At 72.3% G+C, this 112,320-nt stretch carries 112 protein-coding genes and 1 riboswitch (2 of these 113 running past the window's edge); of the genes, 50 read left to right on the top strand and 62 right to left on the bottom strand.

The features are described from left to right. From J3P32_RS01375 to mraZ, 6 genes are all read right to left on the bottom strand, one after another. Positions 1-1,528 carry the 5' portion of a UDP-N-acetylmuramoyl-L-alanyl-D-glutamate--2,6-diaminopimelate ligase gene (locus J3P32_RS01375; protein ID WP_374222500.1) on the bottom strand. 59 nt of this gene lie to the left of the window's left edge, so 1,528 of the gene's 1,587 nt are visible here — the first part of the coding sequence; its start codon is at positions 1,526-1,528; its stop codon lies off the left edge, out of view. A gap of 17 nt (positions 1,529-1,545) precedes the next feature. Then, complete coding sequence (locus J3P32_RS01380; RefSeq protein ID WP_210438047.1) at positions 1,546-3,273, bottom strand: peptidoglycan D,D-transpeptidase FtsI family protein; 1,728 nt, start codon at positions 3,271-3,273, stop codon at positions 1,546-1,548. A gap of 132 nt (positions 3,274-3,405) precedes the next feature. Further along, positions 3,406-3,987 (bottom strand): hypothetical protein, encoded by a 582-nt coding sequence (locus J3P32_RS01385; RefSeq protein ID WP_210438049.1) that lies wholly within the window; start codon positions 3,985-3,987, stop codon positions 3,406-3,408. Beyond that, positions 3,984-4,973 carry a 16S rRNA (cytosine(1402)-N(4))-methyltransferase RsmH gene (rsmH, locus tag J3P32_RS01390; protein ID WP_210438051.1) on the bottom strand — a complete coding sequence of 330 codons (990 nt, stop codon included), beginning with the start codon at positions 4,971-4,973 and terminating at the stop codon, positions 3,984-3,986. Before rsmH ends, J3P32_RS01385 begins: the two co-directional genes overlap by 4 nt. 3 nt (positions 4,974-4,976) lie before the next feature. Beyond that, positions 4,977-5,135 (bottom strand): hypothetical protein, encoded by a 159-nt coding sequence (locus J3P32_RS01395; RefSeq protein ID WP_210438053.1) that lies wholly within the window; start codon positions 5,133-5,135, stop codon positions 4,977-4,979. Positions 5,136-5,361: 226 nt separating this feature from the next. Beyond that, complete coding sequence (gene mraZ, locus J3P32_RS01400; RefSeq protein WP_056607086.1) at positions 5,362-5,790, bottom strand: division/cell wall cluster transcriptional repressor MraZ; 429 nt, start codon at positions 5,788-5,790, stop codon at positions 5,362-5,364. A gap of 392 nt (positions 5,791-6,182) precedes the next feature. Here mraZ and J3P32_RS01405 point away from each other — a divergent pair, with 392 nt between their 5' ends. From J3P32_RS01405 to J3P32_RS01415, 3 genes are read left to right on the top strand one after another with little or no spacing between them, the layout of a single operon-like run. After that, positions 6,183-7,163, top strand: a complete 981-nt coding sequence (locus J3P32_RS01405; RefSeq protein WP_210438055.1) for an AAA family ATPase — start codon at positions 6,183-6,185, stop codon at positions 7,161-7,163. Then, a complete protein-coding gene (locus tag J3P32_RS01410) occupies positions 7,156-8,424 on the top strand; it encodes a DUF58 domain-containing protein (RefSeq protein WP_210438063.1) in 1,269 nt (422 codons plus the stop codon). The genes J3P32_RS01405 and J3P32_RS01410 overlap by 8 nt, the downstream gene beginning before the upstream one ends. Further along, complete coding sequence (locus J3P32_RS01415; protein WP_210438065.1) at positions 8,421-10,799, top strand: transglutaminase family protein; 2,379 nt, start codon at positions 8,421-8,423, stop codon at positions 10,797-10,799. Before J3P32_RS01410 ends, J3P32_RS01415 begins: the two co-directional genes overlap by 4 nt. A 229-nt stretch (positions 10,800-11,028) precedes the next feature. Here the strand turns inward: J3P32_RS01415 and J3P32_RS01420 are convergent, their stop codons facing one another. The 7 genes from J3P32_RS01420 to J3P32_RS01450 form a co-directional block, all read right to left on the bottom strand. Further along, the gene (locus J3P32_RS01420; RefSeq protein WP_210438067.1) at positions 11,029-11,466 is read right to left on the bottom strand and encodes a DUF3040 domain-containing protein; all 438 of its coding nucleotides are present in this window, start codon (positions 11,464-11,466) and stop codon (positions 11,029-11,031) included. 104 nt (positions 11,467-11,570) lie between these two features. After that, the gene (dinB, locus tag J3P32_RS01425; RefSeq protein ID WP_210438074.1) at positions 11,571-12,752 is read right to left on the bottom strand and encodes a DNA polymerase IV; all 1,182 of its coding nucleotides are present in this window, start codon (positions 12,750-12,752) and stop codon (positions 11,571-11,573) included. Between the two features lie 39 nt (positions 12,753-12,791). Continuing rightward, positions 12,792-13,538: a methyltransferase domain-containing protein gene (locus J3P32_RS01430; RefSeq protein ID WP_210438076.1), complete on the bottom strand. Its 747-nt coding sequence runs from the start codon at positions 13,536-13,538 to the stop codon at positions 12,792-12,794. Positions 13,539-13,581: 43 nt separating this feature from the next. After that, positions 13,582-17,427, bottom strand: a complete 3,846-nt coding sequence (locus tag J3P32_RS01435) for a DNA polymerase III subunit alpha (RefSeq protein WP_210438077.1) — start codon at positions 17,425-17,427, stop codon at positions 13,582-13,584. A 1-nt stretch (position 17,428) separates the two neighbouring features. Beyond that, positions 17,429-17,896, bottom strand: a complete 468-nt coding sequence (locus tag J3P32_RS01440; RefSeq protein WP_210438079.1) for an SAV_6107 family HEPN domain-containing protein — start codon at positions 17,894-17,896, stop codon at positions 17,429-17,431. A gap of 11 nt (positions 17,897-17,907) precedes the next feature. After that, entirely contained in the window at positions 17,908-18,222 is a 315-nt protein-coding gene (locus J3P32_RS01445) for a DUF6504 family protein (RefSeq protein ID WP_210438081.1), read from the bottom strand. A gap of 216 nt (positions 18,223-18,438) precedes the next feature. Next, positions 18,439-18,906 carry a hypothetical protein gene (locus tag J3P32_RS01450; RefSeq protein ID WP_210438083.1) on the bottom strand — a complete coding sequence of 156 codons (468 nt, stop codon included), beginning with the start codon at positions 18,904-18,906 and terminating at the stop codon, positions 18,439-18,441. 47 nt (positions 18,907-18,953) lie between these two features. Here J3P32_RS01450 and J3P32_RS01455 point away from each other — a divergent pair, with 47 nt between their 5' ends. From J3P32_RS01455 to J3P32_RS01465, 3 genes are read left to right on the top strand one after another with little or no spacing between them, the layout of a single operon-like run. Beyond that, a complete protein-coding gene (locus J3P32_RS01455) occupies positions 18,954-19,427 on the top strand; it encodes a YbaK/EbsC family protein (protein WP_210438085.1) in 474 nt (157 codons plus the stop codon). A gap of 34 nt (positions 19,428-19,461) precedes the next feature. Further along, a complete protein-coding gene (locus J3P32_RS01460; RefSeq protein WP_210438087.1) occupies positions 19,462-20,049 on the top strand; it encodes a DUF4126 domain-containing protein in 588 nt (195 codons plus the stop codon). Between the two features lie 9 nt (positions 20,050-20,058). Continuing rightward, positions 20,059-21,369: a phytoene desaturase family protein gene (locus J3P32_RS01465; protein ID WP_210438089.1), complete on the top strand. Its 1,311-nt coding sequence runs from the start codon at positions 20,059-20,061 to the stop codon at positions 21,367-21,369. Positions 21,370-21,426: 57 nt separating this feature from the next. Here J3P32_RS01465 and metF read toward each other — a convergent pair whose 3' ends face one another. Further along, positions 21,427-22,317, bottom strand: coding sequence for a methylenetetrahydrofolate reductase [NAD(P)H] (gene metF / locus J3P32_RS01470; protein WP_210438091.1), 891 nt, complete (start codon positions 22,315-22,317; stop codon positions 21,427-21,429). Positions 22,318-22,381: 64 nt separating this feature from the next. Between metF and J3P32_RS01475 the strand changes: the two genes are divergently transcribed. Next, positions 22,382-23,455, top strand: coding sequence for a polyprenyl synthetase family protein (locus J3P32_RS01475; protein WP_307861536.1), 1,074 nt, complete (start codon positions 22,382-22,384; stop codon positions 23,453-23,455). Between the two features lie 66 nt (positions 23,456-23,521). On the opposite strand, the gene J3P32_RS01480 is transcribed toward J3P32_RS01475, so the two are convergent. From J3P32_RS01480 to J3P32_RS01490, 3 genes are read right to left on the bottom strand one after another with little or no spacing between them, the layout of a single operon-like run. Further along, positions 23,522-23,956 (bottom strand): barstar family protein, encoded by a 435-nt coding sequence (locus tag J3P32_RS01480; protein WP_210438093.1) that lies wholly within the window; start codon positions 23,954-23,956, stop codon positions 23,522-23,524. Further along, positions 23,953-24,456 (bottom strand): ribonuclease domain-containing protein, encoded by a 504-nt coding sequence (locus tag J3P32_RS01485; RefSeq protein WP_210438095.1) that lies wholly within the window; start codon positions 24,454-24,456, stop codon positions 23,953-23,955. Before J3P32_RS01485 ends, J3P32_RS01480 begins: the two co-directional genes overlap by 4 nt. Beyond that, on the bottom strand, positions 24,456-24,827 hold the full coding sequence (locus J3P32_RS01490) for an Rv2175c family DNA-binding protein (protein ID WP_210438097.1): 372 nt from the start codon (positions 24,825-24,827) through the stop codon (positions 24,456-24,458). Before J3P32_RS01490 ends, J3P32_RS01485 begins: the two co-directional genes overlap by 1 nt. A gap of 103 nt (positions 24,828-24,930) precedes the next feature. Here J3P32_RS01490 and J3P32_RS01495 point away from each other — a divergent pair, with 103 nt between their 5' ends. The 4 genes from J3P32_RS01495 to J3P32_RS01510 all read left to right on the top strand — a co-directional run bounded on the left by J3P32_RS01495 (position 24,931) and on the right by J3P32_RS01510 (position 30,224). After that, the gene (locus J3P32_RS01495; RefSeq protein WP_210438099.1) at positions 24,931-25,731 is read left to right on the top strand and encodes a glycoside hydrolase family 16 protein; all 801 of its coding nucleotides are present in this window, start codon (positions 24,931-24,933) and stop codon (positions 25,729-25,731) included. A 195-nt stretch (positions 25,732-25,926) separates the two neighbouring features. After that, positions 25,927-28,026, top strand: coding sequence for a Stk1 family PASTA domain-containing Ser/Thr kinase (gene pknB, locus J3P32_RS01500; RefSeq protein WP_210438101.1), 2,100 nt, complete (start codon positions 25,927-25,929; stop codon positions 28,024-28,026). 17 nt (positions 28,027-28,043) lie between these two features. After that, entirely contained in the window at positions 28,044-28,943 is a 900-nt protein-coding gene (locus J3P32_RS01505) for a DMT family transporter (RefSeq protein WP_307807639.1), read from the top strand. Positions 28,944-29,501: 558 nt separating this feature from the next. Next, positions 29,502-30,224 carry an NADase-type glycan-binding domain-containing protein gene (locus tag J3P32_RS01510; protein WP_210438103.1) on the top strand — a complete coding sequence of 241 codons (723 nt, stop codon included), beginning with the start codon at positions 29,502-29,504 and terminating at the stop codon, positions 30,222-30,224. Here J3P32_RS01510 and J3P32_RS01515 read toward each other — a convergent pair. The 4 genes from J3P32_RS01515 to J3P32_RS01530 form a co-directional block, all read right to left on the bottom strand. Next, positions 30,202-31,203, bottom strand: a complete 1,002-nt coding sequence (locus J3P32_RS01515) for a threonine aldolase family protein (RefSeq protein ID WP_210438105.1) — start codon at positions 31,201-31,203, stop codon at positions 30,202-30,204. The genes J3P32_RS01510 and J3P32_RS01515 overlap by 23 nt on opposite strands. Positions 31,204-31,635: 432 nt before the next feature. Next, a complete protein-coding gene (locus J3P32_RS01520; protein WP_210438106.1) occupies positions 31,636-32,973 on the bottom strand; it encodes a class II 3-deoxy-7-phosphoheptulonate synthase in 1,338 nt (445 codons plus the stop codon). A gap of 98 nt (positions 32,974-33,071) precedes the next feature. After that, positions 33,072-34,433: a metallophosphoesterase family protein gene (locus J3P32_RS01525; RefSeq protein ID WP_210438108.1), complete on the bottom strand. Its 1,362-nt coding sequence runs from the start codon at positions 34,431-34,433 to the stop codon at positions 33,072-33,074. A 69-nt stretch (positions 34,434-34,502) separates the two neighbouring features. Continuing rightward, positions 34,503-35,960, bottom strand: a complete 1,458-nt coding sequence (locus J3P32_RS01530; protein ID WP_210438110.1) for an APC family permease — start codon at positions 35,958-35,960, stop codon at positions 34,503-34,505. A gap of 190 nt (positions 35,961-36,150) precedes the next feature. On the opposite strand from J3P32_RS01530, the gene J3P32_RS01535 reads away from it, so the two are divergent. Continuing rightward, entirely contained in the window at positions 36,151-37,347 is a 1,197-nt protein-coding gene (locus tag J3P32_RS01535) for a pyrophosphate--fructose-6-phosphate 1-phosphotransferase (RefSeq protein ID WP_210438112.1), read from the top strand. 22 nt (positions 37,348-37,369) lie between these two features. Here the strand turns inward: J3P32_RS01535 and J3P32_RS01540 are convergent, their stop codons facing one another. Beyond that, on the bottom strand, positions 37,370-38,629 hold the full coding sequence (locus tag J3P32_RS01540; protein ID WP_210438114.1) for an MFS transporter: 1,260 nt from the start codon (positions 38,627-38,629) through the stop codon (positions 37,370-37,372). A 22-nt stretch (positions 38,630-38,651) separates the two neighbouring features. Here J3P32_RS01540 and J3P32_RS01545 point away from each other — a divergent pair, with 22 nt between their 5' ends. Next, positions 38,652-39,503: a DUF1028 domain-containing protein gene (locus J3P32_RS01545; protein ID WP_210438115.1), complete on the top strand. Its 852-nt coding sequence runs from the start codon at positions 38,652-38,654 to the stop codon at positions 39,501-39,503. Beyond that, entirely contained in the window at positions 39,500-40,969 is a 1,470-nt protein-coding gene (locus tag J3P32_RS01550) for an FGGY family carbohydrate kinase (protein ID WP_210438117.1), read from the top strand. The genes J3P32_RS01545 and J3P32_RS01550 overlap by 4 nt, the downstream gene beginning before the upstream one ends. Here the strand turns inward: J3P32_RS01550 and J3P32_RS01555 are convergent. From J3P32_RS01555 to J3P32_RS01585, 7 genes are read right to left on the bottom strand one after another with little or no spacing between them, the layout of a single operon-like run. Continuing rightward, positions 40,966-41,871, bottom strand: coding sequence for a coiled-coil domain-containing protein (locus J3P32_RS01555; protein ID WP_210438119.1), 906 nt, complete (start codon positions 41,869-41,871; stop codon positions 40,966-40,968). The genes J3P32_RS01550 and J3P32_RS01555 overlap by 4 nt on opposite strands. Positions 41,872-41,880: 9 nt before the next feature. Next, positions 41,881-42,357, bottom strand: coding sequence for a GNAT family N-acetyltransferase (locus tag J3P32_RS01560; protein ID WP_210438121.1), 477 nt, complete (start codon positions 42,355-42,357; stop codon positions 41,881-41,883). A gap of 9 nt (positions 42,358-42,366) precedes the next feature. Then, the gene (locus tag J3P32_RS01565) at positions 42,367-43,011 is read right to left on the bottom strand and encodes a response regulator (RefSeq protein ID WP_210438123.1); all 645 of its coding nucleotides are present in this window, start codon (positions 43,009-43,011) and stop codon (positions 42,367-42,369) included. A gap of 38 nt (positions 43,012-43,049) precedes the next feature. Further along, a complete protein-coding gene (locus tag J3P32_RS01570; RefSeq protein ID WP_210438125.1) occupies positions 43,050-43,559 on the bottom strand; it encodes a flavin reductase family protein in 510 nt (169 codons plus the stop codon). Positions 43,560-43,563: 4 nt separating this feature from the next. Further along, on the bottom strand, positions 43,564-44,718 hold the full coding sequence (macS, locus tag J3P32_RS01575; RefSeq protein WP_210440578.1) for a MacS family sensor histidine kinase: 1,155 nt from the start codon (positions 44,716-44,718) through the stop codon (positions 43,564-43,566). Continuing rightward, entirely contained in the window at positions 44,715-45,533 is an 819-nt protein-coding gene (locus tag J3P32_RS01580) for a lysophospholipid acyltransferase family protein (protein WP_210438126.1), read from the bottom strand. Before J3P32_RS01580 ends, macS begins: the two co-directional genes overlap by 4 nt. Positions 45,534-45,542: 9 nt before the next feature. Beyond that, positions 45,543-46,358 carry an alpha/beta hydrolase gene (locus tag J3P32_RS01585; protein WP_307807641.1) on the bottom strand — a complete coding sequence of 272 codons (816 nt, stop codon included), beginning with the start codon at positions 46,356-46,358 and terminating at the stop codon, positions 45,543-45,545. An 83-nt stretch (positions 46,359-46,441) separates the two neighbouring features. On the opposite strand from J3P32_RS01585, the gene J3P32_RS01590 reads away from it, so the two are divergent. Further along, complete coding sequence (locus J3P32_RS01590) at positions 46,442-46,942, top strand: hypothetical protein (protein ID WP_210438128.1); 501 nt, start codon at positions 46,442-46,444, stop codon at positions 46,940-46,942. Positions 46,943-46,988: 46 nt separating this feature from the next. Next, positions 46,989-48,227, top strand: coding sequence for an ornithine cyclodeaminase family domain (locus J3P32_RS01595; RefSeq protein ID WP_210438130.1), 1,239 nt, complete (start codon positions 46,989-46,991; stop codon positions 48,225-48,227). Here J3P32_RS01595 and J3P32_RS01600 read toward each other — a convergent pair. Next, positions 48,212-49,159, bottom strand: coding sequence for an ROK family protein (locus tag J3P32_RS01600; protein ID WP_246849850.1), 948 nt, complete (start codon positions 49,157-49,159; stop codon positions 48,212-48,214). The two genes, J3P32_RS01595 and J3P32_RS01600, sit on opposite strands and share 16 nt — an antisense overlap. 168 nt (positions 49,160-49,327) lie before the next feature. On the opposite strand from J3P32_RS01600, the gene J3P32_RS01605 reads away from it, so the two are divergent. Next, the gene (locus tag J3P32_RS01605; protein WP_282593955.1) at positions 49,328-49,786 is read left to right on the top strand and encodes a TadE/TadG family type IV pilus assembly protein; all 459 of its coding nucleotides are present in this window, start codon (positions 49,328-49,330) and stop codon (positions 49,784-49,786) included. A gap of 32 nt (positions 49,787-49,818) precedes the next feature. Next, positions 49,819-51,015: a pilus assembly protein TadG-related protein gene (locus J3P32_RS01610; protein ID WP_210438135.1), complete on the top strand. Its 1,197-nt coding sequence runs from the start codon at positions 49,819-49,821 to the stop codon at positions 51,013-51,015. Here the strand turns inward: J3P32_RS01610 and J3P32_RS01615 are convergent. The 3 genes from J3P32_RS01615 to J3P32_RS01625 are packed head-to-tail and all read right to left on the bottom strand — an operon-like array spanning position 51,005 to position 53,060. Continuing rightward, complete coding sequence (locus J3P32_RS01615; RefSeq protein WP_210438136.1) at positions 51,005-51,412, bottom strand: hypothetical protein; 408 nt, start codon at positions 51,410-51,412, stop codon at positions 51,005-51,007. The two genes, J3P32_RS01610 and J3P32_RS01615, sit on opposite strands and share 11 nt — an antisense overlap. Next, positions 51,409-52,608 (bottom strand): ArsA family ATPase, encoded by a 1,200-nt coding sequence (locus J3P32_RS01620; RefSeq protein ID WP_210438137.1) that lies wholly within the window; start codon positions 52,606-52,608, stop codon positions 51,409-51,411. Before J3P32_RS01620 ends, J3P32_RS01615 begins: the two co-directional genes overlap by 4 nt. A gap of 14 nt (positions 52,609-52,622) precedes the next feature. Further along, positions 52,623-53,060: an SRPBCC family protein gene (locus J3P32_RS01625; RefSeq protein ID WP_210438138.1), complete on the bottom strand. Its 438-nt coding sequence runs from the start codon at positions 53,058-53,060 to the stop codon at positions 52,623-52,625. Positions 53,061-53,156: 96 nt separating this feature from the next. Between J3P32_RS01625 and J3P32_RS01630 the strand changes: the two genes are divergently transcribed. The 10 genes from J3P32_RS01630 (at position 53,157) to J3P32_RS01675 (ending at position 64,531) form a co-directional block, all read left to right on the top strand. Beyond that, on the top strand, positions 53,157-54,953 hold the full coding sequence (locus J3P32_RS01630; protein ID WP_210438139.1) for an AMP-dependent synthetase/ligase: 1,797 nt from the start codon (positions 53,157-53,159) through the stop codon (positions 54,951-54,953). A 266-nt stretch (positions 54,954-55,219) separates the two neighbouring features. After that, the gene (gene cpaB, locus J3P32_RS01635; RefSeq protein WP_210438140.1) at positions 55,220-56,005 is read left to right on the top strand and encodes a Flp pilus assembly protein CpaB; all 786 of its coding nucleotides are present in this window, start codon (positions 55,220-55,222) and stop codon (positions 56,003-56,005) included. Further along, complete coding sequence (locus J3P32_RS01640; protein WP_210438141.1) at positions 56,002-57,267, top strand: AAA family ATPase; 1,266 nt, start codon at positions 56,002-56,004, stop codon at positions 57,265-57,267. Before cpaB ends, J3P32_RS01640 begins: the two co-directional genes overlap by 4 nt. A gap of 1 nt (position 57,268) precedes the next feature. Then, complete coding sequence (locus J3P32_RS01645; protein WP_307861540.1) at positions 57,269-58,699, top strand: CpaF family protein; 1,431 nt, start codon at positions 57,269-57,271, stop codon at positions 58,697-58,699. After that, positions 58,696-60,594: a type II secretion system F family protein gene (locus J3P32_RS01650; RefSeq protein ID WP_210438142.1), complete on the top strand. Its 1,899-nt coding sequence runs from the start codon at positions 58,696-58,698 to the stop codon at positions 60,592-60,594. Before J3P32_RS01645 ends, J3P32_RS01650 begins: the two co-directional genes overlap by 4 nt. A gap of 1 nt (position 60,595) precedes the next feature. After that, a complete protein-coding gene (locus J3P32_RS01655; RefSeq protein WP_210438143.1) occupies positions 60,596-61,531 on the top strand; it encodes a type II secretion system F family protein in 936 nt (311 codons plus the stop codon). 254 nt (positions 61,532-61,785) lie between these two features. Further along, complete coding sequence (locus tag J3P32_RS01660; RefSeq protein ID WP_210438144.1) at positions 61,786-63,117, top strand: sensor histidine kinase; 1,332 nt, start codon at positions 61,786-61,788, stop codon at positions 63,115-63,117. Further along, positions 63,092-63,739, top strand: coding sequence for a response regulator (locus J3P32_RS01665; protein ID WP_210438145.1), 648 nt, complete (start codon positions 63,092-63,094; stop codon positions 63,737-63,739). The genes J3P32_RS01660 and J3P32_RS01665 overlap by 26 nt, the downstream gene beginning before the upstream one ends. A gap of 236 nt (positions 63,740-63,975) precedes the next feature. Continuing rightward, the gene (locus tag J3P32_RS01670) at positions 63,976-64,170 is read left to right on the top strand and encodes a Flp family type IVb pilin (protein WP_210438146.1); all 195 of its coding nucleotides are present in this window, start codon (positions 63,976-63,978) and stop codon (positions 64,168-64,170) included. 169 nt (positions 64,171-64,339) lie between these two features. After that, positions 64,340-64,531, top strand: coding sequence for a Flp family type IVb pilin (locus J3P32_RS01675; RefSeq protein ID WP_210438147.1), 192 nt, complete (start codon positions 64,340-64,342; stop codon positions 64,529-64,531). Positions 64,532-64,683: 152 nt separating this feature from the next. Here the strand turns inward: J3P32_RS01675 and J3P32_RS01680 are convergent, their stop codons facing one another. Both J3P32_RS01680 and J3P32_RS18350 read right to left on the bottom strand, forming a co-directional pair. Beyond that, positions 64,684-65,964, bottom strand: a complete 1,281-nt coding sequence (locus J3P32_RS01680) for a hypothetical protein (protein WP_210438148.1) — start codon at positions 65,962-65,964, stop codon at positions 64,684-64,686. Further along, on the bottom strand, positions 65,945-66,943 hold the full coding sequence (locus J3P32_RS18350) for a C40 family peptidase (protein WP_210438149.1): 999 nt from the start codon (positions 66,941-66,943) through the stop codon (positions 65,945-65,947). The genes J3P32_RS01680 and J3P32_RS18350 overlap by 20 nt, the downstream gene beginning before the upstream one ends. A 26-nt stretch (positions 66,944-66,969) precedes the next feature. Next, positions 66,970-67,130: riboswitch (cyclic di-AMP (ydaO/yuaA leader) on the bottom strand. Between the two features lie 155 nt (positions 67,131-67,285). Between J3P32_RS18350 and J3P32_RS01690 the strand changes: the two genes are divergently transcribed. Next, on the top strand, positions 67,286-68,626 hold the full coding sequence (locus J3P32_RS01690; protein WP_210438150.1) for a hypothetical protein: 1,341 nt from the start codon (positions 67,286-67,288) through the stop codon (positions 68,624-68,626). 7 nt (positions 68,627-68,633) lie between these two features. Here the strand turns inward: J3P32_RS01690 and J3P32_RS01695 are convergent, their stop codons facing one another. Then, entirely contained in the window at positions 68,634-68,840 is a 207-nt protein-coding gene (locus J3P32_RS01695; RefSeq protein ID WP_210438151.1) for a hypothetical protein, read from the bottom strand. A gap of 105 nt (positions 68,841-68,945) precedes the next feature. On the opposite strand from J3P32_RS01695, the gene J3P32_RS01700 reads away from it, so the two are divergent. Further along, positions 68,946-69,806, top strand: a complete 861-nt coding sequence (locus J3P32_RS01700) for a glycosyltransferase family 87 protein (protein ID WP_210438152.1) — start codon at positions 68,946-68,948, stop codon at positions 69,804-69,806. Here the strand turns inward: J3P32_RS01700 and J3P32_RS01705 are convergent. After that, positions 69,768-71,006 (bottom strand): NYN domain-containing protein, encoded by a 1,239-nt coding sequence (locus tag J3P32_RS01705; RefSeq protein ID WP_210438153.1) that lies wholly within the window; start codon positions 71,004-71,006, stop codon positions 69,768-69,770. The two genes, J3P32_RS01700 and J3P32_RS01705, sit on opposite strands and share 39 nt — an antisense overlap. A 13-nt stretch (positions 71,007-71,019) precedes the next feature. Further along, positions 71,020-71,295 carry a hypothetical protein gene (locus J3P32_RS01710; protein ID WP_210438154.1) on the bottom strand — a complete coding sequence of 92 codons (276 nt, stop codon included), beginning with the start codon at positions 71,293-71,295 and terminating at the stop codon, positions 71,020-71,022. A gap of 95 nt (positions 71,296-71,390) precedes the next feature. On the opposite strand from J3P32_RS01710, the gene J3P32_RS01715 reads away from it, so the two are divergent. Beyond that, positions 71,391-73,181 (top strand): DEDD exonuclease domain-containing protein, encoded by a 1,791-nt coding sequence (locus tag J3P32_RS01715; protein WP_210438155.1) that lies wholly within the window; start codon positions 71,391-71,393, stop codon positions 73,179-73,181. Positions 73,182-73,189: 8 nt separating this feature from the next. Here J3P32_RS01715 and J3P32_RS01720 read toward each other — a convergent pair whose 3' ends face one another. After that, on the bottom strand, positions 73,190-73,468 hold the full coding sequence (locus tag J3P32_RS01720) for an Lrp/AsnC family transcriptional regulator (RefSeq protein WP_210438156.1): 279 nt from the start codon (positions 73,466-73,468) through the stop codon (positions 73,190-73,192). A gap of 59 nt (positions 73,469-73,527) precedes the next feature. Continuing rightward, positions 73,528-75,030 carry a hypothetical protein gene (locus J3P32_RS01725; RefSeq protein ID WP_210438157.1) on the bottom strand — a complete coding sequence of 501 codons (1,503 nt, stop codon included), beginning with the start codon at positions 75,028-75,030 and terminating at the stop codon, positions 73,528-73,530. A gap of 281 nt (positions 75,031-75,311) precedes the next feature. Between J3P32_RS01725 and J3P32_RS01730 the strand changes: the two genes are divergently transcribed. Next, a complete protein-coding gene (locus J3P32_RS01730) occupies positions 75,312-75,941 on the top strand; it encodes a hypothetical protein (protein WP_210438158.1) in 630 nt (209 codons plus the stop codon). Continuing rightward, positions 75,938-77,326 (top strand): hypothetical protein, encoded by a 1,389-nt coding sequence (locus tag J3P32_RS01735; protein ID WP_210438159.1) that lies wholly within the window; start codon positions 75,938-75,940, stop codon positions 77,324-77,326. The genes J3P32_RS01730 and J3P32_RS01735 overlap by 4 nt, the downstream gene beginning before the upstream one ends. 257 nt (positions 77,327-77,583) lie before the next feature. On the opposite strand, the gene trpD is transcribed toward J3P32_RS01735, so the two are convergent. The 3 genes from trpD to J3P32_RS01750 are packed head-to-tail and all read right to left on the bottom strand — an operon-like array spanning position 77,584 to position 80,043. After that, entirely contained in the window at positions 77,584-78,612 is a 1,029-nt protein-coding gene (gene trpD, locus J3P32_RS01740; RefSeq protein WP_210438160.1) for an anthranilate phosphoribosyltransferase, read from the bottom strand. A 42-nt stretch (positions 78,613-78,654) separates the two neighbouring features. After that, complete coding sequence (locus J3P32_RS01745; protein WP_307807644.1) at positions 78,655-79,071, bottom strand: Rv3143 family two-component system response regulator; 417 nt, start codon at positions 79,069-79,071, stop codon at positions 78,655-78,657. Positions 79,072-79,119: 48 nt separating this feature from the next. Further along, positions 79,120-80,043 carry a cytochrome c oxidase assembly protein gene (locus tag J3P32_RS01750; protein ID WP_307861544.1) on the bottom strand — a complete coding sequence of 308 codons (924 nt, stop codon included), beginning with the start codon at positions 80,041-80,043 and terminating at the stop codon, positions 79,120-79,122. A 74-nt stretch (positions 80,044-80,117) separates the two neighbouring features. On the opposite strand from J3P32_RS01750, the gene ctaE reads away from it, so the two are divergent. The 4 genes from ctaE to qcrB are packed head-to-tail and all read left to right on the top strand — an operon-like array spanning position 80,118 to position 84,569. Then, positions 80,118-80,756: an aa3-type cytochrome oxidase subunit III gene (gene ctaE / locus J3P32_RS01755; RefSeq protein ID WP_210438163.1), complete on the top strand. Its 639-nt coding sequence runs from the start codon at positions 80,118-80,120 to the stop codon at positions 80,754-80,756. Between the two features lie 45 nt (positions 80,757-80,801). Further along, a complete protein-coding gene (qcrC, locus tag J3P32_RS01760) occupies positions 80,802-81,674 on the top strand; it encodes a cytochrome bc1 complex diheme cytochrome c subunit (RefSeq protein ID WP_455430089.1) in 873 nt (290 codons plus the stop codon). Further along, positions 81,671-82,825, top strand: coding sequence for a cytochrome bc1 complex Rieske iron-sulfur subunit (gene qcrA / locus J3P32_RS01765; protein ID WP_307807646.1), 1,155 nt, complete (start codon positions 81,671-81,673; stop codon positions 82,823-82,825). The genes qcrC and qcrA overlap by 4 nt, the downstream gene beginning before the upstream one ends. Beyond that, complete coding sequence (gene qcrB / locus J3P32_RS01770) at positions 82,803-84,569, top strand: cytochrome bc1 complex cytochrome b subunit (protein ID WP_210438164.1); 1,767 nt, start codon at positions 82,803-82,805, stop codon at positions 84,567-84,569. The genes qcrA and qcrB overlap by 23 nt, the downstream gene beginning before the upstream one ends. Before the next feature lie 80 nt (positions 84,570-84,649). Here qcrB and J3P32_RS01775 read toward each other — a convergent pair whose 3' ends face one another. From J3P32_RS01775 to ctaC, 5 genes are all read right to left on the bottom strand, one after another. Beyond that, on the bottom strand, positions 84,650-85,813 hold the full coding sequence (locus J3P32_RS01775; protein WP_210438165.1) for an RtcB family protein: 1,164 nt from the start codon (positions 85,811-85,813) through the stop codon (positions 84,650-84,652). Positions 85,814-85,825: 12 nt separating this feature from the next. Then, positions 85,826-87,055 (bottom strand): L,D-transpeptidase, encoded by a 1,230-nt coding sequence (locus J3P32_RS01780; protein WP_246849851.1) that lies wholly within the window; start codon positions 87,053-87,055, stop codon positions 85,826-85,828. 82 nt (positions 87,056-87,137) lie between these two features. Continuing rightward, positions 87,138-87,536, bottom strand: a complete 399-nt coding sequence (locus J3P32_RS01785) for a cytochrome c oxidase subunit 4 (RefSeq protein WP_210438166.1) — start codon at positions 87,534-87,536, stop codon at positions 87,138-87,140. After that, positions 87,533-89,323 carry an aa3-type cytochrome oxidase subunit I gene (ctaD, locus tag J3P32_RS01790; RefSeq protein ID WP_374222501.1) on the bottom strand — a complete coding sequence of 597 codons (1,791 nt, stop codon included), beginning with the start codon at positions 89,321-89,323 and terminating at the stop codon, positions 87,533-87,535. The genes J3P32_RS01785 and ctaD overlap by 4 nt, the downstream gene beginning before the upstream one ends. Beyond that, entirely contained in the window at positions 89,320-90,201 is an 882-nt protein-coding gene (ctaC, locus tag J3P32_RS01795; RefSeq protein ID WP_307807648.1) for an aa3-type cytochrome oxidase subunit II, read from the bottom strand. The genes ctaD and ctaC overlap by 4 nt, the downstream gene beginning before the upstream one ends. Before the next feature lie 165 nt (positions 90,202-90,366). On the opposite strand from ctaC, the gene J3P32_RS01800 reads away from it, so the two are divergent. Both J3P32_RS01800 and J3P32_RS01805 read left to right on the top strand, forming a co-directional pair. Further along, positions 90,367-91,494 (top strand): cysteine desulfurase family protein, encoded by a 1,128-nt coding sequence (locus J3P32_RS01800; RefSeq protein ID WP_210438167.1) that lies wholly within the window; start codon positions 90,367-90,369, stop codon positions 91,492-91,494. Then, on the top strand, positions 91,491-91,733 hold the full coding sequence (locus J3P32_RS01805; RefSeq protein WP_307807649.1) for a sulfurtransferase TusA family protein: 243 nt from the start codon (positions 91,491-91,493) through the stop codon (positions 91,731-91,733). The genes J3P32_RS01800 and J3P32_RS01805 overlap by 4 nt, the downstream gene beginning before the upstream one ends. Before the next feature lies 1 nt (position 91,734). Here the strand turns inward: J3P32_RS01805 and J3P32_RS01810 are convergent, their stop codons facing one another. Next, positions 91,735-92,721 (bottom strand): carbohydrate kinase family protein, encoded by a 987-nt coding sequence (locus J3P32_RS01810; RefSeq protein WP_210438168.1) that lies wholly within the window; start codon positions 92,719-92,721, stop codon positions 91,735-91,737. A gap of 62 nt (positions 92,722-92,783) precedes the next feature. Here J3P32_RS01810 and J3P32_RS01815 point away from each other — a divergent pair, with 62 nt between their 5' ends. After that, positions 92,784-93,038: a hypothetical protein gene (locus tag J3P32_RS01815; RefSeq protein WP_210438169.1), complete on the top strand. Its 255-nt coding sequence runs from the start codon at positions 92,784-92,786 to the stop codon at positions 93,036-93,038. 79 nt (positions 93,039-93,117) lie between these two features. On the opposite strand, the gene erpA is transcribed toward J3P32_RS01815, so the two are convergent. Together erpA and J3P32_RS01825 are read right to left on the bottom strand one after the other, a co-directional pair. Next, a complete protein-coding gene (gene erpA / locus J3P32_RS01820) occupies positions 93,118-93,477 on the bottom strand; it encodes an iron-sulfur cluster insertion protein ErpA (protein ID WP_210438170.1) in 360 nt (119 codons plus the stop codon). 331 nt (positions 93,478-93,808) lie between these two features. Beyond that, positions 93,809-94,891 carry a glycerate kinase family protein gene (locus tag J3P32_RS01825; protein ID WP_210438171.1) on the bottom strand — a complete coding sequence of 361 codons (1,083 nt, stop codon included), beginning with the start codon at positions 94,889-94,891 and terminating at the stop codon, positions 93,809-93,811. Between the two features lie 41 nt (positions 94,892-94,932). On the opposite strand from J3P32_RS01825, the gene J3P32_RS01830 reads away from it, so the two are divergent. Next, positions 94,933-95,349, top strand: a complete 417-nt coding sequence (locus J3P32_RS01830) for an SRPBCC domain-containing protein (RefSeq protein WP_210438172.1) — start codon at positions 94,933-94,935, stop codon at positions 95,347-95,349. Further along, complete coding sequence (locus tag J3P32_RS01835; RefSeq protein WP_210438173.1) at positions 95,346-96,233, top strand: GNAT family N-acetyltransferase; 888 nt, start codon at positions 95,346-95,348, stop codon at positions 96,231-96,233. The genes J3P32_RS01830 and J3P32_RS01835 overlap by 4 nt, the downstream gene beginning before the upstream one ends. Positions 96,234-96,236: 3 nt before the next feature. Here the strand turns inward: J3P32_RS01835 and J3P32_RS01840 are convergent, their stop codons facing one another. Continuing rightward, positions 96,237-97,463: a glucose-1-phosphate adenylyltransferase family protein gene (locus J3P32_RS01840; protein WP_210438174.1), complete on the bottom strand. Its 1,227-nt coding sequence runs from the start codon at positions 97,461-97,463 to the stop codon at positions 96,237-96,239. A 57-nt stretch (positions 97,464-97,520) separates the two neighbouring features. Between J3P32_RS01840 and nadA the strand changes: the two genes are divergently transcribed. Then, on the top strand, positions 97,521-98,693 hold the full coding sequence (nadA, locus tag J3P32_RS01845) for a quinolinate synthase NadA (protein ID WP_210438175.1): 1,173 nt from the start codon (positions 97,521-97,523) through the stop codon (positions 98,691-98,693). A gap of 16 nt (positions 98,694-98,709) precedes the next feature. Beyond that, entirely contained in the window at positions 98,710-99,900 is a 1,191-nt protein-coding gene (locus J3P32_RS01850; protein WP_307807651.1) for a winged helix DNA-binding domain-containing protein, read from the top strand. Between the two features lie 9 nt (positions 99,901-99,909). Here J3P32_RS01850 and J3P32_RS01855 read toward each other — a convergent pair whose 3' ends face one another. From J3P32_RS01855 to J3P32_RS01875, 5 genes are read right to left on the bottom strand one after another with little or no spacing between them, the layout of a single operon-like run. Beyond that, complete coding sequence (locus J3P32_RS01855; RefSeq protein WP_210438176.1) at positions 99,910-101,139, bottom strand: sensor histidine kinase; 1,230 nt, start codon at positions 101,137-101,139, stop codon at positions 99,910-99,912. Beyond that, complete coding sequence (gene pspAB / locus J3P32_RS01860; RefSeq protein ID WP_210438177.1) at positions 101,136-101,708, bottom strand: PspA-associated protein PspAB; 573 nt, start codon at positions 101,706-101,708, stop codon at positions 101,136-101,138. Before pspAB ends, J3P32_RS01855 begins: the two co-directional genes overlap by 4 nt. Before the next feature lie 10 nt (positions 101,709-101,718). After that, positions 101,719-102,618 (bottom strand): zinc metalloprotease HtpX, encoded by a 900-nt coding sequence (gene htpX / locus J3P32_RS01865; protein ID WP_210438178.1) that lies wholly within the window; start codon positions 102,616-102,618, stop codon positions 101,719-101,721. Positions 102,619-102,631: 13 nt separating this feature from the next. Continuing rightward, positions 102,632-102,910 (bottom strand): PspA-associated protein PspAA, encoded by a 279-nt coding sequence (gene pspAA, locus J3P32_RS01870; protein ID WP_210438179.1) that lies wholly within the window; start codon positions 102,908-102,910, stop codon positions 102,632-102,634. Continuing rightward, positions 102,907-103,701 (bottom strand): PspA/IM30 family protein, encoded by a 795-nt coding sequence (locus J3P32_RS01875; protein ID WP_210438180.1) that lies wholly within the window; start codon positions 103,699-103,701, stop codon positions 102,907-102,909. The genes pspAA and J3P32_RS01875 overlap by 4 nt, the downstream gene beginning before the upstream one ends. A gap of 155 nt (positions 103,702-103,856) precedes the next feature. Between J3P32_RS01875 and J3P32_RS01880 the strand changes: the two genes are divergently transcribed. The 5 genes from J3P32_RS01880 (at position 103,857) to J3P32_RS01900 (ending at position 106,487) form a co-directional block, all read left to right on the top strand. After that, positions 103,857-104,438 carry a DUF3043 domain-containing protein gene (locus J3P32_RS01880; RefSeq protein WP_210438181.1) on the top strand — a complete coding sequence of 194 codons (582 nt, stop codon included), beginning with the start codon at positions 103,857-103,859 and terminating at the stop codon, positions 104,436-104,438. Further along, positions 104,435-105,007, top strand: coding sequence for a GNAT family N-acetyltransferase (locus tag J3P32_RS01885; RefSeq protein ID WP_210438182.1), 573 nt, complete (start codon positions 104,435-104,437; stop codon positions 105,005-105,007). The genes J3P32_RS01880 and J3P32_RS01885 overlap by 4 nt, the downstream gene beginning before the upstream one ends. 106 nt (positions 105,008-105,113) lie before the next feature. Beyond that, the gene (locus J3P32_RS01890) at positions 105,114-105,338 is read left to right on the top strand and encodes a hypothetical protein (protein WP_210438183.1); all 225 of its coding nucleotides are present in this window, start codon (positions 105,114-105,116) and stop codon (positions 105,336-105,338) included. Positions 105,339-105,414: 76 nt separating this feature from the next. Beyond that, positions 105,415-106,191 carry an AzlC family ABC transporter permease gene (locus J3P32_RS01895; RefSeq protein WP_210438184.1) on the top strand — a complete coding sequence of 259 codons (777 nt, stop codon included), beginning with the start codon at positions 105,415-105,417 and terminating at the stop codon, positions 106,189-106,191. Next, on the top strand, positions 106,191-106,487 hold the full coding sequence (locus J3P32_RS01900) for an AzlD domain-containing protein (protein ID WP_246849852.1): 297 nt from the start codon (positions 106,191-106,193) through the stop codon (positions 106,485-106,487). The genes J3P32_RS01895 and J3P32_RS01900 overlap by 1 nt, the downstream gene beginning before the upstream one ends. 16 nt (positions 106,488-106,503) lie before the next feature. Here J3P32_RS01900 and dapB read toward each other — a convergent pair whose 3' ends face one another. Then, positions 106,504-107,247: a 4-hydroxy-tetrahydrodipicolinate reductase gene (gene dapB, locus J3P32_RS01905; RefSeq protein WP_210440589.1), complete on the bottom strand. Its 744-nt coding sequence runs from the start codon at positions 107,245-107,247 to the stop codon at positions 106,504-106,506. 99 nt (positions 107,248-107,346) lie between these two features. Here dapB and J3P32_RS01910 point away from each other — a divergent pair, with 99 nt between their 5' ends. Then, a complete protein-coding gene (locus tag J3P32_RS01910) occupies positions 107,347-107,862 on the top strand; it encodes a class I SAM-dependent methyltransferase (RefSeq protein WP_210438185.1) in 516 nt (171 codons plus the stop codon). Positions 107,863-107,865: 3 nt separating this feature from the next. Here J3P32_RS01910 and J3P32_RS01915 read toward each other — a convergent pair whose 3' ends face one another. The 4 genes from J3P32_RS01915 to J3P32_RS01930 all read right to left on the bottom strand — a co-directional run. Further along, on the bottom strand, positions 107,866-109,173 hold the full coding sequence (locus J3P32_RS01915; RefSeq protein ID WP_307861545.1) for a M16 family metallopeptidase: 1,308 nt from the start codon (positions 109,171-109,173) through the stop codon (positions 107,866-107,868). A 137-nt stretch (positions 109,174-109,310) separates the two neighbouring features. Then, the gene (locus J3P32_RS01920; protein WP_210438187.1) at positions 109,311-111,563 is read right to left on the bottom strand and encodes a polyribonucleotide nucleotidyltransferase; all 2,253 of its coding nucleotides are present in this window, start codon (positions 111,561-111,563) and stop codon (positions 109,311-109,313) included. Positions 111,564-111,817: 254 nt separating this feature from the next. Then, the gene (gene rpsO / locus J3P32_RS01925) at positions 111,818-112,093 is read right to left on the bottom strand and encodes a 30S ribosomal protein S15 (RefSeq protein WP_211731327.1); all 276 of its coding nucleotides are present in this window, start codon (positions 112,091-112,093) and stop codon (positions 111,818-111,820) included. 179 nt (positions 112,094-112,272) lie between these two features. Then, positions 112,273-112,320, bottom strand: the final stretch of a protein-coding gene (locus tag J3P32_RS01930; protein ID WP_210438188.1) for a DUF6458 family protein. It continues 219 nt past the right edge of the window; the window shows 48 of its 267 coding nt (coding positions 220-267); the start codon falls outside the window, past its right edge; its stop codon occupies positions 112,273-112,275.

Here is a 112,320-nt window from a genome sequence, read left to right on the forward strand (position 1 = left end):
CCCGGCGATCGTCGAAGGGGTGCACCACCCCGTCGACCTCCTGCCCGGACTCGTGCCCCTTGCCGGCCACCAGCACGACGTCGCCGGGGCGCGCCCGACGTACGGCCTCCCGGATCGCCAGTCGCCGGTCGCCCACCTCGAGGACCTCCGCCGAGCCGCCCCGGGTCCCTGCCAGCACGGCCGCACGGATGGCGGCGGGGTCCTCGGTGCGCGGGTTGTCGTCGGTGACGATGACGACGTCGGCGAGCCGGGCGGCGATCTCGCCCATCACCGGGCGCTTGGTGGTGTCGCGGTCCCCGCCGGCGCCGACAACGACCACGACCTGGCCGTCGGTCAGGGGCCGGAGGGTGGCCAGCACGGCCTCGAGGGCATCGGGCTTGTGGGCGTAGTCCACGACGAGGGTGTGGTCCTGGCCGGCTGCGACCTGCTCGAGCCGCCCGGGCACCCCGCCGACGCGGGTGATGCCGTCGGCGACGACCCGCGGGTCGAGGCCGGCGAGCGCTGCGGACGCGATCGCGGCCAGGGCGTTGGAGACGTTGAACTCCCCCGGGATGCCCACGGAGGCGGCGAGCTCGACCCCCGGCCCCACGACCGTGAAGGTCGCCCCGGCCGCGGTGAGGTCGACGTCCACGGCGCGCCAGTCGGCGTCGGCACCCCGGGAGGAGTAGGTCGACATCGGGACGGTGGCGACGTCGAGCAGGCGACGGCCGAACTCGTCGTCCACGTTGGTCAGTCCCCGGGCGGCGCGCTGGGGGGTGAAGAGGCTCGCCTTGGCGGCGAAGTAGTCGTCGAGGTCGGCGTGGAAGTCCAGGTGGTCGCGGCCGAGGTTGAGGAAGGTGGCGACGTCGAAGACGACGCCGTCGACGCGGCCGAGCACGAGCGCGTGGCTGGAGACCTCCATGGCGCAGGTGTCCACCCCCCGCTCGCGCATCACGGCGAACAGGCCGTGGAGGTCGGGCGCCTCGGGGGTGGTGAGCTGCGTCCTCACGTCCTCGCCCGCGATCCGCGTGCCGACCGTGCCGATCACCGCCGAGGTCACGCCCGACGCGGTGAGGCCCTGCTCCAGGACGCGGGTGGTGGTGGTCTTGCCCTGGGTGCCGGTGACGCCGATGACGCGCAGGTCGGCGGCGGGATCGCCGTAGACGTGGGCGGCGAGGCGGCCCAGGACGCGGCGGGGCTCCGGGACGACGATCGCCGGTGTCCCGGACGGCAGCCGGTCGAGCCCCGCCGGGTCGGTGAGCACGGCCACGGCGCCTGCGGCGAGCGCCCGGGCGGCGTGGTCGGCGCCGTGGGCCCGCGTGCCCGGGAGTGCGGCGTACAGGTCCCCGGGCCGCACCCGCGCGGTGCTCAGCGAGATGCCGGTGACCGCGACGTCCAGGTCGCCGTGCCGGGTCACGCCGACGGTCGGGGCGGCGTCGGCCCCCGGACGGCTGAGCCAGTCGGCCAGGGCTGCTGCGGAGGTCGGGTGGACGGTCCGGGGCCTGGTCGCTGCCGGGTCCTGGCGCGACGGGTCCGCTGACTGGTCCACCGACCGAGCGTATCGACTCACCACTCGACGGGCAGGCGCGACGGTGGTCCGTCGGTGGGCTCGACGCCGTAGCGGCCGAGGACGTAGCCCATGATCCGGGAGAACACCGGACCGGCGATCGAGCCGCCGCCGCCGTCGACGCGGGGGGCGTGGACCACGACGTAGACGGTGAACCGGGCGTCGTCGGCGGGCGCAAAGCCGCCGAACGAGACGGTGGTGCTGCCGTCGTAGCCGATGCCGTCCGGGGCCACCCGCTGTGCGGTGCCGGTCTTGCCCGCGACGAGGTAGCCGGGCACCTGCGCGCCGGGGGCGACGCCGTCCTCGGGGTCGACGACCTTCTCCATCATCCTGGCGGTGGCCCGGGCAGCCTGCCTGCTGACCACCCGCGTGCGGGTGGCGACGTCGGTGCCGACGGTGGTCCCGTCGTCGGTCACCGCGCTGCCGGCGATCACGCTGGGCGAGACCCGCACGCCGCCGTTGGCGATGGTGTTGACGGCGGCGGCCATCTGCACGACGTTGACCGACAGCGACTGGCCGAAGGCGACGCGGTCCTTGGTCTGCGACGTCATCGCCTCGCCCGGGGTGAGGATGCCCGGGGTCTCCCCGCGGACGCCGATGTCGGTGGTGCGGCCCAGCCCGAACCGCTGGAGGTACTCCACGAGCTGCACCGGCGAGAACGCGTCGGCCGCGAGCACGGTGCCGATGTTGGAGGACTTGGCGATGATGCCGGCGAGGGTCAGCCGGATGGTGCCGTGGTCGAACCAGTCACCGATGACGCGGTCCTGCCGAGCGAGGTTCGGCGGCACCTTGAACCGCTGGCGGGGGAACGCCTTGCCGGCGTCGATCAGCGACGCGGCCGTCAGCACCTTCTGCACCGATCCCGGCTCGTAGGTGTCGTTGAGCGCGCGCGAGCCCAGGTCGTCCTCGTCGGCGTCGGTCGGCTCGTTGGCGTCGAAGGTCGGCACGTCGGCGAGCGCCAGGATCTCGCCGGTGCGGGTGTCCATGACGACGGCGGCACCGCTCTCGGCGCGGTACTGCTGGACGGCCTGCGCGAGCACCCGCTGGGTGAACCACTGGAGGTCGCGGTCGAGCGTGGTGCGCAGGGCCGCGCCGTTGCGCGCGGCCCGCAGGGTGCTCTCCCGGAGCGGGATGCGGACGCCCTTGCCGGAGTTGGACTGCCAGGTGGCCTCGCCGTCGACGCCGGCGAGCTGCTCGTCGAAGGTGCGCTCGAAGCCGCCGAGGGGCTCGTCGGTGCCCATGTAGCCGAGCAGGTTGGCGGCCACGTCGCCGGCCGGGTAGTCGCGGATCGGGTCGTCCTGGAGGGAGATGCCCTCGAACCCCGCGTCGTCGAGCTCGGCGAGGGTGTCGGTGGCCAGGGTGCTCGGCACCCGGCGCGCGACGTACTCGTAGCGGCTTCCCTCCTTGCGCCCGCGCAGGGCGGTGAGGGTGCGGAAGTAGTCGATGGAGAGCCGCTCGGACAGCAGCCGGGCCAGCTCGGGCGCCTCGTCGGCGGTGAGGGCCGGGTCGGCGATGACCATCTTGCCCTTGATGGAGTCGGCCAACGGCACGCCGTTGCGGTCCAGGATGTCGCCGCGCTCGGCCACGAGCGGCACCCGTACGGCGCCCTCGGCGGCCGCGCGGACGGCGTACGACCCGGGGTCGACGCCCTGCAGCTGCACCAGCCGGGCGCAGAAGAACGAGAGGACCATCGCGATCAGGAGGAACCCCACGCGCAGGCGCACCATGGGTGCGCCTCGCGAGGCGCCGCGCGTGGTGCGGGTGCTCGGCACTGGTCTTCCTCCCCGGTCGGCCCCGGGGCGGGACGACCTGCTCGACAATCTAGGGCGGCTGCGGCGCGGATCCGCGCGTCCGCGCCGTCAGCGGTTGCGGTTCTTGCCCCGCTGGCGCGCGGCCGGCTGCTCAGCAGTGGCGGACGGGTCCGTGGTGGCGGGGTCCGTGGTCGCGGGGTCCGTGGTGGCGGGGACCTCGACGAGGATCGGGGCCGGCGCGAGGTTGGCCGGCTTGATCGGTGCGGGCGGCATCAGGTTGATGGCCTGCTCCCGGGTGGCCGGCGTGCGGACGCCGGTCGTCCGGCCGGTCTCGAGGTCGAGGAAGACCGGGGCGGCCGGGATGACCATGCCCATCTGCTGCGCCTGCGTCGCGACACGCTGCGGGTCGCGGAGCTCGTCGAGCTCCATGCGCAGCGTCTGCTCCCGGGCGGCCAGGGTGTCGGCCTCGGCCTCCAGCGCCGACGCGGCGAAGGACGCCTGCTGCATGGAGGTGTTGAAGAGCAGCAGCCCGACGATGCCGCCGAGGAGCACCACGCTGACCAGCGTCACGAACGGCACCCGCGGCGCGCGCGTGCGCACGCGGGGAACGACCGTGAGGCGCGCCCGGTCGACGGCCTCCTGGGCGATGCGGGTGACGCGGGTGCGGGGCTGCAGGGCGGGACTGCTCATCGAACGGCTCCTGGGGAAGAGGGGCGGGACGGGGGCGGGGCGGGGCGCACGCGCTCGACGGCGCGCAGCCGGACCGACGCGGCGCGGGGGTTCTCGGCGACCTCGTGCTCGTCGGCCTGCTCCGCACCGCGCGTCACCAGCCGCAGCGCGGGCTCGGCGCCCTCGGGCACGAACGGAAGGTCCGGCGGCACGTCGAGGCGGGTGGCCTCGGCGAAGGCGCGCTTGACGAGTCGGTCCTCGAGCGAGTGGTACGACTCCACCACGACGCGCCCGCCGACGCCGATGGCGGCGATCGAGGCGGGGATGGCGCGACGCAGGACCGCGAGCTCGTCGTTCACGGCCATCCGCAGCGCCTGGAACGTGCGCTTGGCGGGGTGGCCGCCCGTACGCCGCGCGGGTGCGGGGATCGTCGCGTAGAGCAGCTCGACGAGGTCGGCGCTCGTGCGGAACGGCGCCGTCTCGCGGCGCCGCACGACCTCCCGCGCGATGCGGCTCGCGAACTTCTCCTCGCCGTACTCGCGCAGGATGCGGGTGAGCTCCGAGGCGCTCGCGGTGTTGAGCAGGTCCGCGGCGGTCTGACCGGTCGTGGGGTCCATGCGCATGTCGAGCGGCGCGTCCTCCGCGTACGCGAAGCCGCGCTCGCGCACGTCGAGCTGCATCGACGACACCCCGAGGTCGAAGAAGACGGCGTCGGCGTGGTCGAGGCCGAGCGAGGCAAGCACGTCGGGGAGCTCGTCGTAGACGGCGTGGACCGCGGTGAACCGGTCGCCATGGCGGGCCAGCCGCTCGGTGGACATCCGCAGCGCGGTGGGGTCGCGGTCGATGCCGACGACCCGCGCCTCCGGGAGCCGCTCGAGGACCGCCTCGCTGTGGCCGCCGAGGCCGAGGGTGCAGTCGACGTAGACCGATCCGGGGGCTTGGAGGGCAGGCGCCAGCAGGGCGACGACCCGGTCGAGGAGCACCGGGGCGTGGCTGGGAGTGGCCATGTCTCAGCCCTGGGAGCCGAGGCGCGTCAGCAGCAGCAGCGCGAGGGCCAGGCCGCAGGCCGTGGCTGCGGAGAACGCGATGAGGGCAGCCGCCTCGCGCGCCTGGTCGCGCACCCGCGGCGACGGTGTCGCCGCCGCGCGTACCGGCTGGGTGGTGCTCATGGTCTCGACCCCACTGTGCTGGTGCTGCTGGCTGGTTGGCGGTGCGGCTGACACCCCCCGTCGTGTGGCACGGGGTGAGCCGCCGCACCAGGTCCCTGCCCGCTCCCCTGCGAAGGGGAAGGCCCTCTGGTGCCGGGGAAGTGCCCCAGATGACCACGCGGAGAGCGGGCTCGAGACCTCGTGCTGCGGGTCGCGATGTCAGCTGTGCTGTTGTGGGTGCTGCTGGTCAGATGCCGGGGAAGACCTCGTCGCTGAGCTCGGAGAACTTCTGCTCCTGCTCCTCGGAGTAGGTCGCCCACGCGGTCGGGTCCCAGATCTCGATCCGGTTCATCGACCCGATGACGACGCACTCCTTGCGGAGCGAGGCGTACTCCCGCAGCGGTGCCGGGATGTTGATGCGCCCCTGCTTGTCCGGCACCTCCTGGCTGGCGGCGGCGAACAGCATGCGGACGTAGTCACGGGTGTTCTTCTGCGTGACCGGCGCCTCGCGGAGCCGGTCGGTGAGCCTCCCGAAGTCCTCCAGCGACCAGACAGTGAGGCAGCGCTCCTGTCCCCTGGTCACCACGAGGCCCTCCGTCAGCTCGTCCCTGAACTTCGCCGGGAGGAAGAGCCGGCCCTTCTCGTCGAGCTTGGGCGTGTAGGTGCCGAAGAACATCCGGCACCCCCTTGCTCGGCGGGAAGATCGACCCTGTCCCCCACTTCGCCCCACACTACTCCATTTCACTCCACCGTCAACCAGATCGAGCGTGTTTCCCGCACGAATTCACCGTTTTCCCGCGGTGCCGGCGGCGGTGGCCGCGGGTGCCGGGACGCCCGGACGGGTGGCGAGCCACGCTCAGGAGGCCGCCGGTGGAGCGCCGGTGGGGGCTGCGACGCCCGGTGGTGGTGCGAAGTGGGGGACGTGGGTGCGCGGGTGCCAGGACCGCCGTACGCCCCGACCTGGTGACGTCCGTGCCGAACCGGCTCCCACGTCGTGAGCGGCGGGTATGTTGCGCGGACCACATACGGTGGTGCCAGCGGGGACGAGAGGCGCGAGGGGACGACGACGTGACGACTGGGCTTTCCGGGCAGGCGCCCGACCTGGACACCGTGCACCGGGTCACCGGTGCGGTCCGCCACAACATCGAGCGCGTGATCGCCGGCAAGCCCGACGTCGTCAACGCCGCCCTGGTCGTCCTGCTCGCCGAGGGACACCTGCTCATCGAGGACGTCCCCGGCGTCGGCAAGACCCAGCTGAGCAAGGCGCTGGCGCGCAGCATCGACTCCTCGGTCCGGCGCATCCAGTTCACGCCGGACCTGCTCCCCTCCGACGTCACCGGCGTCTCGGTGTTCAACCAGGACACCCGCGAGTTCGAGTTCCGACCCGGCGGCGTGTTCGCCAACATCGTGGTGGGCGACGAGATCAACCGTGCCTCGCCCAAGACGCAGTCGGCGCTGCTGGAGTGCATGGAGGAGCGCCAGGTCACCGTCGACAACGCGACCTACCAGCTCGAGAAGCCGTTCATGGTGATCGCGACGCAGAACCCGATCGAGATGGAGGGCACCTACGCCCTCCCGGAGGCGCAGCGCGACCGCTTCATGGCGCGCGTGTCGGTCGGCTACCCCGTCGAGGCGGCGGAGATCGCGATGCTCGAGGGGCACACCTCCCACAACCCGCTCGAGGACCTGGAGCCGGTCACGGACGCCGGGGAGATCCGCAAGGTCATCGAGATCGTCGGTCGGGTGCACGTCTCGCCGGCCGTGCAGCGCTACGCCGTCGCCCTGACCACCGCCACCCGCACCAGCCACGACCTGCACCTCGGTGCGTCGCCCCGGGCGACGCTGCACCTGGTGCGGGCCGCCAAGGCCGTCGCCGCGACCCAGGGCCGCGACTACGTCCTCCCCGACGACATCCACGGCATCACCTCGCCGGTCCTCGCGCACCGGCTGCTGCCCAATGTCGAGGCGACGATGAGCGGGCGCACCACCGCCGCGATCCTGTCCGGGATCGTGGAGTCGGTGCCCGTCCCCGACGCCAGTCGTGCGTGAGTCCCTCGCCGCGCTGACCGTCCGTGGACGGGCGTTCCTGGCTGCCGGGATCACCACGGTGGTCGCCGCGATCGTGGTCGGCCACTCCTCGGTCGTGCGCATCGGCGTGCTGGTCGCCGCGCTCCCGCTCCTGACCGCCTGGTGGGTCGGACGCTCGCGATACCGCCTGGCGCTCACCCGCACGGTGTCGCCCCAGCTCGTCGTCGCCGGCCAGCCCGCCACCGTCGAGCTCGTCATCTCCAACGAGTCGCGCACGCGGACCGGCGTGCTGCTGCTCGAGGAGCGGCTCCCCTACGTCCTCGGCACGCGGCCGCGCTTCGTGCTCGAGGGCCTCGGTCACGGCTGGCGCCGGCACGCCACCTACCAGGTGCGCTCGGAGCTGCGCGGGCAGTTCGACATCGGGCCCATGTCGGTGCGGGTCACCGATCCCTTCGGCCTCGTCGAGCTCGGCCGTACGTTCCACGCGACCTCGCGGCTCACGGTGACACCGCGCACCATCCCGCTGCCGAGCATCCCGCTGGGCGGGGCGTGGACCGGCTCGGGCGACAACCGGCCCCGCGCGTTCGCGACCGGCAGCGCGGAGGACGTCACGGTGCGCGAGTACCGCCGCGGCGACGACCTGCGACGGGTCCACTGGCGCAGCTCGGCACGCGTCGGCGAGCTGATGGTGCGTCGCGAGGAGCAGCCGTGGCAGTCCCGCGCCACCGTGTTCCTCGACAACCGCGCCATGGCGCACCGCGGGCAGGGGGCGGCGAGCTCGCTGGAGGGCGCGGTCTCCGCCGCCGCATCGATCGCGATCCACCTCTCCCACCACGGCTACACGGTGCGACTGGTCACCGCCTCCGGCGACTCCCGCGAGACTGAGTGGCACTCCCACACCGCCGAGGCCAGCACCATCCCGCTGCTGGAGGCGCTGGCGGTCGTGCAGCTCGACCACTCCCCCACCCCGGACACCCAGTGGCTCGCCGAGCCCGGCCACGGCGGCCTCACGATCGGCGTCTTCGGCGCCCTCGGCGAGGGCGACCTGCCGTTCCTGCGCCGGCTGCAGCACCACGCGTCCTCCAGCCTGGCGATCGCTCTGGAGGTCGACGCGTGGGCGCCGCACCTGCCGGCGCAGCCCGGTCCCGGTGCGGCGCCGCGGTTGACCGCGACCGGGTGGCGCTCGGTCACCCTCGGGCCGCGCGATCGGCTCGACACCGCGTGGCAGGAGCTCGGCCTGATGCAGAGCCGCGCCACCGCGTCGGCGGGAGCGGCACGATGAGGGCCGCGGGACAGCCGTCCTGGGGCTCGCTCACCCACCAGCTGGGCCTGGCCGCCACCGCCCTGCTGGCGGCGTGGACCACCGTGCTCTCGTGGGGCGTCCTCACCGAGGCCTTCGGCCGGGTGGCGGTCCCGCTGCTGCTCATCGGTGCCGTCGTCGCGGTCGCCGGCGCCCTGGGGCGCCGCAGCCGCCTGCCGGCCGTCGGCATCGTCGCCGCCCAGCTGGTGCTGGGCGGCCTGCTGGTCCTCGGCGCCACGACGGGCACACCGGTGCCGACGCCGGACAACGTCGACGCCTTCCTCGCCGCCCTCGACGACGCGCTGGCGACCTCGCGCAGCTACGCGGCGCCGGTCCAGCTCGGCGTCCCGCCGGTCCACCCGCTGCTGCTGATCGGCGGCACGCTCGTGGTCGTCCTCGTCGACGTCATCGCGTGCACCCTGCGCCGCGCGCCCGTGGCCGGCCTCGTGCTGCTGGCGGCGTACACCCTGCCGGTCGCCGTGACCGGCAACGGGGTGTCGTGGCTGCTCTTCATCGTCATCGCCGGCTTCTTCCTGGCCCTGGTCTTCCTGCAGCACAACGACCAGCTCACGAGCTGGGGCCGCTCCCCCGACGGCGACCGGGGCTCCTTCTCGGTCCGCACCGGCGCGATCGGCAACACCGCCCTCGCCCTCGGCGCGGGGGCCATCGCCCTCGCGGTCGTGGTCCCGGCAGCGGTGCCGACGATGAGCATGAGCGTCTTCGAGGGCAACGGCCCCGGCACCCGCGAGGTCGAGGTGCAGGACCCGATGGTGGACCTCCGACGCGACCTGCGTCGCGGTGAGGACATCCCGCTGCTGTGGGTCACCTCGTCGGGGCCCAAGCCGTCGTACCTCCGCATCTCGGTCCTCGCGCGCTTCAGCGGCTCGGAGTGGACGCCCGGCGACCGCGAGATCCCGGAGACGCAGACCGCCACCGGAGCCCTCCCCTCGCTCGACGGGGTGGGCCTCGAGGTCCCGCGCCGCGAGTCGAAGTACGACGTGCGCGTCGGCCCGGACTTCGCGTCCGCCTGGCTGCCCACGGCCCCGCAGACCACGCGCGTCGTCGCCGGCTCCGACTGGCGCTACGACGTCGACACCCGCGACGTCATCGCCGCCGAGGACGACGTCACCACCGCCGACCTCACCTACGACTACACCGGCGTGCAGCTGGAGTACGACGCGGAGTCGATGGACGCGGCCGTGTCGGGCGCCGGATTCGTGGCGGGCATCTTCACCGAGGTGCCGTCCTCGCTCAACAACGAGATCCGCCGGACGGCGGCCAGCGTGACGGCCGACGCACCCACGCGCTTCCAGAAGGCGCAGGTGCTGCAGCGGTGGTTCCGCGAGGACGGCGGCTTCCGCTACGACGACGGGGCCGTGCCGTCGGCAGGCGACGGCAGCGCCGACCTGCTGGCGTTCCTCGACGACCGGGTCGGCTACTGCGAGCAGTTCGCGGCGTCGATGGCGATCATGGCGCGGGTCATCGGGATCCCGAGCCGCGTCGCGGTCGGGTTCCTCGAGCCGGAGCGGGCCACCAACGGCTCGTGGGAGTTCTCCTCCCACGACCTCCACGCGTGGCCCGAGCTGTACTTCCCGGGCTCCGGCTGGGTGCGGTTCGAGCCCACCCCGCAGTCGCGGGGCACGCAGCCGCCCGACTACACCGAGGCCGAGTTCGAGGCGGTCCCCGAGGCGCCCGCCCCGAGCGCGAGCCGCTCGGCCGATCCCCTGCCCGAGCGCGGCGAGTCGGCGGACGCGGAGGCCGCCTCCGCCGAGGAGGACGCCTCGTCGATCCCCTGGGGCCCCATCGTCGCCGGCGTCCTCGGGCTCGGCGCGCTGGCGTTGCTGCTGCTGACACCCCGACTCGTGCGTCGCGCACGCCGGCAGCGCCGCCTCGCCGGCGACATCGAGGACGTCTGGACCGAGCTGCGGGACGTGGCCCGGGACCTCGGGCACGCGTTGCCCACCGGCCGCTCGCCCAGGCGTGCCGGTGACTGGCTCGGGCGGCTGCTCGCGGCGCCCCTGCACGACCGGTCCCGGCCGGACCGGCCACGACGCGGTCGCGAGCAGGCGCCCGAGGCGGCCCAGGCACTCGACCGGCTCGTCGTGGCGCTCGAGCGCAGCCGCTACGCCCGTGACCCGGAGACCTTCACCGCCGACCGCTTCGTCCCCGACCTCGCGCGGGTCGAGGAGGCGCTGGCCGCCGGGGCCACCCCTCGTGAGGAGCGCCGCGCCAGGTGGTGGCCGGCGTCGGTCGTCGGTCGGCGCCCGTCCCGGCGCCGGCGCTCCCGCGCCGGCCACGCCCCGACGGCGACGCCGGACCGCGAGACCAGCCGGACCGTCGACGAGCTCGTCGGCTGACCGAGCCGGCCCGCTCGCGCCGGGGGGATCCCCGGCGCCGCCACGGCGACCGGTCGTGGACGACCACCGCGCGCCGGCCTATCCGCGGCGATCGTCCGGCCCGGCTTCGACCGGTGGACGTCGACGGTCGACGTCGACCGGCTTGGCTGTGACGTCGCACGACCACGTCGCGCCCGGTCGCGATCGGACGCCACGCCGCTGCGAGCGGACGAAGGCGCCGGCCGTCAGGTCAGAAGCCGCGCTCGCGGCGGCGACGCCACCGCTCCTCCATGCGCTCCATGAAGGGAGCGCCGGAGCGCTGGCGGCTGGGGCGGTGCGGGCGACCGCCGTCGACCACGCCGAAGCCGGTGCGGCCGGAGGCGCGCACCTTCGGGGCGGAGTGACCGGGGCTGCGCGCAGACGTGAGCGCCAGGATCGCGCCGCCGAGCATCACCACGAACCCGAGGACGCCGACCACGGTCTGGAGGACGGCGCTGAGGTCGAGCAGCACGGCCACGACGAGCAGGCCGATGCCGGCGAGGAGGATGCCGCCACCCATGATCATCCGCCGGCGGGCGGCGCGCTGGAAGGAGGTGCCGCGGAGCGTGGAGGCGAGCTTCGGGTCCTCCTCGACGAGGGCGCGCTCCATCTGCTCGAGCAGTCGCAGTTCTTCCTCGGAGAGCTCCACGATTTCCTCCTTACCTCTGCGTCAAGTCTAGGCACGCTCCTGCCCCTACGGTAGGCGTCGCCCGAAATTTCCACCCCCACGCAGGGGTCCGGCTCGGCCGACGCTCAGACGAGGCTGCCCGGGCGGACCGCAGCGGCGCCGAACCGTCGGGTCGCCCGGTCCACGGCCCGGTCCGCCTCGGCCCAGCCCCGCTCGGGCTCACCGAGCACGAGCTGACGCTGCACGGTGCTGCGCGGCACCAGGCGCTCGACGCGGACGCCGACCAGCCGCAACCGGGCTCGCTGCAGCCCGAGCGCGTCGTAGAGCCGCGTCACCGCGCGATGGACCTCGACCGTGACGTCGGTGGCCTCGGGCAGCGTCCGCGAGCGCGTGATCGTGGTGAAGTCGGCGAACCTCACCTTGAGCGTCACCGTCCGGCCGGACACGCCGGCCGCGCGCATCCGTCCGGCGACCCGTGCCGACAGGCGCAGCAGCTCGCGCACGATCACGTCGCGGTCGTCGGTGTCGCGCGCGAAGGTCTCGTCCGCGCCCATCGACCGCTCCGGCTCGTGCGGCCCGGCCGTCGGTGCCAGCTCGCCGCGGTCGGTGCCCCAGGCCAGGTCGTGCAGGTGGCGGCCGAGGTGGTCGCCCACAGCACGCTGCAGGGTGCGCAGCGGGGTGTGGGCGACGTCGCCGACGGTCGTCAGGCCGAAGCGGTGGAGCAGGGCCTGCGTCTTCTCCCCCACGCCGTAGAGCTCACCGACGTCGAGCGGGTGCAGGAACGAGCTCACCTCGGCCGGCGGCACGACGACCACGCCGTCGGGCTTCGCGCGCCGGCTCGCCACCTTGGCCACCGACACCGACGCCGCCGCACCGACCGAGCAGGTGATGCCCTGCTCGTCGTGGATGGTCGAGCGCAGCCGCTCGGCGATGTCGCGCGGCGAGCCGAGCCGACGCGTGGATCCCCGGACGTCGAGGAACGCCTCGTCCAGCGAGACCGCCTCGACCACCGGCGTCACCTCGCGGAAGGTCTCCATCACCGAGGCCGAGACGCTGGAGAAGGTGGCGTAGTCGGGCTCGAGCACCACGACGTGGGGGCACAGCCGGCGGGCGCGGGTCATCGGGAGGGCGGAACGCACCCCGTAGCGGCGCGCGACGTAGTTGGCGGCCAGCACCACCCCTCGCCCGCTGCCGCCGACGACCACCGGCTGGTCGACGAGGTCCGGACGCTCCCGCAACGCCACCGAGGCGTAGAAGGCGTCCATGTCGACGTGGAGGATCGGCGTCAGGACCCGGGCGTCGGTCATCGCGGAGCGCCTCTCCCGCGGCCGGCGACGCCCGACCGGTCAGCGGCGCGCGAGGACGTGCAGCTGCGCAGCGAGGGGGAGGTACTCCGGGCGCGTGGCGACGGCCCGCTCGAGCTCGACGAGGGCCGCGGTCGCGCCCGGCTCCAGGTCGAGCAGGCTGCCGGGCACGAGGTCGGCGAACACCCGCACCGCCTGGACGGACACCGGCTCGAGACCGGCTCCGGTGAGGAGGTGGACGACCTCGTCGTGCGTGAACCGGTGACCACCGCCCCGGCTCGCGGGTGCCGGCACCGGGTCGCCGTCGAGCAGCTCGCGGGCAGCCTGGAAGTGACCGGCCATCGCGCGTGCGACGACGGCCGCGTGCCGCTGGGCCACGAGCAGGCTGAGGTGCCCGCCGGGACGCAGCACGTCGGCGATCGCCGCGACGGAGGCCGCGGGATCCTCGACCATCTCGAGAACCCCGTGGCACAGCACGAGGTCGGCCTGCTCGACCAGCCTCGGCAGGTCGGAGAGGTCGCCCTGCTGGCCGATGATCCGGTCGGCGACGCCGCGCTCGCGGGCGCGCCGGCCGAGGGAGGCCAGCGCGTCGGGGCTGGGGTCGATGACCTGGACGGTGTGGCCGAGCTCGGCCAGCGGCACGGCGAAGCCGCCGGTGCCGCCGCCGACGTCGACGATGCGCGCCTGCCGGTCCACCGGACCGCCGGACTCGAGCAGCCGGTGCACGCCCTCCCAGGCCACGCCGGTGCGGACGGACTGGCGGCGGTCGCTGGCGGAGGGCTGGGCCATGTCGGCAACCCTAGTGGCTGGGCGCGGCGCGTCCTCGGCGATGTCATCCGAGGCTCCCGGGGCTGCGGTACGACAGCTTCCGCGCGACGTCCCGGGGGGCGTCGCCGGGGGGCTCGACGTCGGCGTACGGGGACGTCCGGGAGCCGCTGCTGTGCACCCGGACCCGGCGCACCGCCGGGGCGTCACCCGCTGGCTGCTGGGTCGTCGCCAGCTCGGCACGGACGAGCGAGACGCCCTCCTCGCTCGTCCGGGCCTGCTGCCAGATGGCGTGCAGCGCCGGCAGCTCCCACGCCCCGGTGGCTCGTAGCGAGACGCCGCGCCGTCCCGTGCGGCGCAGCTCGCCGCGCACGAGGAGCAGCCACGACGAGAACACCGTCGTGGCGCACGTGCCCTGGGCGTCCTCGAAGAACGTCGCGTCGACCGGGCCCGTGCCGTCGTCGAGGGTCAGGAACACGACCCGGCGCCCGGACCTGACCGGCGGGGTCTGGGTGGCGACCTTCACCCCTGCGACGAGGAGCGCGGCGCGGCTGCGTCGGCGCAGCAGGTCGCGGCTGCGGGTCACGCCGAGCGCCTCGAGGAACGGCTCGTAGGCCGTGACGGCGTGCTGGCTGACGTCGAGGCCGAGGATCTCCAGCTCGGCAGCCATGCGTTCGTGCGGCGACATCTCGGGCAACCCCGTCGGACGCTCACCCGACTGCCCCGGCTCGTCACCCAGCCGCAGGGTCAGCTGGACCGAGCCCGGGCCCGTCACCGGACGGGCGGCGCGCGACTGCGCGGCGGCGCGTGCCCAGACACCGCCGTCGGCCAGGGCGTGCCGCTCGGTCGGCGGCGCGTCGCCGCGCACCGCGGGGTCGGTGCTGTTGCGCGCCGCGGCGTCCACGGCGGCGCTGGCGGCCGGCAGCGGCGCGTGCCGGCCGGCGGGGCCGCGGCCCCGGGCCCGTGCGGCACGGTCGAGCGAGCGGGCGTGCAGGTCGAGCTCGGCTGCCTGGAGCAGGAGGTCGCGCCGCGTCACCCGGCCGCGTCGCCGCACCGACTGCTCGCCCGCGCCGATGCCGTAGACGCCGTCGAAGGCCCCCGCGAGCACCAGTCGCTCGACGATCGGCCGCGAGACGCGTGCCCGGTGGAAGAAGTCGGACAGCGAGGCGTAGCGGCCGCCCCCGCGCGCCTGCACGATGCGTGCGACCTCCGCCTCGCTGATGCCCTTGACGTCGCTGAGCGAGAGCCGGATGGCATGGCCCTCGCCGTGCGCCCCGCGCTCCACGACGTAGGTCGCAGCGCTGGAGTTGACGTCGAGCCCCAGCACGCCCACCCCGAAGTGGCGTGCGTCGTCGAGGATCAGGCGCTTGGGGTACATGCCGGGGTCGTGGGTCAGCACGCCGGCGAGGAAGTGGGCAGGCCAGTGCGCCTTGAGCCAGGCCGACTGGTAGGTCGGGAGGGCGAACGCGGCGGCATGGGCCTTGCAGAAGCCGAACGAGGCGAACGCCGCGAGGACGTCCCAGACCTGCTCGACCACGGGCCGGTCGTAGCCGCGGCCGAGCGCGCGGGGGACGAACCAGGCCCTGGTCGCGGCCATGCCGTCGACGTCGCCGAGCGACCGGCGCTTCTCGTCGGCCTCGGCGTAGGACGTGCCGCCGAACAGGGCGATGATCTCGATGACCTGCTCGTGGAACACCACCACCCCCCGGGTGTCGCTCAGGACGGGCCGCAGGTCGTCGTGGAGGTAGCGGGCCTGCGACCACCCGTGCTTGACCTCGAGGTAGGGCGTGATCATGTCGCTCCTGACCGGCCCCGGTCGGAACAGCGAGATGTCGGTGATGATGTCGTCGAAGGTCTCGATCCCGGACTTGCCCACGAGCTCACGCTGCCCGGGCGACTCGATCTGGAAGACGCCGAGGGTCCTGGCGCTGCTGATGAGGTCGTAGGTGGCGGCGTCGTCGAAGGGCACCTGGGCCTCGTCGTCGAGATCGATGCGCACCCCGTCGACGCGCTCCACCTCGGCGACGGCGTGGGCCATCGCGGACTGCATCCGGATCCCGAGGACGTCGAGCTTGAGCAGCCCGAGCTGCTCCACGTCGTCCTTGTCGAACTGGCTCATCGGGAAGCCCGCCCAAGAGGCCTCGACCGGGGTGCGGTCGAGCAGCGTGGCGTCGGAGAGCAGCACGCCGCAGGGGTGCACCGCGATGTGGCGGGGCAGGCCGTCGAGCCGCTCGACGAGACCGAAGAAGTGGTCGAGCGCACCGTCGTCGAGGCCGCTGGCGCGCAGCTCGGGCAGGTCGCGCAGGGCCGCGCGGGCGTCGCGCGCCCGGACGTGCGGGAACGCCTTGGCGATGGCGTCGACCTCGCCCGGCGGCATGCCGAGCGCCGCGCCGACGTCGCGCACCGCGTGACGCACCCGGTAGGTGTCCATCATCGAGACGCACACGCAGCGCTCGCCGCCGAACCGGTCGAGGATCGCGCGGTAGACGTCCTCGCGACGGGCGGACTCCACGTCGATGTCGATGTCGGGCAGCGAGGCTCGCAGCGGCGAGAGGAACCGCTCCATGAGCAGTCCGTGGCGGATGGGGTCGACGCCGGAGATGCCGAGCAGGTAGTTGACGAGACTGCCGGCGCCCGAGCCGCGGGCGGCCCGCCGCACGCCCATGTCGCGGATGAGGTCGCTGACGTCGGCGACGGTGAGGAAGTAGGACGCGTAGCCCAGCACCTCGATGGTCTCGAGCTCGTCGTCGAGGCGTTTCCAGATGCGCGCCCGGGGCGCGTCGCCGTAGCGCCGTCCGATCGCCCCCTCGCACCTGCGGCGGAGGGCCACGGCGGCCGACGGCGCCGAGGGGTCGGACAGGTCGAGCTCGGGGAAGTGCACCTCGCCGATGCCGAGGTCGGCCCTCGGGTCCAGCGCGCACCGGTCGGCGACGGCGCGGGTGCGTGCGAGCAGCCGTCGCGCCGCCTGCTCGCTGCCGACCGTCCCGGCGAGCCGGCAGATCTCCTCGGCGACCTCGTGCATCTGCTTGCCGGACTTGAGGAAGCCCTCGGCGTTGCCGCGGCTCGTGCCCGGGCCGATGTCGCGCAGGCCCGCCGAACCGAGTGGGACCAGCCGCCGCGCGGCGTCGAGGACGTCGATCGTCGGGGCGTCGAGGCGGTCGGCGTAGCGCACGACGTTGGTCAGCACCGTGCCGAGCCCGGCGGTGCGGGCGATGCCGGCCATCCGGGCGGCGTGCGGGGAGGTGCCCGGGCCCCAGTCGCCGTACCGGGCGCCGAGACGGTGCGAGACCAGCTCGACGAGCAGGCTCTCCGCGGGCACGACCTCGCGCCAGGGCGCGAGCGCCGCCACGGCGAGGTCGTCGCGGCGCCGGGTGGCGGCCGCGCCGACCTCCGACGACGGACCGAGCAGCACCAGCACGTCGCCCCCGGCCAGGTGGGGAGCCAGCACGTCGAGGGTGGCGACAGGGCGTCCGCGCTCCCCCGCGAGGTGCACGGCCGAGACCATCCGGCACAGCGCCGCCCAGCCGGACCTGCCGCTGGCCAGGAACGTCACCCGCGCACTGCCGCCCTGCTCGAGCGACAGGTCGCGGGCCGGGCCGCCGCGCGTCGGCGCGCGACGGCGGCCCGTACCGCCCGCGGGACCGCCCGCGGGACCGCCCGCGGGACCGTGGTGGAGCCTGTGACCGGGCGTCGGCGCGACCGCGAGGTCGACGCCCAGCACGGGGCGGATGCCCGCCCGGTCGGCTGCGCGGGCGAACTTCACCGCACCGTAGGTGCCGTCGCGGTCGGTGAGGGCGAGGGTGTCCATCCCCTGCTCGGCAGCGCGCTGCACCAGGACGTGCGGGTGGGACGCGCCGTACTGCATCGAGAAGCCGGAGGCGACGTGCAGGTGGACGAACGGGTCGGCGGGCACCTCAGGCCACGCTGGCGTGCGGGACGAGGCCCAACGCCTGCTCGACCACGGCCAGGAACCGGTCGGCGTCGCGCACGAGGTCGTCGGCCTCGCGCTCGGTCACCGCGCGGGTCGAGCCCGCCTCGGCCGCAGCCCGCTTCGCGGCACCCGCGGCGAAGAACGTCGCCCACTCGGAGAGCTCCGGCGCGACCTCGGCGAGCAGGACCCAGGCGTTCTTCTGCCGACGCGCGCGTGGCGCCGGGCGCGCCCGCGCCGCCAGCAGCGCGGCGGCCGCGCACAGGGCGGCGACGTGGGCACAGGCGTAGCGGGTCGGCACGTCGCGCGCGGTGATGGACTCCTGCAACGAGGTCGCCGACCGCTGGAGGTAGGAGTGGGCGGTGGCCGGGAGCAGGTGCGGGTGGGACGGAGGGTGGGACGGAGGGTGGGACGCGGGACGGGGTGCGGGGTGCGGACTGCGCGACGAGGTCATGGCGACCGCCCTCAGTCCAGGCAGCCGACGAGCTGCCAGCGCCCGTCGGACCAGTCGAAGGAGAGGTCGAACACGCCGTAGGACTCCTGCTCCTGGCCGGCGCGCAGGCCGCGGCCCGCCTCCACCCGCCACAGCTCGCGCTCGGCCACGAGGTCGGCGACCGGTCCGCCGCCCTGGTCCTCGGGACGCCCCTGCCACCACGGCCCGGTCTCCACCCAGTGGGCGACCACGGCCCGCACCTTCCACAGCCGGCCCCGCCACAGGAACTGGTCGGGGTCCTCCGCCTCGCCACGTCGCACCTCGACGGGGTCGTCGTACTGCCTCATCGCGCCTCCTCGCACAGTCGTCGACCCCGGGGCCGACCCGGCGGCAGGGGGGTCGAGGTCACCGCCGCCGGGTCGCATCGAACATCTGTTCGAACACCGAGAACGGTACTACCCGCGACCGACACCGCGTCAAGGCCGCCGTGGGGGCGGGCCGACGGCGGGCTGACGAGACGGGCGCGCGAGGAGGCCGCGCGAGGAGGCGCCTGTCGCCGGCGCTCAGTGCCGTCGCAGGTAGTCCGTGGTCTCGCGCCGCCAGAGGAAGAACGAGAGCACGAGACCCTCGACGATCACCAGCGCCGAGAGCACGACGAAGATCGACGGGAGGTGGGAGTCCAGGCACACCACGCCGACCAGCACCCCGACGCCGGCCGTGGCGGTGAGCACGGGCCGGGTCCAGGCGTGCCCGCCGACGAAGAACGAGCCGAGCACCAGCACGAGAGCGGCGAAGCCGACGAAGGCCACCACCGACAGCGCGACGAACCCGGGCACGATCGGGCTGTCCCGCAGCAGCTCGATGCCGCCCTGGGCGAGGAGCTCCTGGGCCGACGGGTTGCCCTCGGCCCAGCCGAGGATCACCTCGTCGCGCATGAGCCAGGTCAGCAGCGTGATCACCGCCGCGGTCGCCACGATCAGGACCAGCACCCGCATGCTGTTGACCACCGACCCGGGCAGGTCACGCGCCATCTGGAATCCCCCTGAGACTCGTCGTCGTTCGTCGCTACGCTCGCATCATGTCGACGGAGCACGCGTCCATCACCTCATTTCGAGGCGACCTCGCCCGGCGCGGCGGCACGGGTGACGTGGTCATCCTGCCCGACAGCGCGCACACAGCGGCACTCGCCGCGGCGGCGCTCGGGTGCGAGGTCGGCGCCATCGCCAACAGCCTGCTCTTCGACGCCGACGGCGAGCCTGTCCTGATCCTGACCTCCGGCGCCCACCGCGTCGACACGTCGGCCGTCGCCGAGCGCATCGGCGTGGCCCGGCTCAGGCGCGCCGACCCCGACTTCGTGCGCCGGCACACGGGGCAGGTGATCGGTGGCGTCTCCCCCCTCGACCACCCCGCCCCGATCCGCACGTGGATCGACCCGTGGCTGAGCTGGCACGAGGTGGTGTGGGCCGCCGCCGGGCACCCGGCGGCGGTGTTCTCCACCACCTACGACGAGCTCGTGCGGATGACCGGCGCGGTCGAGGTGCAGGTCGACTGACGACGCACGCGAGGGAGTGGGGCGAGGTGGACCGATGGACGCGCTGGCACTGACCTTCTCGAGCGGCTGGGCGAGCGGGGTCAACGCCTACCTGGTGGTGCTCGTGCTCGGCATCGCGGACCGGCTGGGCCCGTTCGCCGACATCCCCGACGTGCTGGGCCGGTGGGACGTCCTGGCGGCGGCCGGCTTCCTCTACGCCATGGAGTTCGTCGCCGACAAGATCCCCTACGTCGACTCGACGTGGGACGCGGTCTCCACGGCGATCCGGCCCACGGCGGGCGCGGTCATCGGGGTCCTCCTCGCCGGTGACGCCTCGTCGCTCGACCAGGCCGTGCTCGGCGTCGTCGGCGGCGGCACCGCCCTGCTGAGCCACCTCGCGAAGGCCGGCGGCCGCCTGGCGATCAACGCCTCGCCGGAGCCGGCGTCCAACGTGCTGGCCAGCCTCACCGAGGACGCGGTGGTGCTCGGCGTGGTCTGGTTCTCCCTCGAGCACCCCCAGGCGGCCGCCGCGGTGGCGGGAGTCCTCCTGCTGCTCGGCCTCGTCGTGCTGCTCCTGGTCGGGCGGCTGGTCCGCCGGGGCTGGCGGCGGTGGCGGAGGGAGCCGGCCCGACAAGTCGCCTAGGGTTCCTCCGTGGCGCGTGTGGTGGTGGTCGGCGGCGGGTTCGGCGGGATGGCCGCGGCGGCCCGGCTGGCCCGGCTCGGGCACGACGTGACGCTCCTCGAGCGCTCCGACCGTCTGGGCGGCGCCCTGTCGACCGTCGAGCAGGACGGCTTCGCCTGGGACGCCGGCCCGACCAGCACGCTGCTCCCCGCGGTCGTGCGCGACCTGTTCCGGAAGTCCGGCCGGCCGCTCGAGCGTGAGATCGACCTCCGTCCGCTCGACCCCGTGCGCGAGCACCGCTTCGCCGACGGCTCGGTGCTCCGACTGCCCGGTGGCTCCCGAGCCGCCCAGCTCGAGGCGTTCGACACTCTGGGCGCGGGGCTCGGCCGCCAGTGGGTGGACCACGTCGCGTCGTACGGCGACACCTGGGAGCTGCTGCGCAAGGAGTGGTTCGAGCGGCCCTTCGACGACGACGTCGCTCCCCGGGAGCTCGTCGCGCTGCTCGGCCGCCGGGAGTCGCTGCACAGGCGGCTGCGCCGGGCCCTGCGCGACGAGCGGTTGCGGCTGGTCGCCGGGCACCGGCTGGTCATGGACGGCCACGACCTGCGCGAGGTGCCGGTCCTCGCCGGCGTCGAAATCTACCTCGAGCAGCGCTTCGGCTGCTGGACGGTCCCCGGCGGGCTCGCCGCGCTCGGCGTCGCGATGGCCGAGCGGCTGTCCCTGCGCGGGGTGACGACGCTGACCGGCACGGCCGCCACCGACCTCGTGGTCCGCGGCGGCCAGGTGGCGGCGGTGCAGACCGAGAGCGGTGCGGTGGACGCCGACCAGGTCGTGGTGGCGATCGACCCGCGTCGCCTGCCGACCCTGGCACCCCACGTCCGTCGCACCATGCCCGCCCTGCCGCCGGTGGTGTGCCACGTCGGGCTCGAGGGCGAGGTGCCCGACCTGCCGCACGAGGTGGTGCTCCACGGGGACCCGCTCCTGGTCGTGCGCACCGGAGGGCGCGCGCCGGCCGGCGGCGCGGCCTGGACCGTGCTGGCGCGTGGCCGCATCGCCGAGGACGTGCTGACGGCGCTCGCGCGGCACGGGCTCGACGTGCGCAGCCGGGTCGTCACGCGCGTCGACCGGTCGCCCCGCGAGCTCGTCGAGGAGTGGGGTGGCTCACCGCACGGGGTGCTCTGGCAGGGCCCTCGCACGGCCCGCAGCCGGCTCGGTCCGCGCACGCCCGTGGGTGGCGTGCTCGCCGCGGGGGCCCATGCGACCACCGGCTCCGGCCTGCCGTTCGCGGGCCTCAGCGCCGCGCTGGTGGCCGACCTGGTCGGACGCGCCGCACGTCGGTAGGTGCGCTCCCCACCCGTCGCCGCGGGCCGCCACCGGTGGTCGCCGTGGGACGACCGGTCAGACGGTGATGCGCAGGTTGGCGAAGATCTCACGCGTCGCCTTCGACCGGTTGAGCGTGTAGAAGTGCAGCCCGGGCGCCCCGGCGTCGAGCAGCGCGCGGCACAGCTCGGTCGCGATGGCGATGCCCTCGGCGCGCAGCCGCTGCGGGTCGTCGGCGTGCGGCTCGAGACGTGCCGTGACCTCCTCGGGCAGCCGGCGCCGAGAGAGCTCCACCATGCGCTCCATCGAGCGCAGGTTCAGGATCGGCATGATGCCCGGGATGATCGGGAGGTCCGCACCGACGGCCTCGGCCCGCTCGACGAGCGCGACGTAGTCGGAGGCGCGCAGCACCATCTCGGTGACCGCGAACTCGGCGCCCGCGTCGTACTTGGCCTTGAGGACCCGGGCGTCGTGGTCGAGGTCGGTGGCGTCGACGTGACCCTCGGGGAACGCCGCGACGCCGATCCGCATGTCCGCGCGCCGGCGGATCAGCGCGACCAGCTCGTTGGCGTAGGTGAGCCCACCGGCGGTGGGGGTCCAGGCGGCCCCGGGCCCGCCCGGCGGGTCGCCGCGCAACGCCATCACGTGCCGCACGCCCGCCCGGCTGAGGTCGTCGAGGATCGCGGAGAGCTCGTCGGTGGTGTGGCCGACGCACGTGAGGTGCGCGACCGGCAGGAGGGTGGTCTCACGGGCGATGCGCTCGGTGATCGCGACCGTGCGGTCCCGGGTCGTGCCTCCCGCGCCGTAGGTCACCGACACGAACGTCGGCCGGTAGGGCTCGAGCTCGGTGATGGCCTGCCAGAGCTGCTCCTCGCCTGCCTCGTCCTTGGGCGGGAAGAACTCGAAGGAGAAGGACCGTTCCCCCCGCTCGAGGAGCTCGCGCATGCTCAGCCCGCGTCCGGTCGTCATGGCCGCCAGCCTACGGAGCACCGCCGTGGCTGCGCGGCCCGTCCCACTGGCTAGGCTGCCCCGCGTGACGACCTGGGACCCCGCCGACTTCCGCGACCGGGTCCAGCAGGTGCTCGACGCGTTCCTCGACGAGCGCGCGGACGAGCTGCGCCCGCTCGGGCCCGACGCCGCGCGGCTCGTCACGGAGGCGCGTACGGCGCTGCGCGGGGGCAAGCGCTTCCGCGCGGCCTTCTGCCACTGGGGCTACCGCGCCGTGCGCCCCGAGGGGTCCGACGCCTCCTCCGGGGCGGCGCTGGCCCGCGCGTGCGCGTCGCTGGAGGTCCTGCACGCCAGCGCCCTGGTGCACGACGACCTGATGGACGCCTCCGACACCCGGCGCGGTCGCCCGGCGACGCACCGGGCGTTCGAGGCCGAGCACCGCGGCGCCGGGTGGCGCGGCGACGCCGAGCAGTACGGCGCCGCCGCCGCGATCCTGCTCGGCGACCTGCTGCTCGGCTGGTCCGGGGACCTCCTGCGCACCAGCGGCTTCGGCGTCGAGCAGGTCGCCCCCGGCCTGGCGATCTTCGAGCAGTGCCGCAGCGAGGTGATCGCCGGGCAGTTCCTCGACGTGTCGGTGCAGGCCCGCGGCCGCGCCGACGTCGACACCGCGATGACGGTGCTGCGCTACAAGTCCGCGAAGTACTCCATCGAGCGCCCGCTCCACATCGGCGCAGGCCTCGCGGGGGCGACGCCGGTGCAGGTCGAGCAGCTGCGGCGCTTCGGGCTGCCGCTGGGCGAGGCCTTCCAGCTGCGCGACGACCTGCTGGGGGTCTTCGGCGACCCCGACGAGACCGGCAAGCCGGCCGGCGACGACCTGGTCGAGGGCAAGCGCACGGTGCTCGTGGCGCTGGCGCTCGACGCCGCACCGCCGGCCGCCGCCCGCCGCCTCGACGAGGCGCTCGGCACGCCGCTGGGTCCGGCCGACGTCGACGAGCTGCGCGGCATCATCGAGGACTCCGGCGCCCGGGCGCAGGTCGAGGACGTCATCGGCCGGCTCACCGACCGGGCCGTGGACTCGCTGCGCGCGGCCGACGTCGACGACCGGGCGCGCGACGTGCTCGTCGAGCTGGCGGCCGCAGCGACACAGCGGACCGTCTGAGCCGGGACACCGTCGTGGGACCCACCGCCCTGGGACGCACCGCGGCGGAGCGTGGCGAGGCACCGCTCAGTCGAGGCTGGTGAGGCCCGGCACCGTGGGGCCCTCCCCGCGCAGCAGCACCGTGAAGGGCACGCCCCGCTCGTCGTTGACCCGTGAGCCGAGCACGCTGAGCGCGATGCTGAAGGACCGCTCGTCCTCGCGGGCGAGGGTGGCCCAGCCGTCCCACAGCAGGACCACCCCGTCCCGGCCGCTGCCGATGTCGTGGAGGCAGTCGGCGAGCGCGTCGAAGTTCCGGCCGTACCAGGCGGGGAAGTCCAGCGCCTCGCCCACCGCTGCGAGGAACGCCGGCTTGCTGTCGGCTCGCGTCCAGCCGTCGACGTACCCGAACGCCCACCCGGCGTGCTCCACGGCGTGGCGTACGTCGGCCATGTCGAAGGCGCCGTGCCACAGGTGGATGCCCGGTGCCTCGCGACCCGCCAGGACGGCCGCCAGTCCGCTCACGGCTCCCCCGCGATGCGCGAGAACGAGCTGTAGTGGTCGTCGGTCCAGTACAGCTCGCCGCCCTCCCCGGCGACGATCCGCCGGGCGCCCCGGTCGTCGGAGCCCGGGGTGGGCACCGTGTACTCCCGGTAGTAGCCCGACGGCCGGTCGGGGAGCAGGGCCTCGCGGTTGTGGAAGGTGCCGCCGTCGTGATCGGGCTCCGGGAAGGGTCCACCGGCGTCGATGAGGTCGACGGTCTCCGCGGCCTCGGGGGGCAGGTCGGCGAGGTCGACGAGCGGTAGCCCGCTGGCAGGGTCGGTGTCCTGCCGCACCGGCGTGCGGGTCCGGCTGGGCCCGTCCGAGGGCGCGGACGTCCAGTCGGACGTCGTGCCCCCGCCCCCGCTCGGCTGGGGGTCGTCCTGGTCCACGGGGACGAAGAACCAGGCCAGCAGGATGGCCGCCGCGGCGAGGAGCACCAGCAGCCGGTAGCGCTGACGACCGGTCGTCGCCGCGGCGGCCATCAGTACTCCAGCACCTGGGCGCGGCGCTTGACCTCGCTGCCGCGGTTCTCGCGCAGCGCGTCGATGGGACGGCCCGGCAGGTCGTCGTCGGTGAACAGCCACGCGATGCACTCGCGGTCGTCGAACCGGTGGTCGTGCAGCAGCGTCAGCAGGCCGGGCAGTCCCTTGACCACCACGCCGTCCTGGATGAAGTCGGCGGGCACCTTGGGGCCGGCGCCGGGCACCGGGACGGCTGCCGCGAGCTCGTGGTCGCGGATCATCGTGCGCACCTTGCCCGGCGTCACGCCGAGGCGCTCGGCGGCCTGGTTCCAGTCGAGCCACTCGGGGACGAGGGCGGTGAGGTCGCGCTCGGCAAGGGGGACGTCACTCATGGCCGCAGCCTAGGTGAGGGGGCGGTGGCACCGGGAGTCGAGCCGGTCCCCGCGCGCGCCGCCGGAGTTGTCGGCCCGGCGGCCGGTCCGTAGCGTGTCCTGGATGCACCCCCTCAAGTCCGTCCTCGCCGCGGCCCTGGTGGGCCTCATGGCTTTCACGCTCTCGCCTGTGGTCGCCCCGGCGGCGGCCGACCACTACGACGGCGCTCCCGGCCCCGTCCACGCCGGCAACACCTTCGGCTGGTACCAGCACGGGGTGTTCCGCCAGGAGTTCATCGGCCCCAAGCCGGCGTACTGGAAGAAGCGCGGCCGCGGCGTCGTCCGCACGCAGAACGGCATGCTCACGCTGATGAGCACCAAGCGCGGCAGCGTGTCGGCCACCCTGGACCTGCCCGGCCACACCTACGGCCGCTGGGAGATCCGGATGCGCGCACGGACGATGTCCCGGGTCGAGGGCGGCAAGCCGTTCAAGGTGGTCACCGAGCTCGTCCCCGGGGGCACCCGCGACCAGCACTGCGGCGGCCGCGACATCGGCATCGAGAACTTCACCCTCGGCACGAACACCGTGAAGTCCTACGTCCACACGCTGCCCGACCGCTCCTACCGCGGGTTCCTCGGCCGCCACCTCCGCAACGACCGGTGGCACACCTACGCCGTGGAGGTGGCGAAGGACCACGTCTCCTGGTTCGTCGACGCGCACGTCATCCACACCGAGCGTCGCAAGGCGGCGCTCGACCCCGTGCCGCGGCAGCTGAAGTTCGAGCTGCGCGCCAAGGACGGCGCGACCATGGACCCGGCGCGGATGCAGATGGACTGGATGCGCTACTGGACGATGCGCGCCCCCAACGAGCGGTCCATCAAGGCCCCCCAGCTCGAGCTCAGCACCTTCAACGGCGCCTGCTGACCGGCGCCGCCGGGCCGGGGCTGGGGCTCACCCGGCGCCACGCCGGGGCGCCGCCTGAGCGTGGCTGCCGGCGCTGCTTCCGTACGATGATCGGGCCGGACCCTTCCCCGCTCGTTCCCCGTCCGGCACGGAGGTCGATCAGTGGAGCCACCCGAGCACGCCCGCGCAGCCGTGTCAGGGGCTGCCGGCGACCCCATGATCGGGCGGCTGCTCGATCGGCGCTACCGGATCCTCGCCCGCGTGGCGCGCGGTGGCATGGCGAGCGTCTACGAGGCCACCGACACCCGGCTCGACCGCACCGTCGCCGTCAAGGTGATGCATCCGGGTCTCGGTGACGACCAGGACTTCGCGCAGCGGTTCGTGCGCGAGGCCCGCGCGGCGGCCCGGTTGAACCACCCCCACGTCGTCGGGGTGTACGACCAAGGCGACGACACCTCGGACGGCACCGACACCGTCTTCCTCGTGATGGAGCACGTCCCGGGCCACACGCTGCGCGACGTCGTCCGCAAGGAGTCGCCGATGCCCCCGGGGCGGGCCGTGGCCTTGCTCGAGCCGGTCGTCTCGGCGCTGGCCGCGGCCCACCGGGCCGGCCTGGTGCACCGCGACGTCAAGCCGGAGAACGTGCTCATCGCCGACGAGGCCCACGGCGGCCGGGTGAAGGTCGCCGACTTCGGTCTCGCCAAGGCGGTCAGCGCCGACACCCAGCACACCGCGACGGGCGGCGTGCTCATCGGCACCGTCTCCTACCTCGCCCCCGAGCTCGTCGTCGACGGCCGGGCCGACGCACGCGCCGACGTGTACGCCGCAGGCGTCGTGCTCTACGAGCTGCTGACCGGCGCGAAGCCGCACGAGGGCGAGTCGCCGATCCAGGTGGCCTACCGCCACGTGCACCACGACGTGCCGATGCCCTCGCTCCTCGAGCCCGGCATCCCCGACTACGTCGACGCCCTCGTCGCCCGCGCCACCTCGCGCGACCGCGACCAGCGTCCCGCCGACGCCACCGTCCTGTTGCACCACCTCCACCGCGTCCAGCAGGCACTGCGCGAGGGCCTCGCGTCCGACCCGGAGCTGGCCGCCGACCTGCTCCCCCGGCGTGCGCCGGTGGCGCAGGAGGCCGAGCACGCGACCGCCGAGGACACGACCCCCGAGCCCTTCGACGCCGGGGCGCTGGCGCTGCTGACCGAGGTCGACCCCCGCGACTCGGGCCTGGTCGACGACGGCAGTCCCGACCGGACGACGGCGCTGGAACGCCATCCCGCGGCCGCAGCGCCCGTCGGCGGTCCGGTGACCGAGCCGATGCGCACGACCCTCCCCCCGGCCGCTCCGCCCGCAACCCCTGCCCGCGAGCGTGCGGGGGCCGGCCGGACGCCGACGCCCGCGGCGCCGGTGACGACGACCGCGCGACGACGTTCCCGCCGCGGACCCGTCGCGCTGGTGCTGGCCGTCCTGCTCGCCGCCGGCATCGGGCTCGGCGCCTACTGGTTCGGGTGGGAGCGCTACACGACCACGCCCGCCGTGCTGGGGCTGGACGAGTCCGCCGCGAACGCCGCGCTGGAGGACGCCGGCCTGCAGGCCGAGGCGGGCGAGCCGGCGTACTCGGAGAACGTGGCCCCCGGCCTCGTCATCGGGACCGACCCCGGCCCAGGCGACAATGTGCTCGACGGCGGCACCGTCACGCTGACGCTCTCCCTGGGGCCCGAGCGCTACGACGTCCCGCAGCTGCGCGGGCAGACGGAGGACCAGGCGCAGGACTCGCTCGCCGCGACCAACCTCGCGTTCGGCGAGAGCACCGGTCGCTGGAGCGAGACGGTGCCGGAGGGGCAGGTCATCCGTTCCCGGCCCGCGGCCGGCACCACGCTCAAGCCGGGCGCCAGCATCGACCTCGTGCTCAGCAAGGGCCGCCGGCCCATCGAGGTCGAGGACTGGACGGGCCGGTCCTACGACGCCGCCGAGGCGGCACTCGGGCGGCGCCTCGACGTGACGGTGTCCGGCGAGGAGCACAGCGACAGCGTCCCCGAGGGCGCGATCATCTCGCAGGACCCCCCTGCCGGCACCACGCTCTTCCGCGGCGACACCGTGTCGTTCGTGGTCTCGCTCGGCCCCGAGCTCGTGGAGGTGCCGCGGGTGCGCGCCATGGGCGTCGAGGCCGCCACCGACCTGCTCCAGGGCCTCGGCTTCGAGGTCCGCACCGAGGAGGCCGAGAACTACCTCGGACTGGGCTTCGTCTTCAGCTCGGACCCGGGCCAGGGCGAGCAGGTCGCGAAGGGCTCGACGATCACGCTGTTCCTCATCTGAGGTCCTAGCCTTCGTCCGTGCACAGCGAGCAGACCCGGCGTACGACCCTGCTCGCGTCCGCCGCCCTCCTCGCGCTGGCCGCGTGCTGGGGGTCGACGTTCTTCATGATCAAGGACCTGCTCGACCGCGTGCCGACGCTGGACTTCCTGGCCGTCCGGTTCGGCATCGCCGCGCTCGTGCTCGTGGCGGTGGCGCCGCGGGCGCTCGGCCGGCTCTCCCCGGTGGTGCGGCGGCACGCGGTGGTCCTCGGCGCGCTCTACGGGGTGGCGCAGATCCTCCAGACCGCCGGGCTGGCGCACACGCCGGCCAGCGTCAGCGGCTTCGTCACCGGGCTGTACGTCGTCTGCACGCCGCTCCTGGCCGCCGCGATCCTCCGTACCCGGATCCCGCCGGTGACCTGGGTCGCGGTCACCCTGGCCACGGCCGGGCTCGCCGTGCTCGCGCTCGACGGCTTCAGCATCGGCTACGGCGAGCTCGTCACGCTGACCTCCGCCGTCCTCTACGCGCTGCACATCGTCGGGCTCGGGGCGTGGTCGACCGCCCAGGACGCCGTCGGGATGACCATCCTGCAGATCATCGTGATCGCCGTCGTCTGCACCCTGGCGACCGCGCACGACGGGATCGTCCTGCCCGACCGGGCCGGCGACTGGGCGTCCGTGGCCTACATGGCCGTCGTCGTCGGTGCCCTCGGACTGCTCGGACAGACCTGGGCGCAGGCGCACCTGACGCCCACCCGGAGCGCGATCATCATGAGCATGGAGCCGGTGTTCGCCTCCTTCTTCGCTGTCTGGCTGGGCGGCGAGGACCTCACCACGCGGCTGCTGCTCGGCGGCGCGATGGTGCTCGTCGCGATGCTGACGGTCGAGCTCGCGCCGCGGCGCCCGGTCGAGGGCGAGGTCGCGCACATCGCCGTGTGAGCCGGCGCGGATGCCGCTTCCCCCGCGCGGTCGTGGCGGAGCCCCTATCGTGGCTGCGTGGACAGGTGCGTGGCGTGCGGGGCCGAGCTCGGCGTGGGCCGGTTCTGCCTCAACTGCGGGCACCCGATCGGCGCACCCGCACCCACGTCGCCGGCGGCACCTGCGCCCTCGACCGATGCGGGGCCGGCGCCCGGGGACGCCGAGCACCCGCCGCTCGCCCCGCCGGTGCAGGCCGCTGACCCCACGCCCATCCCTCCTGCCGCCCGGCCCGGTCGGTCCGGTCGGTCCGGTCGGGCTGCCCGGCCCGGTCGGGCTGCCCGGTCGGGTGGGGCTGCCCCGTCCGGCCGGTTCGCGCCGTCCGGTCGCTCGTCCGGCCGCGCCGCGCCGTCCGGCCGGTCGGCCCCGTCCACTCCGCCCGGCACCCGCGAGCCAGCGGATCCTCCACCCGGACCCGAGCCGACCGCTGCGCCGACCGCTGCGCCGGCCTCGCGTCCGGCTGCGGCATCCCGCCCGCCGCGCCGGGAGTGGGACCCACGCGAGGAGCTGCTGCCCTACGAGGTGGTCGACGACCCCGACGTCGACGCCCCGATCCGCGGTCGTGCCTGGATCGCCTGGGTGGGCGGCGCGGTGCTGCTGGTGGGCCTGGTCGTCGTGCTGCTGCGGATCCTCGGCTCCGACGGCGGGGAGGCCGCCGACTCCTCCGGAGGCGACGCAGGCGGCGCGGGTCAGGAGCCCGCCCGGGCCACCGGGGCCGGCGAGGGCGGCGGGGCCGAAGGCTCCGGGACGGCCTCCGGCGTCGGGCGTCTGCGCGAGCTGGTCCCGGGTGCGACCTTCGAGGTGCCCGGCACCGCTCTCCCGACGACCGACCTCGACGGCGCCCTGGTGACCTACGGCGCCGCGCGGATGGGCGACGGAGACCCGGCCACGGCGTGGCGGGTCCCCGGCGACGCCACCGGGCAGACCGTCACCATCACGCTCCCCCGGCCTGCCGTCGTCACCCGCGTGGGCATCATCAACGGCTACGCCAAGCAGGTCGCGGGTGTCGACTGGTACCTCAACAACCGCCGCATCCTCGCTGCGACGTGGGGCTTCGACGACGGCACGACCGTGGAGCAGACGTTCGTGCAACGTCCGGCGGTGCAGCGACTGCAGGTGCCGCCGGTGGAGACCACGGCCCTGACCCTCACGCTCACCGCCGTCACGCCGCCCGGCACCGGCGACCTCGGCCGCGACTACACCGCGATCAGCGAGGTCTCCGTCACCGGGCGGCGAGCCGGCTGAGCACGACGGCGGCGCGCTCGGCGTCGCCCCGCGTCACGTCGAGGTGCGTCACGAGGCGTACGGTCCGAGGACCCACCGCGGCGATCCGGACGCCCTCCTCGGCGGCCCCCGCCACGAAGGCGGCGGCGTCGGGACGCTCGACCACGACGATGTTGGTGTCGACACCGGCCGGGTCCACCCCGACCGCCTCGCCGAGGAGCCGGGCGTGCGCGTGGTCGTCGGCCAGCCGCTCGACGTGGTGGTCGAGGGCGTACGCCCCGGCCGCCGCGAGCACGCCGACCTGGCGCATCCCGCCGCCCATCCGCTTGCGCCGTACCCGCGCCTCGGCGATGGCGTCGGCCGAGCCGACCATCAGTGAGCCGACGGGGGCCCCGAGGCCCTTGGACAGGCACACCGCGAGCACGTCGGCGATCCGGCCGTAGTCGGCGAACGGCGTCCCGGTCGCCACGTGGGCGTTCCAGATGCGGGCGCCGTCGAGGTGGACCCGCGTGCCGGTGTCGTCCGCCCACGCGCGCAGCGCGCGCAGGTCGTCGACCGGCAGGACCGCACCGCCCGCGAAGTTGTGGGTGTTCTCGACCGACACCGCAGCCGTGCGCACGAAGAACGGGCCCATGTCGGGCGCGTGCATCGCGTCGATCGCGGTCAGGTCGACCTGCCCGCGCGGACCCGTCCAGGTCCGCATGGTGAGGCCGGTGATCGCCCCGTGGGCGCCGAGCTCGGCGCGGGCGATGTGCGCCGAGGACTCGCACAGCACCTCCTCGCCCGGGGCGACGAGGCTCGCCACGGCCAGGACGTTCGCCATCGACCCGGTCGGGGTGAACAGGGCCGCCTCGTGCCCGAACATCGCGGCCACCCGCTCCTCGAGCGCCGCGACGGTCGGGTCCTCGCCGTAGACGTCGTCGCCGACCTCCGCGCGGGCCATCGCCTCGCGCATCGCGTCGGTCGGGCGGGTGAGGGTGTCGGAGCGCAGGTCGATCACCCGCAGAACCTACCCGGACCGCTCGCGGAGGCGTCGAGCGGTGCTTGAGGCAGGTTTGCGCGGGTCAGAACCTGCACCACTCACCGCCCCGGCCGGGCCGGCGTACAACCCACGCACCAGCGGTGCGTGAGGCAGGTTCTCGCCCGCCAGAACCTGCACCACTCACCGCCCGGACGGGCGCTGCGTAGAACGCACGCACCAGCGGTGCGTGAGGCACGTTCTCGTGCGCCAGAACCTGCACCACTCACCGCCCGGACGGGCGCTGCGTACGACGCACCCACCAGCGGTGCGTGAGGCAGGTTTGCGCGGGTCAGAACCTGCACCACTCACCGCCCCGGCCGGACCGGCGTACAACCCACGCACCAGCGGTGCGTGAGGCAGGTTCTCGCCCGCCAGAACCTGCACCACCCACCGCCCGGACGAGGCAGAAGGTCAGGCCTTGCGCAGCATCTCGGCGACGAGGAACGCGAGCTCGAGCGACTGCACACGGTTGAGGCGCGGGTCGCAGACCGACTCGTAGCGATGGGCCAGGCCCACCTCGTCGATCTCCTCGCCGCCGCCGACGCACTCGGTGACGTCGTCGCCGGTGAGCTCGACGTGGACGCCGCCGGGCCACGTGCCCAGGCTGCGGTGCACGTCGAAGAAGCCCTGCACCTCGTCGATGACGTCGTCGAAGCGGCGGGTCTTGTAGCCGGAGGACGCCTCGAAGGTGTTGCCGTGCATCGGGTCGCACACCCAGGCGACGTTGAGGCCCTCGGCGGTGACCTTCTCGACGAGCGCCGGCAGGCCGTCGCGGATCTTCCCGGCGCCGAAGCGGGTGATGAAGGTCAGCCGGCCCGGCGTGTTGTCGGGGTTGAGCCGCGCCGCGTAGGCGAGAGCGTCGTCCGGCGTCGTGGTCGGGCCCAGCTTGATGCCGATGGGGTTCTTGATCCGCGACAGGAGCTCGACGTGCGGGCCGTCGAGCTGGCGGGTGCGCTCGCCGATCCACACGAAGTGCGCGGACACGTTGTAGGGCAGGTCGGTCCGCGAGTCGATGCGGGTGAGCGCCTGCTCGTACTCCAGCAGCAGCGCCTCGTGGCTGGAGTGGAAGTCGACGCGGTGGAACTCGTCGGGGTCGGCGCCGATGGCCTTCATGAACGTGAGCGCGCGCTCGATCTCGTCGGCCATCGCCTCGTAGCGCTGGCCGAACGGCGAGCTCTGCACGAAGTCGGTGTTCCAGGTGTGCACCTGGCGCAGGTCGGCGTAGCCGCCGGTCACGAAGGCGCGGACGAGGTTCAGCGTCGCGGCCGAGGAGTTGTAGACCTCCACGAGCCGCTGCGGGTCCGGGATGCGCGCCTCGGGCGTGAAGTCGTAGCCGTTGACGGCGTCGCCGCGGTACGCCGGCAGGGTCACGCCGTCGCGGGTCTCCTCGTCGGAGCTGCGCGGCTTGGCGTACTGCCCCGCGAGGCGGCCGAGCTTCACGACCGGCACCGAGGCGGCGTAGGTCAGCACGACGGCCATCTGGAGCAGCACCCGCAGCTTGTTGCGGACGTTGTCGGCGGTGACGCCGGCGAAGGTCTCGGCGCAGTCACCGCCCTGGAGCAGGAACGCCTCGCCGCGCGTGACCGCGGCGATCTTGGCGGTGAGGTCGTCGCACTCGCCCGCGAACACGAGAGGCGGCGCAGTCCTCAGCCGGGCCACGGCGGCGTCGACCGCCCCCGCGTCGGGGTAGGTCGGCTGCTGCTTCGGTCCGAGCGCGTGCAGCTGCTCGAGGGTGGGGATGGCACTCACCCGACAAGGGTACGGCGGCCGGGCCGTCGCGCCCGAACCCTGACCGACCCCTGAACGCCGACGACGGACCGGGTGCCCACCCGGCGGGGACGGCACGCTCAGTCGCGCGGTGCCAGCACACCGGCGGCGTCGGTCACGCGGAGCCCCCCGTCGCGGGTGCGACTGGCGACGAGGGTGCCGGTGACGACGGAGGCGTCCGGGTAGCTGAGGTGTCCTGGCGCGCCCTGGGTGGAGGTGGTCCACAGCCGGTCGTCGAAGCCGACCTCCCCGCGGAACTGGTGGTTCTCCAGGACCAGCTCGTCGGCCGTGGCCTGCCCGACGACGTACGACGCCTCGCCCCGGTAGAACAGCGAGCCGTGCGACACCTGGAGCACGCCGTCGCGCTGGTGGACGGTCTGGTCGTGCACCTCCCCGCTCAGGTAGACGTCGACGCCGCCCTCGACCATCGCCCGCCAGAGCTCGGAGCGCATGCCGCCCTCGTAGATGAGGCTGCTGGAGTTGCGGGTGCGGACGTCGCCCGTCATCGGGACGTGGCCCTGCACCACCACCCAGGGCACCTCGTCGCGACGGGCCTGGCGCAGCACCCGGCGCAGCCACCGCAGCTGCTCGGCGTCGACCGACACGTGCAGGTCGTTCCCGCGACGCTCGAAGACGTCGATCGTCACCAGGAGGACGTCGCGGTCGAGGCGCACGGCGTAGGCCGTGTGCCTCGCCGGCCCGCGGCGCGGCCGCTGCGGGAAGCGGTGCCGGCCGCGCGCGTTCCGCAGGACGTGGTCGACGTAGAGCCGCTTGAACTCGGGGACGTGGCGACGCTTGAAGTCGACCCAGGCTGTCCGGCGCCGCGAGCGCCACGGGTCGTCGCCGACCTCGTGGTCGCCGACGGCGGTGTACGTCGTGAGGCCCCGGTCGGTGAACCGCTGCAGCCAGGCCGGGTAGTAGACCGCGGCGGCGCGCCGGTAGGCCCGCAGCCGCTGCGCCGGCGTGCGCACGGGGCCGAAGACACCGGTGCGCGAGTCGTCGCGCCCCCAGCGGCCCTCGACGAGGTCGCCCGCGACGAGGACGTCGTCGGTGCCGTGCCCGGCCATCTCGTCGATGACGTGGTCGAGCGCGGCCTCGTAGTCGGCGTTGGTGGAGTTGGCGACCTCCCCGGTGGCCGCCACGACGTAGGTGCGTCGACCGCCGGCCGTGAGGTCGGCGACGTCCTGGTTGAGGAAGTCGGGCGCGGAGACGAAGCGGTAGGCGCCGGTCAGCTCGGGCGCGGGAGCCACGGCCGGGCGGTCACGCGGCCCGTGCCCGCCCTGCGGCACCCTCCAGTCGGGCTGCGGCACGTCGGGCGTCGCCGCCGGGTGCTCGCCCGCGGGTGTGGCGCCTGCCGACGGCGCGGGCGGGGTGGCCGTCGAGCAGCCGAGGGCGGAGGCGGTCAGCACCGCCACCGCCGGCCCGAGACGTCGTCGTGTCACCCGGCCAACCGTAGACGGACGGCCCGACGGACGCGGGAGCCCACCCGACGTGTCGACGCGCACGCCGCGTCAGCGGACGTCGTCCTCCATGTGGTCGATGTCGCGGAAGCCGGTCTTCTTCGCCCGGACCCCGCGGTTCGTCAGCCAGGTGAGGGCCCAGAGCACGATGCCCACGGCCAGCAGTCCCGCGGCGATCTTGTACTGCACCATGTCGGCCTCGAGGCGCGCCCACGGCCCCAGGAGGTAGGCGCAGCACAGCGCTCCCACGACCGGCAGGAACGACGGTGCGCGGAAGGCGCCCTCGGGGGCCGGGTCGCGACGCAGGACGAGGCAGGCGACGTTGACGATGGTGAAGACGGCGAGCAGCAGCAGGGCGGTCGTGCCCGAGAGCGCCACGACCACCGAGGACTCCGCCTCGAGCGTGACCAGGGTGATCAGTCCCAGCGCCAGCAGCGTGGTGAAGACGATCGCCGTCCAGGGCGAGCGGCGCCCCGGCAGGACCTTGCTCAGCGAGCGCGGCAGCACGTCCTGCTTGGCCATGCCGTAGACGAGCCGGCTCGCCATCAACATGTTGATGAGGGCGGTGTTGGCGACGGCGAAGACGGTCAGGAACGGGAAGATGGTGTCGATGGGCAGGTCGGGCGAGCCCACCTTGACCACGTCGAGCAGGATGCCCGCCTCGGCGTTGGTCGGCTCGGCGATCTGGCCGGGCGGGATGACGGCCACGACCGAGATGGCCACCAGCATGTAGATCACCACGGCGATGCCGAGCCCGGTGAACATCGTTCGCGGGAAGATCCGCCGCGGGTCCTTGGTCTCCTCGACCATGTTGACGGAGTCCTCGAAGCCGACCATCGAGAAGAACGCGATGGCGGTGGCGATGGTGACCGCCATGAACAGGCCCTTGTCGTCGGGGCTCTCGAAGACGGTGATCCGACCCAGGTCGCCCTCGCCGCGGCCGATCACCCACAGGCCGATGAGGATCACGATGGCCAGCGCGAGCATCTCCACGATCGTCAGCAGCACGTTGAACTTCACGCTCTCGCCGACGCCGCGCAGGTTGATCGCGGCCAGCACGAGCATGAACACGAGCGCCGTGACGAGCGTCGCGGCCGTGCTGGGCTCGTCGTTGCCGAAGCCGATCAGCAGGTTGGCGGCCAGCAGGTTCGAGGAGGTGGACGCGCTCGTGATGCCCGAGCACACGACCGTGAAGGCGACGAGGAAGGTGACGAAGTGGAGCCCGAACGCCTTGTGCGTGTAGAGCGCGGCGCCGGCGGCCTGCGGGTACTTGGTGACCAGCTCGAGGTAGGAGAAGGCGGTGACCGTCGCGATGGCGAAGGCCACGAGGAACGGCAGCCACGCGATGCCACCGACCTCGCCGGCGAGCTTGCCAGTGACGGCGTACACGCCCGCCCCGAGGATGTCGCCGACGATGAAGAGCAGGAGCAGCTTGGGCCCGAGCACGCGCTTGAGGTCGGCGTCCTTCGGCCCGTCGAGGTCCTGGTGCGTGGCTTCCGTCGCGCTCATCGAGACTCCCCTCGTCCGGTCCGTGCCCTGCACGGCGTCTCCTCACAATGGCCCTGCTGGCTGGCCGAGGCAACCACTGCCCCGTCCCCTCAACGCCGTGGCGGCGCGCGGGTCACGTCCCGGCGGTGGACGGGCGTCCACCGCTCGTCGGCTTTGATCGTTCCAAGCACCCGCCACTACCCTGCTGGGCATGCCGAAGCGTGTTGCGCTCCTGACCGCGGGCGGGTACGCCCCCTGCCTCTCCTCCGCCGTGGGCGCGCTCATCGAGACCTACGACGCGACCGACCCGGACATCGAGCTGATCGCCTACCGGCACGGCTACCACGGCCTGCTGACCGGCAGCAGCGTCACCATCGGCGCCGACGAGCGGGCCGGCGCGGCGCTGCTCCACCGCTACGGCGGCAGCCCGATCGGCAACAGCCGGGTCAAGCTGACCAACGACGCGGACTGCCGGCGCCGCGGGCTGATCGGTGAGGGCGAGACCGCCCTCGAGGTCGCCGCCGCCCGGCTGCAGGCCGACGGCGTGGACGTGCTGCACACCATCGGCGGCGACGACACCAACACGGCCGCTGCCGACCTGGCGGCGTACCTCGCCACCCAGGGCTCGGAGCTGACCGTCGTCGGGCTGCCCAAGACCATCGACAACGACATCGTCCCGATCCGGCAGAGCCTGGGGGCGCTGACCGCCGCGGAGCAGGCGTCGCGGTTCGCGCGCAACGTCCTGGCCGAGCACGGCTCGAACCCGCGGATGCTCATCGTGCACGAGGTGATGGGCCGCGCCAGCGGCTGGCTGACCGCGGCGGCGGCGCGCGACTACATGGCCTGGCACGCCGAGCAGGAGTGGCTGCCCGGCATCGGGCTCGACCCGCGCAGGTGGGCGATCCACGCGGTGTACGTCCCGGAGATCGCCATCGACCTCGCGGCCGAGGCGGCCCGGCTGCGGGCGGTGATGGACGAGATCGGCTGCATCAACATCTTCCTGGCCGAGGGTGCCGGCATCGACGACATCGTCGCCGACCTCGAGGCGGCCGGCGAGACCGTGGGGCGCGACCCCTTCGGCCACGTCAAGATCGACACCATCAACCCCGGGCGCTACTTCGCCGACCGCTTCTCCGAGGCCATCGGCGCGGAGAAGACGATGGTGCAGAAGTCGGGCTACTTCTCCCGCTCGGCGCCGGCCAACGACGCCGACCTCGCGCTGATCCGCGAGATGGCCGAGCTGGCCGTGCGGTCGGCGCTCGAGGGCCGCCCGGGCGTCATCGGGCACGACGAGGACCGCGGTGACGAGCTGCGCGCGATCGAGTTCGAGCGCATCGCCGGGCACAAGCCGTTCGACCCGACCCAGGAGTGGTTCACCCGGCTGCGGGCCGCCACCGGCCAGGCCTGACCCGCACGCCCCGCCGCCGCGCTCAGGCGGAGGCGTCGTCGGCCGACGGCTCCGCCTGAGGCACCCGGTGGGTGACGCGGAGACCGGCCGCGGGCAGGACCTTCGGGAGGGTCTGGAGGTACGCCGCCCCGGCGAGGGCGAGGACCGCCAGCACCCACCACAGCGTCGTCTCACCCCGGTCGAGCAGCCACGTGTAGGCGACCGGCGTCACCGCCCCGCCGATGCCCCAGCTGAGCTGGAACAGTCCGAGGTAGCGACCGCGGAGGTGGTCGGGGGCGGCCTCCGCCGCCGTCGCGCTGAACACGGGGCTGCCGACCAGCTCACCGCCGGTGTAGACCGCCGCGGCGACCAGCATGACCACGACGGCGAGCCACACCGGCAGCCAGCCGGCCACGACGAACATCGCGTAGCTCGCCACGAACACCACCTGCGCCAGCCCCATCATCCGGGCACGGACCTGCCCGGTCATGCGGCGTACGACGAGACCCTGCCCGAGCCCCACGAGCGCGGTGTTGAGGGTGAAGATCGCGCCGACCACCCAGCCCGGCAGGTCGATGTTCTCCGCGACGTACACCGGAAGCGCGAAGTTCAGCACCATCATCCCCGCCACGAAGCCGAACTGGCCCAGCACGAGCCGGAGGTAGGGCCGGTCGCGCAGCACGACGCCCCAGCCCTCCACCGGCGCGTCGTCGTCGCGCGCGACGCGGTGGTCGGGCACGTCGAGCAGCAGCACGAAGGCGACGACGAACGTGGCGACGTTGGCGACCACGACCGACCGGAACGCGGTGTCGGTCCCGACCTGCAGGGCGACGCCCGCCAGGACGCCGCCGACGGAGTAGCCGAGGTTGCGCACCGCCTGCAGGAACCCGAACCACAGCTCGCGCTCGCCCGGCGCCGAGATGGCGGTGACGACGTTGCCGAAGGACCCCCAGAACGACTGGCGACCGAGGTTGAGCAGCGCGGTCCACAGCGCGACCGCCAGCAACGAGTCGGCCCAGAGGTAGGCGACCATCCCGGCCGCCTGCAGCAGATTTCCCGCGAGCATCATCCGGCGGGGGCCGAACCGGTCGACCAGGCTGCCGATGACGAACGCCCCGGGCATGGTCAGCAGCGCCGAGATGGACAGCGCCGAGCCGACCTGCACCAGGGTGAGGTCGGTCATCGCGAGGAAGTAGAGCAGCGTGATCGGCATGAAGAGCCCGCTGCCCACGGTGTCGGCCACGATGGCCGTGACGAACCTGCGGTGCTCCCCCACGCGGGGGAATCCGAGTCGGGTCAGCACGTGCTCACACTAGGGTCGGGGCATGACGTTCTCGATCGTGGCCCGGTCCGATGACGGTGACTCCTGGGGAGTCGCCGTCGCCTCCAAGTTCCTGGCCGTGGGGTCGGCCGTCCCGGCGGCAGCCGCCGGGGTCGGCGCGATCGCCACGCAGGCCGACGCGAACCTCGCGTACAAGTACCTCGGGCTGGCCCACCTCGACGAGGGCGCCACCGCCCAGGTCGCCCTGGACCGCCTGGTCGAGGAGGACGAGGGGCGCGACCACCGGCAGGTCGGGATCGTCGACTCCGACGGCAACGCGGCCACGTGGACCGGCTCCCAGTGCTTCGCGTGGGCGGGCGGCGTGACCGGCCGCAGCGGCGAGCGCGGCGGCTACGCCATCCAGGGCAACATCCTCACCGGCCCCGAGGTCGTGGAGGCGATGGAGGCGGCCTGGCTGGCGTCCGCCGGGCAGCCCGTCGAGCGGCGCCTGCTCGCCGCGCTCACCGCCGGCGACGAGGCCGGTGGCGACAGCCGCGGGCGTCAGTCGGCGGCGCTGCTGGTGGTCCGTGACGGGGCCGGCTACGGCGGCCACGACGACGTCGCCGTCGACCTCCGCGTGGACGACCACGCCGCGCCGGTCACCGAGCTCGCGCGCTTGGTGGACCTCAACGAGCTCTACCTGACGGCGTCGACGGACGAGGAGAAGGTGCCCGTCGACGACGCGCTGATGATGGAGCTGGAGTCCCTGGCGAAGGCCGAGGGCAAGGAGAGCTTCCACATGTGGGTCGGCTCGGAGAACTACGAGATGCGGGTGGACTCCGGGGCCCGGCCGGCGTGGATCGACCGCCGCATCCTCGACATCATCCGTGGGGGCGGCGAGGACGGCCGCCGGTGAGCGTCCTGGCCATCGACGCCGGCACCACGGGCGTGACGGCGGTGGTGGTCACCGAGGACGGCCGCATCCGGGCCACGGGCTACCAGGAGTTCCGCCAGCACTTCCCCCGCCCCGGCTGGGTCGAGCACTCCCCGGAGGAGATCTGGCAGGCCACGCTCGAGGCCACCCGCGAGGTCCTCGGCAAGGTCGACCAGTCCGAGCTGACCGCGCTCGGCATCACCAACCAGCGCGAGACGGTCGTGCTGTGGGACCGGGAGACGCTCGGCTCGCCCCGCCGCGCCATCGTGTGGCAGGACCGGCGCAGCGCCGACATCTGCGAGCGACTGCGGTCCGAGGACCACGAGGACCGGGTCGCCGAGCTCACCGGGCTCCGGCTGGACCCCTACTTCTCCGGCACCAAGTTGATGTGGCTCGCCGAGCACGAGCCGCACACGTGGGCGCTGGTGCAGTCGGGACGCTACGCCGTGGGCACCGTGGACTCCTACCTCGTCGCCCGGATGACCCGCGGCACCTGGCACGTCACCGACGTGTCCAACGCCTGCCGCACCCTGCTCCTCGACCTCGCGACCGGGGACTGGTCCGACGAGCTGTGCGGCCTCTTCGGGGTGCCCCGCGACGCGCTGCCCGAGCTGGTGCCCAACTGGGGCGAGGTGGCGCCGACCGACCCGGCGGTGTTCCTCGGGCTGTCGCTGCCGATCGCCGGCATCGCCGGCGACCAGCAGTCGGCGCTGTTCGGGCAGACCTGCTTCGACGAGGGCGAGTCCAAGTGCACCTACGGCACCGGCTCGTTCATCCTGACCAACACCGGCGACCGCGTGGTCCGCAGCGGCGCCGGCCTGCTGTCCACCGCGGCGTGGCGCTCCCCCGACGGCGACATGACCTACGCGCTCGAGGGTGCGATCTTCGTGACCGGCTCGGCGGTGCAGTGGCTGCGCGACGGGCTGCAGGTCGTCGGCAGCGCGGCCGAGACGGCGGCGATCGCGGCCACCGTCGACGACACCGACGGCGTGGTGTTCGTGCCCGCCCTGACCGGCCTGGGCGCGCCGCACTGGGACCCGCACGCGCGCGGCACGATCATCGGCATCACCCGCGGCACGACCCGCGCGCACCTCGTGCGCGCGACCTTGGAGGCCATCGCCTTCGAGGTCCGTGACGTCGTGGAGACCCTCCCGGAGCTCTCCACCCTGCGGGTCGACGGCGGCGCGGCGGCCAACGACCTGCTCTGCCAGGTGCAGGCCGACCAGGTCGGCCGGGCCGTCGAGCGCCCGGAGATCGTGGAGACCACGGCGCTGGGCGCCGCGTTCCTGGCCGGCCTCGGCACGGGCGTGTGGGACTCCACGGACGACCTGCGTGACACCTGGTCGCTGGAGCGCCGGTTCGAGCCCGGCGGCGACCGCGCCGCGCTCGACGCGTCGTACGACCGCTGGCGGGACGCGGTCGAGCGCTCGAAGGGCTGGGCGGGCTAGAGCCGCTCCCGCGCCTCCCGGGCCGCCTCGACGGCGGCACGCGCCTCCTCCACCGCCTCCCCGGCCTCGGCCTCCTCGGCCTCGGCCTGGGCGAGGTCCTCGTCGACCTCCTCCAACGTGTCCTCGAGCGCGGCGATCCGGCTGCGCAGCTCGTCGATCTCGGACTGGATCTGCAGCGTCCTGGCCTGCAGCTTCTCCACCGCCCGGCGCGCGGCGCGCTGCTCCTTCTCGCTCTCCTTCAGCGCGGCCCTGGCGTCGGCGAGCCGCTCGTCCGCGGCGGCGCGGGCCTTCTCCTCGGCGTCCGGGTCGGGTACGACGCGCAGCTGGGGACGCGCGCTCGGCCCGGGTGCGGCGGCGGGCCGGGCCTTCGCGCTGAACCCGAGCGCGTCCGGCACCGCGACGGCCCCGCTGAGGTCGAGGTCACCGAGGCCGGTCGCCGCGATCGAGGTCACCAGGAGCCCGCTGCGCACCGCCTTGGCCGCGTCGGGATCGAGCATCGCGGCGGTCAGGGTCGCCTCGACCTGCTCGGCCACCGACTCGGTGGTGCGCACCCCCTCCTCGCGTGCCAGCCGGCGAGCGGCCGTGGTGACCGATGCGGTCAGCTGGCGGCGCTGCTTGGTGAACTCCCGCAGCTGGGCGGCGTCGAGGTTCTCCTGGGCCTCCCGCAGGGCCTCCCCGACCGCGAGCACCTGGTCGACCTGCTCGGGGTCGCGGCGCACCAGCAGGTTGACCACCCACGCAGCGACCGACGCCTTGCGCAGGCCCTTGATCGCGGCGCTGAGCGGCTTGTCGGCCTTGTGCTCCTTGGCGGCCGCGTCGCGCGCCGGCGTGAAGTCCGCGAGCGGCAGCGCGTAGAGGTCGTCGGCGATCTCCAGCAGCGGGTCGGACCTCGAGTCGGACATGGGGCGATCCTAGGGAGCGTCCGGCGCGGCGTACTCGACCTCGGTCGGGTACGGCGGCCACGGGCACTCCTGGGTGACGCCGCTCGGCGCCCAGCCGAGTGACTCGTAGAGGGCGCGTGCCCCGGTGTTGGCCTCGAGCACCCACAGCCGACGCGCGCCGGCGGCCTCGGCGCGCGCGAAGCCGGCCCGGCCCAGCCCGGTCCGCCAGTGGTCGGGGCGGACGGCCAGGTGCCGCAGGGTGGCGCCGTCGTGGGCGGCGAGCGCCACCAGCCCGCGGTCGTCCTCGACCACCTCCACGAGCACCGACGGGTCGTCGAGCAGCAGCACCCACCGCGCGAGGACGTCGTCGTCGGGGTAGGGCAGGTCGCCGAAGACGTGGGCCAGCCCGGCCCGGCTCGCGGCCCGCTCGAGGTCGCGCAGCGCGACGGCGTCGGCGGCGGTGGCGCGCCGCCACCCCCAGCGCGTCCCCGGTCCCGTGTGCGTCATGCGCCGACGTCACCCACCGTCGTCGAGGCCGTGCTCGATCGCCCAGCGGGTCAGCTGCACCCGGTTGTTCATCTGCAGCTTGCGCAGGGTGTTCTGCACGTGGTTCTGCACCGTGCGGTGCGACAGCACGAGCCGGGCGGCGATCTGCTTGTAGCTCATCCCGGTCGCGACCATCTTGAGGATCTCGGTCTCCCGCTCGGTGAGCTGGTCGCGCGGGTCGTCGGCGGGACCGTCCGCGATCCGCCGGAACTCACCCAGCACGAGCCCGGCGAGTCCGGGGGTGAAGACGGTGTCGCCGTCGGCCACGCGGGTGACCGCGCTGACGAGCTCGGCGCTCGAGGCGGACTTCACCAGGTAGCCCGTGGCGCCGGCCTTCACCGCGTCCAGCACGTCGTCCTGCTCGCCGCTGGCCGACAGGATCAGGACCCGGGCCGCGGGGTCGTGCTCGAGCATCATGCTCGTCACCTGGACGCCGCTGTGGTCCGGCAGCTGCAGGTCGAGCACCACCACCTGCGGTGCCGCCGCGGGGAACCGCGCCATCGCCTCGCGTCCGTTGGACGCGACCCCGACCACCTCGTGCCCGGCCGCCTGCAGGTCGCGCTCGACCGCGTCACGCCACATCGGGTGGTCGTCGACCACCATCACCCTCACCATGACCGTTCCCCCTTCCGAGACGGGGGAAGCGTAGACCCCTAGCCTGCCGGGGGCACGAAGCGTCCGCGCCGGTGCACCAGGGGCTCGTGCTCGTCCCCGACGACCAGCTGGTCGAGCCGGCACGTCACCAGCCGGGACCAGCCCACCTCGACGTCCGCCTCGACCTCCACCGCCGCCCACGTGGCGGCATGCGCGAGGCGCGGGCCGTGGGGCGTCGTGGTCCACCCGGCCATCCGCCACGGGCCTCCGGGGGCGGGTGTCGTCCCCGCGAAGGCCTCGGCCAGCCCGCGGTCCGCCCACGACAGCAGCTGCACCACGCCGCGTCCGGTCCCGAGCAGGGCCTCGGTGAGGTCGGCGTCGGGGTCGAGGAGACCGAGCAGCCGGCCGGGCGCCCCCGCCGCCACCATCCACGACGTCACCGTCAGGCCGGCCCGCGACGCGTCCGGACCGCCGGCGGTCCACAGGGACACCGCGCCGCCCAGCCGCCCGCGCAGGCGGCGGACGGGGTCGTCGGGAGTAGGGAACGGGTGGCCGGTGTGGATGGTCACCCGGTCACGCTAGCGGGACCGTGAGCTCCCACTCGGTGCCCCAGGGGCCGCTGTCGACCGTGGCGGCGCCTCCGAGCTCCTCGACCCGGCCGCGGATGGACGACGCCACGCCGAGCCGGCCCTCCGCCTCCGCCTCGTCCAGCCGGCCGTCGGTGATGCCCGGCCCGTCGTCGCGCACCGAGACGGTGACCGAGTCGCCGCCCGCCTGGGCCAGCACCCAGGCGGTGGCATCGGGCCCGACGTGGGCGGCCACGTTGTCGAGACAGGCGCGCACGGCCGCGACGGTCTCCGTGGCCACGCGCTCGGGCACGAGCACGGAGCCGCCCGGCGTGGCCAGCTCCACGCGGACGGGATGGGCGGTCGCCATGGCCTCCAGGGCCCCGGCGAGGTCCACCCGGCCGCCGGGTGCCGTCGCCACCGTGTCCTGCTGCCGGATCAGCGAGCGGAGTCCGCGCTCCTGCTCGCCGGCGAGCCTGCCCAGCTCGGCCCACTCGCCGCCGGCGGCCTCCCCTCGCCGCTGCACCATGGCGAGCACCTGGAGCACGCCGTCGTGCACGGCGCGGGCGAGCCGGGTGCGCTCCTCGGCCGCCGCGGCCGCGCGCTCCGCCGCGTCGCGCTCGCGGGCCATCCGCTGCAGCGACTCGCAGAGGAAGCCGACCACGGGTCCCCCGACGAGCACGAGGAACACGTTGCCGTAGTTGCCCTGGTCGACCACCTCGCGCGGTGCCAGGTCCGTCGCCGAGAGCACGACGGCGGCGACCAGTCCGCCCTTCCAGTGCCAGTGGATCGCCCAGGCGAGCAGCGCGCCCATGACCCAGAACCCCGGCACGGTCGCGAGGAACGCCTCGGACTTCACCCACGGCGTCACCGCGATCGCGGCGACCGCGATCAGCAGGTCGGCGACGAGCAGCGCGGGCGTGCGCCGGGCCCGGCTCCGGTACAGCCAGACGGCCGCCCCCGTCCAGGCGACGCACGCCGAGACGACGGCGAGGCCCAGCTCGGGGTGCGAGAAGCTGTCGCGGCGGTAGACGTTGAGGCCGACCATGTTGACGGTGACGACCACCCGGACGATGGCCAGGGCCGCGTGGAGACGGTCCTCGACGGCGAGGGCCGAGTCGGCGCGCGGCGGCGGCGCCGGCGCCGCGTGCTGGCCGCTCAGGACGCCTTCTGCTCCGGCCCGTCGCCGGTGTGGTCGGGCGACGCGCCGTCCCGGTCGGCCCGGTCGCTCCCGGAGCCGTCGGGCGCGTCCGCCTCGGACCGGTGGGCGGCCGCGGCCTGCTTGGCCTTCTCCTTGGCCTCCTTGTCGAGCTCCTTGGCCTTGGCGGCGTAGAGGTCGACGTACTCCTGGCCGGAGAGCCGCATGATCTCGTACATGATCTCGTCGGTGATCGAGCGCAGGATGTAGCGGTCGTTCTCCATGCCCGCGTAGCGCGAGAAGTCGAGCGGCTTGCCGAACCGCACGACCGGCCGGGTCCAGGTGCCGTAGACCTTGCCGTTCGGCGCGACCACGTCGGTGCCGACCACGGCGCAGGGCACCACGGGTGCCCCGGACTCCAGCGCCAGCCGGGCGACGCCCGTCTTGCCGCGGTAGAGCCGGCCGTCGTGGGAGCGCGTGCCCTCGGGGTAGATGCCGAACAGCTCCCCCTGCCCCAGGATCCTCATCGCCGACTTCATCGCCCCCTCGGCGGCGTTGGCCCCGGAGCGGTCGATCGGGACCTGACCGGCGCCGGTGAAGAACTTCTTCTGGAACCAGCCCTTGATGCCCGGGGTGGTGAAGTACTCCGCCTTGGCGACGAAGGTCACCCGCCGGTTGAGCGTCAGCGGCATGAACAGCCAGTCGGCGTACGACAGGTGGTTGCTCGCCAGGATCGCGGGACCCACCTCGGGGACGTTGTCCACGCCGAAGGCCTTGGGCCGGAAGACGAGACGGAGCACCGGCCCGAGGGCGATCCACTTCAGGAACCAATAGAGCACGGGCCGAGCCTAGCCCTGCTCCGGCCCGGTGACCCTCTCGATGAACTCCGCGGACTCGGCGAAGATGCGCGGGGCGTCGTTGTCGAGCGTCGCCACGTGGTAGCTGTCCTCCAGGACCCGCTCCTCGAAGTCCTTCGACGACAGCCCGGCGTTGATCGCCCGCGAGCTCGAGATGTCGACCACGTGGTCCACGGCGGAGCGGAAGAACAGCACCGGGACGGTGATCCTCGGCAGGTCGCGGCGCAGGTCGGCGTACCCGGCGAACATCGACGCGGCGGCCCGCAGCGGGGTGGTCGGGTAGCCGTGCTCGTCGGCGCCCGGCTTCTTGATGTCGTTGGCGATCCCCGGCAGGCCGGGCACCACGAGCTTGAGGAGCGGGAGCAGCCGGACGTCCTTGCGCAGGGTGTCGACGGCCGCGTTGACGATGACGATGCCGGCGAGGTCCTCGCCGTGGTCCGCGGCGAGCCGCAGGCAGAGCGCGCCGCCCATCGACAGCCCGACCGCGACGACGGCGTCGTTCTCGGCCGCGAGCTTGTCGAGCGCTCCCTCGGCGGTCGCCACCCAGTCGGCCCACGTCACCTTGTTGAGGTCCTGCCAGCGCGTGCCGTGGCCGGGCAGCAACGGCATCTCGACGGCGTACCCGCGCGCGGCCAGGTCCTCGGCCCAGGGACGCATGGACGCGGGGTTGCCGGTGAAGCCGTGCTGCACGAGCACGCCGATCCGACGCCCGCCCGCCAGCTCCGGCCTCGCCGGCGTGGACATCGGCGCGACGAGGGCTGGGTCGAGGGACGCGCCCGAGGCTGCGCGGCGCAACGGGATCTTCACGCGCACAGTGTGCACCACCAGCACCCCCGTGGCGGGCCGAGCAGGACGGGTCGGGGAACCACCGAGCGGCTACCGTTGAGCACGTGAGCCGCCCCGAGGACGAGAGCCGCACCGAGCTGGCGTGGCGCGAGATCGTGGCGCACTACGGCGAGCGTCCGGCGCTGGACGACGAGCCGTCCGGGACGGCGTCCCGGGGCCCCGGTCCGGCGGCCACGGGCGGCGAGGGCGATCGCACACCCGGCGCGGGATCCGACATGACCGCCGACCTCGCCGGCGAGCTGCCCGACCACCTCGTCGACGACGACGAGGTCGAGGTCCGGGAGCGCGCCGTCGTGGACTCGGAGCGGTTCCGGCCACCACCCGCGCCGCCGTTCCCGCTCCCGCGGACCTGGCAGCGCGGCATCGCCTGGGGCGGGGTCTTCGTCGCCCCGCTCCTGGCCCTGGTCATCGGGCTCCTGTCGGTCTACGTCCACCCCCTGGTCGGTTGGGCACTCGTGGCCTGGTTCGTCGGCGGCTTCGTCTACCTGGTGCGCGCGATGCCGCGCTCGCCGCGGGACCCCTGGGACGACGGCTCCCGCGTCTGACGCCTGTCACGGTCCGCGGGCGCGACGAGACAGTAGGGTCCCCCGCGTGGGTGCACGCGAGACGGTCGAGGTCACGGGGCACCTCATGGACAGCGGCATCCTGTCGCGGGTCCTCGACGACATCCGTGACTACGGCGCCGACTTCGTCCTCGAGCAGTTCGACGTGGGTCACGAGGCGCACGACCCCAGCAGCGCCCGCATCACCGTGCAGGCCGACGACGACGCGTCGCTGCAGCGCCTGCTGATGCGGCTCCAGACGCGTGGGGTGAACCAGCTCGGGCACGCCGACGCCACGCTCGCGGTCGCCGACCGGGCCGGCGTCCTGCCCGACGGCTTCTACTCCACCACGGACCTCGAGACGCGCGTGCGGCTCGACGGCGAGTGGTACGACGTGGAGAACCCGGAGATGGACTGCGGCCTCGTCGTCGACGACTCGCCGTCGGGCGGCCCGCGGGTGCGGACGGTGCCCATCTCCGACGTCGTGCGCGGCATGCGGGTCGTCGTCGGTGCGGCCGGTGTCCGGGTGACCCCGCCCGACTCCCGGCCGGCGGGCGGCTCGACGGCACTCCCCCAGGCGGGGACGGTGGCCGAGCGCCCGCAGGCGGTGCTCGTGCGCCAGGTCGCCGACGGGATGCGCGAGGCGCGGTCGAGCGGCAGGAGGCTGCTGTGGGTGGCGGGCGCCGCCGTGGTCCACGCCGGCGGGGTGCCGCCCTTGGCGGCCCTCGTCCGGGCGGGATGGGTCGACGTCCTCTTCGCCGGGAACGCGATGGCCACCACGGACATCGAGGCGGCGCTGCGGGGACCGGCCGCCGAGGGCGCCGTCTCGACGCCGGACGCCGAGCACGGCCACGAGCACCGGGTCAGGTCGGTCAACACGATCCGCCGGGCCGGCTCCGTCGCGGCCGCCGTGCGCGACGGCGTGCTGGTGAGCGGCGTGATGCACGCCCTGGTGACGCACGGCAAGCCGTTCGTCCTCGTCGGCTCGGTCCGCGACGACGGACTGCTCCCGGACGTCCACACCGACGTCGTCGAGGGGCGGCGGGCGATGCGGGCCGAGGTCCGCGACGTCGGCTACTGCCTGATGATGGCCGCGCAGCGCCACGCCGTCGCCACCTGCACCATCCTCCCCGCGAGCGTCCCGCTCGTGTGCGTCGACATCGACCCGGCCACCGTCACCCGGCTCACCGACAGGGGCGCGGGCCAGAGCCGCGGCATCGTGACCGACGTCGGGCTGTTCCTCGAGCAACTCGCACTCGAGCTAGTCGCGGACTACCGCCGGGGTTGACCCTCGGCGGCGAGGAGGGCCGCGCCGACCATGCCGGCCCGCGGCCCCAGCCGCGCGGCGACGAGCCGCGGGACGCGGCGGTGAGCGGCGCCCACGAGCGTACGGCTCAGCGCGTCGCGCGCGGGCGCGAGGAGCAGCTCGCCGGCGGCCGACACGCCTCCACCGATCACCACGACCTCCGGATCGAGCGCCGCGACGAGGTTCGCCGTGCCCACGCCGAGCCAGTCGCCCACCGACGCGAACGCCGCGCGGGCCACGCGGTCGCCCTGCTCGGCCGCGGCGGTGACCATCGGGCCGGTGACCACGTCGGGGTCGCCGCCGCTCGCGAGGACCGAGGCCTGCTCGGTCATGAGGGACCGCGCCCGCCGGACGAGCGCGTTGCCGGAGGAGTACTGCTCCCAGCAGCCGCGCCGGCCGCACTCGCAGGGCCGTCCGTCCGGGACCACCTGCATGTGCCCGAACTCCCCCGCCATCCCGCTGGCGCCCCTGACCACCTCACCGCGGAGGAGCACCGCCCCGCCGATCCCGGTGCCCATGGTGACCATCAGCGCGTGGGCCGCCCCGCGGGCAGCGCCGTGGTGGGCCTCCGCGCGCGCTGCGCAGTTGGCGTCGTTGTCCAGCGCCACCGGGCAGCCGAGCCGCTCGGCCAGCAGCTCCCGCAGGGGCTCGCCCTGCCACGGCAGGTGCGGCGCGAACACGACCCGCTCGCCGGCCGAGTCGACGAACCCGGCGGCGGCGATCCCGACAGCCGCCACGGCTCGGCCTCCCGCGGCCTCGAGCACCGCCGACACCAGGGCGTCCTCTGCCTCACAGGTCACCCCGCGACGGCCCGGGGTGGTCCGCGACGCGGTCCGCACCACGCGCCCGTCCGGGTCCACGGCGCCGGCCAGCACCTTCGTGCCTCCGATGTCGACACCGACGACCACGCCCATGCGCGTCATCCTCGCCCATGCGCCTAGGCATGAGCCGATCGGACCACCCGCCTAGTCACAACGAGCCATTCTTCGCCCGCGATCGGGCCGAACTCGGGTCGAACCGGCGACAGCCGGAGGCTCCGGCTCCTACGGTGACGGGCGAACATCTCGGGGAAAGGGGATCACATGCGCTGGCGCCCACGCACGGACGCTCGCACGGAGCGTGGAGCTGCCGCGGTCGAGTTCGCGCTCGTCATGCCGATCCTCGTCCTCGTGCTGGTCGGGATCGTCAATTTCGGTTTTGTCCTCGCTCAGCAGATCTCGCTGAACAGTGCGGCACGGCAAGCCGCTCGGTACGCGGTTGTGGACGGTCCTGTCTGCAGTCAGATAGAGACCGAGGGCAAGTCGAGCGCCGCGACGATCGGCATGTCCGCGAGCCAGGTGCCGACACCAGTCATCAGTTTCTGCCCAGCCGGGAGCACCACCGTCAGGCCGTGCAGTGGTAGGCCCGCGAACACCAACATCACCGTGACGATCACGCGCACCGGTGCCTCCAATCCGTGGGCGATCGACTTCCCGCCGTTCAACCTGTTGGCCCCGCCGACGCTTTCAGGAACGGGGGTGATGAGGTGCGAGTTCTCATGAGGCGCGGTCGCGACGACCGAGGAGCGACCGCGGTGATCGTGGGCCTGGTCGCCGTCGTCATGGTGGGGTTGTCGGGTTTCGTCGCCGATGTCGGGCTGGCGTACGCCAACAAGAGAGCGGCGCAGACCGGAGCTGACGCCGCCGTGCTCGGGGCGGCTGGCGTCTTCGCAGCTCAGCCCTACCGGCAGTGCGAACAGATCCGCAGCAATGGCAACACAGCGGCCCAGAGCGAGGCGAACAGCAAGGTGGCCGCCAATGACACCACCTCAGCGCCCGCGGCCCTGGCCGGCGGGGCTGTGACCACCTCTTGCGAGAACGGCGACCTGGTCGTCCGAGCCAGCGTGGTAGCGGACAGCCCGAACTTCTTCGGCGGCGTGCTCGGCTTCACGGCAGACTACGACCTCGAGCGCAGCGCCACGGCGGTGGTCGAAGCGGCCACCACCGGTCCACGTCTCCGCCCGATGGCACTGTGCTCCTCGGACATCCCGCCGAACGCAGCGCCCGGAACGCCGTTCAAGCTCTACGCCCCAGGCGATGCGCCGGGCTGGACCTCCACATCCTGTCCCATGCCCGACAACACGGGCGCCGGCAACTGGTGGACCCTCGATTGTCCCAATGAGAACACGACTGACGGCAACGGGACCTCGGCCCTCGCCGACCAGATCCGCAACGGCTGCTCGTCGTCCATCGCGATCGTCCCTGGTCAGGGCACCAAGACCGGGAACGACCTCAACGCGCATCTCGCGGCCGCCTGCCCCGGCCCGTCGACCACTGCACCATTCATGTGCTTGAGCGGTGACCCCGGCCAGCCGGACCCTGGCAACGTCCCTCAGGCGTGGAAGGACCTCATCAACTCGGGTGTCACCGTTCCCATTCCAGTCTTCTGCACCTCGCCCGGCCTCTGCGCCTACTCCTCCATCACGGGGACGGGCACGAACGCGGTGTTCCCCGTCCACAAGCTGCTCGGCGTGCAGGTCTGCGGGTTCCACTTCGGCAAGCAGAACAAGTCGAAGTACCCCACGGCCTCGCAACCGCTGCCGAGCACCCTCACCACGTGCTCCGAGGCCGCGAGCATGCTCGAGGGCATCAAATCGGACAACAGCGACACGACCTACCTCGTCCTGATCGCGAGGAACATGAACGTGTCCATCGTGACAGCCGACTCGGGATGCGCGCTCGGCGACGACAGGTGCGACGGGGGCCTCCGGCAGGTGCGCCTCAGCCAGTAGCAGGCGGGTCGTCCTCGGGCCAGTCATCGACGAGGTCGATGTGCTCGACCTCGTCCCCCGTCGAGCCGGCGTCGCGCGGGTCGGCCGTCGCGATGAGCGCTGCTGCAGCCTGGACGAGCGAGCCCACGGCGGCGCCGAGGTGCCCAGTGACCTCCGGGCTGAGCCGGCGCACGGCGTGCAGGGTGCGGCAGAGCGGGCACATCGTGCACTCATCCGAGCCGGTGGCGAGGTGGGCGTCGAGGTCGTGCACCGAGGCGGCCGCCCGGTCCGCGAGGCCGCCGATCCCCTCGCCTGCCTCGCCGGCATGGTCGCGCGCCCACCCGGACAGAGCTCCTAGGAGCTTCGCGGCCTCCTCGCCGAGGCTGCCGACGTCGGAGGCCTCACCTGCGTCGGTCACAGCGCCTCCTGGCGGGTCTCGGTCGTCGCGGTCGCCGGCTCGGTGAACCGGACCTGGAGCTCGCCGTCCCGCACCCGGGCGCCCGCCACGCGGTGCCGGGCCAGCCCGGAGGGCAGCGTCAAGAGGCGACGATACGACGCGACGGTCACGGCGAGCTCGTCGCCCTTGCGCGCGAGCCGCACGTCGTCCTGCTCCGCGAGCGGCAGCGGCACGACGAGCACCAGGTCGCTCCCCTGCTGCCGCACCGCCATCGGGAAGCCGACGGCGCCCGTCGCCAGGGGGTCCGAGTCGCCGTAGACGGCCCGCGCCAGGTCGATCAGCTCGTCGCGGCCGACCGGCTCCACCGCGCGGTAGACCGAGGTGTGGACGTCCAGGCCGGCGAACGAGTCGGCGGCCTCGGCCAGGACCCGCTGCTGCGCCGCCACCCACGTCGCGCGCCACTCGTCGGCACCGCCCGAGGGGAACACCCGGTTGACGATCGCCGCGTCGACGCGGTAGCCGAACAGCGTGAGCAGCGTGTACGCCCTGCGGGCCTCGGCGAGCACCACCGACTCGGGCGTGAGCACGAGCCGGACCGAGGTGTCGGGACTGGTCAGCACGGCGCGCGCGTCCGCCAGCTCCGCGTGCAGCCGCTCGACGGCGTCGAAGACCGAGTCCTCGGGCATCGGCACCCCGGCCGCGCGGCTGAGCACGGGCTTGAGCGCCTTGACGACGCGCCGCTCGACGGGCAGCACGCGCTCCATGTACCACCCGAGCGCCTCGGGGAGCGCGAGAAGCCGCAAGGTCTCCGCCGTCGGTGCGCAGTCCACCACCAGGACGTCCCATGTGCCGGACCTCGCCTGCGCACGGACCTCGAGCAGCGCGAGCACCTCCTCGGCGCCGGGGATCACCGTGAGCTCCTCGGCGGCGACCTGGTCGACGCCCACCACGTCGAGGACGCTGAGCAGGTAGGCCTGGATGTCGGCCCACGACCGCTCGAACCGCTGCTGGGCGTCGACGTGCTGCACCCAGAGGTTCGCCGCGGCCTCGGTCGGCTCGCCGGTGGCGGGCACGTCGAGCGCGTCGGCCAGGGAGTGGGCGGCGTCCGTGGAAAGCACGAGCGTCCGGTGGCCCGCAGCAGCGCTCGCACAGGCCGTGGCCGCAGCGAGGGTCGACTTGCCGACGCCGCCCTTGCCGGTGAAGAGGAGGATCCGCACGTGGCAGGCGCGGATCAGAGCGACTCGACGCGCTTCTTGAGGCCCTTCAGCGCGGTGTCGATGAGGATCTTCTCGCCCTTGCGCTTGAGCATCCCGATGAGGGGGATGCTCACGTCGAGGGCGAGCCGGTAGGTCACCTCGGTGCTGCCGTCGCCCCGGTCGACCAGCGTGTAGGCCCCGTCCAGCGCCCGGAGCATGTTGCCCTCGACGAGCGTCCAGGTGACCTCCCGGTCGCCGTCCCAGTCGTAGGCGAGGGTGTACTCGTCCTTGATCGGCGAGACGTCGAGGGCGAAGTGGACCCGGTCGGCGCGACCGTCGGCTCCCTCCGCCCTGACCTCGACCTCCTTCATGCCCTTGGCCCACTCGGGGTAGGACTCGAAGTCGGCGATGACGGCCATCACGTCGGCCGGAGGGGCGTCGATCGTGATCGACGCGGAGGTCTGTTCGGCCATGGCCGGAGCCTAGCCGAATGCACCGGGCGTACGCGGGCGCGCGTCGCTGGCGATAGCCTCCTCACCGCAGTCGCCCACTCCCAGGGAGGTTCCACCGTGCGTGAGTTCGCCACGCCGCTCTCGATCACAGTCCCGACAACCGGGAACCTCACCGACGACGTCGTCATCAACGCCCGCGAGGCCGCGGACACGGCGGTGTTCAGCCGGGACACCGGCGACGGCTGGGTCGACGTCACGGCGGCGCAGTTCCACGACGAGGTCCGCTCGGTCGCGAAGGGACTGGTCGCGGCCGGAGTGGAGCCGGGCGACCGCGTCGCGCTGCTGTCGAAGACGCGCTACGAGTGGACGCTGTTCGACTACGCGATCTGGTTCGCCGGCGCCGTCACGGTGCCGATCTACGAGACGTCCTCGGCCGAGCAGATCGGCTGGATCCTCCAGGACTCCGGCGCGAAGGCGGTCGTGGCCGAGGGACCCGACCACCTCGCGCGGGTCCGCGAGGCCCGCGGCGCGAGCGACCTCGTCGACCTGCAGCACGTGTGGTCGATCCAGGACAACGCCGTGGACGTGCTCGGTCGCCTGGGGTCCGACATCTCCGACGAGCTGCTCGAGGAGCGGCGGACGACGGCGACGCCGCGCGACCTCGCGACGCTGATCTACACCAGCGGCACCACGGGGAAGCCCAAGGGCTGCATGCTCACCCACGGCAACTTCATGTTCGAGCTCGGCGTGGCCGTCGACGAGCTGGGCGAGCTCTTCGAGACCGACGACGCCTCCACGCTGCTCTTCCTGCCGCTCGCCCACGTCTTCGCGCGGATCATCCAGGTCGGCTGCGTCAAGAGCCGCGCCCGCATGGGCCACAGCGCCGACATCAAGAACCTGGTGGCCGACCTGGGCGCGTTCCGGCCGACCTTCGTCCTCGCGGTCCCGCGCGTCTTCGAGAAGGTCTTCAACACCGCCTCCCAGCGCGCGACCGCCGACGGTCGCGGCCGCATCTTCAGCCGTGCCGCCGACACCGCAATCGCGTACTCGCGAGCCCTGGACGGCAAGCGGGTCCCCGTGCGCCTGCGGGCGCAGCACGCGCTGTTCGACCGGCTCGTCTACGGCAAGCTGCGCCAGGCGCTCGGGGGCAGCTGCACGTACGCCGTCTCGGGCGGCGCGCCGCTGGGCGACCGCCTCGGCCACTTCTACCGGGGCATCGGGCTGGTCGTGCTCGAGGGCTACGGGCTCACCGAGACCACGGCGGCCCTGACCGCGAACCTGCCCGATGCGCAGAAGATCGGCACCGTCGGTCGTCCGCTCCCCGGCACCGCGGTCCGGGTCGGCGACGACGGCGAGCTGCTGTTCCGCGGCGGCCAGGTCTTCGCCGGCTACTGGGGCGACGAGGCCGCCACCGCCGAGGCGCTCGACCCCGACGGCTGGTTCCACACCGGCGACGTCGGCGAGGTGGACGACGAGGGCTTCGTGCGCATCACCGGTCGCAAGAAGGAGATCCTTGTGACCGCGGGCGGCAAGAACGTCGCGCCCGCCGTCCTGGAGGACCGACTGCGTGCGCACGCCCTGATCGACCAGTGCCTCGTCGTGGGCGACGGGCAGCCGTTCATCGGCGCGCTGGTGACCATCGACCGCGAGACGTTCCCCGGTTGGGCCGCCCAGCACGGCAAGTCCGGTGACGTGGCCGACCTGCTCGACGACCCCGACCTGGTCGCGGCGGTCCAGGAGGCGGTCGACGAGGCCAACAAGGCGGTCTCGCAGGCCGAGTCCATCCGGAAGTTCGCCATCCTCGCGGACGAGTGGACGGAGGAGGGCGGCCAGCTCACCCCGAGCATGAAGCTCAAGCGCAGCGTCGTCGTGCGCGAGTCGCGCGAGCAGATCGAGGCGCTCTACGCCGGCTGAGCCGGCACTGGTCGGTGCGACGCTCGCGGTGGTGCGGACCGGCACGTTGCGGACCAGACGCTGACTAGAGGGGACTAGTCAGTTCGGGCCATCTGAGCACCACCATCGGGTGGTTTGCGTGGTTTAGCCCGCGCTTCAACGATTCCGCCCCTAGATTCGTGCCGCTGGGATGGCTTCGGGGCCTGACACACGTCACAGAACCCTGGATTCACCTGCGCGCCCGGGATCTCCGACCGTAGGGATCCCACGACCCGCGAAGGACCACCATGGCTCGTCGTTCTGTCCTCCTCCTCGTCGCCGCCCTCATCGCCCTGGCCGGGACAGCCATGATCGTGCTCTACGTCCAGGGCATCGACGCCCGTGCGACGAAGGATCAGGAGCTCGTCGAGGTGCTCGTCGCGGCCGAGACGATCGAGATCGGCGAGTCCGTGGCCGACGCGCAGGACGCCGGGAAGATCGAGAAGGCCGAGGTTCGCCGGGTGGACCTGGTCGACGGCAGCCTGTCGTCGACGACGTCGGTCGCCGACGATGTGGCCGTAGGCACGATCTACCCCGGCGAGCAGCTCCTGGCCAAGAAGTTCGGCACGCTGGGCGACACCCAGACCCTCGTCATCCCGGACGACAAGATGGCCGTCTCGGTCGAGCTCACTGACTTCGAGCGGGTCGCCGGCTTCGTGAACCCCGGCAACGAGGTCGCAATCTTCGCCACGTCACAGGAGGTCACGCAGTTGCTTCCGGACGGCAACGAACGATTGCTCGGTGACTACACGCGCGTACTGCTGCCGCGGGTGCCCGTGCTCGGCGTCGGAACGACCAGCGTCACCTCGCGGACGACGAAGACCGAGGAAGGTTCCCAAGTGGTCGAAGAGGTTCCCAAGACCATCCTGACGATCGCAGTGTCCCAGGAGGAGGCGGAGAAGCTGATCCAGGCGGACCGGAACGTAGACATCACGTTCGCGCTGCTCACGGACGAGTCGAGGGTGTCCGACGGGCGGGGCGCGCAGCCCGTCGACCTCTTCCCGGAGCTCTCCACAGGCGGCGTCCGGTCGTGACCGTCGTCCTTGAGCCCGACGCCTCCCAGCGCAGCATCCTCCAGGCGATGCTGCACGGGTCCACTGCCTTCGCTGACCTCGGGAGTCTCGACGAGCACATCCGCTCAGCCGCGAACGAGTTCGCCGTGGTGATCGGACCGTCGGTGCCGAGCGAGGCAGCGGCCGAGCTCGCCCAGTGGGCGCGCGTGCACCGACCCGACCTCGGCGTGATACTGCTCCGCCACGAGGTCGACAGCACGGCACTGTCCCTTGCGCTACGCAGCGGCATGCGCGAGGTGGTCGCCGCCCGTGACCTGGCTGGCATCACCACCGCCGTCCAGCGCGCCCGCAGCGTCGCGAACGCGATCGGGCAGACCATCCTGGACGAGGCTCAAGCCGCCGCCGAGTTCGCGCGTGCCCAAGCTGCTGCGGAAATTGCGGAGGCGGCTGCGGTGGCGCAGGCCGAGGCCGACGCTCCGCGCGGCAAGGTCCTGACCGTCTTCTCCACCAAGGGCGGCGTGGGCAAGAGCCTCGTCGCGACCAACCTCGGCGTCTGCCTGGCCGCCGCCGGTCGCTCGGTCTGCCTGGTCGACCTCGACGTCACCAGCGGCGACGTGGCGATCATGCTGCAGCTGACCCCGCAGCGCACGATCAACGACCTTGTCGGCTTCAACGGAGTGATCGACGCCGAGGGCATCTCGTCGATCCTCACCCACCACTCCGACAATCTCGCGGTCGTCGCGGCTCCGGTGCGGATCGACACGCCGGACCAGGCCTCGCAGGAGGACGTCGCCAAGCTCATCGACGCTCTGCGCCGGATGGTCGACTTCGTGGTCGTGGACACCTCTGGGACGTTCGACGACTTCGCGCTGAGCGCCCTCGACCGATCCGACGGGATCATCCTGGTCGGCACCCTCGACATCCCCTCGCTGAAGGCCTTGAAGCTAGCGGCGAGCACGCTCGAAGTCCTCAACTTCCCAAAGTCGACCTGGCGCTTCGTGCTCAACCGCGCTGACGGCAAGGTCGGTCTGACGGTGGAGGAGTACGAGAAGACGCTCGGCCTCAAGGCCGACTCCTCCCTCGTCTCGAGTCGCGAGGTCCTCGCCGCGGTCAACCGAGGCGAGGCCCTCGTGACCGCGTACCCCAACCACCCCAACTCCAAGGCCCTCGTCGCCTTCGCCAAGAGCGTGGCCGCCAGCATCGGCGAACCGGCGAACGCAGACGAGAGCACCCCGTCCAGCCGGAAGCCCAGCGGCTCCCGGCTCCGCCTGAGGAGGGCATGACGTGAGCCTCACCGACCGCCTCGCTGCCGCGCGCGGCCGCACCATGGACGCCGCCGAAGAGGGCGGGTCTGTGCCTGCCGCGGCCCCGCACACACCTGCCAAGCAGGGCAGCATCGCGAACGCGGACGTCAAGAAGCGCGTCGGCCCCAAGGCGGACCCGTTCCAGGACCTCAAGCGCACGGTCCACCAGCGCCTCGTCGAGGCGCTCGGCCCGAAGCTGTACGACGCCCACATGACCCAGTCCGAGCTCGAGCAGCAGGTCCGGCTCGCGCTCCAGACGGCCATCGCCGACACCGACACCCCGATGTCGTCGGCGGACCGCACGCGCATCTCGCAGGAGATCGCGGACGACATCCTCGGCTACGGGCCGATCGAGCCCCTGCTGCGCGACCCGAACCTCTCCGAGGTCATGGTGAACGCCTTCGACTCGATCTACGTCGAGGAGAGCGGCAAGCTGGTCAAGACGGGCACCTCGTTCACCGACGAGGCGCACCTGCGCCGCACCATCGACAAGATCGTCAGCAAGATCGGTCGACGTGTGGACGAGACGAGCCCGATGGTGGACGCCCGCCTGCCTGACGGCAGCCGCGTCAACGCCATCATCCCGCCGCTCGCGCTCGACGGCTCGAAGCTCACGATCCGCAAGTTCTCCGAGGACCCCTACACCGTGGAGGACCTCATCAGCTTCGGGACCCTCACGCGCCCCGCGGCGAACTTGCTGGAGGGCTGCGTCCGGGGACGGCTGAACATCTTGGTCTCGGGTGGCACCGGTGCGGGCAAGACGACCACCCTCAACGTGCTCTCCTCGTTCATCCCGGACGACGAGCGCATCGTCACCATCGAGGACGCGGCCGAGCTGCGCCTGGTCCAAGACCACGTGCTCCGCCTCGAGTCACGCCCGCCCAACATCGAGGGCAAGGGCGCGGTCACGATCCGCGACCTGGTGAAGAACTCCCTGCGCATGCGCCCCGACCGCGTCGTCGTTGGCGAGATCCGTGACGCCGCCGCGCTCGACATGCTCCAGGCCATGAACACCGGCCACGACGGCTCGATCTCGACGCTGCACGCCAACACGCCGCGCGACGCCCTCGCCCGTCTCGAGACGATGGTGCTCATGGCAGGCATGGACCTGCCGGTGCGCGCCATCCGCGAGCAGGTGGCGAGCGCGGTCGACCTGATCATCCAGCAGACGCGCCTCAAGGACGGCACCCGTCGCATCACCGCGATCACCGAGATCGTGGGCATGGAGGGCGACATCATCACGACGCAGGACGTCTTCCTGTTCGACTACGCCGCCGGTGTCGGCGACGACGGCAAGTTCAAGGGCGGGCTGAAGTCGATGGGACTGCGGCCTCGCTTCCTCGAGCACCTCGCGGACCACGGCGTGCACGTCGACCCTGCGATCTTCGCCACCGGCGGAACACTGCGATGAGCCGCCGACAGACGTCACGAGTCGCCCGGGGGGCATCGGCGCTGGCCGCCGCCGGGCTCGTGGTCCTCGGCGGCGCCGCCCCGAGCCACGCCGAGGACGAGGTCAACATCGACCACCTCGAGTCCGCGGACGGCGTCGTGTCGCTGGTGCTGGCGGTCGACGGCATCCCGGGTGGGGCGACGGTCGACCCGTCCTCGGTCCGCGTCGAGGTGGACGGCCGGTCGGTCGAGTCGTCCGCCAAGGTGATCTCCGCCGGTGACGTCGAGCGAACGACGGTCCTGGTGCTCGACGCGAGCAACAGCATGCTGCAGGGCGGCAAGTTCGACGCCGCACGGGCCGCCGTTGAGACGTTCCTCGAGTCCGCCCCCGCCGACGTCCGCATCGGCTTGGTCACGTTCGCCGGCGACATCGGCGAGATCATCGAGCCCACCACTGACCACGACGCCGTCCGGGCCTCCCTCGAGGGCATCGAGCTCCGCAAGGGCACGTCGGTGTACGACGGCATCGCCGAGGGTCTGGATCTCGTCGGCACCGAGGGCTCCCGCTCGCTGCTCGTGCTCTCCGACGGAGGCGACACCAACAGCGCGACCACCCTGGACGTCGTCACGACCGATGCCACGAACGAGCGCGTGGTCGTGGACGTCGTGTCGCTCGCCAACCTCAGGAACTCCGCCACCATGGCCGACCTCGCCAACACCACGGGGGGCCAGGTCATCCCGGCGGAGCGGGACGCGCTCGGCACGGTCTTCTCCGCGCAGGCCGACGCGCTGGCGCAACAGCTCCTCGTGACCTTCGACCGCCCCGAGGACGCGGCGGCGGAGGTGAACCTGGGGGTGAGCGTCGATGCCGACGGGACCGCCTTCACCGACTCTGCCTTCGTGTCCATCGGCGCGGCCGAGTCCGGTCCCGACGTCGTGGAGTCGGGCAAGGCGTTGGTCGGCACGCCAGGGATGCTCGGCGGCGCGCTGGCGCTGGCCATCGGTCTCGCCGGCATCCTCGCCGTCGTCGTCGGCGGACCGAGCAAGTCGTCCGCGGAACGCCGGCTGGACGCGTACTTCGGGGAGTCGGGCGGCAAGAATTCGAAGAACAAGGGGGGCGGCGCGGATCTCAAGGGCTCGGCCGTGGCGCTCACCGACAAGGTGGTCTCCGCCGACCTCGAGTTCCGCATCTCGCGACGTCTCGCTGGGGCGGGATCGGCGCTCACCGCCGCCGAGTGGCTCCTGCTGCACGCCGGCATCGCCGTCGGTCTGTCCACCCTCGCGTTCATCATGAATGGCCCAGGCCTCGCCGTCCTGGGCCTCGTGGTGGGCGCCATCGGCCCGTGGATCTACCTCAAGTTCCGCCACTCGCGTCGACTCAACAAGTTCAACGGGCAACTGGCCGAGACTCTCGGCCTGATGGCCGGCGGCCTACAGGCCGGCCTGTCGCTTCCTCAAGCCGTGGACAGCGTGGTCCGCGAAGGCAACGAGCCCATGGCGGGTGAGCTTCGACGCGCCCTCGTCGAGCAGCGCCTCGGTGTCGACATCACCGACGCCCTCGAGAGCGTCGGTGGCCGCATGAACAGCAAGGACTTCGAGTGGATCGTCATGGCTATCCGCATCCAGCGCGAGGTCGGCGGCAACCTGGCCGAGATCCTGCACACCGTGTCCGACACCCTGCGTGAGCGCGAGTACCTCCGCCGCCAGGTCAAGGCGCTCAGCGCGGAGGGTCGTCTGTCCGGTTACATCCTGTCCGGCTTGCCGCCTGCTATCGGCCTGTACATGACGTTCGCCAACCCCGAATACATTCGCGTCCTGTACACAACGCTTCCGGGTTTCGTGCTCCTCGGGCTCGCCGGTTTTCTCCTGGCGCTCGGGTCGTTCACGATGGCGAAGCTCTCCAAGGTCGAGGTGTGAGATGAGCGAGATGATGATGCTGATCGGCGCCGGACTGCTGTGCACGGCGACGATCATGGCGCTGTCCGTCATCGGAGTGATGACGTCCGAGCGCCGAGGAGTCGCGCGATCTGTCGCGGCCATCCAGGCTCTCGACTCCGCGCCGAGCGTGCTCAAGCAAGAGCTCGAGCGACCCTTCGCCGAGCGGGTGATCGCGCCGCTCGGCGAGCGGATGGTCGGCCTCGGGCGGAAGCTGGTCCGCGCAGACACCGCGCGCAAGATCGAGTACCGCCTCAACATCGCGGGCAACCCACCGGCGTGGGATGTCAATCGGATCCTCGGCCTCAAGGTCTTGGGCAGCGGGATCTTCACCGTGCTGGGCTTCCTGTACCTGCTCGGTCAGAACTGGCCGCTCCTGAAGCTGGTCGTGGCAACAGGAGCAGCTGGCCTCTTCGGCTACGTGCTTCCCAACATCCTCCTCTACAACGCGGGCCAGAAGCGCGAGAAGCTCATGCGCAACGCGCTTCCGGACGCGATGGACCTGCTCACCATCTCGGTGGAGGCAGGCTTGGGCTTCGACGCAGCCGTCAGCCGTGTGGCGAAGAACGGCGACGGACCGCTGCACCAGGAATTCGCACGACTCCTCCAGGAGATGCAGCTCGGAGTAGGCCGGGTGGACGCCATGCGGGCCATGGCCGAGCGCACGTCGCTGCCCGACCTGAAGTCCTTCTGCGGCGCGATGGTGCAGGCTGACAGCCTGGGGATCCCGATCGCTAGAGTACTCCGGATCCAGAGCCACGAGATGCGGACCAAGCGACGTCAGCGAGCGGAGGAGAAGGCACAACAGGTGCCTGTGCGCATCATGATACCGCTCGTCATGTTCATCCTCCCCTGCCTGTTCATCGTGATCCTGGGCCCCGCCGGCATCAACATCGCTGAGACGTTCTCCAACGGCTGATGGGCCACAGAACGCCGACAGTCACGCACGACGCGGGCGTCTCCAGGCCCGCACTTCAATCCTGGCGGACGACGACGGCAGTTCGCGTCTTTGCGCTCTCTCTGGCGACGGGCACCGTCCTGGGCCAGGGCGTGCTCGTCGAGTCCGTACCCGTGTTGACGGTGCTCGGGCTCGTGGCCGCCGTGAGCTCGCTGTTGGAGTGGACGACGCGTAACAGGCCCTCGCACTGGCACGCGGTGGGTGAGGCAGTGGCCGTGACGCTGCTGCTCGTCTCCACGCACAGCACGGCTGATCTCGGTGCGTGCGTCGCAGTCGCGCCGATCGCAGCCGGCATACGTCACGGGCTGGTCACCACGCTGAACGTCACCCTGGTCTCGGGGCTGACTGCTGCCGTATCGATCCTGGCCGACGTCCGGAACCACGGCCTGTCGCGCCTCGGCGAGACCTTGCCTTGGCTCGTGATCGGTCTCGGGGTCGGCCTCCTGGCCAGCTGGCAGTCGCGCTCGACGCGTAACCAGGCAGCACGCCAGGCGCCGTACGCCGCCGCTCATCACCTCATGGCACGCATCCACCAGCTGGCGAGCTCGGGCAACCTCGGTCTCAACATCGCGGCGCTCGCGATGGAGCTCGACACAGCGATGCGGGAAGCCACCGGCGGTGCTCGCTCGACCATCTTCGTCGCCGAGCCCGACCACTCCCTGCGCGCCCTCAACGGCGGCGACGACGTCGAACGGATGGCCGAGGAGATCGACATCCCCGAGTCCGCGCGAACTCCGGGCGCGGCTGTGGTGCCGCTCCGCGGCGCTCAGGGAGTGCTCGGATATTGCGTGGTGGTCGGGGTGCCCCGCTGGACGCACGAGCTCCACGAGAGGGCCCGCGAGGTCGCCGATGAGTTCGCCGTACGTCTCGACACCGCGGTGCTGTTCGACGAGGTGCGCGCGCTCGCCACGACCGAGGAACGCAGCCGCATCGCGCGGGAGATGCACGACGGCGTGGCGCAGGAGATCGTCGGCCTCGGCTACATCGTCGACGAGATCGAGTCGATCAGCGACCACGAGCAGACGCGCCGGCTGGCCTCGGCGTTGAGGGCCGAGATCACCCGCCTCGTCTCCGAGATCCGCTTCTCCATCTTCGACCTGCGCCACGAGGTCTCCGACGGTCGCCTGTCCAGCTCGCTGGCCGACTACGCACGCGAGGTCGGCCACGCCACCGGGCTGCGGGTGCACCTCTCTCTCGCGGAGTCCGGTCCCCCGCTCCCCCCGCGGACGGCGACCGAGGTGCTGCGCGTCGCGCAGGAGGCCATCGGCAACGTCCGCAAGCACGCGCGCGCGGACAATCTGTGGGTGGTGCTCGACTCCGACGGCTCGCGGCTGACCCTCGAGGTCCGCGACGACGGGATCGGCAACGCCGAGCCACGCGAGCACCACTGGGGACTGCAGACCATGCGCGAACGCGCCCGCACCGTCGGCGCCGACCTGGACATCACCCCCCGACCCGACGGCGGAACTGTCGTCAGCCTGCGGTCCCCGGTGACCGCAACCCACGAAGGAGAGACTGCCCATGGGCACCACCGTGCTACTGGTTGACGACCACGAGCTCATCCGGCAAGGACTTGCGCGTGCGTTCGAGCGCGACGATGAAATGACCGTGGTGGGACAGGCCGGAAGCCTCGCGGAGGGTGTCTCGGCGTGGAAGAGCCTCCGGCCCGACGTCGTGGTCACGGACCTCCAGCTCCCCGACGGTCACGGGCTCGACGTCGTCCGCGCCATCCGGGCGAGCGGCGACACCACGGGCGTGGTCGTCCTCACCATGCACGCGGGCGACGACCACATCTTCGCAGCGATGGAGGCCGGCGCCTCGGCGTTCGTCGGCAAGGACACGCGTGCCTCAGAGGTCGTCAGCGCGGCGAAGCACGCTGCGGTGGCACCGCGCACATTCCTCTGCGCAGGTCTCAGCCAAGCGGTGATGCGTCGTGCGACCTCACCCGCTTCTCCCAAGCTCTCCGTCCGGGAGGCCGAGGTCCTTGCCCTCCTGGCCGACGGCCTGGGCACGGGCGAGATCGCTGGGTCGCTCTACATGAGCGAGTCGACGGCCAAGACCCACATCACGCACATCTACCAGAAGCTCGGCGCGGCCAACCGAGCGCAGGCGCTGGTGACCGCCATGCGCATGGGTCTGCTCGACCACGCTTCGCCCCAGCGGTTCTGAACCGCCCGGCATCGGTGGCGCGGTCCGCTCCGGCCGGCTGGCCGGGGCAGTCGGCATGACCACGAATGGGGTGCTGCAGGCCCCTTCGGGTGCACCGCGAATAGTCACAAGGGACTACGGATCCGAGGCCGATCACCCGATCCGGAGCCCGCGAGATCTTGGCAGATTGTTCCTCGACGGGTCCTGGTGGGCTCGGCACCGAGACCCATCACACAGACACCAAAAGGGGAAACACAATGATCGAGAAGCTCCAGTTCATGACCATCATGCTCATCAACGACGTCAAGGCCAAGCGCGACGAGCGCGGCGCGACCGCTGTCGAGTACGGCCTGATGGTCGCCCTCATCGCCGTCGTCATCATCGCCGCCGTCACCACCCTCGGCACCAACCTGAACACCAAGTTCGGATCGGTTCGCGACGCCGTCAACTGACGCTCGAGGAAGCAACGGGCCGGCGTCATCTTGTTGATGACGCCGGCCCGGTTCTTTGCGAGCACGGCCCGGTGGTCATGCTCGGCACGTGACACTGACAGCTTTTTGTTCCGGCGGGTCCTCGTGGGCTCGGACCACACTCACCACATACATCTCAAGGGGAATCACCATGATCGGGAAGCTCCAGCTCGTGGCCATCATGCTCACCAACGACGTCAAGGCCAAGCGCGACGAGCGCGGCGCGACCGCTGTCGAGTACGGCCTGATGGTCGCCCTCATCGCCATTGTCATCATTGCGGCCGTCACCACCCTCGGCACCAACCTGGACGCCAAGTTCACCAGTGCCAGCACGCTGAACTGAGGCTCGACCACCACTGGCAGGCCGTCGCCCGTTCGACGATCGCTGACGCGACCGCGCTGTTCGACGTGTAGCGAGCAGCCTTCCAGCCAGCGGCCTGCCTCACCCAGCACGGCGCTGAAGGCGACTGATCTTCGGTCGCCTTCAGTCCCATTTCAGCCCTTGGTTTCAGCGACCAGCTGTGTGAGGCGCCAACGCCAGGCCTTCAGCAGAGCCCGCTCAGCCATTCCGCGTCCTGCCAAGGCGGAGGCCACCGGCGTCCCAGCTCGCACGTCGTTGTACGCCGCCACGAGTGCGCGCTCCCCCAGCTTCTCAGCGATGATGCGGCAGGCCAGCCAGGCTTCCTCGTAGCGCGCCTGGAGTGCATCGGCACGCGTGTCGAAGCGGGCGGCCTCGGGCAATGAGGTCGGGACGCCCTCCGCGCGCGCGGCGGCAATCGCTCGGCCGAGGATCGTGCGGTCCGGCAGGGCGGTGTCGCGCAGCGCGACGTAGTCGGCGAAGCCCTCCACGAGCCAGGGCTCGATGCCGCCGCGCGCGGCATCGGTGGCCACGTGCACCAGCTCGTGGCTCATCACCACCTGCGCACCGGCGCGGCTCAGGCCGGCGGTCACCTCGGGGTTCACGAAGACGTGCACGGGGGCGTCGCCGTCCGACGAGCCGCCGGCGCTCGCGGTGACCGCGGCGATCCCGGCATACGTGCCTGCTGCGGCACCCAGGGCCTCGTCGAGGTCGGCTGAGCTCGCCGGGACCTCGACGACCACCGGTGCGCGCCACGCAGGCAGAACTCGTCGGACGACCGCGGTCCCGCGCGTCACGCGTCGGACGACGGCGACGGCCTCGTCCCAGGCGCCGTCCACCATCACCAGCACCCCGGGCGCACGTGCGACCGACAGCTCGCCCCGCAGCCACAGCGGGACCCGTCCGGCGCCGGCGCCGCCGAAGCCCACGACCCCGACCCCCTCGGCGTCCGGCGCGAACCTGACGACGACGTCGGCTCGCGACGGCGCCGCATCGCCGGCCACCCGCCAGCCGAGCTCGGCGACGGCCGCCCAGGTCCCGTCGGTGGCCACCGTGCCCACCTGGTCGACGTAGCGCGCCGAGACGTCGGACAGCTCGAGGGATGCCGCGTTGGCGGCCACCCCGGCCAGCACCTCCTTCGCGCCCTCGTCCTCGTCGGGGGCGAGGCTGGTGAGGACCGCGGCATCGCGTGTCTCCACTCCCGAGACGAAGGTCGCCAGAGCCGTCGCTGCCGCGGCCGGGCTGGGTCGAGCGACCTCGACGCGGCGGGGGTCCACCTCATAGCGGTCCCCGCCGCGCACGAGCAGCACGACCAGCACCATGATCACCAGCACGGCCGCGAACGCCGAAAGGCCGGCCGCCCACAGACGTGGACGGCCGGCCTTCGAGGTCTGGTGGTCAGCCAGGACGGACCGCACCGACGTAGGGCATTGAGTAGAGGCCCGAGACGGCAACGCCGGTGCCCGGGTTGGCGGCGTGCACGATCATGCCGTTGCCGATGTACATGCCGACGTGGCTGATCGGGCTGTAGTAGAAGACGAGGTCACCCGGCTGCAGGTCGCTCGCCGCGATGCGCGGCCCGCTCCCGAACTGGGCGCTCGACGAGTGCGGCAGCGAGACGCCGGCCTGCGCCCAAGCCCGCATCGTCAGGCCGCTGCAGTCGAAGGCGTTCTCGCCCATGGCGCCGTAGACGTAGGCGTCGCCGACCTGCGACATGGCGTACTGCACGGCGGCAGCGGCGCGGCCCGATGCGGGCACCGAGCTCTGCACGGCGCTAGGCACGCGGGCGCTGCCACGCGAGGCGAGAAGGCGCTCGCGCTCCTCGGCCTCCAGGTCGGCCAGGAGCTCCTCCGCGTCGGCGAGCTTCTCGTCGACCGTCGACCTCTCGGTGCTGAGCTGGTCGGTGAGCTGGGCGATCTCGCGGGTGCGGTCGTCGGTGGCCTCGCGCCGGATCTCGAGGGCTTCGAGCTGGATGTCGTAGTCGGCGAGCAGGGAGGACTGCAGGTCGTTGAACGACGACATGGTGGAGAGCGAGTCAAGGAAGGACCCCGGGTCCTCGGAGACCACGATCTGGCCGACGGTCGAGATGCCCTCGCCCTCCAGCTGCCGCACCACCGCGTCGGAGACCTGGGCGCGCACGGCGTCGAGGCGCTCGTCCTGGCGCTCCTGGTCGGCCTCGAGGCCGGCAAGGTCGCGGCGGAGCGCAGCGAGCTCCAGCTTCGCGTCGTGCAGCCGCTCCTGGGCGGCCTCGGCCTCGTGGTAGAGGCGGTCGACGCGGGCCTTCACGTCCTCGATGTCGGGGTCGGCCTGAGCGGGGGTCGCCGGGACGAATGCGATGGCAGCGATCGCGGAGAGACCAAGTGCGGTCGCGCCGACTCGCTTGCGGGCGTGAGCCACGAGCGGGGGAACTCCTCGGGATGTCGTACGCCTACCGGGTGAGCTGACGGGTTCGGCACGACGTGTCCTACCCCTGCTCCACGCACCGCTCGCGCAGTGCGCCTCACAGGGGATTCACCCCAGGGGGAAGTGTGGTTCCCCGGTTCGTCGGCCACGGGTGGTGCGGGGCGTGGACGGCGACTCGGCGCGACCTCCGCGCGGGCCTGGTGACCCACTTCCACGGAAGCCAGCCCACAGAGTAGACCGCATCCTCGAGCCCCGCCAATCTTCGGCCAAACTTCCCGAGGCTCGTCTCCTGACGAACGTCTGCGTGCAGCGATGGGCGACGCTACCGTTCCCCGCATGGTCGCCCCGATGCGCTGGTTCGCGCGCACCTACGGACTGGCGGTGGTGGCCCACCTGGTCGGCAATCCCGCCGGTTCGCGCACCGACGAGCTCGGCAGCTCGGTCCCGCTCCTGGTGATCTCGGCGGCGCTCGGCGTCCTGGGCCTGCTGCTGCTCGTGCTACCCGACGTGCGCGTGCTGGCGGCGGCCGCGGCGCTCACCCTCGCCTCGGTGTGGCTCGAGCTCCCCGTCACCGGCAACCATTGGCTGCTCGTCGGCTTCATCGCCGCTGCGGTCCTGGTGTCGTTGCTTCGGCCCGACCCTTGGGCCTGGCTCTCGGTGACGGGGCGCTGGCTGTTGCTCGGCTTCTACAGCTTCGCCGCCTTCGCCAAGCTCAACACCGGGTTCCTGGACCCCTCCGTGTCTTGCGGCGTGTTCTACGCGAACCAGTCGCTCTCGTCGTTCGGGCTGCCGACGTTCGACAGCCATGGCCCGCTCCGAGCGGTCGCAATAATCGGCCCAGTCCTGACCGAGCTCTCGGTGCCTGTGCTCCTGGCGTTCAGCCGAACCCGTCGGGCGGGCGTCCTGCTCGCCCTCATCTTCCACACGATCATCTCACTGGACGTGGGTCAGCACTTCTACGACTTCACAGCAGCACTGGTGGCGCTGTTGTGCCTCTTCCTGCCGGAATCCACGAACGCGGGCTTCGAGGCACGTGCCGCCCGGCCGTCCGGGCTCCGCACGCTGGGGGTGGTCCTCGCCGGGGCGTGCGTCACGGCCTCGCTGCTTCCGCCCGTCCCGCCGGCCGTCGCGGTGGTGAAGCTCGTCGGCTTCGCCGTGTGGGTGCCGGTGGCCGTGTGGCTGATACTGCGGACGGCGCATGACGGGCTGGGCCCGGCCCCTCAGCCCATGCGGCTGCCGGGTGTGGCCGCTTCGGCGCTCGTCACAGTGGTCATCGTCAACGGTCTGACGCCCTACCTGGAGGTCAAGACCTCCGTCGCTTTCAACATGTACGCCAACCTCGTGACGGTCGCTGGCGAGACCAACCACCTGGTGATCAGGCGAACGGCCCACCTCCGCTCGGTGCAGGACGACCTGCTCGAGGTCGTGGAAACCACGGACGACGGCCTCGACCGCTACCGGACCGACGGCTACCTGCTGCCACGGCGCAACCTCCTGGACTACCTTGCCCGGCACCCCGAGGTCACGGTCGTGGTACGCGGCAAGGACGGCGAGGAGACGCTCGACGGAAGCCATGGCGCACGCCTCCCGCTCGTCGTCAGGAACGTCGCATCGTTCCGCTCGGTCGACCAGCAGGACCCTCCTCGCTGCCAATCGGTCTATCTGCCGGCGCTCTGACCGGCCGTCACGCAGAGTCCACAATTGGACTGGGGACCGACTCCACCAGCCGCAGCGGCGGTACCAGGCCACCTCTGGCCAGCACGTCGAGCGCAGTCCTCTCGTCGTCGTCGATCGTCAGCTCCGGAGGTGGTCCGAGCAGCACCGCGACCACGCAGTCGTGGCAGTGCAGCTCGCGCACAAGGCAGGTGTCGCAGTCGATCCGTGTCGTCATGCCTCGAACGGTGACACAGACCACCGACAATGAAGGCGATCGCGGGCCAGCACCTAGTTTCCTCAATCGGCGGACATCGCGGAGCGCCGTACCTAGATTTCATCAGTGGCTAACATCGACCTGCGGACGTCACTGCCGTTGCATGTCACCTGGATGCTCGGCCTCACCATGGTGTGGATCACGTGGACCATGTCAGCCAGTGGTCCTCCTGGCATCGACTCACACGCCTACTGGTCCGCCTGGACCGGCGACTCGATGTACGACCGAGCACCCGGGACGCTCGACGCCTATCTCTACAGCCCCGCCTTCGCGCAGCTGATGTGGCCACTCGTACATCTTCCGTGGCCGGCCTTCGGTGTGCTGTGGGCGATCGCCACGGTCGCCGGTCTCGTGTACCTCTTCGCTCCGATGGGCTGGCGTTGGGTGCCCCCGATGCTCATGCTGTGCAGCCCGGAGATCGCCAGCGGCAACATCTTCTGGCTGCTGGCGATAGCGGCGGTCCTGGGCCTCCGACACCCATCGGTGTGGGCGTTCGTCCTGCTCACCAAGGTGACCCCTGCGCTGGGACCGATCTGGTTCGCGGTGCGTCGAGAATGGCGCAACCTCGCAGTGTCGGCAGCAAGCACAGTTGCGGCCATTGCAGTCTCGTACGCTCTGGCACCGGATCTGTGGGCGCAGTGGCTGGCGTTCTTGGCCGATCACACCAGTTCCACCGACACCCGCGTGGGCGCCCCGATATTCCCGCCTCTCATCATCCGGCTTCCCGTCGCTCTTGTCCTGTTGTTGGTCACGGCACGGATGGACAAGCGTTGGGGACTGCCTGTCGCGATGATCTGTGCGACCCCCGTGTCAGGTATCGCGGCATTCACCATGCTTGCCGCGCTTCCACGCCTTCTCCTCGCTGAGCGCACCGAACCGAGGGGTACGTCATCTGCTCAGCAGCCCGCTCAGGACGTTTCCCTCTAGCACCCTGGCGCCTGCTCGAGCCGCATCGGAGGAGAGAGCTCGATCAGAGGTGATCACCACCACCACCCGGCCGTGCGGCTCCGCTGCCACGAGCTGGCGGATCACCTCGTCGGCGATGACGCCCGCGGGGCTGAAGACCACGCGGACCCCGCGCGGGGCCGGCATCACTGTCCGTGCCGTCGACTCGGCCGCGTCGAACACGACGGTCGTCTCGGCGCCCGATCGCGCGACCACCGGCCCGAGCGCGGCCACCAGCCGGCTGCGCTGTGCCTCGAGGCTGGCGGCCGGCCACGCCGCCTTGGTCACGTTGTAGCCGTCGACGATCAGGCGTGAGTGCGGAAGCGCGAGCAGCTGCTCGAGGAGCGCCGGCGTCGCCGGTGCGCTCGACGCGGGCGCGCCGACGGCGCCGGCGAGCGAGGCCTCGACCGCGTCGCCGGGGACGCCCTCGACCGCAGGGAGGCCGAGCTCACGGCGCAGACCGGTCGCGGAGTCGACCACGGCGTCGAGGAGCAGCCGGGCCCGGATGGTGGCGGCGTCCCGGTCGGAGCGGGAGTCGCGACGCTGGGCCGCGAGACCGGACTTCGCCTCGTCGAGCTGGGCACGCAGACGTCGTACGTCGCCCTCCGCAGTGCGGGTCGCGGACTCGGCCGCGGCCACGGCCTCGTCGCGGGCCGCGAGAGCGGCATCGCGCTCGCCCTCGGCACCGCGGAGGGCGGAGCGAGCCTCGCCGAGCCGCTGGCGCAGCACCTTGTGGTCGGCCTCGGCGCGGTCGAGCTCCTGGCGGTGACGCGACTTCACCTGGGTCAGCTCGGCCTGCAGCGCGGCCACCTGCGCCGTCAGCCGACCGAGCTCGGCCCGGCCATGGTCGTCCCGTACGTGCTCCGCCGCCAGAGTCTCGGCGACCGCGTCGACCCGCGCCTGCCAGCCCTCCTCGCGGGAGAGCCACGCACGCGCGGCGCCGTCGAGGGGGTCGTCGGTGCCTGCGGGCACCGCGGCGACCTGGACGGCGGCGCGGTCCCGGAAGTCTTCGTCGGCGAGCGCGTCCCAGATGAGGGTGCCGCCGAGCCGGGCGCGACGCGCCGGGGCGAAACCGGACACCTTCCGCAGCGGCGGCGGCACCGGGGTGACCGAGGGCAAGACCGCTGAGACGAGGGCGACCACCCGCAGGCGGAGGCGCTCGGGGAGGGCGGCCTGGTCCATCACGAGCAGCCCGTCACCCGACGGCCGGGTCCGCTGGCGGGTCCGCGTCGGCCCGGTCGACGACCTCAATGGCGTCCGAGCGGCCGCACCAGCGGCACGAGACCGACTCGACCGACTCGGACAGGACCGTCTGCTCCTCGACCCTGGGCTCGCCCGCGAGGTCGACGTGCCAGTAGTCCGTCGTACGCCGCGTCCGGGTGACGTCGAAACGAGTGAGGTTGCCGCAGCCTGCGCAGCGCCACCGCTCGCCGTCGCCGGGAACGTGGAGGTCGGCGGTCGGGTCTGGCACAGGAAGTCCTCACGACGTGGTCGGGTTCGGCGCGAGCCAGCGTAGTGCGCGCGCCCTCCCGCCATTGTCGGATCCCACGTCTAGCGTCGTCGGACATGAGCACGACCGCCCACCGGCCGACACGGGAGACATCCCGCTGGGAGGCGCAGCGCAGCTTCGACGAGATGGGACGGCCGCTGCGGGACCTCACGTTCTGCGTGGTTGACCTCGAGACCACCGGCGGTTCGGCGCAGGGCGGATCCATGATCACCGAGATCGGAGCGGTCAAGGTGCGCGGCGGTGAGGTGCTCGGCGAGTTCCAGACCCTGGTCAACCCGCACACCGAGATCCCTGCGTTCATCGCGGTCCTGACCGGCATCACCAGCTCGATGGTCCACGACGCACCTCCGATCGAGTCCGCACTGCCGGCCTTCCTGGAGTTTGCGGCAGGCTGCGTGCTCGTCGCCCACAACGCGCCCTTCGACGTCGGGTTCCTCCAGCACTTCGCCCGCGAGCTGGGCCGTCCGTGGCCGAAGTTCGAGGTGCTCGACACGGCCAAGCTCGCCCGCCGGGTCATCACCCGAGACGACGCACCCAACTGCAAGCTGTCGTCGCTCGCCAAGGTGTTCGGCTCCGCGACCACGCCCAACCACCGGGCACTGTCCGACGCCCGGGCCACCGTCGACGTGCTCCACGGACTGATGGAGCGCCTCGGCGGCCTCGGCGTCCACACGCTCGAGGAGCTGCAGACCTTCTCGTCGCGGGTGAGCACGGCGCAGCGACGCAAGCGCCACCTCGCCGAGGGCCTCCCCCACGCGCCCGGCGTCTACCTCTTCCGCGACGACCGGTCCCGCGTGCTCTACGTCGGCACCTCGCGCGACCTCCGCACCCGCGTCCGCACCTACTTCACCGCGTCCGAGACGCGCAGCCGGATGGGCGAGATGGTCGGCATCGCGTCGTCCGTCACCGGCATCGAGTGCGCCACGCCGCTCGAGGCCGAGGTCCGCGAGCTGCGCCTGATCGCGGAGCACAAGCCGCGCTACAACCGTCGCTCGCGGTTCCCCGAGAAGGTCCACTTCCTCAAGCTCACCCGGGAGGCGTGGCCACGCCTCTCCCTCGTGCGCACGGTGCTCGACGACGACGCCGACTACCTCGGTCCGTTCTCGTCGAGGAAGACGGCGGAGAAGTGCCTGGCCGCGCTGCACGAGACGTTCCCGGTGCGCCAGTGCAGCGGACGTCTGCCCGTCGTGCCATCGGGGTCGGCGTGCGTGCTCGCCGAGATGGACCGCTGCCTGTCGCCCTGCGACGGCTCGACCGACGCCACGACCTACGGCGCGGTGGTGCGCCAGCTGCGCGACACGCTGCTCCGTGACCCGCACCAGGTGGTCGAGGCGATCAACGAGCGGATGACCGCGCTGGCCGAGCGCGAGCGGTTCGAGGAGGCCGGCGTCCACCGCGACCGCCTCGCGACCTTCGTGCGCGCCGCCGCGCGCACCCAGCGGCTCTCGGCGCTCACCCGGTGCAGCGAGGTCGTGGCCGCACGACGCGAGGACGACGGGCGGTGGGCGGTGCACGTCGTACGCCACGGCAGGCTCGCCGCAGCGGGGGTGATCCCGCCGGGCAGCGACGCCCACCAGTACGTCCGCGAGCTCAGCGCGAGCGCCGAGACCGTCAGCGGTGCGCCCGGGCCGGTCCCCGCCGCGACGGCCGAGGAGACCGAGAAGATCCTGCGGTGGCTCGAGTCGCCCGGGGTGCGGCTGGTCGATGTCGACGGCGAGTGGACGTGCCCGCTGGGCGGCGCGGCGCGCCATCTCGCGATCTACGACGCCGCGCGGCAGTCGCGGCTCTCGCTGGTGCCGTTCGACGAGAAGCGCCTGCCGTCGCCGGTCCACCGACCGGTGCGCTAGCCCGTTCCTCAGTCGAGGCCGATGCTGAAGGCCGACTCGAGGTCATGCTGCGAGTAGGTGCGGAACGCGATGTGCGTCTCGGTCTCGGTCACGCCTTCGACCTTGTTGACCCGGTCGGCCACGACGGTGGCAACGTCCTCGTGCTCGCGCACCCTCACCAGGGCGATGAGGTCGATCTGCCCCGTCACCGAGTAGACCTCGCTCACGCCGTCGAGGGACGCGATCGCCTCCGCGACCTCGGGGATGCGCGCGACGTCGGCCTTCACGAAGACGATGGCGGTGATCATGCGCCGACCTTACCGACGAAGCAGTCTGTCCCTCACCCATCCGGCTGCGCGCGAGGTGCTCAGTTCTCAACACGGAGGACGGACACCGGCGCGCATGAGTACCGGCGCCGAGCTCCGTCGCTGTTGTGGGTGGTGAGCACGACAGGCCTGCTCGCCGCTCTCAAGGCTGCGCACTCCTGGGCGAGTGTCACTCCGTCCCGCACCGCCCCCGGCGCTCTCTCTGGCCGGTGGACGTCCAGCAGGGTCCGGACAACGGTGGTCTCCGTTTCCGACCGCATCCATACGCCGTCTGCGTCAGCAGCCGCCGGCATCTCGATCGCGCGCAGCACGACGTCCGCTCGTACAGTCGACCACACGCCCATCAGGGCTCCGGCCGGCGACACCACGCCGGCTGTCATGACCACGAGAGCCACGGCGATCGTGAGACGGCGCGTCAACCGCGGAAGGGCTTCCGCAGAGGCAACCATGGCCGCGGAGGCTCCGATGAACGGTACGGAGAGCACGGCGGTGGTCCCCAGCATCTTCGTCGGGTAGTAGTCACTCAGGCCCACACCCAGCACTGCTACCAACATGCACGCGGTCAGGGCAGGCGCGAATACGGCGATGCCGGCGGTACCGACCAGACGCCAGTCGTGTGACCAGCGTGCTACGTGGAGGAAGGCCAAGGACCCGAGCACGATGAGGGACCACGGGATCTCCGGGGCGACGCCGGGCAGTCCCACCGCTTGCACGTCAGTGGTCCGGAGCAGCTCGACTACGGGGACCCAGCACCCCGGCGCGACAAGTGCCGCAACCCCCACGATCTTGATGCGCTCTGTCGCTCCACACGTCGGCCAAGCGAAGATGACCGCGACTCCCAGGATGGCCACTGGTATCGGAAGGAAGAGCTGCCAGGAGTGGGCCATCAGCACGCAGCACGATGCCGACACCGCGATGCTGGTGATCCTCGTCCGGTCACTGAACGCTTCTCTGACCAGGACCGCGAGTACGAGGGTGCTCAAAATGGACGTCTGGAAGCCAAGTGCGAGGAGATCGGACGTGATCCTCGGCAACAGGCCGGCGAGCCCGGCCAGTCCGACCCCGAGGTATGCGAGGCGACCTCGGACGCGCACGCGCTGCAGAACGGTGACAGCGGTGCTGCCGAGGGTGAGCATCAGCAGTGCGGTGAGGCCCCATGTCGCTGCCCCAACGAACTGGACGAACCGCGAGATCGCCTCCTCAGGTGAGGCGTGGTGCGTGGCGACCCAGATGGTCGAGACAAGTGCGTGCCAGCCGCGCGGGTAGGGATCCGTGTAGGTGAGGCCGCCCTGGTGGATCAGGTCCGACACGACGACCACGTGGCGGACGTTGTCACCACCCAGGAACCACTCGATCCACTCGCGCCCCGTGAGGACGACTCCCAGGAGTGCATGACAGCCGAGGACGACGGGCGCCGCCAGAGCGGCGTACACGAATCCGGGCTCGGGCGACCCGGCGCCGGGCGTGACCAGGGTCCGCGACAGCAGCAACCATGTGAGCAGCAGTGACGCCGCGACAACGCCGCTCGCGAGGTGCGAGCTCATCGGCTCGAGTCCGCTGACAGTCAACAGCTGTTGAAGCATGGTGTGCGTCGCAAGCACAACCACGAAGGAGGTAGGCAGCTCGAGGATCCAGCTCGAGCGGGATGGCGCCACCTGATGGGCTCCGGACTCGCGCCGAGCCGCCACACGATCACCCCGCGAGCGGTTCGAACGCGCAAGGACAACAGCCAGAGGCATTGCGGAAGGATGACAGACCCAGTTCGGGTTCGGAGGTGAACGGTCATTTCCATCGAAGCTCCCAAGTGGTGCCTTAGTCTCCAGCAGTGACCTGGCTTGCGGCCCATTGGCTCGACGTCCTCGGGTGGGGTGGCAGTGCCCTCCTCGTCTACTCCCTGCTCCAGTCGAGCGTGCTGCGGCTGCGAGTCCTCAATGCGGTCGCGTGCTTCATCCTCATCATCTTCAACGCGATGTTGTCGGTCTGGCCGATGGTCGGAATGAACGCGGTGCTGGTGATCATCAACGCGTGGTTCATCGCTCAGATGCTGCGCCAACGGCACGACGAGCAGGTCTTCGAGGTTCTGGAGGTGGCTCCGACCGACGAGTACCTCCGTCATACACTGCGCGTGCACGGTACCGACATCCTGAGGTTCAACCCTGGATTCGACTTCGACCCGTCAAGCACGCACCACGCGTTCCTCGTCCAGAAGCACGACGAGACCGTGGGAGTGGTGCTCCTCCATGGGAACGGCTCGACGGCGGACGTCCTGCTCGACTACGTGACACCCCGCTACCGCGACTTCGCGCCGGGAGAGTTCGTGTGGCGCCGGAGCGGCGTGCTCGCCAGCCGAGGTATCCGGCACGTCGTGACGCGTCCAGGGATGGTGGGGGCGTACTACGAGCGGCTCGGATTCCAGCGGACGGGCGAGGCGTGGCGCCTCGACCTGGCCCCATGATCACCATCGTGATCCGCCGCGTGGTGCCGCTCATCGGCCTCGGCGTGCTGATGCTCGGATTCGGATGGCAGCAGCGCCTGCCTCCTGCCGAGAGCGATCTGTGGTTCCACCTGCGCCTGGGGCAGGAGTTCCTCGATGGATGGAGCGTGCAGCATCCGGGGCATCTCGGTCAGCTGGACTCGGCGGAGTGGACGCCGACCCAGTGGCTCACACAGCTCGTGATGGCGTGGGGCATGGACAGGGGCGGCCCCATCGGCGTCGTGTGGGCGACCTCTGTCGTCCTCGTCGTCCTCATCGTGTGCACCTACGTCACCTGTCGCGGCGTCGCAGCACCGCTGCCGGCGACCCTGGCCGTGACGGTCGGAATCGTCGCCGCCTCGCCCGGACTGTCCCCCCGGCCGCAGATGCTGAGCTACGTCTTTATCATGGCCACCCTCGCTGCCTGGCTGGGTTCGGCGCGCGACGGCCGACCTCGCTACTGGCTGCTTGCCGTGGCCTGGGTCTGGCCCATGTGTCACGGGCTGTGGCCGGTCGGACTCTCGATCGCGGTCGCGGTGCTGACAGCGCTGGCCCTCCAGCGGCGTTTCCCCGCCAAGACGCTCATGCCGTTGGGCCTGGTCGCCATCGGGTCGTTCGCGGTGTCGGCTCTCACCCCGACTGGGGTCGATGCCTACAGGTCCCTGTTCGTCGTCGGGACGCGCACCGAGTACTTCGCCGAGTGGGGCGCGCCGGACTTCACGTCCCTCCCGGGCGCGGTCCTGGGATTGATGTTCGTAGTGGTCGTTGCTGCCGGCTTCCGGCAGCAACCTGTCCCCTGGGTCGAGGTAGCCATCGTCCTGCTCGCGCTCATCTGGAGCCTGTACTCGCTCCGCACTACGGTGGTCGGCAGCCTCCTTCTCACCCCTGCACTGGCGTCCACCATCGGCCGCCTGGCGCCGTCCACGGGGCCGGTTCAGCGACCTGAGAGCCTCGCTCTGTTCGTCATGGGCCTCGCTTCGGCGGTGGTCCTCGCCGTACATCTCCATGTGCATCCAGCAGGGCCTGTTGTGCCTCGCTGGGTCGACGCTCGACTCGATGCGATGCCGCCAGCTTCCAGGGTCCTCAACGATTGGAACACCGGCTCATACTTCGTCTTTCGACATCCCGATCTGGCATGGGCGATGCACGGCTACGGCGATGTCTTCACCGACGCAGAGATCAAGCGCAACTCCGACCTCGAGCAACTCAACGCCGGTTGGGAGACTGAGCTTCGCAAGCTCGACGTCGACATCGCTCTGCTGGACCCGAAGTCGCCACTGGGTTACACGCTGGCGCACGTCCAAGGCTGGGACGTGCTGCAGTCGGACCACCGCTTCGCACTCATGGTGCCGCCGCAGCGCGCGTAGTCGCGACACCGAGCCCAGCGCTCGGCCCGCTCGCGTCATCGCCGGCCCCGCCTTGGTCAGAATTCGTCATCAGGACCTCGAGACGAGATGCCAGAGAGCTCGCCAGCCGGGACGTCCCCTATCCGAGTGCACGGTAGCGCTTCTGTCCGCCACGACAGACGGTCGAGCGCGATCCCAGTCGGCAGCACGAGGGACAGCACCGAGGTCGGTTCTCCGCTGGAGGCCATGCCCGGGGTCCTTGCAGACCTCGGAGGCGGTCAGCAGGCAGTCGCCGCGACCCACCGGTCGAGTGCGGCCTGCGCCGCTCCCGCGTCGATGGCCTCCGCCGCCTTCGCGACGCCGGCGGCCAGCGCGACGTCGACGTCGTCCTGAGGCGCACCGTGGACCGCGAGCGCGGCCCCGGCGTTGAGCACGACGGCGTCACGGACCGGCCCCGTCTCGCCGGCCAGCACGTGACGTACGACGTCGGCGTTGTGCGACGCGTCGCCTCCGCGGAGGTCCTCGGTGGTCGCGCGGGCGAGGCCGAGCGACGCCGGGTCCACCGTGTGCTCCGTGACGTCGCCGCCGTGAACGCGCCACACGGTGGACGTGGTCGTCGTGGTCAGCTCGTCGAGGCCGTCGTCACCGCGGAAGACCCACGCGTCGACGCCGCGCTGGGCGAGCACGCCGGCCATGACCGGGGCCATCCGGGCGTCGGCGCAGCCGATGGCCTGCGCCTGCGGGCGGGCCGGGTTGGTCAGCGGACCGAGGACGTTGAACGTCGTGGCGATGCCGAGCTCGCGGCGCGGCACCGCCGCGTGACGCATCGCGGGGTGGAAGGCGGCGGAGAAGCAGAAGGTGATCCCGGCCTCCTCGGCGACCTGCGCGACGCGCGCCGGCGCGAGGTCGAGGCGGATGCCCAGCGCCTCCAGCACGTCCGCGGAGCCGGACTGCGAGGAGGCCGAGCGGTTGCCGTGCTTGACCACCCGGGCGCCCGCGCCCGCGGCGACGATCGCGGACATCGTGGAGATGTTGACCGACATCGAGCGGTCCCCACCGGTGCCCACCACGTCCAGCAGCCGTCCCGGGACGGAGATCGGGTTCGCAGCGGCCAGCATGGCCGCCGCGATGCCGGACACCTCCTCGACCGTCTCGCCCTTCGCGCGCAGCGCCACGACGAAGCCGGCGAGCTGGACGGGGGTCGCCGCACCGGCGAACACCTCGTCCATCGCCCATCGCGCCTGCTCGGTCGTCAGGTCGCGCCCGGCGACCAGCGTGGAGAGGACGTCGGGCCAGGTGTGGGACATGGGGTCAGGCTAGTGGCGCGGCGGCTGACCGCCCGCGGGGTGTCAGCTCGTGGCGGGGACCGTCGGGCGCAGCAGCGCGACGACCGCCTCGGCGAGCTGGATCGGGTCGATCGGGTGCGGGACCGCGGCCTCGGCCCGCGACCAGGTGGCGAGCCAGGCGTCCTGCGGCCGGCCGGTGAGCACGACGACCGGCGGGCACTTGTAGATCTCGTCCTTGAGCTGCTTGGCGATGCCCATGCCGCCGGCCGGGACCGCCTCGCCGTCGAGGATCGCGAGCCCGATGTCCCCGCGGTCCATGTTCTGCAGGACGACGGGCTCCGTCGCGACCTCGACGTACTGGAGCTCCGGGAGGTCGGGGTGCGGACGGCGACCGAGCGCGAGGATGACCTGCTGACGGGTGTTCACGTCGTCGCTGTAGACGAGGACCTTGATCGGACGGTCTGCGGGGGCGTCAGTCACGAAGGGCATCGTAACCGTGGTCACCCCGCGGCCGCTGCGAGGCACACGTCACACCCGCGACCGCCGCTCCGCGAGGTCGAGCCGCCGGTCCTCGCGCGCCGCCTCCCTCATCGAGGAGCGCACCCACTGGGTGAACAGGACGCCGAAGAACAGCACGCCGATCAGGTCGCCGCTGGCCCAGAGGATCCCGCCGGCCAGGTGCTGGTCCTCCAGCGCCGGGGGGAGCCACGAGCCCATCGGGCCCTCGCGGAGGGCGAGGTAGTGCTCGCCGCCGATGAGCGTGGTCTGCCCCATGATCGTGACGCCGAGGAACGCGTGGAACGGCAGCGTCATCAACGTCAGCAGCACGCGGAAGGGGTGCCCGACCCGGCCGGGGACCGGGTCGATGCCCATGAGGGGCCAGAAGAACAGCGTGCCGACGAGCACCAGGTGGACGTGCATGACCTGGTGGACGTACGCCGAGCCGAGGCTGGCGTCGTACCACGGGGTGAAGTAGAGCGCCCAGGGCGAGGCGACGTAGAGCACGAAGGCCAGCGGGGCGAAGGCCAGCACGGTGGCCACCCGTGAATGGACGACGGCGAGCAGCCACCGGCGCGGCGCCGGCGGCAGCGTGCGCAGGGCCAGGGTGACCGGCGCCCCGAGCGCCAGCGCGAGCGGCACGACCATCGACAGCAGCATGTGCTGGACCATGTGCACGCTCAGCAGCGTGGTGTCGTAGCGCCCCAGCCCGCTCATCGTGGCGAAGGCGAAGGACCCCATCCCGAGTCCCACGAAGGACAGCGTCCGGCCGACCGGCCAGCGGTCGCCCCGGCGGCGCAGCGTCGCGACGCCGAGGGCGTAGAGCCCGACCGCCCACACCGTCACCACGAACGGGATCGGGTCGATGCCCCAGTCGGTCAGAAGCCGGCCCAGGGTGAACCTCGGGAGGGTCTCCGCAGCGTCCTGGGAGGCGGCGGACAGGGGGATGAGCACCCTGTGAACTTTATGACGCCGCCCGAGAGGGGGTCGGGGTGCCCTCCGCTTCCGGCAGCAGCCATAATGAGGACGTGGCGACAGCAACCGCGATTCCGGCATCCCGTCTGCACGGGCACCACGACCGACCGAGCATGGTCAGCGTGGGCACGATCATCTGGCTCTCCAGCGAGCTGATGTTCTTCGCGGCGCTGTTCGCGGCCTACTTCACCATCCGTGCGGTGAGCCCCGAGCTGTGGGCGCAGGAGACGGCGCTGCTCAACGTCCCCTTCGCCACCGCGAACACCGCGATCCTGGTCGCGTCGTCGTTCACCTGCCAGTGGGGCGTCTTCGCCGCCGAGCGCGGCCAGGTCGGTCGCACCGGCTCGCTGCTCAACTTCACCAAGTGGGGCCTGCGCGAGTGGTTCATCCTCACCTACGTCATGGGCGCGATCTTCATCGGCGGCCAGGCGCTGGAGTACGCCGAGCTGGTCCACGAGGGCATGACCATGTCGAGCTCCGCCTACGGCTCGATGTTCTACCTGACCACCGGCTTCCACGGCCTGCACGTGACCGGCGGCCTGATCGCCTTCCTCTTCGTCCTGGGCCGCACCTACCTGGCCCGGCGCTTCACCCACGAGCAAGCCGTGACCGCGATCGTCGTGTCCTACTACTGGCACTTCGTCGACGTGGTGTGGATCGGTCTGTTCTTCACGATCTACGTCATCAAGTAAGCACCCAGACAGCCAACACCGTCGCAACCGGCAAGGACACAAACAGTGCGTCTGCTCAACCGAACCGCTGGTCGCCTCTCCCGGCACCGTCGGGGACCGCTCGCGGGTCTCGTCGTGCTCCTGATGGGGCTGCTGCTCAGCGGCTCCCTCTACGCGGCCTTCTCCCCTGCCCAGGCTGACACCCAGCCGAGCGAGACCGAGCAGGTCGCCAAGGGCAAGGAGCTCTTCCTCGCCAGCTGCTCGTTCTGCCACGGCAAGAACGGCGAGGGCATCCCGACGGTGCGCGAGGGCTACCAGGTCGGCCCGTCGCTCGTGGGCGTCGGCGCCGCCGCGGTCGACTTCCAGGTCGGCACCGGACGCATGCCGATGGTGCGGCCCAGCCAGCAGGCGCCGCGCAAGCCGGTCGTGTTCAGCCAGGAGGAGATCGACGCCCTCGCCGCCTACGTGGCCTCCCTCGGTCCCGGCCCGGCGATCCCCGACGAGTCGGACTACTCCATCGAGGGCCTCTCGGAGGAGGAGCGCGAGGAGGCGATCTCCCGCGGTGGCCAGATCTTCCTGACCAACTGCACCGCCTGCCACAACTTCAACGGCGCCGGGGGCGCGATGCCGCGCGGCGGCTACGCCCCGGACCTGCACGACGTGGACGGGCGCTACATCTACGAGGCGCTGCTGACCGGGCCGCAGCAGATGCCCAACTTCAGCAACGGCAACCTCACTCCCGAGGAGAAGCGCGACGTCATCGCCTACCTCTACAGCATCCGTGAGACCCCCGAGTACGCCGGCTTCTCGCTCGGCGGCCTGGGCCCGGTGTCGGAGGGCCTGTACGCGTGGATCGTCGGCATCGGTGGACTGGTCGTGGCCGCGGTGTGGATCGCCTCGCACACGACCCGGAGCAAGAAGACCAAGGTGAACGCGTGACCAACCAGACGCCCCCGCCGGACAACGCCGACGACGGCACGCCGGCAGAGTACGCCGGCTCGACGGCGGCGACGACCTCGTCCGCGGCCATCGACCCGCACGTCTCGACCCACCGGGCCGAGCCGATCCCCGACCCGGGCTTGCCGGAGCACACGTGGCGCCCGACGGACGTCGACCCCCGCGCGGAGAAGCGCGCCGAGCGGCAGGTCGCCGCGATGTTCGGCGCCGCCATGCTCTGCTCGGTGCTCTTCGTCGTCGCCTACTTCACCTTCGACATCGGCGACAACTGGGACACCGTCGCCGGGCTCGGCGCCTCGACGGTCACCCTCGGCCTGACCCTGGGCATGGCGCTGCTGCTCATCGGCATCGGCATCATCCACTGGGCCCGCAAGCTGATGTCCGACCACGAGCTGGTCGAGATGCGGCACCCGGCGGCCTCGCCCCCCGAGGACCGCGAGGCGACCGTCGCGGCCCTCAACGCCGGCCTCGATGAGTCCGGCATCGGCCGCCGGCCGCTCATCCGCAACACCATGATCGGCGCCGTCGGCTTCCTGGGACTGCCGGCCGTGGTCGCCCTGCGCGACCTGGCCCCCGGCGACGTCCTTGACATCGACAGGCTGGCCCACACGATCTGGGAGCCGGGCATGCGCCTGGTGCGCGACGTCGTCGGCACCCCGATCCTCGCGAGCGAGATGGAGATGGGCGACCTCATCAACGCCGCCCCCGAGGCGCTGTTCCCCTCCGAGGAGAACGGCTACCCCGAGCTCCACGGCGTGGAGGAGCAGGTCGAGAAGGCCAAGGGCGCGATCATCATCGTCCGCATGAACCCCGACGACATCACGCCCGCCGAGGGCCGGGAGAAGTGGACCGTCGACGGCATCATCTGCTACTCGAAGATCTGCACCCACGTCGGTTGCCCGATCTCCCTCTACGAGCGCACCACCCACCACGTGCTGTGCCCGTGCCACCAGTCGACCTTCGACCTCGCGGACTCCGCCAAGGTCGTCTTCGGTCCGGCTGCCCGCCCCCTCCCCCAGCTGCCGCTGGCGGTGGACGAGGAGGGGTACCTCGTCGCACAGAGCGACTTCACCGAGCCCATCGGGGCTAGCTACTGGGAGCGTGAGAAGCATGAGCAGCAGCTCCAGGATTGACACGAGCAAGGTCGCGACGACGAACGGCACCACCGCCGCGACCGCGTCGAAGCCGGGTCGCGCGGGCTCCCTGGCCTCGTGGGCCGACGAGCGCCTCGGCCTGGGCACGGCGATGAAGAAGAACCTCCGCAAGGTCTTCCCCGACCACTGGTCGTTCATGCTCGGCGAGATCGCGCTGTGGAGCTTCGTCGTGCTGCTCCTCACCGGCGTGTTCCTCACGCTCTGGTTCAACCCGTCGATGGGGCACGTGACCTACGAGGGCTCCTACGACCAGCTGCGCGGCATCGGCATGTCGGAGTCGATGGCCTCCACGCTGCACATCTCCTTCGACGTGCGCGGCGGCCTGCTGATGCGCCAGATGCACCACTGGGCCGCGATGATCTTCATCGCGTCGATGATGGTGCACCTGCTGCGCGTGTACTTCACCGGTGCGCACCGCAAGCCGCGCGAGCTCAACTGGGTGATCGGCTGCCTCCTGCTGCTCCTCGGCACCCTCGAGGGCTTCACCGGCTACTCGCTGCCCGACGACCTGCTCTCGGGCACCGGCGTCCGCGCCGCGGACGGGTTCCTGAAGGCCACGCCGGTGGTGGGCACCTACATGTCGTTCATGCTGTTCGGCGGCGAGTTCCCGGGCGAGGCGGTCATCCCGCGCCTCTACATCATCCACGTGCTGCTGATCCCCGGCATCCTGCTGGCGCTCATCGCCGCCCACATGCTGCTGCTCGTCTACCACAAGCACACGCAGTGGCCCGGCCCCGGCCGCACCGAGCAGAACGTCGTCGGCTTCCCGATGCTGCCCGTGTACGCCGCCAAGGCCGGCGGGTTCTTCTTCATGGTCTTCGGCGTCATCGCCATCATGGGCGGCCTGCTGACGATCAACCCCGTGTGGAAGTTCGGCCCCTACGACCCGACCAAGGTGACGGCCGGCTCGCAGCCCGACTGGTACATGGGCTGGCCCGACGGCCTGCTGCGGATCATCCCGAGCAACTGGGAGACGGTGCTCTTCGGCTACACGATCTCGTGGAACGTGATGATCCCGATCCTGATCGTCCCGCCGCTCATGCTCGTCCTGCTGATGCTGCTGCCCTTCATCGAGGGATGGATCACCGGTGACAAGCGCGAGCACCACCTGCTCCAGCGCCCGCGCAACGCCCCGACGCGCACCGCCGTCATGGTCGCCCTGATGACCTTCTACGGCCTCGCCTGGGCGGCCGGCGGCAACGACATCATCGCGATCAAGCTCGACCTGAGCATCAACCAGATCACGTACTTCATGCGGGTGGCCATCTTCCTCGGCCCGGTGCTCGCGTTCTGGATCACCCGGCGCTGGTGCATCTCGCTGCAGCGCCACGACAACGAGAAGCTGCTCCACGGCTACGAGACGGGCATCATCACCCGCTCCCCCGACGGGCAGTACTCCGAGCGGCACCTGCCGATCAGCGGCACGGCTGCCTACACGCTCACCGCGCGCGACCGCGACGAGGTGCTCTCCGTGGACGGCGGCCGCGACGCAGCCGGCGTCCCGGCGCCGAACTCGCGCTCGGAGAAGGTGCGGGCCAAGCTCTCGTCGTGGATGTTCAGCCACAACGTGCAGAAGCCCACGGCCGGTGAGCTCGAGGAGGCGCACCACCACGCGCAGCACGAGGCGGAGCTGCAGTCGGGGCTCGACCAGCCGGTCGACGGTCACCAGTTCGACGACCACCGCCAGCGCGACGCCGACCAGGTGCCGCTGCGCGACCACTGATCCGCCAGCACCACGCGAGAGGGCCCGCCGGGATTCGTCCCGGCGGGCCCTCCGCTCGTCCGGGCGGGGCCGGTCCGGGCTCAGTCGCCCTTGACGTTGACGAGCTGTCGGAGCACGTGGCGCACCTCGACGAGGTCGGCCGCGTCGGCCATCACCTGGTCGATGTCCTTGTACGCAGCGGGGATCTCGTCGACGAACGCGTCGGTGTCGCGGTACTCGATCCCCGCCATGGCGGCACGCAGGTCGTCGGCGGTGAACGTCCTCCTCGCCCGGGTCCGCGAGTACGCCCGCCCGGCGCCGTGCGGCGCGGAGTTCAGCGACTCCCGCAGCCCCTTGCCCACGACGACGTACGACGCGGTGCCCATCGACCCCGGGATCAGCCCCGGGCGGCCCGCCTCGGCGTTGATGGCGCCCTTCCGGGAGAGCCACACGTCGCGGCCGTAGTGGTGCTCCAGCTCGGTGTAGTTGTGGTGGCAGTTGATCTCCTCGACGCGCTCGACGTCGCCGTCGACCCACTCGGCGAGCTCGCGCACCACCCGGTCCATCATCTCCTCGCGGTTGAGCAGCGCGTAGGTCTGCGCCCACCGCATCTCGCGCAGGTAGGCGTCGAACTGCTCGGTGCCCTCGGCGAGGTGGGCGAGGTCCCGGTCGGGCAGGTCCATGTCGGCGCAGAGCTCGCGAGCGACCGCGATGTGCTCCTGCGCGATGCGGTTGCCGACACCGCGGGAGCCGGAGTGCAGGAACAGCCACACTCCCCCGCTCTCGTCGGTGGTCACCTCGATGAAGTGGTTGCCCGACCCCAGGGTGCCCAGCTGCAGCTCCCAACGCGCGGCGTACGCCGCCGGGTCGAAGCCCGCGTCCTCCGCGAGCCCGCGGAGCCGCTCGAGCCGCTGCTCGGTGTGCTCGCGGTCGACCGTGCGGTTCGCCGCACCGGCGCTGAGCGGCACCGCCCTCTCGATCGCCTCACGCAGCCGCCGACGATCGCGCGGCAGCTCCTCGGCGCGGTACTGGGTGCGCACCGCGATCATGCCGCAGCCGATGTCCACGCCCACGGCAGCCGGGATGATCGCCCCGAGGGTCGGGATGACCGATCCCACGGTGGCGCCGAGGCCGAGGTGCGCATCGGGCATCAGCGCGACGTGGGGGTGGATGAACGGCATGCTCGCCGCCCGCTCCGCCTGGGCGCGGGTGGTGTCCTCGAGCAGGGACGCCCAGCTGACGAGCGTCGGGCTGAGCTCCTCCATGGTCCGGCGCCCTCAGGAGAGAGCGGATCCCTTCTGCCAGGCCCGCTCGCTCAGGTTCCAGTCGCCGTAGCCGTTCTCGAGGGTCATCTGCCGCGCCGACCCGACGACCTCGACGACGTCGCCGCGGTGGGTGCGGTCGTAGAGCCACTGGGCGTCGCTGAGGCTCATGCCGACGCAGCCGTGGGAGACGTTGGCGCTGCCCTGTGAGCCCGCCGACCACGGCGCGGCGTGCAGGAACTCGCCGGAGTAGGTGACGCGCAGCGCGTACTGCACGTCGGAGAGGTCGTAGTACTCGGGGTCGGACTCGTCGACGCCGATCGTGGCGGCGTCCATCCGCTTGCGACGGAACTTCTCGATGATGACCTTCGTGCCCGAGCGCGTCTCCCACCCCGCCTTGCCGGCACTGATCGCCATCGTCCGGGCGAGCCGGCCGTTGACGAAGGTGCGCATGGTGTGGCTGCGCACGTCGACCTTGCTCACCACCGACTCACCGACGTGGAAGTCGACGCGCCGCGACTCCTGGCCGTAGATGCCGTTGCCCGCGGGCAGGCTGTTCAGGTCGAGGTCCACCGAGACGTCGCTGCCCGCCCGCCAGTAGGTCGCCGGCCGCCAGTGCGCCTCGCGGTCGCTGAGCCAGTACCAGGAGCCGCGCTGCGCCGGCGTGCTGGTGACGTGCATGTGCTCCTCGAACAGGGCACGGTCCCGCACCGGCAGGTCGAACGACACCACGACCGGCATGCCGACCCCTACGGTCTCGCCGTCCAGCGGCGCGACGGCGGGGAAGGTCTGCTCGTCGAGGGTGAGGTCGACGGTGCGGAAGGTGCGGGTGCGATGCACGCGCTCGCCGTCGGACCGCGTGGCGGTCGCGGTGACGCGGTAGTCCGTCCCCGGCTCCATGAGCTGCTCCGACGTCCAGGTCCCGCCCGACACCCGGCCGGGGAGCGGGCCTGCGGCGGAGGTGACCCGTACGTCCTCGAGGGTGCCACCCTCGGCACCGACGACGAGCGGACGGTCGATCGGCACGCCCTGCGACCGGCGGAAGCCGGTGGTCAGGCGGACCGGGTCGGGCGCGCTGCTCGCGGGCGCGCCCGAGGCGCCGGAGCCGTCCTCGGGGCCGCCCGACCCGTCACCGGGCCCGGACGAGGAGGTGCACGCCGCGAGGACGCCGCTCACCGTGAGCAGCGTGGCGGCGAGCGTCGTACGGCGGCGCACGGAGCGCACGGCGGGCGCGCGAAGGCGCATGCGAGGAACCCCCAGGGACACACGACGAGCAAGAGCCCGCCCAGCGTACGTGCTGGACGGGCTCTCCCGAAGTCGGCGGGGCTCAGTGGGCGTGCTCGCCCCGGTAGTACTCGAAGATGAACCCGCACGTCACCACGGCACCGACCGTGAAGCCGATGACGACCAGCCACCACTGCTCCATCGCCGTGCCGAACACGATGACGCCGAGGGCCGCGGCGCACCACAGCGGCCACCAGGAGTAGGGCGGGAAGAAGCCCAGTTCACCGGCGCCGTCGGCGATGTCGCCCTCCTTGCGGTCCTCCGGACGCGGGTCCATGCGCGCGGCGTGGAAGGCGAGGTAGAGGGTGACCATGCCGAAGAGCAGCGCGGTCATCACGAGGGCCGAGGTGCCCGTCGGGTCCTCGCTCAGGAACCAGTAGGCGGGCGACACGATCGCCACGAAGAGGGCCGTGATGCCGAAGACCCAGGACTCTGCCTTCATCGACGCTCTCCCTTGCTGTCGTCGTTGCCGTCGTTGCCGTCGCCCTCGACCCGGTCGCGCAGCAGCTCTTCGCGGCCGCGGACCTCGGGGGCGTCGGCCACGTCGCCGTCGCCCTCCGCCTCGTTGTCGTGCAGCTCGAGCAGCGCCACCTCCGGGTGGTGCAGGTCGAAGGCCGGCGACTCGGAGCGGATGCGCGGCAGGGTGGTGAAGTTGTGCCGCGGCGGCGGGCAGCTGGTGGCCCACTCGAGCGAGCGGCCCCAGCCCCACGGGTCGTCGACCGTCACCTTCGGCGCCCTCGCCGAGACGTAGACGTTGTAGAGGAACGGCAGCGTCGAGGCGGCCAGCAGGAACGAGCCCACCGTCGAGATCTGGTTCAGCGTGGTGAAGCCGTCCTCCGGCAGGTAGTCGGCGTAGCGGCGCGGCATGCCCTCCACGCCCAGCCAGTGCTGCACGAGGAAGGTGGTGTGGAAGCCGACGAAGAGGAGCCAGAAGTGCAGCTTGCCGAGGCGCTCGTCGAGCAGCCGGCCGGTCATCTTCGGCCACCAGAAGTAGAAGCCGGCGAACATCGCGAAGACCACGGTGCCGAACACGACGTAGTGGAAGTGCGCCACCACGAAGTAGGAGTCGGAGACGTGGAAGTCCAGCGGCGGGCTGGCGAGGATGATGCCGGTCAGTCCGCCGAACAGGAAGGTGACGAGGAAGCCGATCGACCAGAGCATCGGCGTGTCGAAGGACACCGACCCGCCCCACATCGTGCCGATCCAGTTGAAGAACTTCACGCCGGTCGGCACCGCGATGAGGAACGTCATGCCGGAGAAGAACGGCAGGTCGACGGCGCCAGTGACGAACATGTGGTGCGCCCACACCGCCACCGACAGCATGGCGATGCCGAGCGTGGCGGCCACGAGGCCGACGTAGCCGAAGATCGGCTTGCGGCTGAAGACGGGCAGGATCTCCGAGACGATGCCGAAGAACGGCAGGGCGATGATGTAGACCTCCGGGTGCCCGAAGAACCAGAAGAGGTGCTGCCACAGGATCGGCCCGCCGTGCGAGGGGTCGAAGACGTGGGCACCGAGGATGCGGTCGGCCTCCAGCGAGAGCAGCGCCCCCGCCAGGATCGGGAACACCATGATCACGAGCATGCTGGTGATCAGCGTGTTCCACACGAAGATCGGCATCCGGAACATCGTCATGCCGGGCGCGCGCATGCAGATGATCGTGGTGATGAAGTTGACGCCACCGAGGATCGAGCCGAGACCGGCCATCCACAGGCCCATGATCCACAGGTCGCCGCCCGCTCCCGGGCTGCGGACCGCGTCGGACAGCGGCGTGTAGGCGAACCAGCCGAAGTCGGCGGCACCGTCACGGGTGAGGAACCCGGAGGCGGTGATGAGGCCGCCGAAGAGGAACAGCCAGTAGCTGAACATGTTCAGGCGCGGGAACGCCACGTCGGGCGCGCCGATCTGCAGCGGCATGATCACGTTGGCGAAGCCGAAGAACAGCGGCGTCGCGAACAGCAGCAGCATGATCGTGCCGTGCATCGTGAACAGCTGGTTGTAGAGCTGCTCGCTGACGACCTGCATGCCCGGGTAGGCCAGCTCCGAGCGGATCAGCATGGCCATGATGCCGGCGATGAGGAACCACGCGAACGAGGTGCCGAGGTAGAGCTTGCCGATCAGCTTGTGGTCCGTGGTGGTGAGCAGGCGGACGACCTGCTCGCCCAGCGCCTTGCGGGGCGGCTCGCCGGGCGTCTCGTGCCCGGGGCGACTGATGGTAGGAGCGCTCACTCCTCGGTCCCTTCCTGGTTGTCGTCCTCGCCCAGACCGGCCTGCGTCTCGACGTTGGCACCGCCGGTGATCGGGCGCTCGTTCGTCTGACCGGCCGCCTCCAGCTCGGCGAGGTAGGCGTCGTAGTCGGCCTGGCTCACGACCTCGACCTGGAACAGCATCCGCTGGTGGTAGGTGCCGCAGAGCTCGTAGCACTTGCCGGCGTAGGTGCCGATGACGGTGGGCGTCACCTGCAGCTGGTTGACCCGGCCCGGGATGACGTCCATGCGGGTCAGGAACGACGGCACGCCGAAGTTGTGGATGACGTCGGGCGAGCGCAGGTTGAACTGCACGCGCTGGTCGACCGGGAGCACGAGTGTGGGGATCTCGCTGGCGTCGCCGACGGTGTAGGCGTACTCCTCGTAGGCGTAGTCGCCCTCGCGGCCCTCGGCGTCGGTGTTCTGCTCGCCGAGGCCGTGGTTGAAGGTCCACGACCACTGCTGTCCGGTCACCTCGATGGTCAGGTCGGGGTTCGGGTCGAGCTCGGTCATGACGTCCTGGACGCGGACGGTGTGGAAGAACAGCACCACGCACATCAGGACCGGGGCGATCGTGTAGAAGACCTCGAGCGGCAGGTTGTAGCGCGTCTGCCTCGGGACCTCGTCGTCGCTGCGGCGACGGAACTTCACCACGACGTAGAAGATCAGGCCCCAGACGATGACGCCGGTCGCGAGCGCGGCGACCCAGGCCCACTTCCACAGCTCGTAGGTGTAGGGGCCCTGTTCGCTGGCGCGGTCGGGCATGGCGAAGTTGGCGATCTGGTGGCTGTCGGCCTCGGAGCACCCGGCCAGCACCAGCATCGTCACGCCCAGCAGCGCGACCCTCAGGACGCGCCGCACCGGCGCGACTGAAGGCTTGGGGACTTGCAGACCCACTGACGAGCCTCTCTCTCGGTCCTTCTCGACGTGCCAAGGGTATCCCCAACCGGCGGTGCCGTGCCGGGCAGGGTGGGGCTGACCGGGGAACGCGTGAGCGCCCACGCGTGGGTGGCATAGGTTGCCCCTGTGACCGGGGCGGCGGCGGGGCAGCGTGACCTCGACGCTGCGTCCGCGCAGCCGCTCCACCCGGCGGCGCGAGAGGTCTTCCTGGCCGCGCTGGACCGGGGGTACGCCGACCCCCGGCGGCTGCACCGGGCCGGCCGCGAGGCGCGGCTGCTGCTCGACAACGCCCGCGAGGTGACGGCCGCCGCGCTGGGGGTGCGACCCGACGAGGTGACCTTCACCCCCAGCGGCACCCATGCGGTGCACCTCGGGCTGCTGGGGCTGGTGCGGGGCTCGCGCCGGGGCGACGTCGTCGTCCACGCCGCTGTCGAGCACTCTGCCGTCCGGCACGCGGTGGCGTGGGGCGCCCGGGCCGAGGAGGTGCCCGTCACGGGCGACGGCCGCGTGCACGGCCGCGACCTCGTCGAGCGCGCGGGCGGGCCGGGCGTCGGCGTGGTCGCCCTCCAGACCGCCAACCACGAGGTCGGCACCGTGCAGCCGGTCGGCGACCTCGAGCTCCCCGACGACGTCCCGCTGTTCACCGACGCCTGCGCGTCGATGGGCCGGCTGCCGCTGCCCGACGGCTGGGCCGCGGCGGCGGGATCGGCGCACAAGTGGGGAGGCCCGGCCGGTGTCGGCGTGCTGCTGGTCCGCAAGCGCGCCCGGTGGCGCAACCCGTTCCCCGGCGACGACCGCGTGGACGAGCGGTCGACGGGCTTCGAGAACGTCCCGGCGGTCCTCGCGGCCGCCGCCTCCCTGCAGGCCGTCGTGGCCGAGCGCGACGAGGTCAACGCCCGCCAGCACGACCTGGTCGAGGTGGTGCGCCGCCGCGTGGCCGCGGAGGTGCCGGACGTCGAGGTGGTCGGCGACCCGCGTGACCGGCTCCCCCACCTCGTGACGTTCTCCTGCCTCTACGTCGACGGCGAGGCGCTGGTCACCGAGCTGGACCGGCGCGGCCTCGGGGTCGCCAGCGGCTCCGCCTGCACCGCCTCCACGCTGACGCCCAGCCACGTCCTGGAGGCGATGGGCGTGCTCACCCACGGCAACGTCCGGCTGTCGCTGCAGCGCGACACGACCCGCGCCGACGTGGACGCCCTCTGCGACGTCCTGCCCTCGATCATCGCCGAGATCCGGTCTCGGGTGGGGCTGTGAGCTCCCACGACCCGGCGCTGGAGCTCGACTGCCGCGAGCTGCCCTGTCCGATGCCGGTCATCGAGCTCGCCCGGCACCTCACGGACGTGGCGGTCGGGCAGCTGCTCGCGGTGGTCGCCCGCGACCCGGCCGCCGCCGTCGACGTGCCGGCGTGGTGCCGGATGAAGGGGCAGGACTACGTCGGCGCGGACACCGCCGCCGACGGCGTCCCCCGCTACGTCGTACGACGTACCGGCTGACTCAGGGCCGGATGGTGCGCAGGTGGGGCTCGAAGTCGGCGACCGCGGCGTCGCCGTAGGTCGCCGCGCAGCGCTCGAGGAAGGCGCTCCGGCCGATCTCGTACTCCTGCGTGCCGATCTGCTCCACGACGTGGACGGCGAGGAGGCAGCCGAGCTGGGCGGCGCGCTCGTGGCCCAGGCCCCAGCTGAGCGCGGCGAGGAACCCGGCGCGGAAGGCGTCACCGACGCCGGTGGGCTCGACCTTCTCGATCTCGGGGACGGCACGGACGACGACCGACTCCTCGCCCTCGCGGTCGATGCGCACGCCGTCGGGGCCGAGGGTGACGACCCAGGTGCCGACGCGCGAGAGCACCTCCTCGCGGCTCCAGCCGGTCTTCTGGGTGATCAGGCTGGCCTCGTACTCGTTGGAGAAGAGGATCGCGGCGCCGTCGATCAGCGGTCGGATGAGGTCGCCGTCCCCGAAGGCGAGCTGCTGGGAGGGGTCGGCGACGAACCGGTACCCGCGCTGACGGCACTCCTCGGTGTGGCGCAGCATCCCCTGCGGGTCGTCGGGCCCGACGAGCACGTAGTCGGGCTCCCCCACGCGGTCGACGATCGGCTTGAGCTCGATCTCGCGCGACTCGCTCATCGCGCCGGCGTAGAAGCTGGCGATCTGGGCCATGGAGGAGTCGTTCGTGCACACGAAGCGCGCGGTGTGGCGCGTCTTCGAGACGTGCACGGAGTCGCAGTCCACGTTGTGGCGCTCGAGCCAGGACCGGTACTCGGCGAAGTCCTCGCCGACGGCCCCGACGAGCACCGGGCGCAGGCCGAGGTTGCCGAGGCCGAAGCAGATGTTGGCGGCGCAGCCGCCGCGGCGCATCTCCAGGTCCTCCACGAGGAACGACACCGACAGCTTGTCGAGCTGGTCGACGACCAGGCTGTCGGCGAACCTGCCGGAGAAGGACATCAGGTGGTCGGTCGCGATGGATCCGGCTACGAGGAGGGACACGCCGCGACACTACCGTCAGGTACGCCTCGGGATACGCATCAGTAGCCAATAGCGTCGTCGTCATGACGACGTCGCGACGCCCCTCCTACTTCGTCCGTGAGGACCTCGGGACCCCCGCCGAGATGGCCGCCGACGGCCGGGCGGCCGGGCGCAACCTCGGCCTGCAGGGCCGCCTCGAGCGTGCTGCGCACGCAGCCGTCGCACCTGCCCCGAGCCTCCGGTTCGAGGACTACCCCGACGAGGTGGGCAAGCGCGAGATCCGGGTCACCGACGCCGCTGCCCGCCTCGCCAACGCGCTCCACCTCCACCTGGACTGAGCACGGTCGTCCGCAGGGACGACGAAGGCCCCCGCCGGTGGCGGGGGCCTTCGAGGTGCGGTGCGGGGTGCGGGACGGCTCAGTGGAAGCTGTCGCCGCAGGCGCAGGAGCCGGTCGCGTTGGGGTTGTCGATCGTGAAGCCCTGCTTCTCGATGGTGTCGACGAAGTCGATCTCGGCGCCGTTGAGGTAGGGGACGCTCATCCGGTCGACCACCACGGTCACGCCGTCGAAGTCGGTGGTGACGTCGCCGTCGAGCGTGCGCTCGTCGAAGAACAGCTGGTAGCGCAGGCCCGAGCAGCCGCCCGGCTGCACGGAGATGCGCAGGGCCAGGTCGTCGCGACCCTCCTGCTCCAGGAGGCTCTTCACCTTGCTGGCGGCGACGGCGGAGAGGTTGATCTGGTCGGTGCGGCGCTCGGTGGTCTCGACCTGCTCGGTCATCTCATCACTCCAGGAAGTCTCGGGGTACTGCTTGCGTCAATGGTCGCACACCGCGGGTTATTCCCGAACGCTGCGAGGAGCCGGCGACGCAGTCGCCGGATCCGCTGCAGCGTGAAGCGGCGCAGCACGGCGTCAGCCGGGCCAGCCGACACTCGTGTCGGAGCCGGCGACGCAGTCGCCGGATCCGCTGCAGTGTGAAGCGGCGCAGCACGGCGCCAGCCGGGCCAGCCGACACCCGTGTCAGCGCCGAGGAGCCGGCGACGCAGTCCCCGGATCCGCTGCAGCGTGAAGCGGCGCAGCACGGCGCCAGCCGGGCCAGCCGACACTCGTGTCAGCGCGACCACGTGCGCGCCACCCGCGCCGCGAGGTCGGCCAGCGCCTCGGCGGGGGCGCACATCGCGCGCTCCTCCCCCACCAGCTCGACGAGGGAGTACGCCGACTCGATCCCGAGGGCGCGCATCTCGCGCGCGCCCACGAGGACCTGCCCGGCCAGCGCGATGCACGGGCGCAGCGCCTTGGAGGCGATCGAGGCCACGCCGTAGGGCACCTTGCCGGCACGGCTGGAGAAGTCGAAGGCGCCCTCGCCGGTCACGACGAGGTCCGCCCGGCCGGCGCGGGCCGCCAGGGAGACGGCGTCGGCGACCAGGCCGATGCCCGGCGCGCGGGTCCCGCCCAGCGCCAGCAGCGCATAGCCGATCCCGCCTCCGGCGCCGGCACCCTTCTCGAGGGACGTACGCCGGTCCGTGGCCGCAGCGAACGACTCGAGCCAGCCGTCGACCTCCGCGACCCGGTCCTCCGCGATGCCCTTCTGCGGCCCGAAGGTCTTCGTGGTGCCGAACAGCCCGGTGAGCGGGTTCTCGACGTCGCTCGCCGCGACCAGCGTGACGCCCTCGAGCCGCGAGCGCGCCGCCGTGAGGTCGACCGTGGTCACCGAGGCGAGGGCGGCGGGCCCCCCGTCGAGGTCGCCGTCGGCGACGGCACCCAGGGCCGAGAGCACCCCCGCGCCGCCGTCGTTGGTCCCCGAGCCGCCGAGACCCACCACGACCGTCGTCGCCCCGCTCCGCACCGCGTCGAGCACCAGCTCGCCGACACCTCGGCTCGACGCCGTCCCGACGGGGCCGGACACCAGGTGCAGCCCGGCGGCCTGCGCGCTCTCGACGTACGCCGTCTCGCCGACGCGCAGCACCACGGCAGGCACGGGCGCGCCGTGCGGGCCGGACACGGTCACGGCGGCGAGCTCGCCGCCGAGCGCGGCGTGGAGCACGTCGACGAAGCCCGGCCCCCCGTCGGCCATGGGCGCCAGGTCGAGTTCGTCGTGGGGCGCCTGCCGACGCCAGCCGGCGGCGATGGCCTCGGCCGCCTGCACCGCGGACAGGGTGCCGGCGAACTCGTCCGGGGCGATCAGCACGCGCATGGCTGCATCCTTGCAGTGCTCGCGTGGGGCATGCTGGGGGCATGACCCTGCCGCCCATCGTCGCGGAGGTCACCGTGCCGGTGACCCCGACCGAGGCCTTCGTCGGCTTCACCGCCCAGATGGGCGAGTGGTGGGACCCGATGCTGAGCCCCGACGGCGCCACGTTCACCGGCATCGCCATCGACCCCGACGGCCCGGTGGCGTCCGTGCACGGCGACGAGCAGTACGTCTGGGGGCGCGTCCTGGAGTGGGACCCGATCGGTCGCTACACCCAGGAGTTCTGGCTCGGGCACGCGGAGGAGGCGCCGACGAGGCTCGACGTCACGTTCACCGAGCACGCCGGCGGCACGCTCGTCCACCTCGAGCACGGCGGCTGGGCCGACGGCAGCGAGGACGTCCGGGCGAGGTACACCCACTGGGACGACCTGCTCAGGCGCTACGCCGCACACGTGTCATGAGCGCTGCCGTCGTCCGGCCGATGCGCCAGGAGGACGTGGAGGCCCTCGCCGAGATCACCGCGACGAGCTACTACGAGGTCGACGCCCGGACCTACCAGCGATCCTGGCCCGACCCCGTACGCCGTCCCGCCGCCCGCAACGGGCACTGGATCCGCCGCACCAGCCGGGCGCTCGTGACCGACCCGGGCGGCTGCTGGGTCGCCGAGGTCGAGGGCGAGGTGGTCGGCGGTGCGGTGTCGCGGGTGCGCGAGCTGATGTGGATCCTCGCCTCGTTCGCCGTCCGACCCGAGCACCAGGGCCGCGGGATCGGCGCCCAGCTGATGTCGGCGGCCCTGCACCACGGGCGGGGCTGCCTGCGCGGCATGTTCGCGGCGAGCGCCGACCCCGGCGCCGTGCGCCGCTACCGGCTCGCCGGCTTCGACCTGCACCCGCAGATGCTGGTGACCGGCGTCGTCGACCGCAGCGCGATCCCGGTCGTCGAGCGGGTCCGCGGCGGCTCGGCCGGCGACGTCGACCTCATGGACAGCATCGACCGGCGCACCCGCGGCGCCGCCCACCTGGGCGACCACCTGCTGCTGCTCGACCAGTTCCGGCTGGTCGTCACCGACCACACCACCGGCTCCGGCTACGCCTACGTGGACGACGACGGGGCGCCCGTCCTGCTGGCGGCCACCAACAGGCGCACGGCCGCCAGGCTGATGTGGGAGGCGCTGGCCTCCTCCGCTCCCGGCACGCAGGTGTCGGTGCACCACATCACCGCGGCCAACGCCTGGGCGCTCGACGTGGGGCTCGAGGCCCGGATGGCGATCCACACGAGCGGCTACCTGTGCCTGCGGCGGATGAAGCCCCCGGCGCCCTACCTGCACCACGGCTCGCTGCTCTGAGGGTCAGGCGTCCGAGCCGGGCTCGAGCCGTGCGCCTGCGGCCACCTCCCCCGACACGGTCGAGTCGCGGCCCACGAGGACGAGGTCCTCGTCGCGGACGACCCGGCCCGACGGCTCGCCGCCCACCCGGGCGCGTGCCACCACCTCGCAGCGCTCGTCGACCACGGACGTCCGCACCACGGCGCCCGCCCTGATCACGCAGTCCTCCATCACGATGCTGTCGTGGACCTCGGCCCCCTTCTCGACGACCACACCCGGGCCCAGGACGCTGCCCACCACCAGACCTGCCACGTCCGCCCCCGGCGAGAGGAGCGCGTCGCGGCACTCCCCCGACGCCCGCACCCGGGCCGCCGGACGGTCGGGCCAGTGCGAGATCACCGGGCGGCCCGGGTGGTCGAAGACGTCGACGGCGCCGGACAGCAGGTCGCGGTGCGACTGCAGGTAGAGGCTGGGCTGGCCGACGTCTCGCCAGTAGCCGGTGAGCGGCACGGCGACGGCCTTCCCGGTCTCCACCAGTCGCGGGAGCAGGTGCTCGCCGAAGTCGCCGATGCCGCTGTCGCCGTCGTCCTGCTCCCCGGACAGCTCCTTGCGCAGGTCGTAGAGCGTCGCCAGCAGCGCCTCGGTGTCGTAGAGGAAGATCTCCGTGGCGACGGTCCCCGACGAGGGACGCGCGGGCTTGCTCTCCACGCCCGTGATCGTGCCGTCGGGTCCGGCGAGCACCACGACGTTGTCGGACGCGTCCTTCTTGCTCACCTCGCTGGTGAGCACCGTCGCCACCCGTCCCGCGGCGACGTGCTCCTCCACCACCGGGGCGAGGTCCATGTTGAAGACGTGGTCCGCGCTGCACACCGCGAGCGTGCGCGCACCGAAGGACTCGAGGTCGGCCGACATCCGCAGCAGCAGGTCGCCGTTGCCGTGGGCGAAGCCGCTCTCGGTCGCGGGTCCGGTGCCGGTCTGCGGCACGATGCGGCGGAAGCCGCCGCGGTTGCGGTCCAGGCTCCAGGGCCGGCCGCCGGAGAGGTAGTCGTCGATGGAGGTCACCTGGTACTCCAGCGACACCCACACGTCGTCGAGCCCCGCGTGCACCAGTCCCGAGAGCGCGAAGTCGACGAGGCGGTGCACCCCGCCGTAGGGCAGCGCGGGCTTGGCTCGCTCGCGGGTCAGCACGTCCATCCGCGACCCCTGGCCGCCGGCCTGGACCAGGGCGAGCACATCTCCGCGTCGTTGCATGTCCGACAGCCTGCCACCGCCGGGAGGGAGTCAGCGACCCCTCTTAGGATGACCGGCATGAGCATCGTCGACCTGCCGCTCCTGCCGCTCGGCAAGGGCCGCGACCTCGACGCCGAGCGCGGCGTGGAGTGCCCCGGCGACCTGCCGATGGCGTCCGACCCGTCGCTGGTCGCCCGCGTCCGGGCGGCGAAGGAGGCGCTGGGCGAGCGGGTCTTCGTGCTGGGACACCACTACCAGCGCGACGAGGTGATCCAGTTCGCCGACGTCACCGGCGACTCCTTCAAGCTCGCCCGGGACGCCGCCGCCCGGCCGGACGCCGAGTTCATCGTGTTCTGCGGCGTGCACTTCATGGCCGAGTCGGCCGACATCCTCACCTCGCCGTCGCAGCGGGTCGTGCTCCCCGACCTCGCGGCCGGCTGCTCGATGGCCGACATGGCCCGGCTCCGGCAGGTGGAGGACGCCTGGGACGCCCTCGCCGACGCAGGCGTGCAGGACACCGTCGTGCCGGTGACCTACATGAACTCCAGCGCCGACATCAAGGCGTTCTGCGGGCGCAACGGCGGCGTGGTCTGCACCTCCTCCAACGCCGACGTGGCCCTCGAGTGGGCCTTCGGGCAGAAGCCCGGTGCGAAGGTGCTCTTCCTCCCCGACCAGCACCTCGGGCGCAACACCGCCGTCCTGCAGATGGGCATCGGCCTCGACGAGTGCGTCGTGTGGGACCCGCGGCTCCCCGGCGGCGGCCTCAGCCCCGAGGAGCTCCGGCGCGCCCGGATGATCCTCTGGAAGGGCCACTGCTCGGTGCACGGCCGCTTCTCCGAGGACGTCGTCGACGAGCTGCGCGCGGCGCACCCCGGCATCAACGTCCTGGTGCACCCCGAGTGCCGGCACGAGGTCGTGCTCAAGGCCGACCTGGTCGGCTCGACCGAGTTCATCATCACGACGATCGAGGCCGCCGCGCCGGGCACCGTGTGGGCCGTCGGCACCGAGCTGAACCTCGTGAAGCGGCTCGCCGACGCCCACCCCGACAAGACGATCGTCTTCCTCGACCGCGACGTCTGCTACTGCTCCACGATGGACCGCATCGACCTGCCCCACCTCGTGTGGGCGCTGGAGAGCCTGGTCGCGGGCACGGTCGTCAACCAGGTCACCGTCGACCCCGAGACCGAGGCCGAGGCCCTGGTCGCGCTGCAGCGGATGCTCGCCCTGCCCGGCCGCTCGCACCGCGCCTGAGCCGGCGGGGGGCGCGGTGACCACACGTCCACGCATCGGCGACACCGAGCGGCGCCGCCGCATCGGCGTACGCCACGGCCTGGCGCCCGCCCACCGGTTGGACTCCGTCGAGGCGGTCACCCACGCCATGACCGCGCTGCACTCCACCGAGTACGCCTCGGTGCACCTGGCCGTCGCGGCGCGATCCAAGGGCCTCACGCCCGCCGACGTGGACGTCGCCCTCCACGACGCGCGCACGGTGGTGCGGCAGCTGGCCATGCGGCGCACCCTCTTCGTGTTCCCGCGTGAGCTGCTCCCCGCCGCCTGGGGCAGCGCGTCCGCGCGGGTGGCGGCCGCGGAGCGCAGGCGCATCGCCAAGGCGATCGTGGCAGCCGGCATCGCGGACGACGGCGCCGCCTGGCTGGACCGGGCGTGCGCGGCCACCCTCGAGCGGCTGGCGGCCGGCCCGGCGACCACGGCGGAGCTCCGCGCCACGGTGCCCGAGCTGGCCGGGAAGGTCGGCGGCGACACCGGCAAGCCGTGGGACCGTGCGGTCCCGGTCGCACCGTGGGTCCTCACCCAGCTCGGCCTGCAGGGCGCGGTCGTACGCGGTCGCAACGCCGGCCACTGGCGGGTGAACAAGCCGACGTGGACCCGCACCGAGGACTGGCTGGGCGCGGTGCCCGACGCGCTCGACGAGGCGGCCGGCTACGCCGAGCTGGTCCGCGGCTGGCTCGCGACGTTCGGTCCCGGCACGGCCGCGGACGTCCAGTGGTGGCTCGGCTCGACCAAGACCGCCGTCACTCGGGCCCTGGCCGACGTCGAGGCGGTGGAGGTGACCCTCGGCGACGGCACCACCGGCTGGGTGCTCCCGGGCGACACCGAGGACACGGGGCCGGTCGAGCCCTGGGCCGCGCTGCTGCCGACCCTCGACCCCACCGTCATGGGCTGGAAGGCCCGCGCGTTCCACCTCGACCCCGCCCACGTCCCCTTCCTGTTCGACACCAACGGCAACGCCGGCACCACTGCGTGGTGGGACGGCCGCATCGTCGGGTGCTGGGTGCAGGACGAGGCAGGCACGGTCCGGCTCTCCCTGCTCGAGGACGTCGGGACCGAGGCTCGCACCGCGCTCGAGCACGAGGCGGAACGGCTCACCGCGTGGCTGGACGGGACCGTCATCGGCAACGTCTACGCCTCGCAGCAGATGAAGCTCGCGCGGCTGCCCTGACCGGGTCGGTCAGTCCGCGGCCGCCGGCAGCTCGAACCAGAAGACCGAGCCGCCGCCCGGCCGCTCGTCGACTCCCATCGAGCCGCCGTGCGCCTCCACGATCCGACGGCAGGTGGCCAGCCCGATGCCCGTGCCGTCGACCGACTTGTCGAGGCGCGCGAGCGGCGCGAAGATCCGCTCGCGCTTGTCGGCGGGCACTCCCCGGCCCCGGTCGCGCACCTCCAGCCGGTGGTGCCCGTCGAGGGCCCGGGCGCCGACCTCGATCTGCGGCTCCTCGCCGTCGACGGTGAACTTCGCCGCGTTGTCGACGAGGTTCATCAGCACCGAGCGGAGCTGGACCGCGTCCCCGCGGACGGTCGGCAGCGCCTCGTGGCTCACGCTTTCGCGCGACACGCGCCCGGCGAGGTCGTCGAGCGCCGCCCCGAGCTCGACCTCGAGGTCGACCGCGTCGTCGCCGGGCGCGGCGCCCTGGGAGGCGAACTCCAGCAGGTTGCTGATCATGCCGGACATCCGGTCGACGCCGCGGCGCGCCCGGGCGACGGTATCGACCTGGAAGGGGTCGCTGACCTCGAGCTCGAGTGACTCCAGCGACAGTGACACCGACGTCAGCGGGTTCTTCAGGTCGTGGCTGACCTGTCCGGCGAAGTGGACCAGCCGCTCGTTGGCGGTGCTGAGCCGGGCGTTGACCTCGCTGAGCCGCCGCGACGCGAGCTCGAGCTCGAGCACGTCGACGACGCGGTCGGCCAGTTGCGCCAGCCCGCGCTCCGCCGCAGGGGTCACCTCGTGCACCTGGTCGTCGAACACGCAGAGCGTGCCGATCACGACCCCGTCGGGGGTGCGCAGCGGCTGCGAGCCGTAGTAGCGGATGTCGGCGAGCTCCCCCGTGGTCCAGGGGTTCTCGGCGAAGCGGACGTCGAGGCCGGCGTCCTCGACGATGATCGGGCGTCCCGACTCGACCACGTGGCGGCACATCGACTGCTGCATCGGGGTGTCGCGTCCCTCGAAGCCCGAGGTGGCGACCTGGTGCTGGGTGTCGCCGCTGAAGAGGTTCACGGCCGCGAAGGGGACCCCGGCCACCTGGGCGGCGAGCTCCACCAGGGAGTCGAGCTCGCGCCGCGGCGGCCCGCGCAGGACGTCGTACGTCGCCAGCGCCCGCTCGCGCTGCCGGACGGTGTCGCGGTCGCGGTCGTGGGGGTGGTCGTGGGGGTGGTCGTGGGGGTCGGGGTGGAGGTCGCTCACAGACCGGGCGCCTTCCAGACGGCCAGCCAGCGCTGGGGATCGGGCTCCATGGGCAGCTCCTCGGCGAGCAGGTCGTTCACGGAGAGCTCGAGGAGCGTGTCCCGTGCCTGGTCGCCGCTGGGGGCGAACGGGTAGAAGGTGCCCTGCTTGTAGAGGTACGTGAGCCCGAACCGCTGCCCGGACGCGCTGGCGAACGGCACCATCGAGCAGAGCAGGCCGGACTCGAAGCCGTTGAGCTCGAGCGTGGTGTTGACCGCGTGCAGGTCGGTGCACAGCCCCGCCACGTCGTCCGGGTCGCCCTGCACGACCAGCCACGTGAAGCCGAAGTCGTCCTCGCTGAGCGTCACCTCCGGCGCCTCGGCGTCGTCGCGGATGAGCGCGAGGACGTCCTGCTGGGTCTGCGCGAACGCGGCGCCCGTCGCGGACCGGTAGCACACCGAGCCGGTGCCGGTCGGCGCGAAGCCCAGCGCGGTCTGGAGCGTGATCGCCGCGCTCGGCACGTGGAACAGCGCGTCGAGGTTGTTGCGCTTGGGCCGCGTCCGCGCGCGCATCGCCTCCCAGAGCCCCATCACGCCACCGTCAGCCGGCCGGCCGGCTGAGCTCGGCCTGGATGCGAGCCAGCTGCTCGAGCCGCTGCTGGAGGGGCGGGTGCGTGGCCACCAGGCCGCTCAGGCCGCCGCTGAACGCCGGGACGATGCACAGCGCGCTGGCCGCGCCCGCCCGGAGGTCGCGCTGCGGGGTCACGCCCGCCTCGCCGCTGATCTTCTGCAGGGCGCTCGCGAGCGCTCCCGGCTTGTAGGTCAGGTACGCGCCGGCGCGGTCGGCGCTCAGCTCGCGGTAGCGCGACAGGAGGCGCAGCAGCAGGAAGCTGACGGCGTACACCACGAGGCTGACGACGATCGAGACGAGGACGACCGGCAGCGCGCTGTTGTTGCGCGAGCGCCCCATCGCGCCGTACTGCGCGAAGCGCATCATCAGCCCGGCGGCGATGCCGGCCGAGGAGGCCACCGTCATCACCAGGACGTCACGGTGGGCGACGTGGCTCAGCTCGTGCGCCAGCACGGCCTCGAGCTCCTCGGCGTCGAGCGTCTGGAGGATGCCGGTCGTCACGCACACCACCGCGCGGTCGGGCGACCGGCCGGTCGCGAACGCGTTGGGCACCGACATGTCGGCGATGCCGACGCGCGGCTTCGGCATGTCAGCCAGGGCGCACAGCCGGTCGATCATGCCGTGCAGCTCGGGCGCCTCTCCCGGCGTCACCTCGCGGGCGCGCATGGCCCGCATCGCGACCTTGTCGGAGCTCCACCACTGCCAGAAGGCGATGCCGATGGCGACCACCGCCACGACCGGGGCGTAGCCGCTGCCGACGACGTTGATCAGCGCCACCACGAGGCCGACGAACAGTGCCCCGAGGAGGAACATGGTGAGGGTCATCCGGGCGGTGAGCCCGGTGTCCTTGATGAATCGCGAGGTGGCCACCTGGTGGTGCGCCTCACCCGGGGATCAGGCCGTCGTCGCCCAGGAGCTCGCGCACCTCGTCGATCGTCGCGTCGGGCGGCGGCAGGATCAGGTCGGACTCGTCGAGCGCGTCGAGGGCGTGGTGGGTCCCGCTGGAGCGCACGGCGGACAGCAGGCCGTGCAGCGCCGTGCGGAACATGGCCTCGTCACCGGACTCGATGGCGTGCTCGATCTGGCTGTCGAGCCCGTTGAGGGCGTCGAGCGCGTGGTCGTCGAGGTCGTACTGACCCTCGCCGAGGATGCGGACGATCATGCCCGGCCGCCCTCGTTCTCGCCCTCGACGCGCACGGCCTCGGGCGCGGCGGCGAGGATGTCGCCGCCGTCGGAGGCCTCGATGGCCTGCGGGGTGCTGGCGGCCTTGAGGCGGGCGAGCTCGGCCTCGACGTCAGAGCCCGAGCTCAGGGCGTCGAGCTCACGCGAGATGTCGTCGCCGGCGTTGAGCTGGGAGGCGTCGTCGAGCGCGCCCGAGGCGATCAGCTCGTCGATGGCCTGGCCGCGGGCCTGCATCTGCGCCGTCTTGTCCTCGGCCCGCTGGATCGCGAGGCCGACGTCGCCCATCTCCTCCCCGATGCCCGACATCGCCTCGCCGATGCGCGTCTGCGCCTCGGCGGCGGTGTAGGTGGCCTTGATGGTCTCCTTGCGGGTGCGGAAGGCCTCCACCTTGGCCTGGAGGCGCTGCTGGGCCAGGACGAGCTTCTCCTCCTCGCCCTGGAGCGTCGCCTGCTGCTCCTTGAGGGCCGTGATCTGCGACGAGAGCCCGGACTTGCGCGTCAGCGCCTCGCGGGCGAGGTCCTCACGACCGGCACCGATGGCCCTCTCGGCCTGTCCCTGCAGCTTGGCGGCCTGCTGCTCCAGCTGGTTGACCTGCAGCTCCACGCGCTTGCGGCTGGTGGCGACGTCGGCGACGCCGCGCCGCACCTTCGACAGGAGCTCGAGCTGGCGCTGGTAGCTGTAGTCGAGGGTCTCGCGGGGGTCCTCCGCCTTGTCCAGGGCCTTGTTGGCCTTGGAGCGGAAGATCAGGCTGATGCGCTTCATGAGGCTCATCGGGGTGGGAACCCTCTCTCGGTGTTGCGGTGCCGGGACGTCGTCCTCACCCTAGAACCAAACCCAAGCCGGAGGTAGGGCATCCGGTGAGGCCGCTCCGCAGCGGCGCGGCGATAGGCTGGCCCCAGCATCCGAACCATGTGAAGGCAGCTCCTGTGTTCCGTCGTACCAGCTCCGAGCCGGAGACCCCCACCACCTACGAGAAGGCGGGCGGCAAGGGCCGTCCCACCCCGACCCGCAAGGAGGCCGAGGCGGCGGCCCGGGCCCGGGCCAAGGTGCCGCGGACCCGCAAGGAGCAGGCGGCCGCCCAGCGTGCGGCGCGCGGGGAGGCCTCGCGCAGCATGCGCGAGGCGATGAAGACCGGCGACGACCGCTACCTGCCCAGCCGTGACCGCGGTCCGGTGCGCCGCTTCATCCGCGACTTCGTCGACTCGCGCTTCTCGTTCATCGAGCTGATGGTCCCGCTGCTGATCGTGTCGATGGTGCTCGGCTACTCCGGCAACAGGGACATGGTGCAGCTCGGCAACACCGTCCTGTTCACCACCCTGCTGGTGATCGTGGTCGACATCGTCATGCTCCGCTTCCGGCTGCGCCGCGAGCTGGCCCGCCGCTTCCCCGGCGAGCCCACCAAGGGCACCACGCTCTACGCCGCGATGCGCTCGCTGCAGATGAAGTTCCTCCGCCTGCCCAAGGCGCAGGTGAAGATCGGCGAGAAGCTCCCCGAGACCTACCGATGAGCCACCCGCACCCTCACCCGGGCGGCGGGGGTCCCGGTGCCGACGTGTCGGTGCGGGTGGCGTGGGCCGACGACGCCGAGGCCATCGCGGCGCTGCAGGTGCGGGCCTGGCCCGCGCTGTACGCCGGCGTGCTGCCGGCCGACGCGCTCCCCACCGACGCCGACGCGGTGGCCGCCCAGTGGCGCCGGGCGCTCACCCGACCGGCCGACGCGCGCAACCGCGTGCTGGTCGCCCTCGAGCGCAACCGGGTCGTCGGCTTCGCGCTGACCTCGCCGGCGACCGACCCCGACTGCGACCCGGTCGCCGACGGCGAGCTCGCCGAGGTGACCCTCGACCCCGACGAGCGGGCGAAGGGACACGGCTCCCGGCTGCTCCAGGCGGCGGTCGACACCCTCGCCGCCGACCGCTTCACCCGCGCCGTGACGTGGGTCAACGCCGGCGACGACGCGCTGCGCACCTTCCTCACGGACGCCGGCTGGGCGCCCGACACCGCCCACCGCGAGCTCGACCTCGACGGGTCCGGCACCACCACCGTCAAGCAGGTCCGCCTCCACACCGCGATCGGCTGACGCGGCCCGCCCCGCGGTGGAACCGCCGCTCGGGCTGCTTGTATTTCCCGCGCTGGGAGGCACCATGGAAGTCCGGCTACTCCGCCGGCCCACCAGGGGGGTCCAGGTGTTCGGTCCGCTTCCCGCTCTGCACAGGTTCGTCCTCGTCCTCGCTGCCGTCGTCGTGTGCGTCGGCATCGGCCTCTGGCTCGGCGCCGCGCCGGAGTTCCCGCTCGACGTGGGCATGGGGCTCGTGGTCGGTGCGGCGGCCGGCGCGGCCGCGGCGTTCGCGCTCGTCCACGACCACCGTCGCCGGGAGCGGACCGTGCGCGCCCGACGCCGGCACCTGTAGCGCGCAGCCGCGGGCCGTCCCGGACGCGCCCGGAGCCGGCGGCGGGGCGAGCCGCCCGATGACCTAGCCTCGGGGCGTGACCGACGCCGCCCTGACGCCGAACGAGCGCTCGGGGATCGTGCGCGACGGCCTCGCCGTCGGTGTCGCCACCGGCGCCTACGGGATCGGCTTCGGGGCCGTGTCGGTGGCCTCCGGGCTGAGCGTCGCGCAGACCTGCGTCCTCTCGCTGCTGATGTTCACCGGCGCGAGCCAGTTCGCCCTCGCCGGCGTGGTCGCGGCGGGCGGCGCGCCGATGTCGGGCGCGGCGACCGCCCTGCTGCTCGGCACCCGCAACACGCTCTACGGGCTGCGGATGGCGCCGCTGCTCGCATGGCGCGGGTGGCGCCGCCTGGCGGCGGCCCACGTGCTCATCGACGAGTCGACGGCCATGTCGGTCAACCGCGGTACGACCGAGGCTGCGCGCCTGGGGTTCCTCACGACCGGGTGGTCGGTCTTCGTGCTCTGGAACCTCGCCACCGTCGCCGGCGCGCTGGCCGGCGAGGCCGTCGGCGACCCGCGGACCTTCGGCCTGGACGCGGCCGTCGGGGCGGCGTTCCTCGCCCTGCTGTGGCCCCGCCTCGCGAGCCGGCGCAACGTGCTCGTCGCGATCCTGGCCGCGGCTGTGGCACTGTCGATGGTGCCGCTCACCGCTCCCGGCGTGCCGGTGCTGGCCGCCGGCGGCGTGGCGCTCCTCGTCGGGGTCCTGGCGAGGCGCCCGGACCGCACCGGCGCCCTGGCGGCCGGCGCCCCGGCGGACGACGCCTCGGCGGACGACGCGGGACGCGAGGACTCGGCGGCGGGCGGTCACCGCTGATGTGGACCGCGGTGCTGCTCGCCTGCGTCGGCTGCTACCTGCTCAAGCTCGCGGGGCTGTCCCTGCCGGAGCGGGTGCTGCACCACCCGACGGTGGAGCGGGTGGCCGACCTCATCCCGGTCGCGCTCCTCGCCGCGCTCGTCGCGGTCCAGGCTTTCTCCGCGGGCACCTCGCTCACCGTCGACGCTCGCGCCCTCGGCCTCGGCTTCGCCGTGGTGGCGCTCCTGCTCCGGATGCCGTTCCTGGTCGTCGTGGTCGGGGCGTCGGTCGTCGCGGCCGTGGCGCGCCTGCTCTGACGACCTCGGCCTGCGCTCAGCCGAGGTCGAGGAAGGCGTCCAGCCCGACCGTGAGACCGGGGTGCTCCCCGATCGCGCGCACCCCCGCCAGCACGCCGGGGGTGAACGAGACGCGGTCGAGCGAGTCGTGGCGGATGGTGAGCGTCTCCCCCGGCGTGCCGAGCACGACCTCCTGGTGCGCCACCAGGCCGCGGACCCGCAGGCCGTGCACGCGTACGCCGTCGACGTCGGCGCCGCGGGCACCCGGGAGGGCGGTCGACGTGGCGTCCGGCATCGGCGGGCAGCCGGCCTCGCGGCGGGCGGCGGCGATGAGCTCGGCCGTCCGCCGTGCGGTGCCGGACGGGGCGTCGGCCTTCTCGGGGTGGTGCAGCTCGACGACCTCGACCGACTCGAAGAACGGCGCTGCCTGCGCGGCGAAGCGCATCATCAAGATGGCGCCGATCGAGAAGTTCGGGGCGATGAGCACGCCGACGCCCGGGGCGTCGGCCAGCCAGGCCTCGAGGCGGTCGAGGCGGGGCTGGTCGAAGCCCGTCGTCCCGACGACCGCGTGGATGCCGTGCTCGACGCAGAACCTGAGGTTGTCCATGACCACGTCGGGGTGGGTGAAGTCGACCACCACCTCCGCACCGGCCCGGGCGAGCTCGGCGACGTCGTCGCCGGCGTCCACCGCGGCCACCAGCTCGGTGTCGACGGCCTCCTCGACGGCCCGGCAGACCTCCGAGCCCACCTTGCCGCGTGGTCCGAGGACCCCGACCTTGATGCGCGCGACTCCAGTGCTCACCGGGCCAACCTATCGCTGCGGGCATCCGCAGAGTGGCGGTGGCTGACTCGTGTTCCACCGTCTGGCAGGCTGTGCGCCATGCCCAGCCCGACCATCCCGCCGCGCATCAAGTGGGCCGTCGACCTCATGGACGTGCAGCCGAACGACCAGATCCTCGAGATCGGGTGCGGTCCCGGCGCCGGCGCTGAGGCGATCTGCAGCAAGCTCGAGACCGGCAAGCTGTTCGCGATCGACCGGTCCGAGTCCGGCGTCGACCGGACCAAGCGCCGCAACCAGAAGCACGTCGACGCCGGGCGTCTCGTCGTGCGCCAGATCGACCTCGCCACGCTGCGGGTGCCGGTCAAGCGGCTGACCAAGGTCTTCGCCTTCAACGTGAACCTGTTCTGGGTCCGCGACTGCGACGACGAGATCGCCCTGCTCCACGAGCGGGTCGTGCCGGGCGGCGCGGTGTACCTCTTCTACGAGGCGGCGCGCCCCGAGCTGGTGCCCAACATCGTCAAGAAGGCCTCGGAGAACCTGCTCCGCGGCGGCTTCCGGGTGAGCGTGGTGGAGCAGAAGGCTCCCCCGGTCATCGGCCTCATCGCCAAGCGCTGAGGCTCACCGCTCGGGGCCCACCACGGCGAGCAGCTCGGGCTGGCTGAAGAGCTCACGCGCCAGGGCGCTGACGTCCTCCGCGGTGACCGCCTCGATCCGGGCCACCACCTCGTCGATCGTCAGCAGCTCGTCGTGGACCAGCTCGGCCTTGCCGATGCGCGACATCCGCGACCCGGAGTCCTCGAGGCCCAGCACGAGGCCGCCCTTGAGCTGGCCCTTGCCGCGCTCGACCTCCTCCTCGGTCAGCCCCTCGGCCGCGACCTTGGCGAGCTCGCCGCGCACCGTCTCCAGCACGGCGTCGTACTTGCCGGGCAGGCAGCCCACGGACACCCCGACCACGCCGGCGTCGGCGTGGTGGGTGGCGAAGGAGTAGACCGAGTACGCCAGCCCCCGCAGCTCGCGCACCTCCTGGAACATGCGCGACGAGGTGCCGCCGCCGAGCGCGGTGTTGAGCACGCCGAGGGTGTAGCGCCGCGGGTCGGTGCGGGTGAGGCCCTTGACGCCGACGACGAGGTTGACCTGCTCCTGCGGGCGGACGGTGCGCGAGGTGCCGGGGTGCACCTTGCGGGCCTTCTCGGACTGCTGCGACAGGGTCGGCTCGGCCTCGCCGTCGAGGAAGCCGCTGCGGCCGAACGCCTGCTTGACCTGGCGTACGACGCTCGCGTGGTCGACGTTGCCGGCGACCGACACGACCATGTTGTCGGCGCGGTAGTGGCGTCGGTAGAAGCGGTGGATCTGTGCGCGGGTCATCGCGGAGATCGAGGCCTCGGTGCCGGCGATCGGGCGGCCGAGCGGGGTGTCGCCCCACGCCTGCGCGGCGAAGAGGTTGTGCACCACGTCGTCGGGGTCGTCGTCGTGCATGGCGATCTCGTCGAGGATGACGTCCCGCTCGGCCTCGACGTCGGCCTCGCTCAGCGTGGACGCGGTCACCATGTCGCCGAGCACGTCCACCGCGGTGGCGAGGTCCTCGTCGAGGACGCGCGCGTGGAAGACGGTGTACTCCTTGGTGGTGAAGGCGTTGAACTCGCCGCCGACCGCGTCGAGCGCCACCGAGATGTCCATCGCGGTCCGCTCGGCGGTGCCCTTGAACAGCAGGTGCTCGAGGAAGTGCGAGCAGCCGTGCAGGGTGGGGGTCTCGTCGCGCGAGCCCACGTTGACCCACACGCCGATGCTGGCCGAGCGGGTGCCGGCCATCTGCTCGGTGACGATCCTCAGGCCGCTGGGCAGGACGGTGCGGCGTACGCGCGAGGTCACCGCGCCCTCGGCGTCCTTGACGGTGTGGAGGGTGCGGGTGGTGCCGTTGGTGTGCACGGGGGTCCTTCCGGGTGGAGCACGGGGGTGGAGCGGGGTGCAGCGGGTGGCGCTGCGGTGGAGCGCCACGACCGGCCGGCGAGGGCCGCCGACCGGTCGTGGGTGTGGAGCTCGGTGTGGATCAGTGACCGATCAGGTCACTCGGCCTCGGCGGCCTCGGGGCTCGCGTTGGAGCCCGCCTCGGCCGGCTCCTCGGCGCCGCCCTCGGCCTCGTCCACGACGGGGACCAGCGAGAGCTTGCCGCGGTCGTCGATCTCGGCGATCTGGACCTGGACCTTCTGGCCCACGGCCAGGACGTCCTCGACCGCCTCGACACGCTTGCCGCCGGCGAGGGAGCGGAGCTTGCTGATGTGCAGCAGGCCGTCCTTGCCCGGGAGCAGCGACACGAAGGCGCCGAAGTTGGTCGTCTTCACCACGGTGCCGAGGTAGCGCTCGCCGACCTCGGGCATGGTCGGGTTGGCGATCGCGTTGACCGCGGCCTTGGCGGCCTCGGCGGCCTCCCCGTTGGTGGCACCGATGTAGACCGTGCCGTCGTCCTCGATGGACAGCGTCGCGCCCGTGTCGTCCTGGATCTGGTTGATGACCTTGCCCTTGGGACCGATCACCTCGCCGATCTTGTCGACCGGGACCCGGATGGTGATGATGCGCGGCGCGTGGATCGACATCTCCTCCGGCGCGTCGATCGCCTCGCCCATCACGTCGAGGATCGCCAGGCGCGCGTCGCGGGCCTGGGTCAGCGCGGCGGCCAGGACCTCGGCCGGGATGCCGTCGAGCTTGGTGTCGAGCTGGAGGGCGGTGACGAACTCGCGGGTGCCGGCGACCTTGAAGTCCATGTCGCCGAACGCGTCCTCGGCGCCGAGGATGTCGGTGAGCGCGACGTACTGCGTCTCACCGTCGACCTCGCCGGAGATCAGGCCCATCGCGATGCCCGCGACGGGCGCCTTGAGCGGCACGCCGGCCTGCAGCAGCGACAGGGTCGAGGCGCAGACCGAGCCCATGGAGGTCGAGCCGTTGGAGCCCATGGCCTCGGAGAGCTGTCGGATCGCGTAGGGGAACTCCTCGCGCGAGGGCAGCACGGGCAGGAGCGCGCGGCGGGCGAGCGCGCCGTGGCCGATCTCGCGACGCTTGGGCGAGCCCACGCGGCCGGTCTCACCGGTGGAGAACGGCGGGAAGACGTACTTGTGCATGTAGCGGCGCGACTTCTCCGGGGAGAGGGTGTCGAGCTGCTGCTCCATCTTGAGCATGTCGAGGGTGGTGACGCCCAGGATCTGGGTCTCGCCGCGCTCGAACAGCGCGGAGCCGTGGACGCGCGGGATCACGTTGACCTCGGCGTGCAGCGGACGGATGTCCGCGAGGCCGCGGCCGTCGATGCGGACCTTGTCGCGCAGGACGCGCTCGCGCACGAGGTTCTTGTTGACCGAGCGGAACGCCGCGCCGATCTCCTTCTCGCGGCCCTCGAACTGGCCGGCGAGCTGCTCGAGCACCTGCGCCTTGAGCTCGTCGGTGCGGTCGTTGCGCTCCTCCTTGCCGGCGATGGTCATCGCGGCGGCGAGGTCGTCGCGCACGGCGGCCTCGACGGCGGCGTACACGTCGTCCTCGTAGTCGAGGAAGATCGGGAACTCCTCGACCGGCTTGGCGGCCTCGGCGGCGAGCTGCGACTGCGCCTCGCACAGCTGCTTGATGAAGGGCTTGGCGGCGTCGAGGCCACCGGCCACGACCTCCTCCGTCGGCGCCTGGGCGCCGCCCTGGACCAGCGCGATGGTCTCCTCGGTGGCCTCGGCCTCGACCATCATGATCGCGACGTCGCCGGTCTCGGTGACGCGGCCGGCGACGACCATGTCGAACACGGCCGACTCGAGCTGCTGGTGGGTGGGGAACGCGACCCACTGGCCGTCGATCAGCGCGACGCGAACGCCGCCGACCGGGCCGGAGAACGGCAGGCCGGAGAGCTGGGTCGACATCGACGCGGCGTTGATGGCCAGCACGTCGTAGGGCATGTTGGCGTCGAGCGCCAGCACGGTGATGACGACCTGGACCTCGTTGCGCAGGCCCTTCTTGAAGGTCGGGCGCAGCGGACGGTCGATGAGGCGGCACGTGAGGATCGCGTCCTCGCCCGGGCGGCCCTCGGAGCGGAAGAACGAGCCGGGGATCTGGCCCACGGCATACATCCGCTCCTCGACGTCGATCGTCAGCGGGAAGAAGTCGAAGTGGTCCTTCGGCTGCTTGGAGGCGGTGGTCGCCGAGAGCAGCATGGTCTCGTCGTCGAGGTACGCCGTGACGGCGCCGGCCGCCTGGCGGGCCAGCAGGCCGGTCTCGAACTTGACCGTGCGCTGGCCGAACGTGCCGTTGTCGATGACGGTCTCGACAGCGGAGATGATGGGTTCACTCATGGAAGCAGGATCCTGCTTTCTCTTCGCGGAGCGATCCGCGACGCCGCATGAGGTGCCGGTCTTCGATCGAGGCCCGCAGGGCTGCACCCGTGCGACGGGGCACCTGAAGGCCACTACCGAGGACCGAGCCGGGTGCGCGGGTCGCTCCTGGATCTTCGGATGTTCAGTTGTGGTGCGTCCCGGCCGAGACTAGCGCGGCCGGCCCGGTGTGCGAGTCGGGCGGCCCTCCGGGTCCGGAGGGCCGCCCGGTTCGATCAGCGGCGGAGGCCGAGGCGCTCGACGATGGAGCGGTAGCGCTCGATCTCGGTCTTCTGCAGGTAGTTGAGCAGGCGACGGCGCTGGCCGACGAGCAGCAGGAGGCCACGACGGCTGTGGTGGTCGTGCTTGTGCTGCTTGAGGTGCTCGGTGAGGTGGGCGATGCGGTGGCTGAGCAGCGCGATCTGCACCTCGGGGGAACCGGTGTCGCCCTCAGTCAGGGCGTACTCGGCGATGATCTTCTTCTTGGTCTCCGCGTCGGTACCAATCGACATGGGGGCTCCTTCGGTTCTCGTTGCGCGGCGCGCCCGGGCCTGTTCACCGGGGCACTCTGGTTCCGCGGCCGTCGTGACGGCGTGTCGCCCTCGAGGGCAACCGCAGAAGCATATCGAGGCGCCGGACCGTGGCCCAATCCGCGCCGCGCACCGAGGAGGGGTCCCGACGGGGGCTCGGGTCAGACCGCCGGCGGGGGCGGCGGGTCGGACTCGGTGGTGCGCTGCGA

This window comes from Nocardioides xinjiangensis (assembly GCF_017916385.1).
In the GTDB taxonomy this organism is placed as follows: Bacteria; Actinomycetota; Actinomycetes; order Propionibacteriales; family Nocardioidaceae; genus Nocardioides; species Nocardioides xinjiangensis.

Bases quoted from the DNA above. Each gene is read 5' to 3' on its own strand.
- J3P32_RS01380 (WP_210438047.1), bottom strand. From the start codon at position 3,273: ATGGTGCGCCTGCGCGTGGGGTTCCTCCTGATCGCGATGGTCCTCTCG.
- J3P32_RS01385 (WP_210438049.1), bottom strand. From the start codon at position 3,987: ATGAGCAGTCCCGCCCTGCAGCCCCGCACCCGCGTCACCCGCATCGCC.
- rsmH (WP_210438051.1), bottom strand. From the start codon at position 4,973: ATGGCCACTCCCAGCCACGCCCCGGTGCTCCTCGACCGGGTCGTCGCC.
- J3P32_RS01395 (WP_210438053.1), bottom strand. From the start codon at position 5,135: ATGAGCACCACCCAGCCGGTACGCGCGGCGGCGACACCGTCGCCGCGG.
- mraZ (WP_056607086.1), bottom strand. From the start codon at position 5,790: ATGTTCTTCGGCACCTACACGCCCAAGCTCGACGAGAAGGGCCGGCTC.
- J3P32_RS01415 (WP_210438065.1), top strand. From the start codon at position 8,421: ATGAGGGCCGCGGGACAGCCGTCCTGGGGCTCGCTCACCCACCAGCTG.
- dinB (WP_210438074.1), bottom strand. From the start codon at position 12,752: ATGACCGACGCCCGGGTCCTGACGCCGATCCTCCACGTCGACATGGAC.
- J3P32_RS01430 (WP_210438076.1), bottom strand. From the start codon at position 13,538: ATGGCCCAGCCCTCCGCCAGCGACCGCCGCCAGTCCGTCCGCACCGGC.
- J3P32_RS01440 (WP_210438079.1), bottom strand. From the start codon at position 17,896: ATGACCTCGTCGCGCAGTCCGCACCCCGCACCCCGTCCCGCGTCCCAC.
- J3P32_RS01445 (WP_210438081.1), bottom strand. From the start codon at position 18,222: ATGAGGCAGTACGACGACCCCGTCGAGGTGCGACGTGGCGAGGCGGAG.
- J3P32_RS01450 (WP_210438083.1), bottom strand. From the start codon at position 18,906: ATGGCGCGTGACCTGCCCGGGTCGGTGGTCAACAGCATGCGGGTGCTG.
- J3P32_RS01455 (WP_210438085.1), top strand. From the start codon at position 18,954: ATGTCGACGGAGCACGCGTCCATCACCTCATTTCGAGGCGACCTCGCC.
- J3P32_RS01460 (WP_210438087.1), top strand. From the start codon at position 19,462: ATGGACGCGCTGGCACTGACCTTCTCGAGCGGCTGGGCGAGCGGGGTC.
- metF (WP_210438091.1), bottom strand. From the start codon at position 22,317: ATGACGACCGGACGCGGGCTGAGCATGCGCGAGCTCCTCGAGCGGGGG.
- J3P32_RS01485 (WP_210438095.1), bottom strand. From the start codon at position 24,456: ATGGCCGCCGCGGCGACGACCGGTCGTCAGCGCTACCGGCTGCTGGTG.
- J3P32_RS01490 (WP_210438097.1), bottom strand. From the start codon at position 24,827: ATGAGTGACGTCCCCCTTGCCGAGCGCGACCTCACCGCCCTCGTCCCC.
- J3P32_RS01495 (WP_210438099.1), top strand. From the start codon at position 24,931: ATGCACCCCCTCAAGTCCGTCCTCGCCGCGGCCCTGGTGGGCCTCATG.
- pknB (WP_210438101.1), top strand. From the start codon at position 25,927: ATGATCGGGCGGCTGCTCGATCGGCGCTACCGGATCCTCGCCCGCGTG.
- J3P32_RS01530 (WP_210438110.1), bottom strand. From the start codon at position 35,960: ATGAGCGCGACGGAAGCCACGCACCAGGACCTCGACGGGCCGAAGGAC.
- J3P32_RS01535 (WP_210438112.1), top strand. From the start codon at position 36,151: ATGCCGAAGCGTGTTGCGCTCCTGACCGCGGGCGGGTACGCCCCCTGC.
- J3P32_RS01545 (WP_210438115.1), top strand. From the start codon at position 38,652: ATGACGTTCTCGATCGTGGCCCGGTCCGATGACGGTGACTCCTGGGGA.
- J3P32_RS01555 (WP_210438119.1), bottom strand. From the start codon at position 41,871: ATGTCCGACTCGAGGTCCGACCCGCTGCTGGAGATCGCCGACGACCTC.
- J3P32_RS01560 (WP_210438121.1), bottom strand. From the start codon at position 42,357: ATGACGCACACGGGACCGGGGACGCGCTGGGGGTGGCGGCGCGCCACC.
- J3P32_RS01565 (WP_210438123.1), bottom strand. From the start codon at position 43,011: ATGGTGAGGGTGATGGTGGTCGACGACCACCCGATGTGGCGTGACGCG.
- J3P32_RS01600 (WP_246849850.1), bottom strand. From the start codon at position 49,159: ATGGGCGTGGTCGTCGGTGTCGACATCGGAGGCACGAAGGTGCTGGCC.
- J3P32_RS01605 (WP_282593955.1), top strand. From the start codon at position 49,328: ATGCGCTGGCGCCCACGCACGGACGCTCGCACGGAGCGTGGAGCTGCC.
- J3P32_RS01625 (WP_210438138.1), bottom strand. From the start codon at position 53,060: ATGGCCGAACAGACCTCCGCGTCGATCACGATCGACGCCCCTCCGGCC.
- cpaB (WP_210438140.1), top strand. From the start codon at position 55,220: ATGGCTCGTCGTTCTGTCCTCCTCCTCGTCGCCGCCCTCATCGCCCTG.
- J3P32_RS01650 (WP_210438142.1), top strand. From the start codon at position 58,696: ATGAGCCGCCGACAGACGTCACGAGTCGCCCGGGGGGCATCGGCGCTG.
- J3P32_RS01655 (WP_210438143.1), top strand. From the start codon at position 60,596: ATGAGCGAGATGATGATGCTGATCGGCGCCGGACTGCTGTGCACGGCG.
- J3P32_RS01665 (WP_210438145.1), top strand. From the start codon at position 63,092: ATGGGCACCACCGTGCTACTGGTTGACGACCACGAGCTCATCCGGCAA.
- J3P32_RS01670 (WP_210438146.1), top strand. From the start codon at position 63,976: ATGATCGAGAAGCTCCAGTTCATGACCATCATGCTCATCAACGACGTC.
- J3P32_RS01675 (WP_210438147.1), top strand. From the start codon at position 64,340: ATGATCGGGAAGCTCCAGCTCGTGGCCATCATGCTCACCAACGACGTC.
- J3P32_RS01690 (WP_210438150.1), top strand. From the start codon at position 67,286: ATGGTCGCCCCGATGCGCTGGTTCGCGCGCACCTACGGACTGGCGGTG.
- J3P32_RS01695 (WP_210438151.1), bottom strand. From the start codon at position 68,840: ATGACGACACGGATCGACTGCGACACCTGCCTTGTGCGCGAGCTGCAC.
- J3P32_RS01705 (WP_210438153.1), bottom strand. From the start codon at position 71,006: ATGGACCAGGCCGCCCTCCCCGAGCGCCTCCGCCTGCGGGTGGTCGCC.
- J3P32_RS01715 (WP_210438155.1), top strand. From the start codon at position 71,391: ATGAGCACGACCGCCCACCGGCCGACACGGGAGACATCCCGCTGGGAG.
- J3P32_RS01720 (WP_210438156.1), bottom strand. From the start codon at position 73,468: ATGATCACCGCCATCGTCTTCGTGAAGGCCGACGTCGCGCGCATCCCC.
- J3P32_RS01725 (WP_210438157.1), bottom strand. From the start codon at position 75,030: ATGAGCTCGCACCTCGCGAGCGGCGTTGTCGCGGCGTCACTGCTGCTC.
- J3P32_RS01735 (WP_210438159.1), top strand. From the start codon at position 75,938: ATGATCACCATCGTGATCCGCCGCGTGGTGCCGCTCATCGGCCTCGGC.
- trpD (WP_210438160.1), bottom strand. From the start codon at position 78,612: ATGTCCCACACCTGGCCCGACGTCCTCTCCACGCTGGTCGCCGGGCGC.
- qcrB (WP_210438164.1), top strand. From the start codon at position 82,803: ATGAGCAGCAGCTCCAGGATTGACACGAGCAAGGTCGCGACGACGAAC.
- J3P32_RS01775 (WP_210438165.1), bottom strand. From the start codon at position 85,813: ATGGAGGAGCTCAGCCCGACGCTCGTCAGCTGGGCGTCCCTGCTCGAG.
- J3P32_RS01780 (WP_246849851.1), bottom strand. From the start codon at position 87,055: ATGCGCCTTCGCGCGCCCGCCGTGCGCTCCGTGCGCCGCCGTACGACG.
- J3P32_RS01785 (WP_210438166.1), bottom strand. From the start codon at position 87,536: ATGAAGGCAGAGTCCTGGGTCTTCGGCATCACGGCCCTCTTCGTGGCG.
- J3P32_RS01815 (WP_210438169.1), top strand. From the start codon at position 92,784: ATGACGACGTCGCGACGCCCCTCCTACTTCGTCCGTGAGGACCTCGGG.
- erpA (WP_210438170.1), bottom strand. From the start codon at position 93,477: ATGACCGAGCAGGTCGAGACCACCGAGCGCCGCACCGACCAGATCAAC.
- J3P32_RS01825 (WP_210438171.1), bottom strand. From the start codon at position 94,891: ATGCGCGTGCTGATCGCCCCGGACGAGTTCGCCGGCACCCTGTCCGCG.
- J3P32_RS01830 (WP_210438172.1), top strand. From the start codon at position 94,933: ATGACCCTGCCGCCCATCGTCGCGGAGGTCACCGTGCCGGTGACCCCG.
- J3P32_RS01835 (WP_210438173.1), top strand. From the start codon at position 95,346: ATGAGCGCTGCCGTCGTCCGGCCGATGCGCCAGGAGGACGTGGAGGCC.
- J3P32_RS01840 (WP_210438174.1), bottom strand. From the start codon at position 97,463: ATGCAACGACGCGGAGATGTGCTCGCCCTGGTCCAGGCCGGCGGCCAG.
- nadA (WP_210438175.1), top strand. From the start codon at position 97,521: ATGAGCATCGTCGACCTGCCGCTCCTGCCGCTCGGCAAGGGCCGCGAC.
- pspAB (WP_210438177.1), bottom strand. From the start codon at position 101,708: ATGGGGCTCTGGGAGGCGATGCGCGCGCGGACGCGGCCCAAGCGCAAC.
- pspAA (WP_210438179.1), bottom strand. From the start codon at position 102,910: ATGATCGTCCGCATCCTCGGCGAGGGTCAGTACGACCTCGACGACCAC.
- J3P32_RS01875 (WP_210438180.1), bottom strand. From the start codon at position 103,701: ATGAGCCTCATGAAGCGCATCAGCCTGATCTTCCGCTCCAAGGCCAAC.
- J3P32_RS01885 (WP_210438182.1), top strand. From the start codon at position 104,435: ATGAGCCACCCGCACCCTCACCCGGGCGGCGGGGGTCCCGGTGCCGAC.
- J3P32_RS01900 (WP_246849852.1), top strand. From the start codon at position 106,191: ATGTGGACCGCGGTGCTGCTCGCCTGCGTCGGCTGCTACCTGCTCAAG.
- J3P32_RS01910 (WP_210438185.1), top strand. From the start codon at position 107,347: ATGCCCAGCCCGACCATCCCGCCGCGCATCAAGTGGGCCGTCGACCTC.
- J3P32_RS01920 (WP_210438187.1), bottom strand. From the start codon at position 111,563: ATGAGTGAACCCATCATCTCCGCTGTCGAGACCGTCATCGACAACGGC.
- rpsO (WP_211731327.1), bottom strand. From the start codon at position 112,093: ATGTCGATTGGTACCGACGCGGAGACCAAGAAGAAGATCATCGCCGAG.